General features: G+C 74.6%; 112 protein-coding genes, 2 pseudogenes and 1 riboswitch (2 of these 115 running past the window's edge). Of the genes and pseudogenes, 59 read left to right on the top strand and 55 right to left on the bottom strand.

The genetic code is table 11. The features are described 5' to 3' along the window. A protein-coding gene (locus CRP29_RS12025) for an acyl-CoA dehydrogenase family protein (protein WP_097195266.1) crosses the window boundary here: on the bottom strand, positions 1-331 show its 5' end (the start). It extends 845 nt beyond the left edge of the window; only the first 331 of its 1176 coding nucleotides appear in the window; its start codon is at positions 329-331; its stop codon lies off the left edge, out of view. A 126-nt stretch (positions 332-457) separates the two neighbouring features. Between CRP29_RS12025 and CRP29_RS12020 the strand changes: the two genes are divergently transcribed. Together CRP29_RS12020 and CRP29_RS12015 are read left to right on the top strand one after the other, a co-directional pair. After that, entirely contained in the window at positions 458-1936 is a 1479-nt protein-coding gene (locus CRP29_RS12020) for a mannitol dehydrogenase family protein (RefSeq protein WP_097195265.1), read from the top strand. 100 nt (positions 1937-2036) lie between these two features. After that, positions 2037-3461, top strand: a complete 1425-nt coding sequence (locus CRP29_RS12015) for an NADP-dependent succinic semialdehyde dehydrogenase (protein ID WP_097195264.1) — start codon at positions 2037-2039, stop codon at positions 3459-3461. A gap of 86 nt (positions 3462-3547) precedes the next feature. Here CRP29_RS12015 and CRP29_RS12010 read toward each other — a convergent pair whose 3' ends face one another. Beyond that, a complete protein-coding gene (locus CRP29_RS12010) occupies positions 3548-3892 on the bottom strand; it encodes a UBP-type zinc finger domain-containing protein (RefSeq protein WP_097195548.1) in 345 nt (114 codons plus the stop codon). A 27-nt stretch (positions 3893-3919) separates the two neighbouring features. Here CRP29_RS12010 and CRP29_RS12005 point away from each other — a divergent pair, with 27 nt between their 5' ends. The 3 genes from CRP29_RS12005 (at position 3920) to CRP29_RS11995 (ending at position 6233) form a co-directional block, all read left to right on the top strand. After that, positions 3920-4372: a DUF5709 domain-containing protein gene (locus CRP29_RS12005; protein ID WP_097195263.1), complete on the top strand. Its 453-nt coding sequence runs from the start codon at positions 3920-3922 to the stop codon at positions 4370-4372. Between the two features lie 65 nt (positions 4373-4437). Then, complete coding sequence (locus tag CRP29_RS12000; RefSeq protein ID WP_097195262.1) at positions 4438-5268, top strand: hypothetical protein; 831 nt, start codon at positions 4438-4440, stop codon at positions 5266-5268. A gap of 113 nt (positions 5269-5381) precedes the next feature. Next, positions 5382-6233: a class I SAM-dependent methyltransferase gene (locus CRP29_RS11995; protein WP_097195261.1), complete on the top strand. Its 852-nt coding sequence runs from the start codon at positions 5382-5384 to the stop codon at positions 6231-6233. Positions 6234-6245: 12 nt separating this feature from the next. On the opposite strand, the gene CRP29_RS11990 is transcribed toward CRP29_RS11995, so the two are convergent. After that, positions 6246-7865 carry a peptide chain release factor 3 gene (locus CRP29_RS11990; RefSeq protein ID WP_097195260.1) on the bottom strand — a complete coding sequence of 540 codons (1620 nt, stop codon included), beginning with the start codon at positions 7863-7865 and terminating at the stop codon, positions 6246-6248. Positions 7866-8020: 155 nt separating this feature from the next. Here CRP29_RS11990 and CRP29_RS11985 point away from each other — a divergent pair, with 155 nt between their 5' ends. Beyond that, on the top strand, positions 8021-8878 hold the full coding sequence (locus CRP29_RS11985) for a hypothetical protein (RefSeq protein ID WP_141437116.1): 858 nt from the start codon (positions 8021-8023) through the stop codon (positions 8876-8878). 131 nt (positions 8879-9009) lie between these two features. Then, positions 9010-9663 (top strand): class I SAM-dependent methyltransferase, encoded by a 654-nt coding sequence (locus tag CRP29_RS11980; RefSeq protein WP_097195258.1) that lies wholly within the window; start codon positions 9010-9012, stop codon positions 9661-9663. 10 nt (positions 9664-9673) lie between these two features. On the opposite strand, the gene pdxY is transcribed toward CRP29_RS11980, so the two are convergent. The 3 genes from pdxY to CRP29_RS11965 all read right to left on the bottom strand — a co-directional run bounded on the left by pdxY (position 9674) and on the right by CRP29_RS11965 (position 12949). Continuing rightward, positions 9674-10525: a pyridoxal kinase PdxY gene (gene pdxY / locus CRP29_RS11975; protein WP_217991565.1), complete on the bottom strand. Its 852-nt coding sequence runs from the start codon at positions 10523-10525 to the stop codon at positions 9674-9676. Positions 10526-10547: 22 nt separating this feature from the next. After that, positions 10548-11393, bottom strand: coding sequence for an IclR family transcriptional regulator domain-containing protein (locus CRP29_RS11970; protein ID WP_097195257.1), 846 nt, complete (start codon positions 11391-11393; stop codon positions 10548-10550). 65 nt (positions 11394-11458) lie between these two features. Further along, positions 11459-12949, bottom strand: a complete 1491-nt coding sequence (locus CRP29_RS11965; protein ID WP_097195256.1) for an amidohydrolase family protein — start codon at positions 12947-12949, stop codon at positions 11459-11461. Between the two features lie 231 nt (positions 12950-13180). On the opposite strand from CRP29_RS11965, the gene CRP29_RS11960 reads away from it, so the two are divergent. The 8 genes from CRP29_RS11960 (at position 13181) to CRP29_RS11925 (ending at position 20224) form a co-directional block, all read left to right on the top strand. Continuing rightward, positions 13181-14377, top strand: coding sequence for a CaiB/BaiF CoA transferase family protein (locus CRP29_RS11960; RefSeq protein ID WP_097195255.1), 1197 nt, complete (start codon positions 13181-13183; stop codon positions 14375-14377). Then, the gene (locus CRP29_RS11955; RefSeq protein WP_097195254.1) at positions 14374-15222 is read left to right on the top strand and encodes a citryl-CoA lyase; all 849 of its coding nucleotides are present in this window, start codon (positions 14374-14376) and stop codon (positions 15220-15222) included. The genes CRP29_RS11960 and CRP29_RS11955 overlap by 4 nt, the downstream gene beginning before the upstream one ends. 10 nt (positions 15223-15232) lie before the next feature. Beyond that, entirely contained in the window at positions 15233-16204 is a 972-nt protein-coding gene (locus CRP29_RS23565; protein WP_097195253.1) for a quinone oxidoreductase family protein, read from the top strand. Positions 16205-16282: 78 nt separating this feature from the next. Continuing rightward, a complete protein-coding gene (locus CRP29_RS11945; protein ID WP_097195252.1) occupies positions 16283-17146 on the top strand; it encodes a dioxygenase family protein in 864 nt (287 codons plus the stop codon). A gap of 140 nt (positions 17147-17286) precedes the next feature. Next, the gene (locus tag CRP29_RS11940) at positions 17287-18135 is read left to right on the top strand and encodes a formate/nitrite transporter family protein (protein WP_097195251.1); all 849 of its coding nucleotides are present in this window, start codon (positions 17287-17289) and stop codon (positions 18133-18135) included. 174 nt (positions 18136-18309) lie between these two features. Continuing rightward, positions 18310-18945: a sigma-70 family RNA polymerase sigma factor gene (locus CRP29_RS11935; protein WP_245852750.1), complete on the top strand. Its 636-nt coding sequence runs from the start codon at positions 18310-18312 to the stop codon at positions 18943-18945. Further along, positions 18942-19757, top strand: a complete 816-nt coding sequence (locus CRP29_RS11930; protein WP_097195249.1) for an anti-sigma factor — start codon at positions 18942-18944, stop codon at positions 19755-19757. Before CRP29_RS11935 ends, CRP29_RS11930 begins: the two co-directional genes overlap by 4 nt. A gap of 26 nt (positions 19758-19783) precedes the next feature. Then, entirely contained in the window at positions 19784-20224 is a 441-nt protein-coding gene (locus tag CRP29_RS11925; RefSeq protein ID WP_097195248.1) for a flavodoxin family protein, read from the top strand. A 95-nt stretch (positions 20225-20319) separates the two neighbouring features. Here the strand turns inward: CRP29_RS11925 and CRP29_RS11920 are convergent, their stop codons facing one another. Beyond that, positions 20320-20523, bottom strand: a complete 204-nt coding sequence (locus tag CRP29_RS11920; RefSeq protein WP_040339557.1) for a cold-shock protein — start codon at positions 20521-20523, stop codon at positions 20320-20322. A gap of 200 nt (positions 20524-20723) precedes the next feature. Further along, a complete protein-coding gene (gene mqo / locus CRP29_RS11915) occupies positions 20724-22223 on the bottom strand; it encodes a malate dehydrogenase (quinone) (protein WP_245852749.1) in 1500 nt (499 codons plus the stop codon). A gap of 238 nt (positions 22224-22461) precedes the next feature. Between mqo and CRP29_RS11910 the strand changes: the two genes are divergently transcribed. Continuing rightward, a complete protein-coding gene (locus tag CRP29_RS11910; protein ID WP_097195247.1) occupies positions 22462-23331 on the top strand; it encodes a tryptophan 2,3-dioxygenase in 870 nt (289 codons plus the stop codon). A gap of 12 nt (positions 23332-23343) precedes the next feature. Here the strand turns inward: CRP29_RS11910 and CRP29_RS11905 are convergent, their stop codons facing one another. Continuing rightward, positions 23344-24486, bottom strand: coding sequence for an aromatic acid exporter family protein (locus CRP29_RS11905; protein ID WP_097195246.1), 1143 nt, complete (start codon positions 24484-24486; stop codon positions 23344-23346). Positions 24487-24847: 361 nt separating this feature from the next. Between CRP29_RS11905 and CRP29_RS11900 the strand changes: the two genes are divergently transcribed. Further along, positions 24848-26176, top strand: a complete 1329-nt coding sequence (locus CRP29_RS11900) for an RNA polymerase sigma factor (protein WP_097195245.1) — start codon at positions 24848-24850, stop codon at positions 26174-26176. A 55-nt stretch (positions 26177-26231) separates the two neighbouring features. Here the strand turns inward: CRP29_RS11900 and CRP29_RS22750 are convergent, their stop codons facing one another. The 3 genes from CRP29_RS22750 to CRP29_RS11885 form a co-directional block, all read right to left on the bottom strand. Next, positions 26232-26795: a DUF6281 family protein gene (locus CRP29_RS22750; RefSeq protein ID WP_097195244.1), complete on the bottom strand. Its 564-nt coding sequence runs from the start codon at positions 26793-26795 to the stop codon at positions 26232-26234. Further along, complete coding sequence (locus tag CRP29_RS11890; protein ID WP_097195243.1) at positions 26792-27286, bottom strand: SigE family RNA polymerase sigma factor; 495 nt, start codon at positions 27284-27286, stop codon at positions 26792-26794. The genes CRP29_RS22750 and CRP29_RS11890 overlap by 4 nt, the downstream gene beginning before the upstream one ends. A gap of 226 nt (positions 27287-27512) precedes the next feature. After that, positions 27513-29357 (bottom strand): phosphoenolpyruvate carboxykinase (GTP), encoded by a 1845-nt coding sequence (locus CRP29_RS11885; protein WP_245852748.1) that lies wholly within the window; start codon positions 29355-29357, stop codon positions 27513-27515. Between the two features lie 273 nt (positions 29358-29630). On the opposite strand from CRP29_RS11885, the gene CRP29_RS11880 reads away from it, so the two are divergent. Next, positions 29631-30479: an SGNH/GDSL hydrolase family protein gene (locus tag CRP29_RS11880; RefSeq protein ID WP_217991564.1), complete on the top strand. Its 849-nt coding sequence runs from the start codon at positions 29631-29633 to the stop codon at positions 30477-30479. Between the two features lie 12 nt (positions 30480-30491). Here CRP29_RS11880 and CRP29_RS11875 read toward each other — a convergent pair whose 3' ends face one another. Further along, complete coding sequence (locus tag CRP29_RS11875) at positions 30492-32678, bottom strand: MMPL family transporter (RefSeq protein WP_097195240.1); 2187 nt, start codon at positions 32676-32678, stop codon at positions 30492-30494. A gap of 172 nt (positions 32679-32850) precedes the next feature. Between CRP29_RS11875 and CRP29_RS11870 the strand changes: the two genes are divergently transcribed. The 4 genes from CRP29_RS11870 to CRP29_RS11855 all read left to right on the top strand — a co-directional run bounded on the left by CRP29_RS11870 (position 32851) and on the right by CRP29_RS11855 (position 35769). Beyond that, positions 32851-33447, top strand: coding sequence for a TetR/AcrR family transcriptional regulator (locus tag CRP29_RS11870; RefSeq protein ID WP_097195239.1), 597 nt, complete (start codon positions 32851-32853; stop codon positions 33445-33447). Positions 33448-33485: 38 nt separating this feature from the next. Then, positions 33486-33830: a hypothetical protein gene (locus tag CRP29_RS11865; RefSeq protein WP_141437115.1), complete on the top strand. Its 345-nt coding sequence runs from the start codon at positions 33486-33488 to the stop codon at positions 33828-33830. A 140-nt stretch (positions 33831-33970) separates the two neighbouring features. After that, positions 33971-34132: riboswitch (cyclic di-AMP (ydaO/yuaA leader) on the top strand. Positions 34133-34417: 285 nt separating this feature from the next. Further along, a complete protein-coding gene (locus tag CRP29_RS11860) occupies positions 34418-35320 on the top strand; it encodes a VldE C-terminal domain-containing protein (protein ID WP_245852747.1) in 903 nt (300 codons plus the stop codon). Positions 35321-35433: 113 nt separating this feature from the next. Beyond that, positions 35434-35769, top strand: coding sequence for a hypothetical protein (locus tag CRP29_RS11855; protein ID WP_141437114.1), 336 nt, complete (start codon positions 35434-35436; stop codon positions 35767-35769). Between the two features lie 17 nt (positions 35770-35786). Here the strand turns inward: CRP29_RS11855 and CRP29_RS11850 are convergent, their stop codons facing one another. From CRP29_RS11850 to CRP29_RS11830, 5 genes are all read right to left on the bottom strand, one after another. Continuing rightward, complete coding sequence (locus tag CRP29_RS11850) at positions 35787-36755, bottom strand: NADPH:quinone oxidoreductase family protein (protein ID WP_097195236.1); 969 nt, start codon at positions 36753-36755, stop codon at positions 35787-35789. A 76-nt stretch (positions 36756-36831) separates the two neighbouring features. Next, a complete protein-coding gene (locus CRP29_RS11845; protein WP_097195235.1) occupies positions 36832-37698 on the bottom strand; it encodes a siderophore-interacting protein in 867 nt (288 codons plus the stop codon). 51 nt (positions 37699-37749) lie between these two features. Next, positions 37750-39294 carry a succinyl-CoA:acetate CoA-transferase ScpC gene (scpC, locus tag CRP29_RS11840; RefSeq protein ID WP_217991563.1) on the bottom strand — a complete coding sequence of 515 codons (1545 nt, stop codon included), beginning with the start codon at positions 39292-39294 and terminating at the stop codon, positions 37750-37752. Continuing rightward, positions 39291-39653 carry a DUF1330 domain-containing protein gene (locus CRP29_RS11835; protein WP_097195234.1) on the bottom strand — a complete coding sequence of 121 codons (363 nt, stop codon included), beginning with the start codon at positions 39651-39653 and terminating at the stop codon, positions 39291-39293. Before CRP29_RS11835 ends, scpC begins: the two co-directional genes overlap by 4 nt. A gap of 25 nt (positions 39654-39678) precedes the next feature. Beyond that, positions 39679-39870, bottom strand: a complete 192-nt coding sequence (locus tag CRP29_RS11830; RefSeq protein ID WP_097195233.1) for a hypothetical protein — start codon at positions 39868-39870, stop codon at positions 39679-39681. A gap of 77 nt (positions 39871-39947) precedes the next feature. Here CRP29_RS11830 and CRP29_RS11825 point away from each other — a divergent pair, with 77 nt between their 5' ends. Then, positions 39948-41588, top strand: coding sequence for a bifunctional 3'-5' exonuclease/DNA polymerase (locus CRP29_RS11825; protein WP_097195232.1), 1641 nt, complete (start codon positions 39948-39950; stop codon positions 41586-41588). A 6-nt stretch (positions 41589-41594) separates the two neighbouring features. Here the strand turns inward: CRP29_RS11825 and CRP29_RS11820 are convergent, their stop codons facing one another. Continuing rightward, positions 41595-41945 (bottom strand): ArsC/Spx/MgsR family protein, encoded by a 351-nt coding sequence (locus CRP29_RS11820; RefSeq protein WP_097195231.1) that lies wholly within the window; start codon positions 41943-41945, stop codon positions 41595-41597. Positions 41946-42034: 89 nt separating this feature from the next. Here CRP29_RS11820 and CRP29_RS11815 point away from each other — a divergent pair, with 89 nt between their 5' ends. The 3 genes from CRP29_RS11815 to CRP29_RS11805 are packed head-to-tail and all read left to right on the top strand — an operon-like array spanning position 42035 to position 44332. Continuing rightward, on the top strand, positions 42035-42859 hold the full coding sequence (locus CRP29_RS11815; RefSeq protein WP_097195230.1) for a sulfite exporter TauE/SafE family protein: 825 nt from the start codon (positions 42035-42037) through the stop codon (positions 42857-42859). Between the two features lie 58 nt (positions 42860-42917). Further along, positions 42918-43580, top strand: coding sequence for a SatD family protein (locus CRP29_RS11810; protein ID WP_176522936.1), 663 nt, complete (start codon positions 42918-42920; stop codon positions 43578-43580). Next, complete coding sequence (locus CRP29_RS11805; protein ID WP_097195228.1) at positions 43577-44332, top strand: hypothetical protein; 756 nt, start codon at positions 43577-43579, stop codon at positions 44330-44332. Before CRP29_RS11810 ends, CRP29_RS11805 begins: the two co-directional genes overlap by 4 nt. Before the next feature lie 49 nt (positions 44333-44381). Here CRP29_RS11805 and CRP29_RS11800 read toward each other — a convergent pair whose 3' ends face one another. After that, positions 44382-46196, bottom strand: coding sequence for a helicase-related protein (locus CRP29_RS11800; RefSeq protein WP_245852746.1), 1815 nt, complete (start codon positions 46194-46196; stop codon positions 44382-44384). Between the two features lie 188 nt (positions 46197-46384). Beyond that, positions 46385-47416, bottom strand: a complete 1032-nt coding sequence (locus CRP29_RS11795) for a zinc-binding dehydrogenase (RefSeq protein ID WP_217991562.1) — start codon at positions 47414-47416, stop codon at positions 46385-46387. Between the two features lie 156 nt (positions 47417-47572). On the opposite strand from CRP29_RS11795, the gene CRP29_RS11790 reads away from it, so the two are divergent. Then, a complete protein-coding gene (locus tag CRP29_RS11790; protein ID WP_245852745.1) occupies positions 47573-48400 on the top strand; it encodes an acyl-CoA thioesterase in 828 nt (275 codons plus the stop codon). Positions 48401-48433: 33 nt separating this feature from the next. Continuing rightward, entirely contained in the window at positions 48434-49159 is a 726-nt protein-coding gene (locus CRP29_RS11785; RefSeq protein WP_097195225.1) for a dienelactone hydrolase family protein, read from the top strand. A 13-nt stretch (positions 49160-49172) separates the two neighbouring features. Here CRP29_RS11785 and CRP29_RS11780 read toward each other — a convergent pair whose 3' ends face one another. Beyond that, the gene (locus CRP29_RS11780; RefSeq protein WP_245852744.1) at positions 49173-50207 is read right to left on the bottom strand and encodes a YihY/virulence factor BrkB family protein; all 1035 of its coding nucleotides are present in this window, start codon (positions 50205-50207) and stop codon (positions 49173-49175) included. 108 nt (positions 50208-50315) lie between these two features. Between CRP29_RS11780 and CRP29_RS11775 the strand changes: the two genes are divergently transcribed. Together CRP29_RS11775 and CRP29_RS11770 are read left to right on the top strand one after the other, a co-directional pair. Beyond that, positions 50316-51347, top strand: a complete 1032-nt coding sequence (locus tag CRP29_RS11775) for an LLM class flavin-dependent oxidoreductase (RefSeq protein WP_097195224.1) — start codon at positions 50316-50318, stop codon at positions 51345-51347. After that, a complete protein-coding gene (locus CRP29_RS11770) occupies positions 51344-52150 on the top strand; it encodes an alpha/beta hydrolase (protein WP_097195223.1) in 807 nt (268 codons plus the stop codon). Before CRP29_RS11775 ends, CRP29_RS11770 begins: the two co-directional genes overlap by 4 nt. Positions 52151-52180: 30 nt before the next feature. Here CRP29_RS11770 and CRP29_RS11765 read toward each other — a convergent pair whose 3' ends face one another. Genes CRP29_RS11765 through CRP29_RS11755 form a run of 3 tightly spaced genes read right to left on the bottom strand, consistent with a single transcriptional unit; the run spans position 52181 to position 53980 of the window. Beyond that, positions 52181-52624, bottom strand: coding sequence for a PaaI family thioesterase (locus CRP29_RS11765; RefSeq protein WP_245852743.1), 444 nt, complete (start codon positions 52622-52624; stop codon positions 52181-52183). Positions 52625-52662: 38 nt separating this feature from the next. Next, entirely contained in the window at positions 52663-53334 is a 672-nt protein-coding gene (locus tag CRP29_RS11760) for an enoyl-CoA hydratase-related protein (RefSeq protein ID WP_097195222.1), read from the bottom strand. Positions 53335-53371: 37 nt separating this feature from the next. Then, a complete protein-coding gene (locus tag CRP29_RS11755; protein ID WP_097195221.1) occupies positions 53372-53980 on the bottom strand; it encodes a TetR/AcrR family transcriptional regulator in 609 nt (202 codons plus the stop codon). A gap of 160 nt (positions 53981-54140) precedes the next feature. On the opposite strand from CRP29_RS11755, the gene CRP29_RS11750 reads away from it, so the two are divergent. Further along, positions 54141-54899, top strand: coding sequence for a PIG-L deacetylase family protein (locus CRP29_RS11750; protein ID WP_097195220.1), 759 nt, complete (start codon positions 54141-54143; stop codon positions 54897-54899). 6 nt (positions 54900-54905) lie between these two features. Here CRP29_RS11750 and CRP29_RS11745 read toward each other — a convergent pair whose 3' ends face one another. Together CRP29_RS11745 and CRP29_RS11740 are read right to left on the bottom strand one after the other, a co-directional pair. Next, positions 54906-55343, bottom strand: coding sequence for a hypothetical protein (locus CRP29_RS11745; RefSeq protein WP_097195219.1), 438 nt, complete (start codon positions 55341-55343; stop codon positions 54906-54908). Between the two features lie 249 nt (positions 55344-55592). Beyond that, complete coding sequence (locus tag CRP29_RS11740; RefSeq protein ID WP_097195540.1) at positions 55593-57122, bottom strand: ATP-dependent DNA ligase; 1530 nt, start codon at positions 57120-57122, stop codon at positions 55593-55595. 83 nt (positions 57123-57205) lie between these two features. Between CRP29_RS11740 and CRP29_RS11735 the strand changes: the two genes are divergently transcribed. Further along, positions 57206-58435, top strand: a complete 1230-nt coding sequence (locus CRP29_RS11735; protein ID WP_097195218.1) for a saccharopine dehydrogenase family protein — start codon at positions 57206-57208, stop codon at positions 58433-58435. A gap of 119 nt (positions 58436-58554) precedes the next feature. Next, entirely contained in the window at positions 58555-59178 is a 624-nt protein-coding gene (locus CRP29_RS22745) for a hypothetical protein (protein ID WP_176522935.1), read from the top strand. Positions 59179-59244: 66 nt separating this feature from the next. Here CRP29_RS22745 and CRP29_RS11725 read toward each other — a convergent pair whose 3' ends face one another. The 3 genes from CRP29_RS11725 to CRP29_RS11715 form a co-directional block, all read right to left on the bottom strand. Beyond that, positions 59245-59676 carry a nitroreductase/quinone reductase family protein gene (locus CRP29_RS11725; protein ID WP_097195217.1) on the bottom strand — a complete coding sequence of 144 codons (432 nt, stop codon included), beginning with the start codon at positions 59674-59676 and terminating at the stop codon, positions 59245-59247. A gap of 86 nt (positions 59677-59762) precedes the next feature. Further along, positions 59763-61001, bottom strand: coding sequence for an HNH endonuclease signature motif containing protein (locus tag CRP29_RS11720; protein WP_097195216.1), 1239 nt, complete (start codon positions 60999-61001; stop codon positions 59763-59765). A 146-nt stretch (positions 61002-61147) separates the two neighbouring features. Then, the gene (locus tag CRP29_RS11715; RefSeq protein WP_097195215.1) at positions 61148-61402 is read right to left on the bottom strand and encodes a hypothetical protein; all 255 of its coding nucleotides are present in this window, start codon (positions 61400-61402) and stop codon (positions 61148-61150) included. A gap of 105 nt (positions 61403-61507) precedes the next feature. Here CRP29_RS11715 and CRP29_RS11710 point away from each other — a divergent pair, with 105 nt between their 5' ends. Both CRP29_RS11710 and CRP29_RS23560 read left to right on the top strand, forming a co-directional pair. After that, positions 61508-62905 carry a thioredoxin family protein gene (locus CRP29_RS11710; protein ID WP_097195539.1) on the top strand — a complete coding sequence of 466 codons (1398 nt, stop codon included), beginning with the start codon at positions 61508-61510 and terminating at the stop codon, positions 62903-62905. After that, positions 62902-63426, top strand: a pseudogene (locus CRP29_RS23560) (UGSC family (seleno)protein). The gene CRP29_RS11710 and the pseudogene CRP29_RS23560 overlap by 4 nt, the downstream one beginning before the upstream one ends. Here CRP29_RS23560 and CRP29_RS11695 read toward each other — a convergent pair. Beyond that, entirely contained in the window at positions 63404-64219 is an 816-nt protein-coding gene (locus CRP29_RS11695; RefSeq protein ID WP_097195212.1) for an SPFH domain-containing protein, read from the bottom strand. The pseudogene CRP29_RS23560 and the gene CRP29_RS11695 sit on opposite strands and share 23 nt — an antisense overlap. A 210-nt stretch (positions 64220-64429) precedes the next feature. Here CRP29_RS11695 and CRP29_RS11690 point away from each other — a divergent pair, with 210 nt between their 5' ends. The 4 genes from CRP29_RS11690 (at position 64430) to CRP29_RS11675 (ending at position 68709) form a co-directional block, all read left to right on the top strand. Beyond that, on the top strand, positions 64430-64714 hold the full coding sequence (locus tag CRP29_RS11690) for a hypothetical protein (RefSeq protein ID WP_097195211.1): 285 nt from the start codon (positions 64430-64432) through the stop codon (positions 64712-64714). A gap of 134 nt (positions 64715-64848) precedes the next feature. Next, positions 64849-66351 carry an AMP-binding protein gene (locus CRP29_RS11685; protein WP_097195210.1) on the top strand — a complete coding sequence of 501 codons (1503 nt, stop codon included), beginning with the start codon at positions 64849-64851 and terminating at the stop codon, positions 66349-66351. Positions 66352-66397: 46 nt separating this feature from the next. Further along, positions 66398-67597 carry an acyl-CoA dehydrogenase family protein gene (locus CRP29_RS11680; protein ID WP_097195209.1) on the top strand — a complete coding sequence of 400 codons (1200 nt, stop codon included), beginning with the start codon at positions 66398-66400 and terminating at the stop codon, positions 67595-67597. Beyond that, positions 67594-68709 (top strand): acyl-CoA dehydrogenase family protein, encoded by a 1116-nt coding sequence (locus tag CRP29_RS11675; RefSeq protein ID WP_097195208.1) that lies wholly within the window; start codon positions 67594-67596, stop codon positions 68707-68709. The genes CRP29_RS11680 and CRP29_RS11675 overlap by 4 nt, the downstream gene beginning before the upstream one ends. 88 nt (positions 68710-68797) lie before the next feature. On the opposite strand, the gene CRP29_RS11670 is transcribed toward CRP29_RS11675, so the two are convergent. The 4 genes and pseudogenes from CRP29_RS11670 to CRP29_RS11660 all read right to left on the bottom strand — a co-directional run bounded on the left by CRP29_RS11670 (position 68798) and on the right by CRP29_RS11660 (position 71452). After that, on the bottom strand, positions 68798-69844 hold the full coding sequence (locus tag CRP29_RS11670; protein WP_176522934.1) for a porin PorA family protein: 1047 nt from the start codon (positions 69842-69844) through the stop codon (positions 68798-68800). Positions 69845-69991: 147 nt separating this feature from the next. After that, positions 69992-70285: a trimeric intracellular cation channel family protein gene (locus CRP29_RS23270; RefSeq protein ID WP_245852779.1), complete on the bottom strand. Its 294-nt coding sequence runs from the start codon at positions 70283-70285 to the stop codon at positions 69992-69994. A 175-nt stretch (positions 70286-70460) separates the two neighbouring features. Further along, positions 70461-70628, bottom strand: a pseudogene (locus CRP29_RS23265) (TRIC cation channel family protein); the annotation flags it as partial. Positions 70629-70654: 26 nt separating this feature from the next. After that, positions 70655-71452: a MerR family transcriptional regulator gene (locus CRP29_RS11660; protein WP_097195206.1), complete on the bottom strand. Its 798-nt coding sequence runs from the start codon at positions 71450-71452 to the stop codon at positions 70655-70657. Between the two features lie 79 nt (positions 71453-71531). Here CRP29_RS11660 and CRP29_RS11655 point away from each other — a divergent pair, with 79 nt between their 5' ends. After that, positions 71532-71885, top strand: coding sequence for a nuclear transport factor 2 family protein (locus CRP29_RS11655; protein WP_097195205.1), 354 nt, complete (start codon positions 71532-71534; stop codon positions 71883-71885). 83 nt (positions 71886-71968) lie between these two features. Continuing rightward, on the top strand, positions 71969-73228 hold the full coding sequence (locus CRP29_RS11650) for an MFS transporter (RefSeq protein WP_097195204.1): 1260 nt from the start codon (positions 71969-71971) through the stop codon (positions 73226-73228). Here CRP29_RS11650 and CRP29_RS11645 read toward each other — a convergent pair. The 6 genes from CRP29_RS11645 to CRP29_RS22735 form a co-directional block, all read right to left on the bottom strand. Further along, complete coding sequence (locus tag CRP29_RS11645; RefSeq protein ID WP_097195203.1) at positions 73215-74210, bottom strand: MsnO8 family LLM class oxidoreductase; 996 nt, start codon at positions 74208-74210, stop codon at positions 73215-73217. The two genes, CRP29_RS11650 and CRP29_RS11645, sit on opposite strands and share 14 nt — an antisense overlap. Before the next feature lie 41 nt (positions 74211-74251). Next, the gene (locus CRP29_RS11640) at positions 74252-74440 is read right to left on the bottom strand and encodes an RGCVC family protein (RefSeq protein ID WP_141437113.1); all 189 of its coding nucleotides are present in this window, start codon (positions 74438-74440) and stop codon (positions 74252-74254) included. Between the two features lie 29 nt (positions 74441-74469). Further along, positions 74470-74640, bottom strand: a complete 171-nt coding sequence (locus CRP29_RS22740) for a hypothetical protein (RefSeq protein WP_176522933.1) — start codon at positions 74638-74640, stop codon at positions 74470-74472. 136 nt (positions 74641-74776) lie between these two features. Beyond that, positions 74777-75982 (bottom strand): PucR family transcriptional regulator, encoded by a 1206-nt coding sequence (locus CRP29_RS11635; RefSeq protein ID WP_097195201.1) that lies wholly within the window; start codon positions 75980-75982, stop codon positions 74777-74779. Positions 75983-76056: 74 nt separating this feature from the next. Beyond that, complete coding sequence (locus CRP29_RS11630; RefSeq protein ID WP_097195200.1) at positions 76057-77262, bottom strand: MFS transporter; 1206 nt, start codon at positions 77260-77262, stop codon at positions 76057-76059. A 73-nt stretch (positions 77263-77335) separates the two neighbouring features. Next, positions 77336-77506, bottom strand: coding sequence for a hypothetical protein (locus CRP29_RS22735; RefSeq protein ID WP_176522932.1), 171 nt, complete (start codon positions 77504-77506; stop codon positions 77336-77338). A 163-nt stretch (positions 77507-77669) separates the two neighbouring features. Here CRP29_RS22735 and CRP29_RS11625 point away from each other — a divergent pair, with 163 nt between their 5' ends. Continuing rightward, a complete protein-coding gene (locus CRP29_RS11625) occupies positions 77670-79973 on the top strand; it encodes a lysylphosphatidylglycerol synthase transmembrane domain-containing protein (RefSeq protein ID WP_141437112.1) in 2304 nt (767 codons plus the stop codon). Positions 79974-79982: 9 nt separating this feature from the next. Here CRP29_RS11625 and CRP29_RS11620 read toward each other — a convergent pair whose 3' ends face one another. Next, a complete protein-coding gene (locus CRP29_RS11620) occupies positions 79983-80675 on the bottom strand; it encodes an NRDE family protein (protein WP_097195198.1) in 693 nt (230 codons plus the stop codon). A gap of 94 nt (positions 80676-80769) precedes the next feature. On the opposite strand from CRP29_RS11620, the gene CRP29_RS11615 reads away from it, so the two are divergent. The 3 genes from CRP29_RS11615 (at position 80770) to CRP29_RS11605 (ending at position 85568) form a co-directional block, all read left to right on the top strand. Next, the gene (locus CRP29_RS11615; protein WP_097195197.1) at positions 80770-81348 is read left to right on the top strand and encodes a hypothetical protein; all 579 of its coding nucleotides are present in this window, start codon (positions 80770-80772) and stop codon (positions 81346-81348) included. A 112-nt stretch (positions 81349-81460) separates the two neighbouring features. Next, on the top strand, positions 81461-82603 hold the full coding sequence (locus CRP29_RS11610) for a hypothetical protein (RefSeq protein WP_097195196.1): 1143 nt from the start codon (positions 81461-81463) through the stop codon (positions 82601-82603). Between the two features lie 22 nt (positions 82604-82625). Next, entirely contained in the window at positions 82626-85568 is a 2943-nt protein-coding gene (locus CRP29_RS11605) for an FtsW/RodA/SpoVE family cell cycle protein (protein WP_097195195.1), read from the top strand. A gap of 17 nt (positions 85569-85585) precedes the next feature. Here CRP29_RS11605 and CRP29_RS11600 read toward each other — a convergent pair whose 3' ends face one another. The 5 genes from CRP29_RS11600 to CRP29_RS11580 all read right to left on the bottom strand — a co-directional run bounded on the left by CRP29_RS11600 (position 85586) and on the right by CRP29_RS11580 (position 93349). Then, complete coding sequence (locus CRP29_RS11600; RefSeq protein ID WP_097195194.1) at positions 85586-86569, bottom strand: rod shape-determining protein; 984 nt, start codon at positions 86567-86569, stop codon at positions 85586-85588. A gap of 102 nt (positions 86570-86671) precedes the next feature. Beyond that, positions 86672-88759 carry a dehydrogenase gene (locus CRP29_RS11595; protein ID WP_097195193.1) on the bottom strand — a complete coding sequence of 696 codons (2088 nt, stop codon included), beginning with the start codon at positions 88757-88759 and terminating at the stop codon, positions 86672-86674. A 32-nt stretch (positions 88760-88791) separates the two neighbouring features. Continuing rightward, entirely contained in the window at positions 88792-89883 is a 1092-nt protein-coding gene (locus tag CRP29_RS11590; protein ID WP_217991560.1) for an SDR family oxidoreductase, read from the bottom strand. 117 nt (positions 89884-90000) lie between these two features. Beyond that, complete coding sequence (locus CRP29_RS11585) at positions 90001-92544, bottom strand: ABC transporter permease (protein ID WP_097195191.1); 2544 nt, start codon at positions 92542-92544, stop codon at positions 90001-90003. 1 nt (position 92545) lies between these two features. Next, a complete protein-coding gene (locus CRP29_RS11580) occupies positions 92546-93349 on the bottom strand; it encodes an ABC transporter ATP-binding protein (RefSeq protein ID WP_217991559.1) in 804 nt (267 codons plus the stop codon). A 227-nt stretch (positions 93350-93576) separates the two neighbouring features. Between CRP29_RS11580 and CRP29_RS11575 the strand changes: the two genes are divergently transcribed. From CRP29_RS11575 to CRP29_RS11555, 5 genes are all read left to right on the top strand, one after another. Next, positions 93577-95046: a S8 family peptidase gene (locus tag CRP29_RS11575; protein ID WP_097195189.1), complete on the top strand. Its 1470-nt coding sequence runs from the start codon at positions 93577-93579 to the stop codon at positions 95044-95046. 129 nt (positions 95047-95175) lie between these two features. Beyond that, a complete protein-coding gene (locus tag CRP29_RS11570; protein WP_097195188.1) occupies positions 95176-96360 on the top strand; it encodes a S8 family peptidase in 1185 nt (394 codons plus the stop codon). Positions 96361-96501: 141 nt separating this feature from the next. Further along, positions 96502-96735, top strand: a complete 234-nt coding sequence (locus CRP29_RS11565) for a hypothetical protein (protein ID WP_097195187.1) — start codon at positions 96502-96504, stop codon at positions 96733-96735. Between the two features lie 74 nt (positions 96736-96809). Continuing rightward, a complete protein-coding gene (locus CRP29_RS11560) occupies positions 96810-97547 on the top strand; it encodes an AfsR/SARP family transcriptional regulator (protein ID WP_141437111.1) in 738 nt (245 codons plus the stop codon). Then, on the top strand, positions 97544-98338 hold the full coding sequence (locus tag CRP29_RS11555; RefSeq protein WP_097195186.1) for an AfsR/SARP family transcriptional regulator: 795 nt from the start codon (positions 97544-97546) through the stop codon (positions 98336-98338). The genes CRP29_RS11560 and CRP29_RS11555 overlap by 4 nt, the downstream gene beginning before the upstream one ends. A 172-nt stretch (positions 98339-98510) precedes the next feature. On the opposite strand, the gene CRP29_RS23020 is transcribed toward CRP29_RS11555, so the two are convergent. Further along, complete coding sequence (locus CRP29_RS23020; RefSeq protein WP_217991558.1) at positions 98511-98840, bottom strand: hypothetical protein; 330 nt, start codon at positions 98838-98840, stop codon at positions 98511-98513. A gap of 126 nt (positions 98841-98966) precedes the next feature. Between CRP29_RS23020 and CRP29_RS23015 the strand changes: the two genes are divergently transcribed. The 5 genes from CRP29_RS23015 (at position 98967) to CRP29_RS11530 (ending at position 102562) form a co-directional block, all read left to right on the top strand. After that, positions 98967-99746: a S8 family serine peptidase gene (locus CRP29_RS23015; RefSeq protein ID WP_342745225.1), complete on the top strand. Its 780-nt coding sequence runs from the start codon at positions 98967-98969 to the stop codon at positions 99744-99746. 20 nt (positions 99747-99766) lie between these two features. Further along, positions 99767-100009, top strand: coding sequence for a hypothetical protein (locus CRP29_RS11545; protein WP_097195185.1), 243 nt, complete (start codon positions 99767-99769; stop codon positions 100007-100009). Positions 100010-100084: 75 nt separating this feature from the next. Then, positions 100085-101746, top strand: coding sequence for a DUF6345 domain-containing protein (locus CRP29_RS22730; protein ID WP_176522931.1), 1662 nt, complete (start codon positions 100085-100087; stop codon positions 101744-101746). Positions 101747-101778: 32 nt separating this feature from the next. After that, positions 101779-102168 (top strand): pentapeptide repeat-containing protein, encoded by a 390-nt coding sequence (locus CRP29_RS11535; protein ID WP_097195183.1) that lies wholly within the window; start codon positions 101779-101781, stop codon positions 102166-102168. 100 nt (positions 102169-102268) lie between these two features. Next, positions 102269-102562 (top strand): hypothetical protein, encoded by a 294-nt coding sequence (locus CRP29_RS11530; RefSeq protein ID WP_097195182.1) that lies wholly within the window; start codon positions 102269-102271, stop codon positions 102560-102562. 12 nt (positions 102563-102574) lie between these two features. Here CRP29_RS11530 and CRP29_RS11525 read toward each other — a convergent pair whose 3' ends face one another. The 6 genes from CRP29_RS11525 to CRP29_RS22725 form a co-directional block, all read right to left on the bottom strand. Then, the gene (locus CRP29_RS11525; protein ID WP_097195181.1) at positions 102575-103039 is read right to left on the bottom strand and encodes a nuclear transport factor 2 family protein; all 465 of its coding nucleotides are present in this window, start codon (positions 103037-103039) and stop codon (positions 102575-102577) included. Beyond that, the gene (locus CRP29_RS11520) at positions 103036-103929 is read right to left on the bottom strand and encodes a polysaccharide deacetylase family protein (protein ID WP_097195180.1); all 894 of its coding nucleotides are present in this window, start codon (positions 103927-103929) and stop codon (positions 103036-103038) included. Before CRP29_RS11520 ends, CRP29_RS11525 begins: the two co-directional genes overlap by 4 nt. A 43-nt stretch (positions 103930-103972) precedes the next feature. Then, on the bottom strand, positions 103973-104941 hold the full coding sequence (locus CRP29_RS11515; RefSeq protein WP_097195179.1) for an asparaginase: 969 nt from the start codon (positions 104939-104941) through the stop codon (positions 103973-103975). An 82-nt stretch (positions 104942-105023) separates the two neighbouring features. Further along, positions 105024-105416, bottom strand: coding sequence for a VOC family protein (locus tag CRP29_RS11510; protein WP_097195178.1), 393 nt, complete (start codon positions 105414-105416; stop codon positions 105024-105026). 45 nt (positions 105417-105461) lie between these two features. Further along, complete coding sequence (locus CRP29_RS11505) at positions 105462-107087, bottom strand: tetratricopeptide repeat-containing diguanylate cyclase (protein WP_097195177.1); 1626 nt, start codon at positions 107085-107087, stop codon at positions 105462-105464. Positions 107088-107164: 77 nt separating this feature from the next. Continuing rightward, positions 107165-107647 carry a pyridoxamine 5'-phosphate oxidase family protein gene (locus CRP29_RS22725; RefSeq protein WP_176522930.1) on the bottom strand — a complete coding sequence of 161 codons (483 nt, stop codon included), beginning with the start codon at positions 107645-107647 and terminating at the stop codon, positions 107165-107167. Positions 107648-107992: 345 nt separating this feature from the next. Between CRP29_RS22725 and CRP29_RS23260 the strand changes: the two genes are divergently transcribed. The 4 genes from CRP29_RS23260 (at position 107993) to CRP29_RS11485 (ending at position 111624) form a co-directional block, all read left to right on the top strand. Then, complete coding sequence (locus tag CRP29_RS23260; RefSeq protein WP_101541087.1) at positions 107993-109564, top strand: DUF4389 domain-containing protein; 1572 nt, start codon at positions 107993-107995, stop codon at positions 109562-109564. A 6-nt stretch (positions 109565-109570) separates the two neighbouring features. Continuing rightward, the gene (locus CRP29_RS11490) at positions 109571-110458 is read left to right on the top strand and encodes a universal stress protein (protein WP_097195175.1); all 888 of its coding nucleotides are present in this window, start codon (positions 109571-109573) and stop codon (positions 110456-110458) included. Positions 110459-110527: 69 nt separating this feature from the next. Then, the gene (locus tag CRP29_RS22720) at positions 110528-110671 is read left to right on the top strand and encodes a hypothetical protein (protein WP_176522907.1); all 144 of its coding nucleotides are present in this window, start codon (positions 110528-110530) and stop codon (positions 110669-110671) included. 11 nt (positions 110672-110682) lie between these two features. Beyond that, complete coding sequence (locus tag CRP29_RS11485; protein WP_217991556.1) at positions 110683-111624, top strand: carbamate kinase; 942 nt, start codon at positions 110683-110685, stop codon at positions 111622-111624. A gap of 28 nt (positions 111625-111652) precedes the next feature. On the opposite strand, the gene CRP29_RS11480 is transcribed toward CRP29_RS11485, so the two are convergent. Further along, on the bottom strand, positions 111653-112364 hold the 3' portion of the coding sequence (locus CRP29_RS11480) for a 2-oxo acid dehydrogenase subunit E2 (RefSeq protein ID WP_281256802.1). 98 nt of this gene lie beyond the right edge of the window; only the last 712 of its 810 coding nucleotides appear in the window; its start codon lies beyond the right edge, outside the window — the gene reads right to left on this strand; its stop codon occupies positions 111653-111655.

Raw genomic sequence — 112364 nt, 5'->3', positions numbered from 1 at the left:
CCTTCTGCTCCTGGTTGCCGAACTGGGCCAGCACCGGGCCGATCATGCTGGTGTTGAACGCCAGCGGCTCGGGCACGTGGGCCAGCTGCATCTCCTCGCGCCAGATGTGGCGCTGCAGCGGGGTCCAGTCACGGCCGCCGTACTCGACCGGCCAGTGCGGCACCGCCAGCCCGGCAGCGTTGAGGATCTGCTGGGTCGTGACGAAGTCGTCCTTGGACGCGTGGCGGCGGGCGGCCACCTTGTCGCGGATCTCCTGCGGCACCTGGGTGGTGAAGAAGGTCCGCATCTCCTCCCGGAAGGCCTGCATCTCCGGGGACAGCTGCAACTGCATCGGTCCTCATTCCTGACCGCAGTCGCTCTGCGGTCTCGACGTGTAGGTGCGACGATCCCACATCCTCGAACGCCATTCGGTCCGCCCCTCCCGTCAGGGCGGGGGGCCGCGGGGGAAGGTGGTCGGGTGCCCGCACTGTCCTCCCGCACCCTGCCCCTGCTGAGCGCGTCGGTGACCACGCCCGGCTACGACCGCGCGCAGGTCCGCGCCGGCATCGTCCACCTGGGCGTGGGCGGCTTCCACCGCTCGCACCAGGCGATGTACCTGGACCGGCTCATGAGCCGGGGGCAGGCGCTGGACTGGGGGATCGTCGGCGTCGGCGTGCTGCCCGGCGACCGGCGCATGGCCGAGGTGATGGCCGCCCAGGACTGCCTCTACACGCTGATCGTCACCCATCCCGACGGCTACCGGAGCGCGCAGGTCATCGGCTCGGTCATCGAGTACCTGCTGGCCCCGGACGATCCGGAGGCCGTCGTCGAGCGGATGGCCGACCCCGCGATCCGCATCGTGTCGCTCACCATCACCGAGGGCGGGTACAACGTGGACGCCGTGACGGGCGCGTTCGACGCCGACGACGCGGGGGTGCGGGCCGACCTGGTCCCCGGAGCCGCCCCGCGGACCAGCTTCGGCCTGGTCACCGAGGCCCTGGTCCGCCGGCGCGAGAGAGGCATCCCGCCGTTCACCGTTCTGTCCTGCGACAACATCCCGGGCAACGGCGACGTCGCGCGGGGGAGCTTCGGCGCCTTCGCCGCGCTGCGGGACCCGGCCCTGGGGGAGTGGGTCGACCGCGAGGTGCCCTTCCCGAACTCGATGGTCGACCGGATCACCCCGTCGACGACCGACGAGCACCGCGCGGACCTGGCCCGCCGGTTCGGCGTCGAGGACGCCTGGCCGGTGGTCTGCGAGCCGTGGACGCAGTGGGTGCTGGAGGACCGGTTCGGCAGCGGCCGGCCGCCGCTGGAGGACGTCGGCGTCCAGATGGTGGACGACGTGGAGCCCTACGAGCTGATGAAGCTGCGGCTGCTCAACGGCAGCCACCAGGCCATGGCCTACCTGGGCACGCTGGCCGGCCACACCTACATGCACGACGTCTGCCAGGACCCGCTGTTCCGCCGGTTCCTGCACGCCTACATGGACGAGGAGGCGACGCCGACGCTGGCGCCGGTGCCGGGCATCGACCTGGACTCCTACAAGGCCGACCTCATCGGCCGGTTCGCCACGCCGACCATGCGGGATCCGCTCGCCCGGCTCGGCGCGGAGAGCTCGGACCGGATCCCCAAGTTCCTGCTCCCGGTGCTGCGGGCGAACCTGGCCTCCGGGGGCGAGATCCGCTGCTCGGTGGCGGTCCTGGCCGGCTGGGCCCGGTACGCCGAGGGCGTGGGGGAGGACGGCGCCCCGATCGAGGTGGTCGACCCGCTGCGCGAGCGGCTCATGGCCGCTGCCGGACGGCAGGCCGACGACCCGCTGGCGTTCGTCTCCGACCGCGAGCTGTTCGGCGACCTGGTCGACGACGAGCGCTTCGCCGCGACCTACCGGGCGACGCTGGACCTGGTGCGCACCCGCGGCGTGCGGGCGGCGCTCGAGGAGGTGCTCCGCACGCGCTGACGGCGGGCTGGACCGCGCGCCCCGGTCCGCTGGGCGGAGCGGCCGTTTCACCGGCGCTGCGCCGGGCAGGTGAGCGATGCGACCGACGGAGGGATCCACCATGGCCATCGCCACCACCAATCCGACCACCGGGGAGACGCTCCGGACCTTCGAGCCCCTCACCGACGACGCGCTCGAGGAGAAGCTGGCGCGGGCGGCGGCTGCGGCGGCGGCCTACCGCCGGACGACGCCGGCCCAGCGGGCCGAGTGGCTGCGCGACGCCGCCGAGGTGCTCGACGCGGACACCGACGCGGTGGCCGAGCTGATGACCACCGAGATGGGCAAGACGCTCGCCTCCGCCAAGGCCGAGGTGGGCAAGTGCGCCGCGGCGCTGCGCTGGTACGCCGACAACGGCCCGGCGCTGCTCGAGCCGCAGCCCTACGACGCCGCCGCGGTCGGGGCGGCGCAGGCCTACGTCGTCCACCAGCCGATCGGCGTGGTGCTGGCCGTCATGCCGTGGAACTTCCCGCTCTGGCAGGCGATGCGCTTCGCCGCCCCCGCGCTGATGGCCGGCAACGTCGGGCTGCTCAAGCACGCGAGCAACGTTCCGCAGACCGCGCTGTACCTGGAGGAGCTCTTCCGCAAGGCGGGCTTCCCCGACGACGTCTTCCAGACCCTGCTGATCGGCTCGTCGACCATCGAGCGGGTGCTGCGCGACGACCGGGTGGCCGCGGCGACACTCACCGGCAGCGCCCCGGCCGGGCAGTCGGTCGCCTCGATCGCCGGCGACGCGCTGAAGCCCACCGTCCTGGAGCTCGGCGGCAGCGACCCGTTCATCGTCATGCCCTCGGCCCACCTGGAGCGGGCGGCCGAGGTGGCGGTGACCTCCCGCAACCAGAACAACGGCCAGAGCTGCATCGCGGCGAAGCGGTTCTTCGTGCACCGCGAGGTCGCCGAGGAGTTCACCCGCCTGTTCACCGAGAAGATCGCCGCCCTGACCGTCGGCGACCCGATGGACGAGGACACCCAGATCGGCCCGCTGGCCACCGAGTCCGGCCTGGAGGACGTCGAGAAGTACGTGCAGGACGCCGTCGCGAAGGGGGCGACCGTGCTGACCGGCGGGAAGCGGGTGGACCGGCCCGGCTGGTTCTTCGAGCCGACGCTGCTCAGCGACATCACCCCCGAGATGGACCTCTACGCCGAGGAGGTGTTCGGCCCGGTCGCCGCGCTGTTCACCGTGGACTCGCTCGACGAGGCCATCGAGATCGCCAACAGCCACCCCTACGGCCTGGGCAGCAACCTGTGGAGCGAGGACGAGGGCGAGCGGGCGCAGTTCGTCCGCGACATCGCCTCCGGCATGGCGTTCGTCAACGGGATGACCACCAGCTACCCGGAGCTGCCCTTCGGCGGGGTGAAGCAGAGCGGCTACGGCCGGGAGCTCACCGAGCTCGGCATGCGAGAGTTCATGAACGCGAAGACGGTGTGGATCGGGCCGCCCGGCAGCGAGCAGGTCGAGGGGCACACGGCGGGGGCCGCCGCGGAGTGACCGACCGCCGGGCGGTGGCCGGTCGACGGCGCGCGCGGCACTGGCCCTCGGGCGCCGGCCGGACGACACTCGGCCCGGTGCCGGGGTCAGTGCAGCCGCGACCGCCAGTCGGCGGGGACGCGGTCGCGCGGGCCGGGCGCCGGCTGGTCGAGCGGGCGGTGCTGGGGCGGCGCGAGCTCCGCGCCGGCCACTGGGCCGTCGGAGGCGAAGCTCCAGAACCAGTCCTCGCCCGGCTCGAAGCTGCGCACCACCGGGTGGCCCGTCGCGCCGGCGTGGGCCCGGGCGTGCTGCCCGGGCGAGGAGTCGCAGCAGCCGACGTGCCCGCAGGCGGCGCAGCGGCGCAGGTGGAACCACCAGCCGCCGCTGGCATCGCACTCCACGCACCCCTCGCCGGACGGCGGCACCGCGGGGTCGATCGCCGGATCGCTCATCGCCCACTCCCAGCTGGAGGTACGCACATGGTGGAGCCAGGGATCCACGGTACGGACGGCACCGACCCCGAGGAAGCCACCGGGCTGCTCGAGGCGGAGGACACCCTCGAGGACCCGCGCGGGGTCCGCGACGTCCTGGACACCGGGTACTCGCCGCCCGAGCGCCCCTGGGCCGTGGAGGACTGGGGGACGACGGAGGCGGAGGAGTCCGCCGGCGAGAGCCTCGACGGGCGGCTGGCCCGGGAGCTGCCCGACGGCGTCCCGGACGAGGGGGACGGCCTCGGCGACAGCTCCGACACCGACGGCGAACTGCTCGACGACGAGGTGGGCGACGTCCGGGCGGGCCGGCTGGTCGCCTCGGACGACGGCGGGGACGCCGACACCGACGAGCAGCTGTGGGCCCGCGACGAGGGCATCGACGGCGCCGCGGCCTCGGCGGAGGAGGCCGCGGTGCACGTCGTCCGCGACCGCGAGCTGTAGCGCCGCTGGGCACGCCTCCGACCGAGCCCACCCCCTGACCGTGGCCCGCTGGGACACTGGAGCCCGTGTTCGACGTCGACTGGATGGGGCTGCTCGCCCGCGAGGTGCTGCGGGAGCGGACCCCCGCGCTGATCGCGGAGAGCTGCGCGTGGGCGGTGGGGCTCTCCGACCGGCCGCACCTGCGCCGCCGGGCCGGCCTGCCGCAGCCCACCGGGCCGACGCTCGGGGAGCGGGCGGTCGGCGGGCTGCCGCTGGCCAGTGACGACGACGGCCGGTTCGAGCTGGCCGACGCGGTGCCCGGCAGCTTCCAGGACGCGCTGAACGCCCTGACGCCGGACGGCGGCGTGCACGCCGAGCGGTTCGACGACGAGGTGCTCGTGCCGTTCGTGCACGCCACCTGCGTCGCCGCCGCCGAGCGCGCCCGCGAGCGCCGGCCGGCGGCGTGGGCGGAGCTGGCCGAGGACGTCGGGGAGGACGGCGACGACCTGCCCGCCGTCGTCCGGGCGGGGGAGTGGGAGGCGCCGCTGCGGATCGACGCCGAGCAGCTGGTGCTCGCCGCCCTGGGCGCGGTGCCCCTGCTCGAGGTGGAGACCGAGGGGCTGCCGCTGTCCCTGGTGCGCGCGGCCGAGGCCGCCACCCGGGCCGCCGTCGCGGCGCCGGAGGTGCCGGTGCCCGACGACAGCCTGGCGGGGGCGTTGTTCCTCGCCCGTGCCGCGCTGGAGGAGTCCGGGTGCACCGTCCCGGTCCCGCCGGACGAGGCGGCGGTGTTGCTGGCGGCCCTGGTCGACAGCGGGCTGGAGCCCGAGGAGCTGCCCGGCGTCCTGCCCCACCTCCCGGTCCAGCCGGCGACGGTCGACGAGGCCCTGGTGATCCTGCGGGCGGCCGAGATCGGCTGACCGGGCCCTCGGACCCTGTCGGCCCGAGGTCCCGGGCGCCAGCCTGACGGGCGCTGACCCAGCACGCCGGCTCGCGGGGGCGCCGGTCCCTCGGACCCGAAGGCCCCGCACCGATGACCTCCACGACCTCCACTCCCGCCGACGCCGACCGCGCGCTCAAGGCCCGCCACCGCGCCATGTGGGCCTCGGGCGACTACCCGTCGCTCGCGACCGACCTCCTCCTCGACCTCGGCCCGATCGTGGTCACGGCCGCCGGGGTGCGCCCCGGGGACCGCGTCCTCGACGTCGCGGCGGGCACCGGCAACGTGGCGATCGCCGCCGCCGAGGCCGGAGCCGCTGTGGTCGCCTCCGATCTCACCCCCGAGCTGTTCGAGGCCGGCCGGGCCCGCGCCGCCGAGCGCGGGGTGGAGCTGGAGTGGCGGGAGGCCGACGCCGAGGCGCTGCCGTTCTCCGACGGGGAGTTCGACGTCGTGGTGTCGTGCATCGGCGTGATGTTCGCGCCGCACCACCAGCGGGCAGCCGACGAGCTGGTGCGGGTCTGCCGTGCCGGTGGCCGGATCGCGCTGCTCAGCTGGACGCCCGAGGGCTTCATCGGGCAGATGTTCGCCACCATGAAGCCCTACGCGCCGCCGCCCCCACCCGGGGCGCAGCCGCCTCCGCTGTGGGGCAGCGAGCAGCACGTCCGCGAGCTGCTGGGCGACCGGGTGACCGACGTGGTGGTCGAGCGCCGGACGCTCCCCGTCGACCTCTTCGCCACGCCCGAGGCGTTCCGCGACTACTTCAAGGCGCGGTACGGCCCGACCATCGCCGTCTACAAGGCGCTGGCCGACGAGCCGGACCGGGCGGCCGCGCTCGACGCCGACCTGGCCGACCTCGTGCGCCGGTCCGCCCGCGACGGCGCGCTGGAGTGGGAGTACCTGCTGCTCACCGCGGTCCGCCGGCCGGAGGTGCCCAGCCCCCGCTGAGCGGCGCGCGGGTCAGAGCTGGGCGGCGACCAGCGGCTCGAGCAGCAGCTCGGGCTTGTTCTGCTGCAGCACGCGCAGGCCCCACTTGTCCGGGAAGACGGCGAGCAGCTCGCCGTCGGCCCGGCGCAGGATCTCCGCGTTGCGCGCGGCGGCGAGGATCCCGGGCGCGGACGCCTCGTCGGTGCGCAGCGCGAGGCTGTAGGGCAGCCGGTCGAGGTCGACGGGGGCGCCGAACTCGTGCTCCATCCGGTGCTGCGCGACCTCGAACTGCATGGGGCCGACGACGGCGAGCACCGGCGCGCCGTCGCCCCGGCGGTCGGACTTGAGCACCTGCACGACGCCCTCGCTGTCGAGCTGCTCGATGCCCTTGCGGAACTGCTTGTGCTTGGCGGCGTCCCGGCCGCGGCAGACGGCGAAGTGCTCGGGGGCGAAGGTGGTCAGCGGCGGGAACTGCACCGGCCGGTCGGCGTACAGGGTGTCGCCGACGCCGAGCGCGTTGGCGTTCACCAGCCCGACGACGTCGCCGGGGTAGGCCACGTCGATGCTCTCCCGGTCCCGGCCGAACACGTGCTGGGCGTACTTGGTCGCGAACGGCCGGCCCGTGCGGGCGTGGGTGACGACCATGCCGCGCTCGAAGACGCCCGAGCAGATCCGGATGAACGCCAGCCGGTCGCGGTGCGCGGTGTCCATGCCGGCCTGCACCTTGAACACGAAGGCGCTGAAGGGGTCGGTGAGCTCCCGCACCGCGCCGTCGGCCGCGGGCATGCCGGTGGGCGCGGGGGCCAGGTCGACGAGGGTGTCCAGCAGCGCGCCGACGCCGAAATTGGAGACGGCGGAGGCGAACAGCACCGGCGTCGTCACGCCCTCGAGGAACAGCGACTGCTCGTGGTCCTGGCCGCTGGCCTCCAGCAGCTCGACCTCCTCGACGGCCTGCTGCCAGGCGTCGCCCTCGCGGGCCAGCGCGGCGGCGGCCGGCAGGGTCTCCTCGGGGGCGATGGTGGCGCCGCCGGCGGTGCGGGTGAACCGGCGGTAGGTGCCGTCGGCGCGGTCCAGCACGCCGCGGAAGTCGCCGGCGATGCCCACCGGCCAGGTGAGCGGCGTCGGGGTCAGGCCGGTGCGCTCGCTGATCTCGTCCATCAGCTCCAGGGCGTCCTTGCCCGGGCGGTCCCACTTGTTGATGACGGTGAGCACCGGGATGCCGCGGTGCCGGCAGACGGCGAACAGCTTCATCGTCTGCGCCTCGAGGCCCTTGGCGGCGTCGACGAGCATCACGGCGGCGTCGACGGCGGTGAGGACGCGGTAGGTGTCCTCGGAGAAGTCGGCGTGACCCGGGGTGTCGAGCAGGTTGATGACGGCGTCGCGGTACTCGAACTGCAGCGCGGCGGAGGTGATCGAGATGCCGCGGGCCTTCTCGATGTCCATCCAGTCCGACACCGTGCCGCGCCGGCCCGCCTTGCCGTGCACCGCGCCGGCCGAGCCGATGACGCGGGCGTGCAGGGCGAGGGCCTCGGTGAGCGTGGACTTGCCGGCGTCCGGGTGGCTGATGACGGCGAACGTGCGCCGCCGGCCCGCCTCGCCCACGGCTGCCTTCGCTTCCCGCCCGCCGTCCGGCCGCTCCTCGACGACGCTCATCGCAGCGTCGTCCGGGCAGCGCGGGGCAGGAGGGAACTCACGGGGGGCACGACTGCACAGTATCCGCGCTCGCGGGCGTCCCCGGCTGCGTCGTCGGTCACGCGCGGCGTCCGCACACGGCATCCGGGGGCGGTGTCTCCCCTACCGTTCCCGCCATGACCCGGAGCAGGCGGCCTGCGGCGCTGCTCCTCGGTGGCCTTCTGCTCGCCGGATGCGCCGAAGCGGCCGGCAGCGCGCCAGTCCCGGAGCCGGTGGAAGCCCAGCGGTACGCCGTCAGCACGACGGTTCTGGAGTCGCCGGACCACGGGCCGCAGCTGTGCCTGGGCGGGGTCGAGCAGTCACTGCCGCCGCAGTGCGGCGGCCCGGACGTCGTCGGGTTCGAGTGGGCCGATGTGGACGACGAGGAGTCGGCGAACGGCACCATCTGGGGCAACTACGGGCTCGTCGGCACGTGGGACGGGGACCGTTTCACGCTGACCGAGCCACCCGGCGATCGGGACTCGGTGCCCCGGCCGGAGGGAGTGCAGGACTCCGTCCCTCCCACGCCTTGTGACCCGCCCGCCGGTGGCTGGGCGGTGGTCGACGAGCGTCTGCTGACGACGGAGGCCCAGAGCGCAGCTACGACCTACGCCGATGAGCAGCCGGACCTGGGCGCCGTCTGGCTCGACCAGGATGCCGCGTGGACCGGCGCCCGACCGGACGATGTCGACGCGGGGGTGCTGACGTTCAGCTTCACCGGCGATCTGGACCGGCACGAAGCAGAACTTCGGCAGCGCTACGGCGGGCCGATCTGCGTGGTGGCGGCAGCGCACACGGCCGCGAAGCTCCAGGAGCTGCAGGCGGCCGTGCACGACGCACTGTCGGGTGCGGCATTCACCATCAGCGCCGATGCCATCCGGGGAGCGGTCGACGTGGTGGTGCCGGTCGTCGACGACGAGATCGTCCAGCGGATTGCAGCCATCGACCCCGAGGGCCTGGTGCGGGCTCACGCGATGCTCGTCCCGGTCGACTGACGCACATCCATGATCAACACGCGCTGAGGGTCGTATCGAGGCGCGCCGAGGCGACCACGAGTGCGTGTTGATCACGCACGCGGGGCGGGCGGCTCTTGCCGCGCCGGACAGGTGCGGGCCATGGTGAGGGCATGATCCGGAGCGCGGTCGGCACGACGGTGCACCACCCGTGGTTCGCCCGGCTGTGGGTGCGGATCGCCGCGGCCGCTGAGGAGCACGGGGCCGCCGAGCACCGCGAACGGCTGCTCGCCGGCGTCGCGGGTCGGGTGCTCGAGCTCGGCGCGGGCACCGGCGCGAACTTCGCGCACTATCCGCCCGGCGTCGACGGGGTGCTCGCCGTCGAGCCGGAGCCGCACCTGCGCGCCCTCGCCGCGGAGGCGGCCGGGCGGGCCGCCGTCCCCGTGACCGTCGTCGACGGGACGGCCGACGCGATCCCGGCCGACGACGCCGCGTTCGACGCCGCCGTCGTCTCGCTCGTGCTGTGCAGCGTCCCGGACCAGGCCACCGCACTGGCGGAGCTGGCGCGGGTGCTCCGCCCGGGCGGGCGGCTGCACTTCTGGGAGCACGTGCGCGCCGACAGCGCCGGCTTCGCGCGGGTGCAGGGGGTGCTCGACCGGACGGTGTGGCCGGCGGTCGGCGGCGGGTGCCACTGCGCCCGCGACACCGAGGCCGCGATCGCCGCCGCCGGGTTCACCGTCGAGCGGGTCGAGCGCTTCCGCTTCCCCGTGACCCGGGTCCCCTCATCCACCGCCCCGCAGATCCTCGGGACGGCGGTACGCCGCTGACCGCAGGCGGTCAGACCTCCTCGACCGGGAAGGCGTGCGTGGGCGACACGATCTCCTCCTGGCCGGCCACCACCAGGATCTCCCGCGAGCCGGCCGCCTCGGTGCGGGCCAGCAGCCCGTACACCGACGCGGCGGCCGCGCCGAGCGCCTCGGCGGGGGAGGAGGTGCGGAGCAGGTGGGCCAGGAAGAGCGCGGCGATCGCGTCGCCGGCCCCGTTCACCGTCACGCCGAGCTTCGGGGTGCGCACCCGGTAGTGCCGCCCGCCCTCCGAGGCCAGCAGGTCGACGGCGTCCGGCGGGGTGTCGTCGGCGTCGAGCGACGTGGTCAGGACCACCCGCGGGCCGAGGGCCTGCACCGCGGCGACGGCGTCCTTGACCGAGTCCAGCGACCGGGTGGTCGTGCCGGAGAGCAGGTCGAGCTCGAAGTGGTTGGGCGTCACGACGTCGGCGGCCGGGACGGCGACCTCGCGCATGAACTCCTCGATGCCCGGCCGGACGAACACGCCCCGGCCGACGTCGCCGATCACCGGGTCGCAGGCGTAGACGACGGCGGGGTTGGCCGCCCGCACGCGGGCGACGGTGTGCACGACGGCGTGCCCGATGTCGGCCGAGCCGAGGTAGCCGGAGAGGACGGCGTCGCACCCGCCCAGGACGCCGCGGTCGGCGATGCCGTCCACGATCTCCTCGACCGCCTGGCCGTCGAACACCCGCCCGGTCCACTTCCCGTAGCCGGTGTGGTTCGAGAACTGGACGGTGTGCACCGGCCACACCTCCACCCCGAGGCGCTGGAGCGGGAACACGGCCGCGGCGTTGCCGACGTGCCCGTAGGCGACGTGGGACTGGATCGAGAGCACGTTCAGCACGGGGGAGACCCTGGCACACGGGTCAGGCGGTGGCCGCTCCGCCGTCGGGAGCGCGGCGCAGCTCGACGTGCGGACGCGTCTGCCACAGCGCCCACTCCGCGCTGACGTCACCGGCGGTGCGCTGCAGCAGCGGGAGGTGCTCGGCCAGCAACCGGTCGGTGCTGGTCTCGGCGGCGTGCACGGTCACGTTCATGGCGGCCCGCACCGCCCCGGTCCCGTCCCGCACGGGGACGGCGACCGAGCGGACGCCGGGCGCCAGCTCCTCGTCGGCCAGCGCCCAGCCGCGGGCCCGCACCTCGGTCAGCTCGTCGCGCAGCCGTTCGGGGCTGTGCGCGATGAAGGGTGGCCCGATGAACGGCGGCAGACCGGCGCGGCTTGCCTCCGCGAGCGTGGCGGCGAGGTCCTCGGGGGAGAGGGCGGCCAGCAGCACCTTGCCCTGCGAGGTCTGCACGGCCGGGAAGCGCGTGCCGACCTCGACCCGCAGCGTGATGATCTTCGGCACCGACACCCGGGCGACGTAGACGATGTCGGAGCCGTCGAGCTGCGCCATGGAGGAGGACTCGCCGGTCCGGGCCACCAGCGCCTCCAGGTGCGGGCGGGCGATGTCCCAGAGCCCGAGCGCGCCCACGTAGGCCATCCCGAGGGTGAGCACCTTGGGCGTGAGCGCGAACGCCCCGCCCGTGGCGCGCACGTAGCCGAGCTCCTCCAGGGTGAGCAGCAGCCGGCGGGCCGTCGGCCGGGCGAGCCCGGCCGCCGCGGCCACCTCCGACAGCGTCATCGTGGGGGAGTCGCGGTCGAAGCAGGTGAGGACGTCGAGCCCCCGGGCGAGCGCCTCGACGAAGTCGGGGCCGGTGCCGCGACCTGCCATGTCCTGTCCTCCCGTCGTCCGTCCTGATGCGTCGTCCGTCCTGATCCCAGGGTGCCGCGCCCGCCTCACCGCTCCGTGGCGAGGTGCTCCTCGTAGACCTCCTCGCGCGCGGCCCGCGTGCTGTCGGACTTGTAGTCGGTGTACTGGTACGGGTTGTCCAGCACCTCCGCACCCGGCAGGTCCGGGTTCATGCCCTGGGCCCAGGCCTCCTCGCCCAGCGTGGAGCGCAGGTGCTCGACGCTGGCCTCGACCTCGCGGCGCACGCCGGCCAGGTCGACGCCGACCAGCTTGTGCGCGTGCTTCACGACCCGGCCGTCGACCAGCACGGTGTGCACGTCGCCGCGCTGCGCCTGGAACGCCACGTGGCCGAACGGGTTCAGCACGGGGAACGACACGGGGGAGTCGTCGTTGCGCAGCAGGACGACGTCGGCCTTGCTCCCCGGCTGCAGCGAGCCGAGGTCGTCGCGGCCGAGCGCCGCCGCCCCGCCGCGGGTCGCCCACCGGACGACGTCGCGCGCCCGGAGTGCCACGTGCGTGACGGTGTCGCCCTTCAGGTGGGCCTCGAAGTGCTCGCGGGACCGGTCGGCGCCCAGGGTGGTACGCATCGCGGAGAACAGGTCGGCGCTCCACCACACACTGGTGTCCATCGACAGCGAGACCGGGATGCCGTGCTTGCGGACCTGCCAGGTGGGCGGGTAGCCCTGCCCGGCGCTCTGCTCGGACTCGGTGGAGACCGAGATCGAGCCGCCGGTGGCCGCGATGCGGTGGTAGGAGTCCGGCGTCAGCGTGGCGGCGTGCACGTAGACCGTCTCCGGGGTCATGAAGCCGTGCTCGTGCATCAGCCGGATGCCGTCGTCGTTGGTGGCGCCCCAGACGCCGGCGTGGGTGGTGACCGGCAGGCCGAGGTCGCGGGCCACCTCGAACGCCGCCTTCTCGGGGAAGGCCGGGTCGCCGGTGACGTCGAAGGCGAGCTGCAGGCCGAGCATGTCGTCGGCGGCGTCGCGCCGGCGCTCGAGGAAGGCGCGGACGGCCGGGTCGGCGGTCCACTCCCAGGGAGCGGCCTGGATGTTGCCGTAGGCGAGGACGAAGCGGCCGGGCACCGAGCGCAGCGCCTCGACGGCGGCCTCGGCGTGGTCGACGCTCTGCAGCCCGTGCGACCAGTCGACCGTGGTGGTCACGCCGGCCTCGAGGGCCTCCAGGGCGGCGAGCCGGTTGCCGGCGGCGACGTCCTCGGGGCGGAAGGTGCGGCCGTGCTCGAGGTAGTACCAGACGAAGTACTGGGTGAGGGTCCAGTCGGCGCCGTAGCCGCGCATCGCGGTCTGCCACATGTGCCGGTGGGTGTCGATCATCCCGGGCATCACGATGCCGCCGCGGGCGTCGATCTCCTGGGTGCCGTCGGGCACCTCCAGGGCCTGGCCTACGGCGGCGATCCGGTCGCCGACGACGAGCACGTCGGCGTCCGCGAGCACGGTGCCGGCGTCGTCCATGGTCAGGACGGTGCCGCCCCGGAGGACCACCGGGCGACCGGCTTCCGGCGTGGGCTCGGGGTTGCTCATCGTCTCCTCCTGACGTCGGACGCACTCGACGGACGAACGTCCGTTGTGCGGACATGGCATGCGATGCGGGTCACCCTCGCCCGCTGGGGGCGACCTGTCAACCGGTGATCGCGTGCCGCCTCAGGGGGCCTCAGGTCCGGTTGACAGCCTGCCGGATCCCGGTCGAGACTCCTGGCGTCGCGGGCGGACAACCGTCCGAGATTTCCCGATCCGAGGAGGCACCGACCGCTGATGAGCGCCGAGACGACGGGAGCGGGAGCACCCGCCCCAGCCGCACGAGGGCCGCTCTCCGGGCTCCTGGTGGCCGACTTCTCCCGGATCCTGGCCGGGCCGTACAGCACGATGCTGCTGGCCGACCTCGGCGCCGAGGTGGTCAAGGTGGAGGGCAAGGGCGGTGACGACACCCGCACGTGGCAGCCGCCGGTCCGCGAGGGCGTCTCGACGTACTACCTGGGCGTCAACCGCAACAAGCGCTCGATCGCGCTGGACCTCAAGGACCCGGGCGACGTCGAGCTGGCCCGGGAGCTGGCCCGCCGCGCCGACGTGTTCGTCGAGAACTTCAAGCCCGGCGGGCTGACCCGCTTCGGCCTGGACTACGACGCCGTCGCCGCGGTCAACCCGGCGGTCGTCTACGCCTCGATCAGCGGGTTCGGCAGCGGTCCCGGCGGCGCCGCGCTGCCCGGCTACGACCTCATCGTGCAGGCGATCTCCGGCTTCATGAGCCTGACCGGCAGCCCCGACGGGGAACCCTTCCGCGGCGGCGTCGCGCTGTTCGACGTGATGGCGGGCCTGCACGCGACCATCGGCATCCTCTCCGCCGTCCACCACCGGCACGAGACCGGCGCCGGGCAGCACGTCGAGGTCAACCTGCTGTCCTCGGCACTGTCGGGCCTGGTGAACCAGACCAGCGCCTACGTCGCCGGGGGCGTGGTGCCCTTCCGGATGGGCAACAGCCACCCGAGCCTGTTCCCCTACGAGCCGCTGCCCTGCGCCGACGGGGACCTGATCGTGACCGCCGGGAACGACGGCCAGTTCCGCAAGCTGTGCCAGGTGCTGGGTGTGCCCGCGCTCGCCGACGATCCGCGGTTCGGCCGCAACGAGGACCGCACCGCCAACCGGGACGCCCTGCGGCCGCTGCTGGTCGAGCGGCTGCGCACCCGCACGAAGATGGAGTGGTTCCGCGACATCATCGGCGCGGGCGTGCCGTGCGGGCCGATCAACACCATCGACCAGGGCGTGGCGTTCGCCGAGGAGATCGGCCTGGACCCCGTGGTCGACGTCGGCGAGGGGGCGGCCGCGATCCCGTCGGTCCGCAACCCGATCACCTTCTCCGCCACCGAGGCCACCTATCGCCTGCCACCCCCCGGGCTGGACGAGCACGGGGCCGAGATCCAGAGCTGGCTGAGCACGACGGAGGAGAACGCATGAGCGAGCGGCCCCAGGACGCCAAGCCGCAGTACCCCACGGCCCTGGGCGCCTCGAGCCTGGAGTCGATCACCCTGCTCGGCACCGATCTCGCCCGCGACGTGATGGGCACGGTCGGCTTCGGCGAGCTGTCCTTCTGGCTGGCCACCCAGCGCCGTCCCACCCCGGGGGAGACCCGGGTCTTCGAGGCGGTGCTGGCCGCGCTGGCCGACCACGGCTTCACCCCGACGGCGATCGTCACCCGGCTGACCTACCTCGGGGCGCCGGACTCGATCCAGGGCGCGCTGGCGGCCGGGCTGCTCGGCGGGGGCTCGCGCTTCCTCGGCGTCACCGAGGACTGCGGCCGCTTCCTGCACGACGTCCTCAGCGGGGTGGACGGCGCCCTGCCCGTCGACGACGCCGGCTGGGACGCCCTCGCGCTGGAGACGGTCACCGCGCAGCGCGCGCTGGGCCGCTTCGTGCCCGGGCTCGGCCACCACGTGCACAAGCAGGGCGACCCGCGCACGCCGCGGCTGATGGAGATCGCCACCCAGGAGGGCGTCTTCGGGCCGCACCTCTCGCTGTTCGCCGCCATCGGGCGGGTGCACGAGCAGGTGCTCGGCAAGCGGCTGCCGCTCAACGGCGCCGGCGTCTGCGGAGCGGCGCTGGCCGACCTCGGCCTGCCGCTGGAGCTGCTGCGCGGCTTCGCGCTGCTGGCCCGCACCGCCGGGCTGATCGGCCAGCTGGCCGAGGAGCTGCGGCACCCGGTCGCCAACGACATCTTCCTCTCGGTGGACCTCAACAACGCACCCGTCGACCCCGACCCCTACGCCGCGCCGCCGCTGCCCGCGGCCGGCGGGCAGGCCTGAGGGACGCGCGATGCGTGCCGCCGTCGTCCGTACCCCGGGGGAGCACCCGGAGCTCGGGGAGCACCCGGACCCCGTCCCGGGCGCCGCGGACACCGTCGTCCGGGTGACGGCGGCGCCGCTGGTCCCGCTGGACCTGCTGTGCGCCTCGGGTACCTCCTACTTCGGCCGGCCGGCCGTCCCCTACGTGCCGGGGGTGCAGGGCGTGGGCGTCGTGGAGAGCTCGCCCGAGCTGGCTGCCGGCACCCGGGTCTGGTTCGCCACCAGCGCCGGGATGGCCCCGGGCGACGGCAGCCTGGCCGAGCGCTGCGCCGTCCGCCCGGACGACGTGGTGCCGCTGGACGCCGACGTGCCGGACGCCGCGCTCGCGGCCCTCGGGCTGTCCGCGGTGGCGGCGTGGATGTCGCTCACCTGGCGGGCCGGCCTGCGCGCGGGTGAGCACGTGCTGGTGCTCGGGGCCGGCGGCGCCGTCGGCCAGGTCGCCGTCGGGGCGGCCCGCGTGCTCGGTGCGGGGCGGGTGGTCGCGGTCGCCCGCTCGGAGCGGGCGCGGGACCGGGCGCTCGCGGCGGGCGCCGACGAGGTGCTCGCACTCGAGGGGGACGCCGAGGCGCTGGCCGGCCGGTTCCGCGAGGCGCTGGGCGGGCGGCTGGACGTCGTCGTCGACCCGGTCTTCGGCGTCGCGGCGACGGCGGCCTCCCGGGTGCTCTCCGACGGAGGCCGGCTGGTGAACCTGGGCGGCGCGTCCGGCGACACCGCCGAGTTCTCCTCGGCGGTCCTCCGGTCGCGGTCGGCCTCGGTGCTGGGCTACACGAACAACGCGCTGACCCCCGTGCAGCGCCGCGACGCGCTGGAAGCGGTCGCCGGGCACGCGGCCGCCGGGCGGCTGGCCGTGGCGCACGAGCCGGTGCCGCTGGCCGACGTCGCCGCCGCCTGGCGACGTCAGGCCACGGGCGACCCGGGCGTCCGGCTGGTGCTCACCCCGTAGGACGGCAGGACCCCCGCGGCAGTCGCGGGGTGCGACGGAGCGACCGGGACGCGGCCGCGAGGACAGCAGGAGGACACCGTGCAGCTCGTCACCGAGGACAACATCACCGACCTGGCGGTCGAGCGCTGGGCGACGGCCGGCGACCCGCGCCTGGCCGAGGTCATGACGGCGCTCGTGCGGCACCTGCACGACTTCGCCCGCGAGGTGCGGCTCACCGAGGCCGAGTGGATGGCCGCAATGCAGTGGCTGACGCGCACCGGGCAGATCAGCACCGCGAAGCGGGAGGAGTTCATCCTCGCCTCCGACGTCCTCGGGCTGTCGATGCTGGTCGTGCAGATGAACCACCGGCTCGACCCCCGCGCGACCCCCGCCACCGTGCTGGGCCCGTTCTTCATCGAGGGCTCTCCGCAGCTGCCCTACGGCGGCGACATGTCCGACGGGCTGGACGGCGTTCCGCTCTACGTGCACGGGACCGTCCGTGACCTGGAGGGCGCGCCCGTGGCGGGTGCGACCTTCGACGTGTGGCAGGCCGACGACGAGGGCGTCTACGAGGCGCAGCTCGGCGAGGTCGACGAGGCGCGGTTGCGCGGCAAGTACACGACCCGCGAGGACGGCGCCTACTGCGTGCGCTCCATCGCGCCCAAGGGCTACACGATCCCGATGGACGGGCCGGTCGGCGAGCTGATCTCGCGGACCGCGATCAGCCACTTCCGCCCGGCGCACATCCACTTCCTGCTGGCCGTGCCGGGCTTCGCGCCGCTGATCACCCACCTGTTCCAGGAGGGCGCGGAGTACCTGGACACCGACGTGGTGTTCGGGACGAAGCAGGAGCTCGTCGTCCGGTTCGAGGAGCGCGAGCCCGGCCCCACCCCCGACGGCGGCCGCAGCGAGGTGCCGTGGATCGAGGCGCGGTACGACTTCGTCCTCCAGCGCCAGCCGTGACCCAGGCATGGGAAGCGATACCTGCGTCCTGACCGTCCCGACGCGGGTATCGCTTCCCATGCCCGGGCGCCTTCTCGGCATCGCCGGGCGCGGGACGGGGTAGCGCCGGAGCCGGTGCACCCAGGTTCCCGGAGGCAGGCATGACGACACGCGAACCGCAGGAGATCGCCCGGGTCGCAGCCGCGACCGGTGCGAAGAAGACGCACCGGACGTGGGACAAGGTGCTGGTCAGCGCCTTCCTCGCCGGGGCCTACATCGCCTTCGGCGGGCTGGTGGCCATCGCCGTCTCCTCCGGGCTGGATCCCGACACCTGGGGCACCCTGCCGACGCTGTTCACCGGCGCGGTCTTCACCCTCGGTCTCGTCCTGGTGCTCATCGCCGGGTCCGACCTGGCCACCGGCAACATGGCCCTGGTCCCGCTCGGTGCGATGCGCGGCAAGCTCGGCGTGGGCGACGTCGCGAAGAACCTCTCGCTGGTCCTGCTGGGCAACCTGCTGGGCGCGCTGCTCGTCGCCTACTTCCTGGCCGTGCAGACCGGCGTCATCGGCTCGTCGGGAGCCGGGGGCAACGCGGGGCTGACCTACGAGCGGCTGTCCGGGATCGCCGAGGGCAAGGCACTGGGGGAGTCCGCCTGGCAGACGTTCCTGCGGGCGGTCGGCTGCAACTGGCTGGTCTGTCTGGCGGTGTGGATGTCCCTGGCCGCCAAGGACGTCGCGGGCAAGATCCTGGCCATCTTCTTCCCGATCATGGCCTTCGTGGCGATGGGCTTCGACCACGTGGTCGCCAACATGTTCTTCCTGCCGGCGGCGATCTTCGCGGGCGTGCCCGACGTCGGCTGGGGTGAGACAGGGCTCAACTGGCTGCTGGCCGGGGCCGGCAACCTCGTCGGCGCGGTGGTCTTCGTGTCCACGTCCTACTGGTACCTGTTCCTCAGGGACCAGCCGGAGGAGCCCGCCCCCGCGGAGGTGCCGAGCGCCGAGCGGGCCTGACCCTCCTCGGTCCGGGAGCCGGCTGAACCGAACGCGTGCCGGGTACGAATGCTCCCCGTAGGCGTGCCACCGACCCCGGGGAGGAATCGCGTGAGACCTCTCGCCGGAACCCGACCGACCGCCGTCCGCGGTGCTGCCGCTCCCTCTCGGGTGCGGGCGGATACCGTGGCGTCCGTGGACGAACCGGCACGTCGGCCGGAGAACCCGGCCGCTGCGGCCCTGCTGGTCCGCATCGGCGCGGGAGATCGCCGCGCCGTCGACGAGCTGTACGAGATGTTCGGTCGCCAGGCGTTCGCGCTGGCCCGGCGCATCCTGCTGGACGACGGGCTCGCCGAGGACGTCGTCCAGGAGGTGTTCCTGTCGGTGTGGCGCACCCCCGGTGCCTTCGACGAGCGGCGGGCCGCCGTCTCCTCCTGGCTGCTGGCGATGGTGCACCACAAGGCGGTCGACGCGGTGCGCCGCGAGGAGGGACACCGGCGGCGCGGCCGCCGGGCGGAGGACGACATGGCGCTGAGCGCACCGACGGCAACCGTGGACGCCGAGGAGCAGGCCGTCGACCGGGTGGTCTCCCAGCAGGTCCGCACCGCCCTGGGCGAGCTGCCGCCCGCGCAACGGGAGGCGCTGGGCCTGGCCTACTACGGCGGCTACACGCAGCGGGAGGTGGCGGCCCTGACCGGGGTCCCGCTGGGCACGGTGAAGACCCGCATGCTGGCGGGGATGCGCAAGCTGCGCGTCGACCTCGGCAGCAGCGGCGGGCCGGCCGGCGACGGCCGCAGCACCGCCGCGCCGACCGACGGGAGCATCCGATGAGCGCCGCTCTGCCCGGCCGCGGGCACGGCGAGGCGTCCGAGGAGCTGGCGGTCGGCTGGGCGCTGCACGCCCTGGAGCCGGAGGATGCCGAGGTGTTCGCCCGGCACCTGGCGGGCTGCGCGCGCTGCCGGCAGGTGGTCGAGCAGACGACCGAGGTCATGGCGGCCCTGGCCGGCGCGGCGCCGTCCGCCGAGCCGCCGCGGGCGCTGGGGGAGCGGCTGCGCGCCGAGGTGGCCCGCACGCCGCAGGACGCCCCGGCAGCTCCGGCCGCGCGAACTGCACCCGCACCCGCACCCGCACCTGCGTCTTCACCCGCGCCCGCGGCCGTGCCGATGCCCCGTCGTCGCTGGACGGCGGTGCTGGTGGCGGCCGCCGTCGCCGCGGTCGTCGGCCTCGGGGGCTGGACTGCCGTGCTCATGGGCGACCGGAACGAGGCCCGGCAGGCCGCTGCTTCGGAGGCGGCCATGGTAGAGGAGCTGCTGCGCCCGGGCCCGGCAATGGTCGTCCCGGTCGCCGCGCCCGACGGCCGGACGATGGCCACTCTGCTCGCCCGCGACGACGGCGTGCAGCTGATCAGCCACGCGCTGCCGGCCAACGACCGCGCCGACGAGACCTACGTCCTCTGGGGCCTGGACCAGGGCACCCCGAAGGCGCTGGGCGCGTTCGACGTCACCCAGGACGGGTTGCAGCTGCGCACCCTGGAGGTGGAGGGGGCCGACGACTTCCCCGGCTACGGGATCAGCCTGGAGCCCGGACGGCGGGCACCCGAGGCGCCCACCGACGTCGTCGCCCGCGGCTCGCTGCCCAGCTGACGGCAGCGGCGCGGGATGATCTCCGCATGCCGCGTCTGCTCGTCGTCCACCACACGCCCTCGCCCGCGCTCCAGGCGGTGCTCGAAGCGGTGAAGGAGGGGGTGGCGCTGGCCGAGGGCACCGAGCTGGTGCTGCGGCCGGCGCTGTCGGCGGGCGCGGCCGACGTGCTGGCCGCCGACGGCGTGCTGCTCGGGACGCCGGCCAACATCGGCTACATGTCCGGCGCGCTCAAGCACTTCTTCGACACCGTCTACTACCCGTGCCTGGACGCCACGGGAGGGCTGCCGTACGGGGTCTACGTGCACGGCAACGACGACACCGCCGGTGCGCTGGCCAGCATCGCCCGGATCACGGGGGCGCTGCGCTGGAAGCAGGTGGCCGCGCCGCTGAGCCTCACGGGGGCCGGGTCACCGGCCGACCTGGACGCCGTCCGGGAGCTGGCCGCGACCGTGGCGGTGAGCCTGTAGCCGGCGTTCCCGACCCCGGGCTTGCTGACCCCGGAAACGCCGACGGGGGCCACGGCGCACGAGGCGCCGTGACCCCCGTCGGGGATCAGTTCAGATCAGATGGGGCGAACGTTCTCCGCCTGCGGGCCCTTCTGGCCCTGCGTGACGTCGAACTCGACCTGCTGGCCCTCGTCGAGCGAGCGGTAGCCGTCGCTGACGATGGCGGAGTAGTGGCAGAAGACGTCGGCGCCGCCGCCGTCCTGGGCGATGAACCCGAAGCCCTTCTCCGCGTTGAACCACTTCACAGTGCCCTGAGCCATGTCGTTACTTCTTCCGTGCTGGGGGTGACCGGATCGGCACTCGCTGATCCGGGGCCGCCGCACCGACCGGCAGGACCGAGAGGAACGTCAGGGCAGAGACGACTGCGGACGTTCGAGAACGAGCAGAGGTACAACAGCGACCGAGCAGAACCCTACCCTGCATTCCCCCCGGGGCGGTAGCCCCATCCCCGGACGGCCGGTCAGCCGTCGAGTTCGAGGGTCTCCATCGTGTCCTTGCGGACCTGGGCGAGGAGCTCCGGCTCGTCCGACAGCGTGTGGCCGTAGGAGGGGATCGCCTCCTGGATCAGCGGGCGCCAGGCGTCGGTCCGGTCGGGGAAGCAGCGCTCGAGCAGCGTCAGCATCGCCGCGACGGCCGTGGAGGCGCCGGGGGAGGCCCCCAGCAGGCCGGCGATGGTGCCGTCGGCGCCCACGATCAGCTCGGTGCCGAACTGGAGCATGCCCTTCCCCGTGGACGGGTCCCGCTTGATCACCTGGACCCGCTGGCCGGCGGTGATCATGTCCCAGTCGTGCTCCTCGGCCTCGGGCACGAAGCCCTGCAGCGTGCGGTGGCGGGCCGCGCGGGACTGGAGGAGCTCCTTGATCAGGTACTTGGTGAGCGCCAGCTCGGTGCGGGCGACGCCGAGCATCGAGCCGAGGTTGTTCGGGCGCACGCTCAGCGGCAGGTCGAAGATCGAGCCGGCCTTGAGGAACTTGGGCGAGAAGCCCGCGTAGGGGCCGAACAGCAGCGAGTACTCGCCGTCGATCAGGCGCAGGTCCAGGTGCGGCACCGACATCGGGGGAGCGCCCACGGCCGCCTGGCCGTAGACCTTCGCCTGGTGCTTGGCGACCAGCTCCTGGGAGGTGGTGCGCAGGAACATGCCGCTGACCGGGAACCCGCCGAAGCCCGCGATCTCGGGGATGCCGGTGCTCTGCAGCAGCGGCAGCGCACCGCCGCCGGCACCGACGAACACGAACCGGGCGCGCACCGTGCGGGGCTCACCGGAGCGGGTGTCCTCGACGGTCACCTTCCAGCGGCCGTCGGACTCCCGCTCGATCTCCTCCACGCGCTGGTGGGTGTGCGTGGCCACGCCGCGGGTCTCGGCGTCGGCGAGCAGCATCCGGGTCAGCGCCCCGAAGTTGACGTCGGTGCCGGCGACGGAGCGGGTGGCCGCGACGGGCTGCTCCGGGTCGCGGCCGGCCATGACGAGCGGGATCCACTGCGCGAGGACAGCGGGATCCTCGGTGTGCTCCAGCTCGGCGAACAGCGGCTGGGCCTTGAGCGCGTCGTAGCGGGCGCGCATGTAGCGGCGGCCCTCGTCGCCGGTGACGAAGCTGACGTGGGGGACGGGGGAGATGAAGTCCCGGGGGGTGCCCATGCCGCGGCGCACCAGGTGCGACCAGAACTGGCGCGAGACCTGGAACTGCTCGTTGATCCCCACGGCCTTGGACGCGTCCACCCGGCCGTCGGGCCCCGCCGGGGTGTAGTTCAGCTCGCAGAGCGCGGAGTGACCGGTGCCGGCGTTGTTCCAGGCGTCGGAGCTCTCGCCGGCCAGCGCGGGCCCGGCCTCGAAGACCGTGACCGACCAGTCGGGCGCGACGATGCCGAACAGCGCCGCGAGGGTGGCGCTCATGATGCCGCCACCGACGAGCACCACGTCGGGGTTCGCGCTGTCAGCTACAACGCCGGGACTCGAAGTCACGTCTGCCTCTCTGGCCTACCGCGGGAGGGCGCCAAGGAGCGCCGCACCCTAGATGGTCGGACGAAACGACCGCCGAGTCGCGGCTCCGGCGGTGTGAGCTATCTCGCCCCCGCGGAGGCCCGACGTCCGTGGTTCGCCGGACATGGGGTTTCCCCGTGCAGGCCGCGGCCATTCCGGGACGCCGGATCACTCTTCCAGAGGAGGCGGGCGCGCCGTCCGCGAGGGCTAGCGTTCGGGCATGGCCAACGCTCCCGACGAGCCCGAGCGTGCCGAGCGCGCTCTCGAGCAGTCCATCCGGACCGACCTGACCGCCGATCGCAGCTACGGCGGCTACCTCGGCCTGGACCAGCTCCTGGCCGCCCAGCACCCGCGGAGCCGGCCCGAGCACCACGACGAGCTGCTGTTCATCGTCCAGCACCAGACCAGCGAGCTCTGGCTCAAGCTCGTGCTGCACGAGCTCCTGGCCGCACGGGGCTACCTCGCCGCCGACGACCTCGATCCCGCGCTCAAGTGCCTCGCCCGGGTCAAGAACATCCAGCGGACGCTCACCGAGCAGTGGTCGGTGCTGGCCACCCTCACACCCCGCGAGTACGCGCAGTTCCGTGGCGCCCTCGGGAACGCCTCGGGCTTCCAGTCCCACCAGTACCGGGCGGTGGAGTTCGTGCTCGGCAACAAGAACGCCGCGATGCTCCAGGTCTTCGACGCCGAGCCCGCGGCCCGGCAGCTCCTGGCCGAGCTGCTGGAGGCCCCGACGCTCTACGACGAGTTCCTCCGGCTGCTCGCCCGCGCGGGCTTCGCCGTCCCCGAGGAGGTGCTGGGCCGGGACGTCCGGGAGCCGTGGCGGTTCGAGGCCGGACTGGTCCCGGTGTTCCGGCGCATCTACGAGGCGACCGAGACCCCGTGGGGGGTCTACGAGGCGTGCGAGAGCCTCGTGGACATCGAGGACAACTTCCAGATGTGGCGGTTCCGCCACCTGCTCACCGTGCAACGGACGATCGGGGCCAAGACGGGGACCGGCGGCTCGTCAGGGGTGGGGTTCCTGAGGCGTGCACTGGATCTCACGTTCTTCCCCGAGCTGTACGCGGTCCGCACCGAGATCGGCACCTGAGGGGCCGGGCGGTCAGCGCGCGCCCTCCGGCGGGTCCGGGGCCTCGAGCGAGCGGGCGACCACGTCGTCGGGTGGGCTGAGCGCGACCAGCCCGCGGCGGACCGCGTCGACGACGCTGCCGGCCACGAACAGGTCGTCCTGGGTCGCCGTGCGTGCGCGCCGCACCTCGTCGGTGAGCCGGCGCAGCGCCTCGTCGGCCGCCCGCGACGCCTCCGGCTCCGCCGTCCGGTATCGCACTGACCGGAGCGCGTCGGCGAGGGCGGCCAGGGCGCGGGCCGCGGCCGGACGCAGGGCCGGCCCCAGCGCCACCCGCTCGAACTCGGCGCGCTCGGTGGCCGAGAGGGCGTCGGTGAGCTCCTCGACCAGCAGGGTCAGCCGTTCCAGGGCGCGCGCCTGCTGCACCTGCTGGCGGGCGTCCTCCGCGTAGCGGCGGGCCTTCCGGTTGCCCCTCTGCGCCTCCAGGGACTGCTCGACGGCGGCGCGCATCCCGGCCAGGACCGGGTCGATCGTGCGGGTGCGCTCCTCCCAGCCCTCCGCCGTCGGCGGGCTCTCCTGGCGCAGCGCAGCGGCGAGGTCGTCGAGCTGGTCGGCCAGCGTGTCGCGCAGCAGCTGGAGCTGGGCCTGCGCCGGTGCCAGGGGGAGGGGCGGGAAGACGGCGGTGACGGCGAGCCCGACCAGGGCGCCCAGGAGGGTCAGCCCGGCGTAGCCCAGCACGTAGCCGGTCGGGTTGGTGTTGCCGATGATGAGGACGAACAGCCCTGACGTCGGCACCCAGCTCCGCGCGCTGCCCAGGCGAGGCCAGCCGGCCACGAGCACCCCGATGGCGACCACCAGGGCGATCGTCACGAGGTTCGGCCCGGCCAGCGCGTCCACGGACAGGGCGACCCCGGCGCCGAGGGAGATCGCGGTCACCGTCTGCGCCGACTCGCGGACGGAGCCGGTGAGCGTCGTCGACGTGGCGACCACCGCACCCAGCGGTGCGTAGTACGGGTAGTCGGCGGCGGGCCCGGGGACGACGCGCACCAGGGCCCAGGCCAGCGAGGCGGCCAGCGCGGCCTTGAGCGCCATCCCCAGCCGCGGGTGGCGTGCCCAGGTCCGGCGCGCCCGACCGGGCGCCGCCGTGATCGCGCGTCGCCCGCCGTCCTCGTCCCGCACGAGCCACCTCCGTCCGCAGCCGGTCCCGCACTCCTGCGTGCCCGGGAGGACGGGGTCCGGAACACTGGGCCCATCGCCCCCGCCCGTCCGGGTCCGATGCGGACTACGTCACGTCGGCCGGGCGAGGATCCGGCCTGATTTCACCCCGGAAGGGGCGGCTCGGCGGACGGGTGGCGGCACCGACGGGCGGCGAGGGCTAAAATGGGTCGTCGTCCCCGGGAACGCGCCGATCAGGCCGGTACCGCAGGACATCCGCTCCCCATCCTCAGCACGTGCCGGCTCCTCGTCGCGCACGCGCCGGCCTCTCCGCTAGGACTGCAGGTTCTCGCGACGCCGTCCGACACCGTCACGAGAGGCGACGATGACTGCGACCGACATCGCCCAGCCGGCCCCGAACGCTACGGACGAAACCATCACCTCTCCCACCAAGGCAGCCGCCAAGCCCAAGGCCGCTGCGAAGCCCAAGGCCGCTCCCAAGGCGAAGGCCGCCGCGAAGCCCAAGGCGCCCGCCCGGGCGAAGGCCGCTCCGAAGTCCAAGGCCGTGCCGGCCGAGGGCGACGACGCGACCGCCGTCGACGAGGTCCTCGAGACCGCTGCCGCCGGTGAGACCGTCACCGTCACCGCCACCGCGGTGGAGGAGGACGACGACACGGACGCGCCGGAGGCCGACGGCGAGGCCGCGGCCGGCGCTCCCACCGGCGAGTTCGAGTGGGGGGACGAGGAGGAGTCCGCGGCCCTCCGCAAGGCCCGCAAGGACGCCGAGATGACGGCCTCCACCGACGCCGTCCGCGCCTACCTCAAGCTCATCGGCCGGGTGAAGCTGCTCACCGCCGAGGAGGAGGTCGACCTCGCCAAGCGGATCGAGGCCGGGCTCTACGCCAGCCACAAGCTCGCCGACGCCGCCGCCGCGGGGGAGACGCTGCCGATCACCCGGCGCCGCGAGCTCACCTGGGTCACCCGGGACGGCGAGCGCGCCAAGGACCACCTGCTCGAGGCCAACCTGCGCCTCGTCGTCTCCCTCGCCAAGCGCTACACCGGCCGTGGGATGGCCTTCCTGGACCTCATCCAGGAAGGGAACATGGGCCTGATCCGCGCGGTCGAGAAGTTCGACTACACCAAGGGCTTCAAGTTCTCGACCTACGCCACGTGGTGGATCCGCCAGGCGATCACCCGCGCGATGGCCGACCAGGCCCGCACCATCCGCATCCCGGTGCACATGGTCGAGGTGATCAACAAGCTCGGCCGCATACAGCGTGAGATGTCGCAGTCCCTCGGTCGCGAGCCCACGCCGGAGGAGCTGGCCAAAGAGCTCGACCTGACCCCGGAGAAGGTGCTGGAGATCCAGCAGTACGCCCGGGAGCCGATCAGCCTCGACCAGACCATCGGCGACGAGGGCGACAGCCAGCTCGGCGACTTCATCGAGGACTCCGAGGCCGTCGTCGCCGTCGACGCCGTCAGCTTCGGCCTCATGCAGGACCAGCTTCTGAGCGTGCTCCAGACGCTCTCCGAGCGGGAGGCCGGCGTCGTCCGGCTGCGCTTCGGCCTCACCGACGGCCAGCCGCGCACCCTCGACGAGATCGGCCGCGTCTACGGGGTCACCCGCGAGCGGATCCGGCAGATCGAGTCGAAGACGATGAGCAAGCTGCGCCACCCGAGCCGCTCCCAGGTGCTGCGCGACTACCTGGACTGAGCAATGCCGAGCGAAGGGCCCCGACCAGCAGGTCGGGGCCCTTCGTCGTTCCCGGTCAGTCCGTGGCTGCGGCCCACTCGGCGCCGGCCTGCTGGAGCGCGGCGAGGATCGGCAGGCGCTGCTCGCGGGGCAGGTCGGCGGACAGCAGCGCGAGGACGCCGTCCGGGTCGGCGACCGTGAGGACCTGCTCCGGCCCGTACCCGGGGTACGCCGAGGCGGTGACCCGCCTCGGCGTCTCGGGGCGGGCGACGCCGCCCGGCAGGGGGCCGGTGTCGTTGCAGGACGCGACCTCCGCCTCGCCGAGCTCGGCGACCGGTGCCGCGGGGGGCCGGACGAGAGCCTCTGCGACGTACATGGTGCCCTCGAACCACACGGCGAAGCTGCAGTCGGCGACAACGGACGGCCCGGGCCCCCCGCCCGGGCCCGCGTCGCCCCGCACGGCTGCCACGCCGCCGACGACCACCACGGCCGCGATCAGCCCGGTCGCCGCGGTCGTCCGGACGCGGCGGCGGCGCCGCACCCGGTGCAGCGTGAGGGCGGCGAGGCCACCCGGGTCGGGTGCCCCCGCGGCGTCGGCGGCGAAGAGCTCGCGCAGCTGCTGTTCGGTCGGGGTGCTCACGGCGCCTCCTGGGCGGTCTCGGCGAGGGCGGTGGTCCGGAGGCTCGCCAGCGCCCGGGAGGCGGTGGCCCGCACGGCGCTCGCGCTGACACCCATGGCCTCGGCGATGGCGGCGTCGTCCAGGTCGGCGTAGTACCGCAGCACCAGCACGGTGCGCGCCCGCGGCGCCAGGCCGGCCAGCAGCATGCGCAGCTGGTCCCGCTCCGCGAGGGCGTCCCCGGGTCCGGCCGCCCGGTCGGCCGCGGTGTCCGGCAGGTCGGTCGGCCGCTCGGTGCTCGACCGGCGACGTCGCCAGCTCAGGTGTGCGTTCACCAGCATCCGGCGGACGTAGGCGGGCGGGTCCTGCGCCGCCGTCACCTTCCGCCAGTGCCGGTAGGCATCCGCCAGCGCCGTCTGGGCCAGGTCCTCGGCGAGGTGCCGGTCGCCGGTCAGGACGAACGCCAGCCGCAGCAGGGGAGCCCCCTGTGCCGCCACGAACTGCTCGAACGTCACGCCGCGCTCCCGTCAGCTGTCTCCACCCGATAAGACGCATCGAGCACCCGCCGGCGCTGCATGATCGCCGCCGAGTGTGACGAACTCGTGGTCATCGGGCGCTGATCACCACGAGTTCGTCGCACTCGGCGCGGGGGGAGGGGGCATGCGACAGGGCCCGGTGGATCGGCGAGCTGCCGATCCACCGGGCCCCGGTGCGTTCAGGAGGGTGTGAGCCCTCCGCGGATCACTTCGCCTCGGCGTCCAGGGCGTCGGAGACGCGGCGGTGCGCCGCCCAGATCTCCTCGGGCATGTCGCGGAACAGCGAGAGGTGCTGCTCGCGGTGCCCCATCTCCTGCTGCCAGCGATGGGTGTCGATCGACAGGAGCGTCTCCAGGTCGTCCGCGCGGAGGTTCTCCATGCCCTCGAGCTGGAGCTCCTCCTTCGTCGGGACGATGCCGACCGGCGTCTGCCGTCCGGTGACCTCGCCGTTGCGCAGCTGCATGAGCCACAGCAGCGGGCGGAGGTTGTCCCGGTAGCCCGGCCACAGGAAGCGGCCGTCGTCGCCCCGCTGGAACCAGTTCACGTGGGCGAAGATCGGCTGGTCCTTCGCGGCACCGATGATCTTCATCCAGTGCTCGGCGTACCGGCCCTCGGAGTAGGCCATGAACGGCCGCATCGACATCGGGTCGTAGCGCAGGACGCCCTCGGTGCCCTCGGCGGCGAAGGTCGCCTCCGCGCCCAGGGTGAGGCCGTCGTAGACGCCCTCGGCGAGGTCGGTGATCGCGCGGATGAGCGGCTCGCGGTCCCGGGTGCGCCCGCCGAAGATGATCGCGTCGACCGGCACGCCCTTCGGGTTCGTGTAGTCCGGCGCGATGTTCGGGATGTTGGCCAGCGTCGTGGTGAACCGGCTGTTCGGGTGGGCCCAGGGCTCGTCCTTCGCCGCCTCGGAGCGCTCCGAGATCAGCTCGCCCTTCCAGTCGCGCCAGCCGGTCACGTCGGCGGGCGGGGTCTTGCTCTTGCCCTCCCACCAGACGTCCTGCGTCTGCTCGTTGTAGGCGACGTTCGTGAAGATCGTCCCGGTGCCCTCGGAGATCGCCTCGACGGCGGTCGGGTTGGTGGCCTCGTTGGTGTCCTTCGCGACGCCGAAGGCGCCGAACTCGGGGTTGATCGCGTAGACGCGGCCGTCCTCGGGGTCCACCCACAGCCAGGCGATGTCGTCGCCGTAGAAGTGCACCTGGTAGCGGTCACCCAGCGCGTCGGGCGCCAGGATCATGGCCAGGTTCGTCTTGCCCGACGCGCTCGGCATGCCACCGCAGATGTGGTACGTGCGGCCGGTCTCCTTGTCGGTGATCCCCAGCAGCAGGAACTGCTCGGCGAGGAACTTGCCCGAGGCCCAGCCGTCGTAGGTCGCCTGGCGCAGGCCGTGGGCGATCTTGCCCAGCAGCGCGTTGCCGCCGTAGGACGAGCCGTAGTGCAGGATCGTGCGCTCGTCGGCGATCGTCACGAAGTAGCGCTGGTCCTCGGCGGTGCCCTGGCCCAGGTTGTCCAGGTCGCCGGTGACGTGCACGCCGCGGACGAAGTACTCCGGGTCGGCGAGCTCGTTGACGTACTCCACGCCGACGCGGGCCATGCGGATCATGTGCAGCACGACGGTGCGGGTGTCGGTGAGCTCGACGCCGGTGGCGTAGGGCTGCAGCGGGGAGCCGGGCGGGGCCATCACGTAGGGGACGACGTACATCGTCTTGCCCGCGGACTTGCCGGCCATCCGCTCCTCGAGCATCGGCCGCATCTCCGACGCCGGGCGCCAGTTGTTGTACTCGCCCCTGTCAGCGGCGTCGTGCGTGGCGACGACCGTGCGCTCCTCGGAGCGGGCGGTGTCCTTGGGGTGGCTCCGCGAGTAGTAGCGGCCCTTGCCCGCCGGCAGCAGCTCGCCGGCCTCGAGCGCCTCGGCGATCAGGCGCGCGTCGTCGGAGGCGTTGACGACCTCGACCCGCTCGGCGCCGGTGTGCTGCGCCCAGTGCTTCACATAGGACCGAACGGCTTCGTTCGTCAGCCCGGCTTCGTCCAGAACCGCGTCTATGGCAGTCACGAGGATCCTCTCCATCCGCTACGACCCACCTTCTCTTCCCAGGCGGGATCCAGCCACCGCGGCACTCGCGCGCCTGCGGGGCGGCCCCGTGATCGGGAAACTCCGGGAATGGTGTCAGGCCTGTTACGGCAGGAGTACGTCGGGAGGCCTGCGGGCCGTCGCCGGGCATCCGGAAGGAGTACTTTCCCCGCTCGCGCGTGTGACCTCCGTAACGCCGGGGACCGCCCGTCGTTGTCCCGGGCGGTCTGTCCCCGCCCCGCTGGAGTGCCCCCCGTGCGCCGTCTCGCTGCCTGCCTGTCCGTGCTCTTCGCGGCTCTGGTCCTGATCGCGCCCCCGGCTGCGGCCGGCGGTCCGGTCCGCTACGTGGCGCTGGGGGACTCCTACAGCGCGGCCTCCGGCGTCCTGCCGCCCGACCTGACCGCGCCGCCGCAGTGCCTCCGCTCGACGGCGAACTACCCGCACGTCATCGCCGCGGCCACCGGCGCGCAGCTGACCGACGTCACCTGCGGGGGCGCCGACACCGGTGACTACCTGACCGGGCAGTACCCGGGGGTGGCCCCGCAACTGGACGCGGTCACGGCGGACACCCAGGTGGTCACGATGACCATCGGCGGCAACGACAGCGGCGTGTTCATCGACTCGATCATCCGGTGCGGCATCGCGGGGGCCTCGACGCTGGGCACCGGCAGCCCCTGCAAGGACCAGTACGGCTCGTCGTTCCAGGACACCATCACGACGACGACCTACCCCGCGCTGGTCCAGGTGCTGAAGGCGGTGCGCGCCAAGGCCCCGCGGGCCGAGATCGCGATCCTCGGCTACCCGTCGATCCTGCCGGCCAGCGGGGGCTGCTTCGCGCAGATGCCCGTCGCCACCGGTGACGTCCCCTACCTGCGCGGTGTCCAGGCGACCCTCAACGACGCGATCGAGCGGGCCGCCAAGGTTGCGGGCGTCACCTACGTCGACATGACCCGGGTCTCGGAGGGGCACGACGCGTGCCAGCCGATCGGCGTGCGCTGGATCGAGCCGGTGCTGCTGGGCACCAACCCGGTCGTCGTGCACCCCAACGCCCTGGGTGAGGCGCAGATGGCGGCGCAGGCCATGCAGGCCCTGCGCCGCCTCTGATCCGCGCTCCGGTCAGACGGGGACGGGCTCCCGGGCGGGCTCGTCCTCGAGCTCGCGGGTCAGCTTCTCGCCCTCGACGTCGACGTTCGGCAACAGCCGGTCCAGCCAGCGCGGCAGCCACCAGGCCGAGCGGCCCAGGAGCGACAGCACGGCCGGGACGATCGTCATGCGGATGAGGAAGGCGTCCACCGCGACACCGAACGCCAGGGCGAAGCCCATGGTCTTGATGATCGGCTCGCCGGACAGGATGAAGCCGGCGAAGACGCTGATCATGATCAGGGCCGCCGCGGTGACCACGCGGGTGCCGTGGCGCATGCCCCCGACGATCGCCTCGTCGGGCGAGGCGCCGTGGACGTACTCCTCGCGCATGCGGGTCACGAGGAACACCTCGTAGTCCATGGCCAGGCCGAAGAGCACACCGATCAGGAAGATCGGCAGCAGGCTGATGATCGGGCCGGTGGACTCGACGCCGAAGAGCCCGCCGAGCCAGCCCCACTGGAAGATCGCGACGACGGCACCGAAGGTCGCGACGACGCTGAGCAGGAAGCCCAGCACCGCCTTCAGCGGCACCAGGATGCTGCGGAACACCAGCAGCAGGAGCAGGAACGCCAGCCCGACGACGACGAGCAGGTAGGGCAGCATCGCGGCGTTCAGCTTGTCGGCGACGTCGATCGTGACCGCCGTGACGCCGGTGACGGCGAGCGAGACGCCCGCGTCGGCGCGCAGGTCGGGCTTCAGGTCGCGGATGGTGTTGACCAGGTGCTGCGTGGCGTCGGTCGACGGGCCGCTGCCCGGGATGACGGTCATGACCGCGGTGTCGCGCGCCTCGTTGAACTGCGGAGGGGCGACGACCTCGACGTCGTCCAGGGCGGCGATGGCCGCCTGGGCCTGCTCGGTGCCGGCGACCGCGCCGTCGGCCCCGGAGCCCTCGACGAGGACCAGGAGCGGGCCGTTGAACCCCGGACCGAAGCCCTCGCTGAGCTGGTCGTAGGCCTGGCGCTGGGTGGTGTCCGGCGCCGAGGTGCTCTCGTCGGGCAGCCCCAGCTCCAGGTCCAGCGCCGGGACGGCGACGACGAGCAGCGCGCCGGCGGTGACCAGGAGGGCGACCAGCCGGTGGCGGATCAGGGCGCGCCCCCAGCGCTCGCCGAAGGGCGACGTCGCCGTCTCCTCGGCCTCGAGGCGGGCGCGCCCGCGCTTGCCCAGGATCCGCAGCCCGGCGAAGCCCAGCATCGCGGGCAGCAGGGTGAGCGCGATGACGACGGCGACGGCGACGGTGCCCGCGGCGGCCAGGCCCATGGCGGTGAGGAACGGGACGCCGACGACGGAGAGCGCGGAGAGCGCGATGACGACCGTGAGGCCGGCGAAGACGACCGCCGAGCCGGCGGTGCCCACGGCGCGGCCTGCGGCCTCCTCCGGTTCCCGGCCGAGGAACAGCTCGTGGCGGTACCGGGACACGATGAACAGCGCGTAGTCGATGGCGACCGCGAGGCCGAGCATCAGGGCCAGCGTCGGGGTGCTCGAGCTCAGCTCGACGAAGCCGGTGGCGATCGTGACGCCGGAGACCCCGAGGGCGACGCCGATGATCGCGGTCAGCAGCGGCAGCCCCGCGGCGACCAGGGAGCCGAAGGTCAGCGCCAGGACGAGCGCGGCGACGAGCAGCCCGATGACCTCGGCGGCGCTCTGCTCGGGCACGCCCTGGGTGGCGTCGCCGCCGAACTCGACCTGCAGGCCGGCGCTCTCCGCGCTGCGCCCGGCGTCGAACAGCGCCTCGCGGTCGCTCTCGGTGACGTCGATCGTCTGGATGTCGTAGGCCACCTGGGCGTAGGCGGTCTGCCCGTCCGCGGCGACACCGTTCTCGACGAACGGGTCGGTCACCGACGCCACGTGCGGCGCCTGCGCGACCGCCGCGAGCGCCTCCTCGATCGCCACGCGCTGCGCGCCGTCGACCAGGGTGGCGTCGTCGTCGACGGTGAAGACGACGCGGGCGGTGGCGTTGTCCGCCGCCATGCCCATCTTCTGCTCGAGGGTGTCGAACGCCGTGATGGACTCGACGCCCGGGATGGTGAAGGAGTCCGAGGTCGGCCCGGACAGCGTGGCCGCGCCGGCGCCGAAGAGGGTGAGCAGCAGCACCCAGGCGAGGGTCACCAGGCCGCGGCGCCGGAAGGAGAACCGGCCGAGCCGGTAGAGCAGGGTTGCCACGAGATCTCCTGGGTCGGGGTGGCCCCGCGCTGCGCCGGAGCGGCGGCGCGCGGGGCTCGGGTGCGTCGACGAGTCCGACGTACCGGCGTCCCGAACAGTAGCCGGGCGGCTAGGCTGTACCTAGCCGCTCGGCTAGGTGAGATGGACCACGTCAGCGGACGGAAGAGGAGCGATGAGCGGAACAGCGGGCACGAAGCACGCGGAGGGCACGGCTGATCGCGGTGTCGGCGCGGGCCGTACGCGGGTCGAGCAGGCGGCGCTCCGGCTCTTCGCCGAGGAGGGCGTGAGCGAGACCTCCCTGCAGAAGATCGCCGACGCGCTCGGCGTCACCAAGGCCGCGGTCTACTGGCACTACCGGTCCAAGGACGAGATCGTCCTCGCCGCCCTGCGGCCCGCCCTCGACGAGCTGGAGCGGCTGGCCGACGCCGCATCGGCCGAGCGCAGCCGGCGCGGCCGGGTCGAGCTGCTCGTCACCGGTGTCGTGGACCTGCTGATCAGCAACCGCGGAGGCCTGTCGGTGCTCATGGGTGACGTCGCCGTCCGGCACCTGCTCGAGCAGAACCCCGCGCTCATGGGCGTGCTCCACCGGATCCTCGAGCTGCTCGCCGGCCCGGATTCCGACCGCCGCGTCGCCGCGGCGCTGTTCCTCGCCGGGCTCCCCGGCCCGGCCGCCGACCCGGGCGGCGCCGCGCTGGACGACGCCGTCCTGCGCGAGCACCTGATCGACTGCGGGCGGCGGCTGCTGCTCCCGCGGCGTCCCGCGCGCTAGCCTGCCGCCGTTCCGCGCTCCCCATCGAGGAGGCCGACGTGTCCGGATCCGCGCCGAGAGGCCTCCAGGACGTGTTCGACGCCGCGGTCGCCCGGTTGCTCGCCGCGCATCCGGACGACGAGCGGCGGTCCATGCTGCGCTCCCCGGGGGTCGCGGCGGGTGGCCGGTTCTACGGGTTCGCCACGGCGACCGAGCTGACCGTGAAGCTGCCGGCCGACCGCGTGCGCGAGGTGATCGCGGACGGGCGGGGGCAGCCCTGCTCGCCCCGGCCGGGCCGGCCGATGCGGGAGTGGGTGCAGATCCCGGCACCCGACGAGGAGGCCTGTCTCGGGTGGCTGCGCGAGGCGCGCGCCTTCGTGGCCGGGAGGACCGCCGCGCGCTGACGCGGATCGAGTGGCGAGATGTGCCAACGGCGAGAGGCGTGTCACGCTCGCGACACGCCGCCGCCGATTGTCACGGAACCGTAACGGTGGTTACCGTGGCTGCAGTCCGCACGGCCGACACGTCCCCATCCGGGGAGACCGGACGGACACCGCTGAGTCGCGTCCCGTCGTCCGAGACGGGTGCGAGCCGGGGACCCATCGCAGTCCTGGGGTGAATCCGGACCGGTCTCCCGACCGGTCGGGTAGGGCACTTCTGAGCCCGAATCCGTCAGCTAACTCGGCAAGCGGTATCGGAAGAACGGAGAGCCGCCGGATGGCGCGCCCCTGCACCGCCGCACGACCCCGGACCACCCGCCACCACCAGCCCTGGGTTCGCCCGCACAGCTGAGCGCCGCCTGCCGCTCCCCGCACGCGCCGTCCTCCCCGACGCCCGCGCCCCGGCACGTCTCGCGCACGCCACCACCGGTGGCCTGCCCGCGCGTCCCGGCCTGCCCCGGAGCCGCAGTTCCGCAGACCGCACACCCGTCGCAGCCCTCGTCGTCCCTGGTCGGACGCCGCTGCACGCACCCTCCGGAGCACCCGCACCCATGCACCCCCGCACCATCCTGAACGCCCTGCACCTCCGCCCCGCCGCCGATCGACGTCCCCCCACGGCCGGCCGTCGGCCGGCCGTCTACCTGGGCGTGGCCGTCGCCGGCGCCGCCGTCGTGAACCTGGTCGTGGGCAGCGGCCCGGCCGCGCACGCCGAGGCGGTGCAGTCCGAGTCGGTGAGCGTGGCCGAGCAGCTCGGCGTGGACGGGACCGCCGGCCCCGCCGACGTCGTCCGCGGGCTCGGGCCGCTCGCCGGGCTGGCGGCCAGCCGCAGCAGCCGCGAGGACGCCGAGTTCGCGGCCCAGCTCACCCAGGCCGCCGCCGACCAGGCGGTGCTCGACCAGCAGCGGGCCGAGGCCGAGGCCGCCGCCCGGCGGGCCGCCGAGGAGGCCGCCGCGAAGCGCGCCGCCGAGCTCGCCGAGCTCGCCCAGCTGGCCGAGCTGGCCGCCGCGCAGGCCAAGGCCGCCGCGCTCGCCCCTGCGGCGAAGACGCCGGCCGCCGCCGTCGCGGGCGCCGCAGGCTCGGTGGCCGCCACCACCCGCGCGAAGATCAGCAACAGCGCCGGGGCGATCAACCCCCGGGCGCAGGCGGCGGCGGACGCCGTCGTCAGCAACGTGCCGGGAGCGGCCTCGATCACCCTCGGCGGCACCCGCGCCAGCGCCGCCGACCCGGGCGGGCACCCCTCCGGCCTGGCGGTGGACTACATGGTGCTGTCGAACAGCGCGCTCGGCGACGCCATCGTGGCGTACCACGTGGCCAACTGGAACGCGCTCGGCGTCGACTACATCATCTGGAAGCAGCGGATGCTCAGCTCTCCCGGCGGGGCCTGGAAGCAGATGGAGAACCGCGGCAGCCCGACGGCCAACCACATGGACCACCCGCACGTGAACTACCGCTGATCGTGCCCCCGGGCGCGGTCGGGGCCACCGCCGGGAGCGGCACTAGTGTCGACGCTCCCGGGCGGCGGTTCTCGCCGACGCCCGACCCGGAGACCGACCTGGAGGATTTCGCCGTGTCGACCACCGGCCGTGGACGGGGCATCGACGACGAGGAGTCGCCCGCGGCTCCGCCGATCCCGTCCTTCGCCTCGCTGCGCGCTCCGCGCCGCACGCACGCGGCGCTGGACGTGCTCCTGCCCCCGGCCGCGCGGGAGCCGGCCGCCGCCGTCGAGGTCCCGGCCGTGCGGACCCCGGTCGTCGAGCCGGTGCCGGTGGTCGACCGGCGGGTCCGCCCGGCGGTCGCACCACCGGCGACGCCCCGGCCGGCCGAGTGGCCCGACCTGCTGCACTTCGGGGTGCGGGTCGCCACCACGGCACTCCGCCGGCTGCGGCGCCTCCTGGGGGAGTAGCGCCGCAGCCCGGGAGCTCAGCGGACGCGCAGGAGCACCTTGCCGGCGGCACGCCGCTCGTCGAGCTCGGTGACGGCCGCGACGACGTCCTCGAGCGGGTGCACCGAGCCCAGGACCGGGTCCAGCTTGCCGCTCTCCAGCAGCGGGTAGAGCTCGTCCCACTGCTCCTTCGGGAAGCCGGGCGCGCCGGTGGACCAGAAGGCCCCCCAGCCGACGCCGACGACGGAGACGTTGTTGAGCAGCAGCCGGTTCACCTTGACGGTGGGGATCTCCCCGCCGGTGAAGCCGAGCACCAGGATCCGGCCCTCCCGGCCCAGGCTGCGCAGCGAGTCGGTGAACCGGTCGCCACCCACGGGGTCCACGACGACGTCGACGCCGCGGCCGCCGGTGAGCTCCTTGACCGCGTCGCGGAAGCCGTCGGCGGGCACGATCTCGTCGGCGCCGGCGGCGCGGGCGACCTCGCCCTTGGCGTCGCTGGAGACCACGGCGAACACGCGGGCGCCGTAGGCCTTGGCCAGCTGGACGGCCGCCGTCCCCAGGCCGCCGGCGGCGCCGTGCACCAGCACGGTCTCGCCCTCGCGCAGCTGCCCGCGGCGGCGGAGCGCGAAGTGCATGGTCAGGTAGTTCATCGGCAGCGCGGCGCCCTGCTCGAAGCTGACGCCGTCCGGCAGGGCGAAGGTCAGCGACGGGGCGGCGGCGACGACCTCGGCGAAGCCGCCGAGCGACGGGAAGGCCGCGACCCGCTGGCCGGCGGAGAACCCGCTGCCCTCGGGGGCGGAGCGCACCACGCCGGCCACCTCGCTGCCGGGGGTGAACGGCAGCGGCGGCTTCATCTGGTACTCACCGCGGCTCTGCAGCACCTCGGGGTAGGTGACCCCGGCGACGTGCACGTCGATGAGGACCTTGTCGCCGGCCTCGGGTTCGGGGACGTCGACGACCCGGATCGCCCGGGGGCCGTCGAGGGTGGAGATCTGGGCGGCGCGCACGGGTCCTCCTGCAGTGGGGGTCGGTGGTCCTCCCGAGCTTGTCAGACGCCGGGACGACGCCGTTGCCCCCCGGGGCTCACGCCGTCGCGGGGGCCTCCTCGGCCTCGATCCGGGCGTTCCACTCCTGCTTCGTGGACTGCCAGCCGTCCTCGGTGTCGCCGCGACGCCAGTAGCCGGAGATCGACGTCCACTCCGGCGCCAGGCCGTACAGCCCGCGCAGGTGGCGGCGCAGCTCGCGGACGGCGTAGGCCTCGCCGTGCACGAACAGGTGCCCGCGGCCGGCCGGCAGCTCCGTGGCGAGGACGGCGGCGACGAGCGCCTCGCCCGGGGCGGCGTCCCCGCGGTGCAGCCAGCGCAGCTCGGTGCCGGGAGAGAGCGCGAGGTCCTGCTCCTCCTCGGGGCCGGCCACCTCCACGAACGCCAGCGCACGCGTGCCGGTGGGGAGCCCGTCCAGGGCGGCGGCGATGGCGGGCAGCGCCGCCTCGTCCCCGGCGAGCAGGTGCCAGTCGGCGTCCGGGTGCGGGCGGTAGGCGCCGCCGGGGCCCATGAACTGGATCCGGTCACCGGGCTGCGCGGCGGCGGCCCACGGCCCGGCCACGCCCACGTCGCCGTGGTGCACGAAGTCGATGGTGAGCTCGCCGGTCGCGGCGTCCCAGGCGCGGACGGTGTAGGTGCGGGTCACCGGCCACTGCTCCGGCGGCAGCTGCGCGCGGAGCTCGTCGACGTCGTAGGGGGCCCGGTAGGAGGCGCCGGCCGGAGGCAGCTGCAGCTTGACGTAGTGGTCGGTGAACTCGCCGGCCGGGAAGCCGGCCAGCCCCTCGCCGCCGAGGACGACGCGGATCATGTGCGGGGTGATCCGCGAGGTGCGCAGCACCTCGGCCACGCGCGCCGTGCGCTTGCGGGGCGGGCGGCCGCCGGGGTTGCCTGGTCGTGCCTCGGTCATGCGGGAACCCTAGCCCGAGTGTGGTTAGGGTGCCCTCACCCGGGGTGGTCCTCAGGGCGGCAGCATCGTGCCGGTCTCGAGGAAGCGGGTGTGCCAGCTCAGCGCCTCGCCCAGCAGGTGGGGGGTGTGCCGCCCGTAGGCCCTGTGCTCCGCCCGGTCGGCGTAGTCCTGGAGCAGCGGCCGGAAATCGGGGTGCGCGCAGTGCTCGATGACCGCCCGGGCCCGCTTCCGGGGTGGCAGCCCGCGGAGGTCGGCGAGGCCCTGCTCGGTGACCAGCACGGAGACGTCGTGCTCGGTGTGGTCGACGTGGGACACCATCGGCACGATGCTCGAGATGACGCCGCCCTTGGCCGTCGACGGGCTGAGGAAGAACGACAGGTACGCGTTGCGCGCGAAGTCGCCCGAGCCGCCGATGCCGTTCTGGATCCGGCTGCCCATGAGGTGGGTGGAGTTGACGTTGCCGTAGATGTCGGCCTCGATCATCCCGTTCATCGCCAGCACGCCCAGCCGCCGGACGAGCTCCGGGTGGTTGCTGATCTCCTGCGGCCGCAGCACGATCCGGTCGCGGTACCGGGCTGCGTTGTCGTGGAACTCGACGACGGCCTCGGGCCCGAGCGAGAAGGCGGTCGCCGAGGCGACGGAGACGGTGCCGGACGTCAGGAGGTCGAACATCCCGTCCTGGATCACCTCGGTGAAGGCGGTCAGCCCCTGGAACCCCGAGACGTCGAGGCCGGCCAGCACCGCGTTGGCCACGTTGCCGACGCCGGACTGCAGGGGGAGCAGGCGCTCCGGCAGCCGGCCGCGGGCGACCTCGTGCTCGAGGAACTCGACCAGATGCCCGGCGATGCGCCGGGACGTCTCGTCCGGCGGTGCCAGCCGGCTGTTGCGGTCGGGTGAGGAGGTCTCGACGACGGCGACGACCTTGTCCTCCGGGCAGCGGAGGTAGGGGATGCCGATGCGGTCACCCGGGGCGGTGAGCTGGATCGGCCGGCGGTCCGGCGGGAGGGCGGTGCCGTAGTAGATGTCGTGCAGGCCCTCGAGATCGGCCGTCTGCCACGAGTTGACCTCGAGGATCACCCGGTCGGCCCGGTCCAGCCAGGTCTTGTTGTTGCCGACGGACGAGGACGGGATCAGGTCGCCGTCCGCGGTGATGCCGCTGACCTCGACGACGGCCACGTCGAGCGGGCCGAGGAACCCCTCCCAGGCCAGCTGCGCGACGTGCGAGAGGTGGACGTCGAGGTAGTCCATCTCACCGGCGTTGATCTTCCGGCGGGTCACCGGGTCGGACTGGTAGGGCAGTCGCAGGTCGATGCCGTCGGCCGCAGCGAGCACGCCGTCGAGCTCGGGAGCCGTGGAGGCGCCGGTCCAGACGTTGACCCGGAACGGCGTCCCAGCCGCGTGCGCCGCGCTGATCCGCGAGGCGAGGGCCTCCGGGACCGCCTTGGGGTAGCCCGAGCCGGTGAAGCCGCTCATGCCCACCGTGTCGCCCGGGGCGATGAGCGCGGCGGCCGCGTCGGCGGGCACCACCTTGCGCGCCAGCCCGGCGTGCCGGATCCGGCCGGCCGCTACGGCACCGGCCCCTCCCGTGGCCGTCACCAGGGCGTCGTGGCCTGCAGGACCGCCTCGGTCAGCGCGCGGGTCCTCAGCGCGGTGACCTCCTGGTACTCCGGGTCGGCCACCATGCGGCTGAAGGCCTGGCGGGACGGATAGCGGATGAGCAGCACCGCGTCCCAGTCCTGCCCGGCCTCGGCCACCAGCGCGGTGGAGCCCTCCCCGGCGTAGAGGATCTCGCCGCCGTAGCGGGGGAGGAACGTGGTCCGGAGCGCCTCGGCGTACTGCGCGTAGGACTCCCGGCCGCCGTCGGCGTAGCGGAGCAGGTTGAGCATGACGACCGGCCCGCCCGGATCCTCCTGCAGATAGCGCTTCAGGTCCGTGCCCCGGGGATCGATCGCCATGCCGCACGCTAACCCGTGGCGCGATCTAGCTGCGCTGCAGTTGCCGGAGCGTCTGGACGACGTAGACGACCGACAGCACGAAGAACGCGGCCCCCACGACCGCCCGCACCTGGTCGTCGGTGGCGCCCGACCGCCGCGCCACCGGCGTCGCGACGGCATCGGCGACCTTGGCTCGCCAGCCCTGCAGGCCGGCCTTCCCGAACGAGACGGCATCCATGCGAGCGGTCCTACCCCGTCGCGGCGCGGATCAGCCGCGGAGCCGGCGTCGTCGTACCCGTCGAGGACACTGCGGGGGTGAACCGGATCGTCCTCGTGCGCCGCCACGGCGAGGTGGAGGTCCGGGAGGGGGACGGCGTCGTCCGGCTGGCCGGCGACGCGCTGCCGGGGTTCGTCGCCGAGCGCGAGGTCGGGGCCGAGCCGGTGCGCTGGGTCTGGGACGACACGACCCGCTGGTACCCGGCGCTACTGGCGCGGGGCGTGCGGGTGGCGCGGTGCACCGACCTGCGGCTGTGCCACGCGCTGCTCCGGCGGTCCCCGTTCGTCGACCAGGCCCTGCTCGTCGGCGACCAGGCGCCGGGCTGGGACTCGCTGCAGCCGGTGACCGCCGTCGACCCCGGGCTGTTCCCACCCGAGGACCCGGCCGACCGGCTGGACCCGGTCGACGAGCACGAACGGCAGCAGGCGGCGCTGGCCGGATCGGCCGAGCGCGGCCGGTTGGGGCTGCTGCTCGCCGCCGAGTCCTCCGGCGCGCTGGCCGCGGCCGAGATGACCTTCGCCGGGCTGCCCTGGCGGGCCGACGTCCACGACCGGCTGCTCACCGAGCTGCTGGGCCCGCGGCCGGCGGCGGGGCAGCGGCCGGTGGCGCTGGAGCGGCTGGCCGCGGAGGCCCGGCGCGCGCTGGGGGCACCCGGGCTGAACCCCGATTCGCCGGCGGACCTGCTGCGGGCGCTGCACGCCGCCGGGCTGCCGGTGGCCGACACCCGCTCCTGGACCCTCGAGCAGGTCGAGCACCCGGCGACGCCCGCGCTGCTGGAGTACCGCAAGCTCTCCCGCCTGCTGACGGCCAACGGCTGGGCCTGGCTCGACGCGTGGGTGCGCGGCGGCCGGTTCCGCTCGTGGTTCGTGCCCGGCGGCGTCGTCACCGGGCGCTGGGCCTCCAACGGCGGGGGGGCGCTGTCGATGCCGACCCAGGTGCGCCCGGCCGCGATCGCCGACGAGGGCTGGCGGTTCGTGGTCGCCGACGTCGCCCAGCTCGAGCCGCGGGTGCTCGCCGGGATGAGCGCGGACACCGCGATGGCCGACGCCGCCCGGGGTGCCGACCTCTACCAGGGCATCGTCGCCGCGGGCGTGGTGGCCACCCGTGCCGAGGCCAAGGTGGGGATGCTCGGCGCTCTCTACGGCGCCACCCGGGGCGAGAGCGGGCGGATGATGCCGCGGCTGACCCGCCGCTATCCGCGGGCAATCGGCCTGGTGGAGGAGGCGGCCCGCGCGGGCGAGCGCGGCGAGGTGGTGCGCACGCTGCTCGGCCGGGGCTCGCCGCTGCCGGCGTCCGGGGACGCCGACGGCGCCGATCTCGGCGAGGCGCCCGACGACGCCGGCCCGCGCGGGGACCGCGACCGGCAGCGCCGCGCCTGGGGCCGGTTCACCCGCAACTTCGTCGTCCAGGGGACGGCGGCGGAGTGGGCGCTGTGCTGGCTGGCCGACCTGCGCAACCGGCTGTGGGAGCTGGGGGAGGGGGAGCTGGCGGCGCGGCCGCACCTGGTGTTCTTCCTCCACGACGAGGTGGTCGTGCACACCCCGGAGCACCTGGTGCCCGAGGTGACCGAGGCCGTGCGGCAGGCGGCGGCGGGAGCGGGTCGGCTGCTCTTCGGGTCGTTCCCGGTCGACTTCCCGCTGGACGTCTCCGTCGTCCGGTCCTGGGCGGACGCCTCCTGATGCGGGTCAGGCGCCGGTGATCTCGCGCAGCGTCTCGTCGTCCCGGGCCACCCAGGCGCGGCCGTCACCGGCCAGCACGATCGGCCGCTGGATCAGCTGCGGGTGCTCGACGAGCAGCCGGATCCAGACGTCGGGGTCGTGCGGCAGGTCGGCCACGCCGAGCTCGCGCGCCAGCGGATCGGCCGTCCGGGCGACGTCCCACGGCTCGTGGCGCAGCGCGGCGAGCGCCGCGCGCAGTTCCACCGCGGTGGGCGGGTCGTCCAGGTAGCGACGCAGCGTGTGCTCGATGCCGGCGTCGTCCAGCCGGTCGCGGGCGGCGCGGCTCTTGGAGCACGACGGGTTGAACCAGACCTCCACGCGGCCAGCCTAGGGCGGTGCGCCGGTGGGGCGGCCGACGTGATGAGGTGGTCCGGCCCACCGGGACGGCGGGCCGGGGGAGGAGAGGGATGAGCGACCTGCTCGCGGTGGACGTCCTGCCGGAGGGCCTCGGGGTCGCGACCCTCGTGCTCGTGCTCCTCGCCGGGCTCACGGCCGGGTTCATCGACGCCGTCGTCGGCGGTGGCGGCCTGGTGCAGCTCCCGGCGCTGCTGCTGGTCCCGGGCATCAGCCCGGTGGAGGCGCTGGCGACCAACAAGCTCGGCTCGGTGTTCGGCACGTCCACCAGCGCGGTCACCTACTACCGCCGCGTGCGCCCCGACCTGCGGACCGCGCTGCCCATGGCCGCCGTCGCGCTCGTCGGCAGCTTCGGCGGCGCCTCGGTCGCCTCGCTGCTGCCGGCGAGCGTGTTCAAGCCGGTCATCGTGGTCGCCCTCGTCGGCATCGGTGCGTTCACCCTGCTGCGGCCGGCGCTCGGCGATGTCACCGCTCTGCGGCACGCCGGCCGCCGGCACCACGGGACGGCGGCCCTCATCGGCGTGGCCATCGGCTTCTACGACGGGATCCTCGGGCCGGGCACCGGGTCGTTCCTCGTGTTCGCGATGGTGTCGCTGCTGGGCTACGCGTTCCTCGACGCCAGCGCCAAGGCGAAGATCGTCAACTGCGCCACCAACCTCGGGGCACTGCTGTTCTTCGTGCCGAACGGCTACGTCTACTGGGGCCTCGGCCTGCTGCTGGGCGCGGCGAACATGCTCGGCGGCTACCTGGGTGCGCGCACGGCGACCGCCCGCGGCAGCGGCTTCATCCGCGTCGCGTTCCTGGTCGTCGTGAGCGCGCTGGTGCTGCGGGTCGGCTGGGACGTCTGGCAGGAGAACCTCGCCCCGATGTGGGAGTGATGGGCCGAACATTCTCCTTATAGTTGCCCCATTATCAGTCTGGGGCTAATGTATTGCCGTGACCACCCACGTCTTCACGGTGCTCGGCGATCTCGTGGCCTCGAAGAGCCACGAACGACGCGGTGAGGTGCAGGACCGCGTGGTGGCCGCGTTGTCGGAGGTGGACGGCATGCTGCCCGGCGTGCAGCCCCTGGAGGTCACCATCGGCGACGAGTTCCAGGGCGCCTACGGCACGCTCGCCGACGCCGTGCGGGCGTCGCTGCTGATCCGGCTCACCCTGCTGCCCGAGGTGGACTCCCGGTTCGGCATCGGCAGCGGGCCGGTCACGGTGTTCGACGCGGACCGGCGGCCGATCTCCCAGGACGGGCCCGCGTGGTGGGCGGCGCGAGAGGCGATCGACCACGTCCACCGCTACCAGCAGCGCAGCGCGCACGCCCGGGGCGTCCGCACCTGGTTCGTCCCGGGCCCTCCCGGCGGGGGCGAGGACGCCTCCGTCGCGCAGCGCTTCGTCAACGCCCACCTGCTGTGCCGTGACGCCCTGGTGCCGCGGGACGACGCCCGGGCGGTCGCCCTGCTGCGCGGCTGGGTGCTGGGCCGGACCCAGGTGGAGCTGGCGGAGGAAGCGGGCATCTCGCAGTCCGCGGTGTCGCAACGGCTGGCCCGGATGGGCGCGTTCGCCGTCCGCGACGCCGCCGAGCTGCTGGCGGGGGAGCCGGCATGACGTGGCTGGGGCTGGCGCTGGGCACGCTCGGGGTCGTCGACCTCGTCCGGTGGAACCGCGAGCGGCTGGACCGTCGCACGGTCGTCGGGTTCGCCGTCGCGGGCGGCCTGGTCGTGTTCCTGCTGCTCCTGGGCGGCGTCGGGCTCTGGACGGTCGCCGGGACCACCGCGGCGGTGCTGGTCGCGGCGGTGGCCTGGGTGACGGCGTCCGATGCGGCGCTCCGCCCCGGAGGGTTGCTCTGGCCGGCCCTGGTCGTCCCGCTCGTCGTCGTGGCGGGCGCCCTCGTGCTCAGCCCGTGGTCCCCGGACCTCGGCGGGCCGCTGGCCGACTGGTACGCCGACCTGCCGTGGGCGGCAGTGGCGGACCAGCCGGTCGAGCGGGCGGTAGCCGTCCTCGGCTACGGCGTGGCCCTGACCGCCACGGGCAACGTCCTCGTGCGGCTGGTCCTCACGGCCTCGGGCAGCAAGGTCCGGCGCAGCGAGCAGCAGATCAAGGGCGGCCGGGTGCTCGGTCCGATGGAGCGCCTGCTCATCCTCGGCCTGGGGCTGGCGGGCGAGCTCGGGGCGGCGTCGATCATCGTGGCCGCCAAGGGCCTGCTGCGCTTCCCCGAGCTGCAGTCCTACCGGGCGCAGCAGGGTGACGACGGCGCCGACGAGGCGTCAGGGCAGCGCATCGACGTCCTCACGGAGTACTTCCTGATCGGCTCCATGACCAGCTGGCTGCTGGCGCTGCTGAGCCTCGCGGCGGTATGAGCCCACAGCTTCTGACCCGCCGTCCATAAGCGGGGCAGGGCCGACCGGCTCAGCCCCGGCGGGAGCGTCCCCGCGGGCCACCCTGGCGCCCGCCGAGGGCGCGGCCGGCGGCGCGGCCCGCGGCCCGCTGGCCACCGGGCCGGCGGTCGCGGTCGCCGCCCGAGCGGCCGGCAGGACCGCCGCTGCACGGGCGGCAGGTGGTGAACCAGGGCGCGATGGCCGAGCCGCAGGTCGTGCACTTGCCCGAGAGGCCCAGGGCGATCGCGCCGGGGAGCAGCTCGGTGATCATCTCCGCGCACTCCTCCTCGACCCAGGCGGCGTCGTCGCTGTCCAGGCCGCCGACGCCGGGGAACTGGCGGAGCAGCGTCTGGGCGTCGCGAGCGGCGGCGGCGGCCTGCTCGTACTCCTCGACGGTCCCGCCCCGCGGGACGTCGGGGAGCACCGTCTCCGGCTGCACCGGCAGGCCGACGGCGTGCTCGAGCGCGGCGCGGGCCAGCACCAGCCAGCGGGTGCGGCGCGGCGGGTTGTAGTCGATGGCCAGATTGACCAGGCGCCACACCGTCTGGAGGTCGCCGGCCGCGCCGAGCGGGCCGCGCAGCAGCGGGAGCAGCGCGTGCACCCGCAGCACCAGGCTGGTGACGTCGTCGGCGGTCATGGCCTCGTCGCGGGTGGCGGCGCGCGCCCAGGCCATCCAGCGGGTCAGCGCCTCGGGGAGGTCGACGGCCTCGAACGCGCCGAGGTCCTCCAGCTCGGGCCGCAGCCGCGGCGCGCGCTTGGGCAGGTCGCTCATCTCGTCGCCGCGGGCCACGGCGGCGCCGTTCGCGACCAGGCCGCCCACGGGCTTGAGCCCGCTGACGCCGATCAGGATGCCGACGGTGCCGTGCCCGGTGAGGCCGTAGCGGCCGGCCCGGCCGGCGATCTGGGCGGCCTCCCAGGTGCGCAGCGGGCGCACCTCCTGGCCGTCGAACTTCGACGTCTCGGCGAACAGCACGCTGGTGGCCGGCACGTTGATGCCGTGCCCGATCACGTCGGTGGTCACCAGGACGTCGAGCGCGCCCTCGGTGAACCGGTCGATGACCTCGCGGCGGGTGGCCGGCGGCAGGGCGCCGTAGAGGACGCCGACCTTGCCCGGCCGGTGCTGGTCGAGCTCGGCGGCCGCGGCGTAGACCGTCTTGCGCGAGAAGGCGACGACGAGGGTCTGCGGGCGCACGGCCTCGGGGCGCACCGGGGCGCGCAGCACGTCGAGCCGGGACAGCCGCTTGTGGTTGACGACCTCCACGTGCTCGGCGTCGGAGACCAGCGGCTTGAGCACCAGGTAGGCCTCGGCGGCGGAGATCAGGTGCATCGTGCGGTACTCGCCGGTGAGCAGCAGCCGCGCCCAGTGGTGGCCGCGGTCGGGGTCGGTGACCCAGTGCGCCTCGTCCAGCACCAGCATCTCGCCGCGCGGCGGGGCCTTCTCGACGGTGCAGCAGACGATCGGTGCGAACGGGTCGATCTCCTCCTCGCCGGTCGACAGCCCGACCGAGCCCTCGGGCAGCAGGGCGGAGAGCTTGGCGTAGGCCTCGTGGGCCAGCTGGCGCAGCGGGGCGGCGTAGACGCCGGAGCCGGCCTTGGCCAGCGCCTGCAGCGACTCGTAGGTCTTGCCGGAGTTGGTGGGGCCGAGGTGGAAGACCACGTCCTCGGGCCGGGTCGTGCGGGTGGGCAGTGCGGGCTCGGCGCCCTCCACCCAGCTCTGCTGCGCCAGCTTCTCCTCGCGGGCGGCCGCACGGTCGGCGTCGCGGGTGGCGTTCTGGCGACCGGCGGAGCGTTCGCGGCGGCGGACCGTCGGCAATGGTGTGGCGGTCCGGGGCTGGTTGTCGGGCAAGCAGTGTCCTTCGAAAGGGCTCGTCTGGGGGTGGGGTCGACGCCATCGCAGGCGGACCGTCACACGGAGCAACAGCGGGGGCGGCGGGTTCATGCCCGGGGCTGTCTGCTCTCCGGGCCCGCGCGGGCACCCCCATTGTCCACGGACCGGCGGTGCGACCTGCGTCGCACCGCCGATCAGCGGCCCGTTCAGGGCTTGACGAGGATCCGGATCGGGTTGCCGTCGCGCTCCTGGAGGCGGCGGATGCCCTCGCCGACGTCCTCCAGCGAGACCACGCCGCTGATGGAGCGGGACAGGTCCAACCGGCCGGAGGCGACCAGCTCGGCCAGGATGCCGATGTCGGTGCCCTGGTAGCCGAGGTGGCCCAGCGCCTGCTTGCGGGAGAGGCCGAAACCGAGCGTCGTCCCGACGGAGGCCTCCTCGCCGCTCAGCCCGACGACGACGACCCGGCCGCCGTTGGCCAGCATCGCCATGCCCTGCTCGAAGGTGGCCTTCAGGCCGACGGCGTCGAAGGCGACGTCGAGCATGCGGCCCTTCGTCGCCTCGGCGATCTTCGCCTGGAGGTCCGGGTCGCGGGAGTCGAAGGCGAAGTCCGCTCCGATCTCCAGCGCCCGCTCGCGGACGGCCTCCTCCAGGTCGAGGGCGATGATCGGGTTGGCGCCGACCAGCCGGGCGAGCTGCACGATGTGCGTGCCGACGCCGCCCACGCCCCAGACCCCGACGGCCTCGCCGATGCGGACCTGCCCGGTGTGCACCACGGCGCCGAACGGCGTGGAGACCGCGTCGGCCAGGATCGCGGCCTGGTCCATCGGCACCCCGTCGGGCACCTGGGTGAGGCCGAATGCGCCGGCCAGCGTGTACTCGGCCCACGCGCCGTCGTAGGCGAAGGCCATCAGCTGGATGCTCAGGCACTGCCCGCCGCGCACGCAGGCGGCGCACGTGCCGCACGGGCGCCCCGCGGCGGGGATCACCCGGTCGCCGACCGACCAGCCGGTCACTCCCTCGCCGAGCTCGGCGATCGTGCCGGAGGCCTCATGCCCCTGGGTGATGACGTCAGGGGTGCCCAAGCCGCCGAAGACGCCGTCGATCAGGCTCAGGTCGGAGTGGCAGATGCCGCAGTACTCCACCTTGATCAGCACCTGGCCCGGGCCGGGCTCCGGGATGGGGACGTCCTCCACCGCCCACTCGCCGGTGGCCTTGTAGAACCGCTGTGCGCGCATCGTTCCTGTCACGGAGCACTGCCTCTCGTCGGCGGGGGAGCGCCGGCTGGTCGTGGACGGGTCGGCGGACAGTGTGCTGGTGAACCGGTGACGTGCGTCGCACCCCCACGTCCGTATCGTCGCGGCGGCGATCCGATCCCGACCGAGGAGAACCCAGTGCAGCGCGAGCCCGGGGCCGCCCCAGCAGAGTCCGAGCCCACGGTGCTCGACGTCCTCGACCTCGAGGAGATCGACCGCGACCTCTACCGCAGCACGCTGGTCTTCGCCGACCCCTTCCCGCTGTACGGCGGCCAGGTGGCCGCGCAGGCGCTGCTCGCCGCCGGCCTGACCGTCGGCGAGGGCCGGCTCCCGCACTCGCTGCACGGCTACTTCCTGCGCAGCGGGGACGCCGCCCGGCCGACGATCTTCCGCGTGGAGCGCGACCGCGACGGCGGCTCGTTCTCCGCCCGCCGGGTGGTCGCGGTGCAGGGCGGCGAGGTCATCTTCAGCATGGCGGCGTCCTTCCACGCCGGTGGCGTCGGACCGGACATCCCGGTGCAGGAGATGCCGGACGTCGAGGCGCCCGAGACGCTGCGCAGCCACGGCATGCCGCGGCTGTTCTCGATGGAGAGCCGCCGGCCCGGGCAGGCCGACGAGACCTGGCGGCTGCCGACCCGCTTCTGGTCCCGGACGACGGTGCCGCTGCCCGACGACCAGCTCGTGCACGCGTGCGTGCTGACCTACCTCTCCGACATCGGCACGGGGCTGGCGAACATGCCGCAGGACGAGGCCAGCCCGGGGCCGACCCTCGACCACGCCGTCTGGTTCCACCGGCACGCGCCGCTGGACGAGTGGGTGCTCATGGACATGGAGCCGGGCACGGTCGCGGGTGGACGCGGCTGGTACACCGGTGCGATCTTCACCGCCGGCGGCACCCTCGCCGCCAGCTTCACGCAGGAGACCCTGTTCCGGGCGGGCAAGAACCCGTTCCGCCCGGGCAGCTAGTCCCGGTCCCACCACCCGCCTCCAGGAGGCCCCGTGCCCGACATCTCGATCCCCGGCGCCGCGAGCGCACCCGAGCTGAGCGGGTACCTGGCGGTGCCGCCGACGGGGGAGGGGCCGTGGCCGGCCGTCGTCGTCGTGCACGAGGCGCTCGGCCTGAACGACGACACCCGGCAGCAGGCCGACCGGCTGGCCGCCGCCGGCTACCTGGCGGTCGCGCCCGACCTCTTCACCGCCGGCGGGACGCTGCGCTGCCTGCGCTCCACCTTCCGGGCGATGCTGCAGGGGCAGGGCGCGGCCTTCGGCGACCTGGAGGCGACCCGCCGCTGGCTGGTCGAGCGGGGGGACACGACCGGGCGGGTCGGCGTCGTGGGGTTCTGCATGGGCGGCGGCTTCGCGCTGCTGGCGGCCACCCGCGGCTTCGACGCGTCCGCAGCGAACTACGGCGCCGTCCCGAAGAACGCCGAGGAGGTGCTCGCGGGTGCCTGCCCGATCGTGGCCAGCTACGGCAAGCGGGACCGGATGTTCCGGGGCGCCGCCGCGGAGCTCGAGGGAGTCCTCACCCGGCTCGGGGTGCCGCACGACGTCAAGGAGTACCCCGACGCCGGGCACTCCTTCCTGAACCGGCACAACGTCGGCCCGTTCAGCGTGCTGGAGAAGGTGGCCGGCCTGAACTACCACCAGCCCTCCGCCGAGGACGCCTGGGCGCGCATCCTGCGGTTCCTCGACGAGCACCTGCGCACGGAGCAGCCGGCGGGCTGACGGCCGGGTACGCCTAGCCGGACCTCTCGCCGGGGTGCGGCGGCACGCTGTCGGCGACGACGGCGCCCCGCTCGCCCGGCGGGCGCTCGGGCCCGACGGTGGAGTCCCGTGCGGTCTGCCGCTCGCTCTCGGCGTTCACCGTGGCGCCCACGATGACCAGGAAGACGCTGAGCCACAGCCAGAACATGCTGATCGCCACGCCGCCGAGGGAGCCGTAGGTCGTCTCGTAGGAGCCGAGGCTCTGCACGTAGGCGAACAGCGCCACCGACGTGGCCAGCCACAGCGCCGTGGCGAACGCGGCCCCACCGCTGATCCACCGCCAGCGGGCCCGCTCCCGGTCCGGCGCGAAGCGGTAGAGGACGGCGAGCACGAGGGCGAGCGCGACGGCCAGCGCCAGCCACAGCAGCGCCGGCGCGAGGGGCCGCAGCGGATCGGGCAGGCGGTCGAGCTGCCGGGACAGGGCTCCGGTGCCGGCGATCACCCCGCCGAGGACCAGCGCGCCGCCGAGGACGAACGTCACGGCGAGGCCGGTCCTGCGGAGGAAGCTCCGGGACTCGGTCTCGGAGTAGGCCAGCGTCAGCGCGTCGATGAGGTAGGTGGCGGCGGTCGTCGCGGTGACGAGGGCGGCGGCCAGGCCGCTGAGCCCGCGCCAGGTGAGCACCTGCGTCGACGCCGTCGTGATGGTCGTGAGCTGCTCGGCGACCAGGGGCTCGAGCTCCGGCGGCAGCACCTCCGCGACGGAGGAGAGCTGGTCGAGCGCCTGGTCCGGGGTGTTGACCGCGCCGTAGACCGACAGCGCCGTCACCAGCAGCGGCGCGATGGAGAGGATCGCGAAGAACGAGACGGCGGCGGCGAGCGCCATCAGCCGGTCGTCGAGGACGTGCCGCGCGGCCCGGGAGAGCACCTGCAGCCACCCCCGCACGGGGATCCGGTGCGGGGCGTGCGCGTCGTGCCCGTGCCCGGAGGCCCGACCCGCAGTCCGCGGCCCGGCCTTCCCCGGCAGCGCTCTCGCCATGTCCGGGTACTGCCCCCGCGGGCGCCCGGCCACGCGGCCCACCCGTCCCGGACTCGCGATCGGCCGACGTCGGGCGTCCCTGCTTGACTGGGCCGGTCCGCGCCGCGCCCGGCGCGGGCGAGCCTTCGAAAGGGTCGGTCCATGCACCTCGGCGTCGACAGCTTCGTCTCGGCGGTGACCGACCCCGCCACCGGCCACCTGGTCGGACCGGAGGAGCGGATGGAGCACCTCCTCGAGGAGATCGAGCTCGCCGACCGCGTCGGGCTGTACTCCTTCGGCATCGGCGAGCACCACCGCCCCGAGTACTACGACTCCGCGCCCCCGGTGATCCTCGCCGCCGCGGCCGCGCGAACGTCCCGCATCCGCCTGGGCAGCGCCGTGGCCGTGCTCAGCGCCGCCGACCCGGTCCGGGTCTTCCAGCAGTTCGCCACTCTCGACCTGATCTCCAAGGGCCGGATCGACCTCGTCGTCGGCCGCGGCTCGTTCACCGAGGCGTTCCCGCTGTTCGGCCTGAGCCTGGCCGACTACGACGAGCTGTTCGCCGAGAAGCTCGAGCTGCTGCTGCAGATCCGCGACTCCGAGCGCGTCACCTGGTCGGGCCGGCACCGCCCGCCGCTCACCGGCCAGGGCGTCTACCCGCGACCGCTGCAGGACCCGCTGCCGATCTGGGTCGGCGTCGGCGGGACGCCGGAATCCTTTGTGCGCGCTGGGCTGCTCGGGCTGCCGCTGATGGTCGCGATCATCGGCGGCGAGCCGCGTCAGTTCGGGCCGCTGATCGACCTCTACCGCCGGGCCGGTGCGCAGGCCGGGCACGCGCCGGAGAAGCTGCAGGTGGGGCTGCACGTGTTCGGCTTCGTCGCCGAGAGCACCCGGGCGGCGGCCGACACCATCTACCCCGGCTGGCACGAGATGTTCGAGAAGGTGTCCCGCGAGCGCGGCTTCTCCCCGCCCAGCCGGGCCCAGTTCGACGCCACCAGCGGCCCGAACGGCGCGTTCTTCATGGGCGACCCCGACACGGTGGCCGAGAAGCTGGTCCGCATCGCCGGGCAGCTCGGCGGCGTCGACCGGATCTCGCTGCAGATGACCAACCCCCGGCTGGCGCACGCCGACCTGCTGCGCGGCATCGAACTGCTCGGCACCGAGGTCGCGCCCCGCGTGGCGGCGTCGGCATGACCGCGGCCGGGGAGTGGACGCTGGACGGGCACGCCGGACGGCTGGCCGGCCGGACCTGGACGGGCGACTCGTCCACGCACGTGGTGCTGCTGGCCCACGGCTACGGCGAGCACGCGGGGCGGTACGACCACGTCGCGGCTGCGCTGGTGGACGCCGGAGCGGTCGTGCACGCGGTCGACCACGTCGGGCACGGGAAGAGCGACGGCGACCGGGTGGTGATCGCCGACTTCGAGCGGGTCGTCGACGACCTTCACCTGGCAGACCTGCAGGCGCGCGCCCAGCACCCGGGCCTGCCCGTGGTGCTGATCGGCCACTCCATGGGCGGGCTGATCGCGGCCCGCTACGCGCAGCGGTACGGCGACTCGCTGGCCGCCGTCGTGCTGTCCGGTCCGCTCGTCGGGGCCTGGGGCGGCGCCCGGCTCCTGGAGCTCGACGAGATGCCCGACGCCCCGCTGGACAGCACGACGCTGTCCCGCGACCCGTCCGTCGGAGCGGCCTACGAGGCCGACCCGCTGGTCTGGCACGGCCCGTTCCGGCGGACCACCGTCGAGGCGATCGCACGCTCGCTGGCGGCGGTGCAGGCCGGTCCGTCGCTGGGCGCGCTACCGCTGATGTGGGCGCACGGCGAGGCCGACCGGTTGGTGCCGGTCGAGGGCAGCCGCGTCGGCATCGAGCACCTGCGCGGGGAGACCTACGCCGAGCGGCTGTACCCCGGGGCGCAGCACGAGATCTTCAACGAGACCAACCGCGACGACGTCCTCGCCGACGTCGTGGCGTTCATCCGGGAGGCGCTCCGGAACTAGGGCGGCCGGTCGGGCCGGGAGCCGGGGGCGTCAGAGGATCAGGCAGGTGGTGCTGCCGTGGGCCACCAGCTTGCCGCGCTCGTCGAGCACCTTGCCCTCGGCGGTGGCGACGCGGCGGCCGACGTGGACGACGAGGCCCTCGGCGGTCAGCCTCCGCCCGTCGACGGGCACCGTGCGGATGTAGTTCACCTTCAGCTCGAGCGTCGTGTAGCCGACCCCGGCGCCCAGGGTGGTGTGCACAGCGCAGCCCATCACCGAGTCGAGCAGCGTCGCGGCAATTCCGCCGTGGGTGTTGCCCAGGGGGTTGGCGAAGTCGGGCCGGGTGTCGAGGGAGATGACGACGCGCCCGTGCTCCACCTCGTCGAACTGCAGGCCCAGGAGCCGGCCGATCGAGGGGACGTCGACCGGACGTTCCCTCTGCACCCAGAGCATCAGCTCCAGGCCGGTCATGGTGGTGGGGTCGGCGGGGGGCATGGCGGAACTCCTCGGGTGGGCGGTCGTCGGTGGGTTGCTCAGCCGCGTGGCGCGGTGCGGTCCCGCAGGACCCGGAGGGCCGGCTCGTACATGCGGGCTTTCACGGTGGCGAGGGTGCCGCCGGCCTTGCCGGCGTGTGCCGCGGCGATGCGCACCGCCGTCGACCGGACCGCGTCCTCGTCCACCGCCTCGTCGACGATGCCGGCAGCGAGGGCCTCGGCGCCCCCGTAGCGGCGCCCGGTGGTCATCGCGACGTGCGCCGTCTGCGGCGCGAGGCGGGCCTGGATCAGCGCCGACATGCCCGGGGTGAAGGGGATCTGGATGTCCACCTCGGGCAGGCACCAGAACCCGCGGTCGGCGCGCATGACGCGGAGGTCGTGCGCCAGGGAGAGCATGGCGCCCGCGGCGAAGGTGTGCCCCTGCAGGGCGGCCACGGTGACGACCCGCAGGCCGAGCACGCGCGCGAACAGCGCGTGCACCCGGGCGACGTAGTCCTCGTGCCGGTCGGGGTGGGCGAGCAGCCAGTCCAGGTCCAGGCCGTTCGAGAAGAACTTGCCGGTGGCGGTGGTGACCAGCGCGCGGGCGCCCTCGGTCTCATCCACGGTGTCGAGTGCGGCGTCCACCGACGCCAGCCAGTCGGGGTGGAAGCGGTTCTCGGTGTCCCCGAGGTCGAGCACGAAGACGTCGTCGATGCGGTCGAGCGTGGGCATGGGGGTTCCTCCGGGTCGGAGACGGATGGGGACGAGGTCAGGCCGGCAGGCCGCAGGCGAGCACGGCGGCGACGGCGGCCGCGAGCTGGTCGCGGGTTGCCTGCCGCACGTGCCCGGCGCGGACATCGGGGAAGAGGAGCGCCGCCGGCAGGCGGACGACGCAGGCGGTGATGACGTCGACAGGGGCGGCGCCGGCCCGGCCGAAGACGGCACGGGCGAGCGTGCGGAGCGTGTCGAGGAGCGCGGCGTCCAGGGCGCGCAGCCGGTCAGCGACCTCGATGGGCAGGGCGTCGGTGAGGACCTCGTCGCGCTGCAGGACGACGAGCAGGTGCGCTGCGCGCAGGTCCCTCTCGGCCAGCTGGGCCGTCGTGTCGGCCGCCGCCTGCACCGCTCCCCGGGGATCGTCCCGGAGCAGGGCGGCCTCCACGGCTGCGCGCTGGAGGGCGAGGAACTGCTCGGCCCGGCGCAGCCATGCCCGACCGACGACCGCCTCGAGCGAGCCGAAGGAGTGGTAGATGCTGCCGTTCGACGCGCCTGCCCGCGCGGCCAGGGCACGGATGGTCAGCGCGGCCCGCCCCCCTTCGGCCAACAGCTCCTCGACCGCGTCGAGGACCGCCTCGGGCGCATGCAACTGGGGACGGGGCACGACGGCAATAATAGAGCACGCGCTCCACAAAGCACTAGGTGAGTGTCCCCGCGCGAGCGGCGCCGTGCCAGACTCGCGCCGCCCACGTCGTCGTCGCGTCCGGGATGCGGTGCATCGGCGGCCCTCGTTCCTGCGTCCCCGCCCCTGGAGGTGGCCCCCCGTGGCCGAACCGAGCGTGCTCGCCGTCTTCGCCCACCCCGACGACGAGTCGATCTCCGCCGGCGGGCTGCTGGCGCGGTCCGCCGCCGCCGGCGCGCGGACGGCGGTGGTCTCGGCCACGTGGTCGCAGGGTTCGGTGCGGGCGCGCGAGCTGGCCGAGGCGGTGCGGCAGCTCGGCGTCGAGGAAGCTCCCGGCATGCTCGGCTACGCCGACGCCGAGGTCCCGGAGTCCGCGCCGGGGAGCCCCCGGCTGGTCGACGCGCACCTCGACGAGGTGGTCCGGGCGCTCGTGACGCACATCCGGGAGTTCCGGCCGGACGTGGTGGTCACCCACGACGCCTACGGCGGTATGACCGGCCACCCCGACCACGTGCAGACCTACCGGGTCACCCTGCTCGCCGCCCAGGCGGCCGGCCTCGAGCAGCTCTACCCGGACGCGGGCGCGCCCTGGCGGCCGGAGGCCCTGTACCTGGCCACCCATCCGGAGTCCGTCGTGGCCGGGCTGCGGGACGTCGTCGGCGCCCGGCGGGCCGTCCACGGCGTGCCGGACGAGCAGATCACCGAGCGACTGGACGTGACCCCCTGGCTGGACCGGAAGGTCGCCGCGATCCTGGCGCACCGGACCGAGGTGGAGCGCGGAGCGGTGCCCGGCCTGGTCGCCGCGGCCGCTCCCGAGGCCCGCGCGGCCCTGCTGTCGACCGAGTGGTTCATCCGCTGCACCCCCGGTCCGGCGACCACGGTCGAGGTCCGGCCGCGGTAGCTCCGGTCAGAGGGTGGGCTTGGGGTCGGGCGCAGCCCGGCGGCGCGGCGTCGGGATGGCGGGTGCCCCGGTCAGCGGTCGGCGCATCCGGGAGGTGTGCACCGCCCGCGTCCACGCGATGCCGTCGGCCCTGTAGGACACCAGCGGGGCCCACGAGCCGTGCCACTGCTTGAGCCAGCCCGACTGCTGGGCGGCGCGCCACGACCCGTCGTCGTGCAGGACCTCGACGTCCGCGGTCGTGGTCGGCACCAGGGTCTGGCCCAGCAGGGCGTGCTGCGTCGACACCTGCACCTCGGCGGCCGGCACGCCGAGGGTCCGTGCGACCAGGTCCGTGGCGAACGCCTGCGGATCCTCGCGATCGGGGAGGGCGGCCCCCGCGTCGAGCACCGGGATGCAGACGAAGCGGTGGAGGGGGCGTCGCTCGACGATGGCCATGAACTCCATGGGGGGTGCTCCTCGCGGGAAGAAGCGGCGGCCCCTCGTGGGGGGCGGCAGCGTGGCTGCACCGCGCGTCGCCGTCGTCCGGTGGCGGACCCGCTGTGCAGGGAGCCGGCCAGGTGTGCTGACCGGTGGAACGCGACCGGCGCTGGAGCCTCGCGGCGGATGACCAGCGGAGAGGGCCTGAGGCGGACTGTCCTCGGAACCCCGTGGATGTGCAAGGCGCCCGCCGGCCTGGCGAGCCGCCCGTCCGGCTCAGGGCGCGAGCAGCGCGCGCACCGCGTCGAGGGTGTCGGCCTCGGCCGGCGTCTTGTCCGGGCGGTAGCGGAGCACCCGGGCGAACCGCAGCGCGACGCCGCCGGGGTACCGGGTGCTCCGCTGGGCGCCGTCGACGGCGATCTCGACGACGAGCTCCGGGCGCAGCAGCACGCCCCACGCGGGGTCCTCACGCGCCAGGTCGGGGAAGGTGCGGGTCTGCCAGGCCAGCAGCTCGTCGGTCATCCCCTTGAACGTCTTGCCGACCATGACCGGCTCGCCGCCGTCGGGATCGCGGGCCCCGAGGTGGATGTTCGACAGCGAGCCGGTGCGCCGGCCGTAGCCCCACTCCGCGCCGAGCACCACGAGGTCCAGCGTGTGCACCGGCTTGACCTTCTGCCACGCCTTGCCCCGCCGGCCCGCGGCGTAGGGCGCGTCCAGCGCCTTGACGACGACCCCCTCGTGCCCGCCGGAGAGCGCGTCGTCCAGCACCTGCGCCGCCTGCTCCGGATCCGGCCGCCGCATCCCGGGCATCCGCAGCGCGGCGTGCGCCTCGCCGGCGAGCAGTCCGGCCAGCGCGTCGAGACGCACGTCGAGCGGTTCGTCGAGCAGGTCGCGGCCGTCGAGGTGCAGCAGGTCGAAGAAGAAGGGGCTGAGCAGGACGCCCTCGTCCCCGCTCTCGCTGCCGAAGCGGCTCATCGTGTCCTGGAACGCGCGTGGCCGGCCGTCGTCGTCCAGCGCGAGCGTCTCGCCGTCCAGCACGGCGCTGCGGCAGGGGAGGGAGCGGGCCAGCGCCACGAGCTCCGGGACGCCCTCGGTGATCTCACGCAGCGTGCGGGTCCAGACGCGGACGACGTCGCCGTCCCGGTGCACCTGGATGCGGGCGCCGTCGAGCTTGAACTCCACCGTGACGTCGTCGCCGAGGTCGGTCAACGCCGCGTCCAGCGACGAGCCGGGGGCGGCCAGCATCGGGCGCACCGGGCGGCCGACCTCCAGCCGCACCGTCTCGAGGGCGGCCGCGCCGCCGGTCAGCGCGGCCGCGGCAGTCCCCGGCAGCCGGCCCGACAGCATGAAGGCGCGGCGCACGGTCGCGGCCGGGACGTCGGCGGCCAGCGCCACGGCGTCGAGCACGACCCCCTCCAGTGCGCCCTGGCGCAGCTCGCCGGTGAGCAGGCTGCCGAGGAACCTCGTCTCCTCGGCGGTGGCGGCCGCGAGCAGCGCGGTGAGGACGGCGTCGCGGCGGGCGGCCGAGCCCGCGCCGGACGTCGTCGCCAGCTCGGTGAGCGCGGCGACCACCGCCTCGACGGTCAGCGAGGGCTGCTCGGCGACCGGGCCCGTCCGCGCGGCGAGGGTGCGCCAGCCGACCCCGAGCCGGCCCTGCCCGGTGTCGCCGGAGAGCCAGGCGGTGACCGGTTCGACCTCGGTGGCGTCGGCCCGGCGGAGGAGGTCCGCGATCGCGGCGGCCTTGGCCGTCCGTGAGCGCGTGGCCGCGACCCGGGCGGAGACCTCGACGACCTCGGCGAGCAGCACCGGGCCATGGTGGCAGCCGGTACCGACGATCGCGGAGCGGCCGGCGTGCGCGCCCGGCACCCGGCCCGGTATGCATTGCGTCCATGACCGCCAGCGCACGCGACTCCGACCTCGTCGTCTTCGGGGCGACCGGCTTCGTGGGGAGGCTGCTCGCGGCCTACCTCGCCGAGCACGCCCCCGCGGGCACCCGCATCGCCCTGGCCGGCCGGTCACGGGCCCGGCTGGAGGAGGCGCGGGCCGCGCTGCCTGCCGCGGCCGCGGGGTGGCCGCTGATCGAGGCCGACGCCGCCGATCCCGCGTCCATGGCCGCGCTCGCCGCCGGCACCCGCGTCGTCGTCACCACGGTGGGGCCCTACGCGCGCTACGGGATGCCCCTGGTCGAGGCCTGCGCCGCCGCCGGCACGCACTACGCCGACCTCACCGGTGAGGTGCTGTTCGTCCGCGACGCGATCGACAAGGTCGACGAGGTCGCCCGGCGCACCGGCGCCCGCATCGTGCACGCCTGTGGCTACGACTCGATCCCGTCGGACCTCAGCGTGCTGCTGCTCGCCGCCCGCGCGGCCGCCGACGGTGCCGGTGGGCTGCGCGACGTGCGGCTGGTCGCCACCCTCAAGGGCGGCTTCAGCGGCGGGACGATCGACTCGATGCGCGCCCAGGTGGAGGCGATGGAGAAGGATCCGGCGTTGCGGAAGGTCGCCGGCCACCCGTACGCGCTGAGCCCCGACCGCGCCGCGGAGCCGAGCACCCGCCAGCCCAAGGACGCGGGCCTGCCGGCCCGGCTGCCGGACGGACGCTGGACCGCTCCGTTCGTCATGGCGTCGTTCAACACCCGCATCGTCCGGCGGAGCAACGCCCTGCAGGACTGGGCCTACGGCCGGGAATTCAGCTACGGCGAGGTCATGGGTGTGGGGCGCGGACCGGCCGCCGCGGTGGGCGCCGTCGGGGTGACCGCCGGCCTCGCCGCCACGCTCGCCGCCATGTCGTTCTCGCCCACCCGCGGCCTGCTCGACCGGGTCCTGCCCGCACCGGGCACCGGGCCCAGCGAAGAGGTGCGGGAGAAGGGCTGGTTCCGGATGGACGTTGAGGCCACCACCGAGAGCGGCCGCCGCTACACCGCCGTCGCCTCCGGGAAGGGCGACCCCGGGTACGCCGCGACCGCGGTGATGCTGGGGGAGGCTGCCCTGGCGCTCGCCCTCGACGGCGACCGGCTGCCCGACCGCGCCGGGTCGCTCACCCCGGCGTCCGCGCTGGGCGACGTCCTGGTCGAGCGGCTCCGCGCCGCCGGGCACACCTACGAGGTGACGCCCGTCTGAGCCTCGCCGCCCGCATGCCCGTTCCCAGGTGATGCACGGGTTCGCGGCAGGTCCGGCGCAGCAACTCCTCGGAGGCTGGCGTCCGTAGCCGGACTGGCCGGCTGGGACGAGGAGCCGACATGCGCACGAAGCTGGTCATCGCCGCAACCGCAGGAGCACTGACGCTGTCCGGACTGGCGGTCGCGGTCCCGGCGCTCGCCGACGAGGGGAGCCCTGCCGGCTCCGCGGTCGAGCGGATCACCGGCGCCCTGTCGGGTCTGGTCTCCGACGGGTCGATCACCCAGGAGCAGGCCGACGAGGTCGCGGGCACCCTGAGCGAGGCGGGCATCGGCGTGCGAGGTGGCGGCCCGGGAGGTCACGGCCCGGGAGGTGACGGCCCGGGGGGCGGTGGTGGCCGCGGCGGCGTCGGCCTGGAGGCCGCGGCGACCGCGCTGGGCATGAGCGAGGACGAGCTGCGCACGGCCCTCGAGGCCGACGGCACCACCCTGGCCGACGTCGCCGAGGACCAGGGCGTTCCGGTCGGGACGCTGGTGGACGCTCTCGTGGCCGGCGGGCAGGAGCGCATCGCCGACGCGGTCGAGGACGGCCGGATCACCCAGGAGCAGGCCGACGAGCGGCTCGCCGACCTGGAGGAGCGGATCACCGAGCGGGTGGAGCAGGAGATGCCCGGCTTCGGGGGCCACGGGCCGGGCGGGCACCGGGGGAGCGCGGCGGACGAGCCGGCGGAGACCCCGGCCGACTGACGGGGGAGGAGGGGAGCGAGGGCCGGGCCCGGCACCGCGGGTCCGGCCCTCGGCACGTCCCAGGTGTCAGGCGGGGGCGGGCGGTTCCAGCAGGAGCAGCGGGATCCGGCGGTTCGTCCGGCGCTGGTACTCCACGTAGGACGGGAACGTGGTGCAGGCGCGGGACCACCACTGCGCGCGCTCGGTGCCGGTCGCCTCGCGGGCGACGAGGGAGAGCACGAGGTCGCCGTCGCGCAGTTCGACCTCGGGGTGGGCGAGGGCGTTGGTGTACCAGTGCGGGTGCTGGGCGCCGCCTCGGGTCGAGGCCACCGCGGCGTAGACGCCGGCGTGCGTGACCCGCATCAGCGGCGTCTTGCGCAGCAGGCCGCTGCGGGCGCCCACCGTGGTGAGCAGGACGACGTCGCGCCCGCGGAGGCCCCGGCCGGTGCGCTCGAGGTGCTCGACCTCCTCGCGCACCCACGGCACGGTGCTGGGCGCGTACGTCCCGACCAGTGCCATGGCGCCAGCCTCCCAGATCGGTGTCCGCGTAAGGGCACGCCGCTGACCGGCCCACCGGACGGCGGGTCGGTCAGCGGGAACTCGGATCAGGCTGAGACGAGGAAGGGTTCGCCGATCAGGATCTCGGTGCCGTCGGGGCGCCACGTGCGCCATCGCCCGTCGGGTTGTCGCTCTATGCGGAAGCCGTGGTGGACCTTGGTGTGGTGCAGCTCGCAGAGCAGGCCGGCGTTGTCCAGGCAGGTGTCCCCGCCGTCGATCCAGTGGATGACGTGGTGGACGTCGCACCAGTAGGACGGGGCATCGCAGCCGGCGAACACGCAGTGCCGGTCGCGCACCTCGACCGCTCGGCGCAGGTGCGGCGGGAACAGCCGCTTGGTCTGCCCCAGGTCGAGGGGCTGGCCTTCGGGGCCGATGACGATGCGGGTGACGTTCCCGTCGCACGCGAGCCAGCGGGCCTTGGCCGCGGAGATGATGCCCCCGAACCCGGTCCGGCCAGCACCAGCACCGGTGGTCGTGTCCATCAGGTCGTCGAGGTCGATGGTGACCACGACGTGCGGCTTGTGCCCGCGCAGGATCGGCAGGGAGCCCGAGGCGAGGGCGTTGTCGCAGAGCTGCACGAGCGCGTCACCGGCCTGCCGGGCCCGGCTGCGGGTGTCGCCGGCCGGGCGGGAGGCCTGCTGGATCGACTCGACCGCGGCCTGGAACTTCTCCCCACCCACGGCATCCAGCGTCCCGTGGAAGGACACCGTCCCGTCGGTGTGCGTGGTGAACGACAGGGACCGCTGCTCGGTGGGGTCGGGTTCGGTGCCGTCGGGATCCAGCCGGGCCAGGTAGTGCCCGACGGCCTGGCGCAGGTCGGCGTGCGAGGAGGACGTGGCGACCTCGGTCAGCAGCGCGTCGATCGCTGCCATGTCCACGCCCTGCGCTTCGGCGCGGGCCAGGTTGACCTCCGACACCACCGGCGCGAGCACCGACACCGCCTCCGCGCTCACCGCCCCGGCGGCGGCCGCGGCGGCCAGCACCGGCAGCCGCTCCAGGGTGCGGCCGTTGCGCACCAGCCGGCCCGCCTCAGCCTTCGACAACCGGTGGTGCCCGCGCAGCCAGGAGGCCATCGTCGCCTTGCCGTCGTGCTCCGCGGCCTGGGTCACCTCACCCTCGCGGACGGTGCGGGCGACCTCGGCATCCAGCCGATTGCGGGCCACCACCAGCGCCCCGGTGCGGGCGATCACCGCCGGCCCGAACGAGGACTTCAGGTCCTCACCCGCGAGCGCACGCAGAGCGCCGGTCAGGCACTCCCTCGGCGTCTCACAACCACTCGAACACATGTACGAAGAATACTGCAGTCGGCGGCCCCGGACCACCTGTTTCCCCAGGTCAGGAGGCTGTCCACAACATGCGTCCGCCCCCGCTCCGAGTGCGAATCCTGTCGTACCCATGTGCGTGCACGGCCGGGCGTCGCGGGAGGGGCGCGCTAACGACGTGCGGCGTCGGAGGTGGTGCCGGCCAGCCGGAGCAGCGCGAGACCGTCGCTGTGCGATGCCTCGACGTACAGCTCGAACACGCGACCGCGCCCGTCGGGACCGTTCGCCCAGGCGAGTACCTCGTGGACGTCGGCCACGTCCGTCAGGCGCCACTCCGAGCAGTGCCACCCCATGCGCTCCTGGTCGGACCCGGGCTCAGCCGCCGGGCGGTGCCAGAAGTAGACGCGGTAGATCGGGGTGTCCACTTCCCATCGCGTGTCTCGGGGGTCGACCGGTGCGGGCATCACCCCGACAGGATGCCGCCCTTGGCGGTGAGCCGGCACCGCCCGACCGTGCGCTACGGTCCGGCCATGCAGCTCCCCGACGGTCTCGTCGCCGTGGTGAAGCGCGAGTGCCCCACGTGCGTCCTCGTCGAGCCGGTGCTCCGGGAACTGGGCGTCGCCGTCTGGTGTCAGGACGACGCGGACTGGTTCGAGCACGACGACCTGGAGCTCGAGCTCTCCTACCGGCTCGGCATCGAGACCGTCCCGACGCTGCTACGCGTCGAGGGCGGCGAGGAGACCGCCCGCGTCGTCGGCTGGAGCCGCGAGCAGTGGGAGGAGCTGACCGGCCGGACCGGCCTCGGGGCGGACCTGCCCGAGCACCGCCCCGGCTGCGGCTCGCTGTCGGTCGACCCGTTCCGGATCGACGCCCTGGAGGCGCGCTACGGCGGCAGCGGGCTGAGCAGCCGGCGGCTGGAGCTCGCGGAGCTCGAGGACGAGCACGAGGCGATGTTCGACCGCGGCTGGACCGACGGCCTGCCCGTCGTCCCCCCGACCCCGGAACGGGTGCTGCGCATGCTCCGCGGCACGACCCGCGACCCGCAGGAGATCATCGCGATCGTGCCACCCGACCTGGTCGAGTGCACCGTCGAGAAGGTCGCCGTCAACGCGGTGATGGCCGGCTGCCTGCCGGAGCACCTGCCGGTCGTCCTGGCCGCCCTGGAGGCGGCCTGCACCGAGGAGTTCGCCCTGCACGGCCTCCTGGCGACGACGTACTTCTCCGGCCCGATGATCGTGGTGAACGGCCCGATCGCGCGCCGGATCGGCATGAACAGCGGCGTCAACGCGCTCGGCCAGGGCAACCGGGCCAACGCCACGATCGGCCGGGCGCTGCAACTCGTCGTCCGCAACGTCGGTGGTGGCCGCCCCGGCGAGATCGACCGCGCGACGCTGGGCAACCCCGGCAAGCTCACCTTCTGCTTCGCCGAACGGGAGGAAGGCAGCCCGTTCGCCCCACTGGCGGCCGACCGCGGCGTGCCCGGTGACGCCGTCACCCTCTTCGCCGGCTCGGGTGTGCAGCCCGTCGTCGACCAGCTCAGCCGCACGCCCGAGTCGCTGGCCCGGACCTTCGCCGCCTGCCTCCGCGTCAACGGGCACCCGAAGCTGCCCATGGCCTTCGACGCGGTGCTGGTCGTCTCCCCGGAGCACGGCCGGGTGTTCCGCGAGGCGGGCTGGGACCGTGCCCGGCTGGTCGCGGAGCTCGGCACGCTGCTGACCCTGCCGTCCGACGAGCTGCTGCGCGGCGCCGACGGCATGGCCGAGGGGATCCCCGAGCGGCTGGCGGGGATCGAACTGCCCAAGTTCCGCCCCGGCGGCCTGCTGGTGGTGCACGCCGGCGGCGACGCCGGCCTGTTCAGCGCCATCGTGGGCGGCTGGGTGTCCGGGGACACCGGGAGCGCCCCGGTGACCAGAGAGGTGCGCACATGAGAACCGTCCTGGACCCGACCGGCGAGCAGCGGACGACGGAGCGGGAACTGCTCCCGCGCCCGGCCTCGCTGCGCGGCCGCACCGTCGGCCTGCTCGACATCAGCAAGCCCCGCGGCGACGTCTTCCTCGACCGGCTGGAGGAGCTGCTCACCGCCGACGGCGCGGTGGTGCGGCGCTACCGCAAGCCGACGTTCACGCGGACCGCTCCGGTCGACCTGCGGCACGAGATCGGCGAGCAGTGCGAGGTGGTCATCGAGGCGCTCGCCGATTAGGGCTCGTGCACGTCGTGCAGTGTGCATGACATCGCCGACCTGGAGCGCCGTGGTGTGGTGGGGGTCTTCCTCGCCAGCGAGGTGTTCGCCGACGCCGCCCGGATGCAGAGCGCGGCCCTCGGGTTCCCCGCCCCGTTCGTCCTGGTACCGCACCCGGTCCAGGACCGGACCGACGACGAGATGAGGACCGCGGCCGAGGGTGCCTACGCCGCGGTGGTCGCGGCGGTCACCGCGCAGCCGGGGAGCTGAGCCGAGCCGCCGCGGCCTCCGTGTCCGCCCGCCGGCGCTGCTCCCTGCCTGCAGCCAGCATGCGGAGGATCTCGCCGCGCGCCTGCAGCCGGGCGCCGGCCGCCTCCTCGGTGGCCTGCGCCCGGATCCGGTCGGCCTCGGCGGCGGCCCGGAGCTCCTGCTCGTGCGCGGCCGCGAGGCGCTCCTCGCCCGCGGCCCGGAGGCGCGCGGCGTCCTGCTGGGCCGTGGCGACGATGGCCTGCGCCTGCTCGATCATGGCGGCCGCCTCGGTGCGTGCCGCGGCGAGCGACCGGTCCGCGAGGGTCTCGGTCGCGGCGGCCCGTCGCCGGGCCTCGGCCAGCAGGCGCGAGGCCTCGGCGGTGGCGGCCCGGCGCTCCTCCTCGGCCGCGGCGCGCTCGGCCGCGGCCTCGCCGCGCAGGGCCTCGGCCTCGTCGGCGGCGGCGGCCAGCAGGGCGCCGATCCGCCGCGAGACGCGGAGGAACTCTCCGCCTCCGACGGAGTGCGACAGCAGCTCGCGCGCCTCCTCCAGGGCGGAGACGGTCTCGAGCTGGCGGGTGAGCAGGCGCTCGCGCTCGCGGTCGGCGGTGGCGAGCTCGTCCTCGGCCCACTGGACGTAGGACTCCACCTGGAACCGGTCGTAGCCGGCGACGGCGCGCCGGAACATCGGCGCGGCGGCCAGCACGGTCGGCAGGTCCCCGGAGACGTTCGGGTGGGTGCGCCCGGCCGGCTTCCCGGACCGCTGCTCGACGACGTCGACAGCTGTCGGCGGCTCGACGTCCAGTTCGATGCTCATCCCTGCCCCGCTTCCCCCGGTGTGCCCGTTCCGACATCGACGCTAGGAGCACCTCCTGGTAGCTGCCCGGTGACCGTGGGTAAACCACCCGGACGGGGCAAATTCTCACCCACGGGGCGCGCGGGCGGCTCGGGAGCCGCCTAGCCCGCGGGGGTGAGGCTGCCGCCGCCCGGCCCCCCGCCCGTCCGCCCAGGGCCGCACCCTCGTCCCATGCACACCCTCGCCACTGCCGCTCCCGGGAGCCCGACCGTTCCACCGCTGGCCGGCTGGCAGGGCATCGTCGTCGCGCTGCTCGCCGTCCTCGTCGTCGGCGTCGCCTTCCTCGTGATCGGCGCCCTGGCGACCGCCACCCGGCGCCGGTCACCCGAGTGGGAGGCCTGGCTCCACGGTCGGTCGCGCAACCGGTTCGACCTCGCGCCGGCCGCACCTGCCCGGCCCGCCGACGACGGACCGGACGCGGGCGTCGGGCTGTTCGGCGCCCGCCCTCCGCGGTAGCCCGGGCACCGGACCGCTCGGTCCGCGGGACGGGGTGAGGCCTGCGTTACAGTCCGAAACCAAGCGGGCGATGTGGGCCCGCTCACGGTCGGCGGTGATGCCGCATCCGGCCGCACGTCCCGGGGAGGCAGTCGATGACCGAGACCGCGCAGGCCGCGGGCGGTGTCGAGACGCCACCGGAACCGGTGCCGATCGGCCTCCGGGTGGCCCAGTTGGCCGAGCAGTACGGCGACGCCCCGGCGGTCGCCTGCGAGGGCACCACGCGCAGCTGGACCGAGCTGGACCGCCGCACGAACCGGCTGGCCCGGGCGCTGCTCGCCCGCGGCGTCGTCCTCGGGGACCTGGTCACCATCGGCCTCCCGAACAGCGTCGAGTTCGTCGAGGCCTGCGTCGCCTGCTGGAAGGTCGGCGCCGTGCCGCAGCCGGTGTCGGCGGCGATGCCGCCGCTGGAGCTGCAGGGCATCGTCGAGCTGGCGAACCCACCCCTGGTCATCGCCCGCGGCGAGCTGGCGCTGGACCGCCCGATCGTCGACGTCGACCAGTTGCTCGCCGAGAGCGAGGACGACGGCCCGCTGCCGGTCGTCATCTCGCCGGCCTACAAGGCGCCCGCCTCGGGTGGCAGCACCGGCCGGCCCAAGCTGATCGTCTCCGGGCAGGCCGGCGTCGTCGACCCGTTGGGCGGCGCGGTGTGGAAGCACCGGCCCGGCGGCACGCTGCTGATGCCCGGCCCGCTGTACCACAACGGCCCGTTCACCAGCGCCATGGGCGGATTGCTCGGCGGCTCCACGCTGGTGCTCATGCCGCGGTTCGACGCCGAGGGCGTCCTGCGGCAGGTCGAGCAGCACCGGGCCACCTGGCTGTACCTCGTCCCGGCCATGATGAGCCGGATCTGGCGGCTGCCCGACGAGGTCCGCGCCCGCTACGACCTCTCCTCCCTCGAGACCGTCTGGCATCTGGCCGCACCGTGCCCGCCGTGGCTCAAGGAGGTCTGGATCGACTGGGTCGGCGGCGAGGTGCTCATGGAGCTCTACGCCGGCACCGAGGCGCAGGCCGGCACGATCATCAGCGGCACCGAGTGGCTCGAGCACCGCGGCTCGGTCGGCAAGGTGCTCTACGGCGAGATCACCATCCTCGGACCGGACGGCGAGCAGTTGCCCGCGGGCACGGTCGGCGAGGTGTTCATGCGGCGCGGGGAGGGCCAGGCGGCCTCGTACCGCTACGTCGGTGCCGAGGCGCGCACCCGCGGCGACTGGGAGTCCCTCGGCGACATCGGCTGGCTGGACGAGGAGGGCTACCTGTACCTCGCCGACCGGCGCACCGACATGATCCTGGTCGGGGGCTCGAACGTGTACCCGGCCGAGGTCGAGGCCGCGCTCGACGAGCACCCGCAGGTCGCCTCCAGCGCCGTCATCGGGTTGCCGGACGACGACCTGGGCCAGGTCGTGCACGCGATCGTGCAGCCGGCGCCCGGCCTCGACGCGATCGACCTCGACGACCTCCGCCGGCACCTCGCCGACCGGCTGGTCCGCTACAAGCAGCCGCGCACGTTCGAGCTCGTGACCGAACCGCTGCGCGACGAGGCCGGCAAGGTCCGGCGTTCCCAGCTCCTGGCCGACCGGGTGCCCGCCCAGCAGTAGCGGCGCCCGCCCCGACCCGCACCTCCGAGACGACTGGAGTCCCGCCATGACCACGACCGACCCACGAGCCGTGGAGGAGGACCTGCGCCAGCGGGTCACCGACTTCCTCGCGGCCCACGACCACACCACCACGGACCGGCTGGAGTTCCTCCGCGCCCGGTACGACGCCGGCCTGGCCTGGGTGAACTTCCCCGTCGGCCACGGCGGGCTCGGCCTGCCCCGCTCGTTCCAGACGCAGGTGGAGGTCCAGCTCGCCAAGGCGGGCGCACCGGACAACAACCCGCGCGGCAACGGCATCGGCCTGGGCATGGCCGCTCCGACGATCCTCGCGTTCGGCACCGAGGAGCAGAAGAAGAAGTTCCTGCGCCCGCTGTGGACCGGTGAGCAGATCTGGTGCCAGCTGTTCAGCGAGCCCGGTGCCGGCTCCGACCTGGCCGCAGTCAGCACCCGCGCCGTCCGTGAGGGCGGCGACTGGGTGGTCAACGGCCAGAAGGTGTGGACGTCGAGCGCGCACAAGGCGCAGATGGCGATCCTGGTCGCCCGCACCAACCCCGAGGTCTCCAAGCACGCCGGCCTCAGCTACTTCCTCTGCAACATGGACGCGCCGGGCGTCGACGTCCGCCCGCTGCGGCAGATCACCGGCGAGGCCGAGTTCAACGAGGTCTTCCTGACCGACGTGCACATCCCGGACAGCCAGCGGCTCGGCGACGAGGGCCAGGGCTGGAAGGTCGCCACGGCCACGCTCAACAACGAGCGCGTCGCCATCGGCGGCGGCGGTGGCGGTCGCGAGAGCGGCATGGTCGGCGTGCTGTCGAAGACCTGGCGCGAGCACCCCGAGCGCCGCGGCGCCGGCCAGCACGACAAGCTCATGCGGCTCTGGGTCGACGCCGAGGTCGCCCGGGTCACCGGCCAGCGGCTGCGGCAGAAGCTCGCCGCGGGCGAGCCCGGCCCCGAGGGTTCGGCGATGAAGCTGACCTTCGCCCGCATCGCCCAGGAGGCGAGCGGGATGGAGCTGGAGCTGCTCGGCGACGAGGGCCTGCGCGCCTCGGACTGGACCATGAAGCGCCCGCAGCACGTCGACTTCACCGGCCGCGACGCCACGTACCGCTACCTGCGCGCCAAGGGCAACTCCATCGAGGGCGGCACCTCGGAGATCCTGCGCAACGTCATCTCCGAGCGCGTGCTCGGCCTGCCCTCCGAACCGCGCGTGGACACCGGCATCGCCTGGAAGGACCTGCCCCGATGAGCGACCTCAACCTGCTCTACACCGACGTCGAGGACGACCTGCGCAGCAGCGTCCGCGACCTGGTCGCCGCCCGCAGCGAGCCGGCGACCGTGGCGGCGGTCTACGACGGCGACCGGTCGGTGGTCGACCCGCTCTGGCGCGCGATCGCCGGCGACCTCGGCCTGGCCGGGCTGCTGATCCCCGAGGAGCGCGGCGGCGCCGGCGCCTCGGCGCGCGAGGCGGCCGTGGTGCTCGAGGAGCTGGGCCGGTCGGTCGCCCCGGTGCCGTTCCTGACCAGCAGCGTCGTCGCCACGACGGTGCTGCTGGCGGCCGAGCCGGGCGGACCGGCCGACGAGCTGCTGGCCGGCCTGGCCGCCGGCGAGCGGACCGCGGCGCTGGTGCTGCCGCTGTCGGCGGGGCCGGGGGAGGAGGCGCCCGGGTTCACCGTCGACGGCGAGGGCCGCATCAGCGGCAGCGCGCGCAGCGTCGCGGGCGCCCTCGAGGCCGACGTCCTGCTCGTGCCGGTCCGGACCGCGCAGGGGACGGCGGTGCACGCCGTGCGGGCCGACGACGCCCGCGTCGAGCCGGTCGTCTCCCTGGACATGACCCGCCAGCTCGCCGACGTCACCCTCGAGGCGGCCGCAGGGCAGGAACTGCTCGGCGCCTCCGCCGGCGGGGACGCCGTGCGTTCCGGCCTCGAGGTCGGCGCGGCGCTGCTCGCCTCCGAGCAGTACGGCGTCGCGCAGTGGTGCCTCACCACCACGATCGCCTACCTCAAGGACCGCCGGCAGTTCGGTCGCGTGGTCGGCGGTTACCAGGCGATCAAGCACCGGCTCGCCGACCTCTACGCGGCCGTGGAGTCCGCCGGCGCGGCGGCCCGCCACGCCGCCGCGACGACCGCGGCAGGGGACGCGGACAGCGTCGTCTCCACGGCCGTGGCGCAGTCGTTCGTCTCCGACGTCGCGGTGAAGGCGGCCGAGGAGGCCGTCCAGCTGCACGGCGGGATCGGCATGACGTGGGAGCACCCGGCCCACCTCTACCTCAAGCGGGCCAAGGCCGACCAGATCGCGTTCGGCACGCCGGCCGCGCACCGCGCGCGCCTGGCCGAGCTGGTGGACCTGCCAGTCGCCTGACCGGAACTTCCCGCGCCATCAGGCATGGGAAGCGATACATGCGGATTCACGGTGAAAACGCAGGTATCGCTTCCCATGCCCGGGTGCGTCAGGCGGAGTGCGCGCCCGACTCCACCGGCGTCGCGGTCCGTGCGGCCGCGCGGCGGGCGAGGAGCAGTGCCGCCGCCAGCAGCAGGATGCCGAGCACCAGGAGCACGATCGGCAGGATCGTGCCGACCAGGTTGAGCAGCTGCGCCTGGTCGGCGACCTCGTCGCCGCGGTCGTCGATCGAGTCGTCCGTGGAGTAGATCGCGATGGTCGCGAACGGCACGTCGACCGTCGTCACGCCGAGGTCCAGCGAGCCGGTGACCTCCTGCGTGCTGCCGCCGGCGATGGTGGCGCCCAGCTGCTGGTCGGCGTCGACGAAGGTGGTCGTGCGCGACGTCCAGGCGATCGGGATCTCGGCCGGGAGCGAGGGCAGCACCGCGGGCAGCGCGGCGAGGAGCTCCGGCGAGACCAGGCCGTCGAGGCCGGGGGCGAGTGCGGCGAGGGTCTCCTTGGGCAGCGACATCGGCAGGTTCAGCGCGGCCGGGTCGGCCAGCTCGCCCTCGGAGACCGACTCGTACCGGTAGACGGCACGGCCGCCGAACGTCTCCTCGCCCTCGAAGGTCACCGGGGCGGACTGCAACGTGTACTGGTCCCAGTACTCGTAAGTGCCGTCGGCGGTGGAGGGGCCGAAGGGCAGGGTGAACACCAGGCCCTCGGCGTCGGTCACGTCCTCGGCGCCGGCCGGGGCCGGTCCGGCCTCGGCGGTCTCCCGGTTCACGTTGAAGCGGACCTCGGTGATCGCCGGCTCGCCGGCGCCGACGGTGCGCTCGTCGGTGCGCTCGACGATCTCGCTGTCGCCGTCGACGTCCCCGGCGGAGACGTTGCGGGTGGCCACGATCGGGACGTCCTCGGCCATCACCTCGGTCGCTCCGCCCGAGAGGACGGCGGGGTTGATCCCGTTGTAGGTGCCCTCGAACTCGAGGGTGACGTCGAGGTCCTTCGGCAGGTGGGTGGCCGAGGGGACGACGACGAAGCGGACGATCGCGGCGGCGACGATCAGCAGCACGCCGACGGCGGCCAGGATGACGGACGAGCGGGTCGATCTCACGTGTGATGGCTCCGGGGGGAAAGGGTGCAAACCCGACGAGTCTGTGTCGCACTCGACTGTGACCTGCGTCCGGGTGATGCGCCGCCGGGCCGGGGACAGGGACGCCGTGACGTCGACCACCATGCATCCGGGCAACCATCCGCCGGGTCACTCCGGCCGGCGGCGCCGCTCACCCGGAGGGAAGGGCGCGTCGACGTCGAAGTGCACGCCCAGCATCCGGATGGCGAAGCAGACCGCGGCCGCCCCGATCGCGGCGACCGGTCCGCGGGCGTCGAGCACGTCGGCCAGCACCACCACCGTCGCCCCGACGAGCGCCGGCACCGCGTACAGGCCGCTGCTGAGCACCGAGGGCACCTGACGGATCAGCACGTCGCGCAGCGTGCCGCCGCCGACCCCGGTGATCGCGCCGACGATGACCGCCTGCGCGGGGCCGAAGCCCAGGTCGACCGCCTTGAGCGCGCCGGTGACGGCGAACAGGCTCAGCCCGGCGGCGTCCAGCAGGTTGATCGTCCCGTTGATCCGCTCCAGGTAGTGCCCGGTGAGGAAGGCGATCAGCCCCCCCGGCGGCGGCCACGGCGAGGTACCGCCAGTCGAGGAAGGTGGCCGGCGGGAGCGCGTCGAGGAAGACGTCGCGGATCGTCCCGCCGCCCAGCGCGGTGATCATGCCGAGGGTGATCACGCCGACGATGTCCAGCCGGGTGGCCCGCAACGCCGTGAGCGCGCCGTTGAGCGCGAAGGCGAAGGTGCCGACGAGGTCGAGCACCAGCAACGCCGTCGTAGCCATGGCCGGGAACGTATCCCGCCCGGTACTCAGGTCGCGGTGACGGCGAAGACCGGCCAGCCGATCTCGGTGCGCCAGGCCGTCGGGTCGCCGGTGTCGCGGGGGCCCACGAGGTAGGTCTCGCGGACCGGTCCGGCCACCGCGAGCAGGCGCCGGGCCACCCACGCGCCGAGCTCGCCGTAGGTGACGTCGATGTCGTCGTGCGCACCGGCGTGGACGGTGACGGCCAGCTCGGCGGCCGGCAACGTCACCGGGCGCACCCGCCCGCTGCGCGGCGGCTCGGCCGTCGGGAGGTGCACGAGCACGGAGCCCCGGCCGGTCTCGAACAGCGCGTCGTCGTACAGCCCGCCGGGGACGCCGGAGGGCGCGGGTACGACGGCGTCGAGTTCGGCCATGGCGCCGGAGTACCAGTCGAGGACGTCGTCGAGCGCGACGTCGTCCTCGATCGCGGCCACGGTGCGCGCCGGCTCGGTGCGCAGCTCGACGGCCGGACCGGCCGGGTCGGGCCGGAGCAGGCGGCGCAGCGAGACCACCGCGGCACGGGTCCGCTCCAGCTGCGACTCCAGCCGTTCGAGGTGCTCGGCGACCAGCGCTGCGCGGGTGCTCGGGTCCGGTGTGCCCAGGATGCGCGCGACGTCGGCCAGCGGGACGTCGAGCTCGCGCAGCCGGTGGATCACCTGCGCCGTCGGGATCTGGCCGGCGTCGTAGGAGCGGTAGCCGCTGGAGGGGTCCACCGCGGCCGGCTCGAGCAGCCCGGTGTCGTGGTAGCGGCGCAGCGTGCGCACGCTGAGGTGCGTCAGGCGGGAGAACTCGCCGATCGAGAGCACCCGCGCACTCTGCACCCTCTCCCTGCGGGAGGGTCCACCGCTTGACCCTCCCGCGGGGGGAGGGGGCACGGTCGACGCCATGACGCAGCCCTCGACCATCTCGCCCACCGACCTCCCCGCCGCCGTCCGCGAGTACCTCGCGGCGCACCTCGCCGGTGACGTCGACACCGCGCTGCGCAGCTTCCGCGCGGACGCCGTCGTCGTCGACGAGGGGCACACCTACCGCGGCACGGAGGAGATCCGCGGCTTCCTCCGGGACGCCGGATCGGAGTTCACGTACACGACCGAGCTGACCGGCGCGGAGCGGATCGACGGCGAGCGCTGGATCGCGGTGAACCACCTCGAGGGCGACTTCCCGGGCGGCATCGCGGACCTGCGGTACCGCTTCACGACCGCCGGCGGCCTGATCGCGGAGCTGGTCATCGCGCCCTGACCCGTGCCCTGCCGGGGAACCCGGCCCGCCGGTGTCCGATGCTTGGTGCGGACGGCACCGAGCGGGACGAGGGACCACGGCAGATGAGTTCGACCCTGAGCACCGTCGTCAAGCAGATCGGGCCGTCGGTGATGCTGCCGATGCTGGTCTACGAGATCGGCCACGGCGCGGTCATGCCGGTGATCGCCCTCGTCGCCCTGGACGCCGGCGCCTCGACGACGGTGGCCGGCCTGATGCTCGCCGCGATCGGCATCGGCACCATCCTGGGCGACATCCCCGCCGCCTGGCTGGCCAACCGGGTGGGCGAGAAGGGCGCGATGCTCGTGGCGATGCTCGCCTCGGCGGTGGCGATGCTCTCGGTCCTGGTGACCGACTCCGTCGCCGCCCTGGCCGTCGCGCTGCTCGTCCTGGGCGCCTGCGGCGCGACCATGCACCTGGCCCGGCAGTCCTACGTCGCCGACGTCGTCGCCGTCCACCACCGGGCCCGGGCGATGTCGACGCTCGGCGGCGTCTTCCGCATCGGGCTGTTCATCGGCCCGTTCGTCGGGGCAGGGGTCATCTCGATCTGGGGGACGCGCTCGGCCTTCGCCGTCGCGGTGGTGGCGTCCCTGGTGGCGGCGGTGATCCTGCTCCTCGCACCGGTGGAGGCCACCGGCTCGGCCGCCCGGACCGGCGCCGCCGGCCACGGTCCCGTCGGCGTCCGGGAGATGTTCCGCCGGAACCGGCGGCTGTTCCTGACCCTCGGCATCGCGGTCGCGTCCATCGGGGCGATCCGGGCGGCCCGGGTCGCGGTGATCCCGCTGTGGGCCGAGCACATCGGGCTGGACGCGACCACCACCAGCCTGATCTTCGGCATCGCCAACTTCGTGGACATGGCGCTCTTCTATCCCTCCGGCCACGTGATGGACAAGCTCGGCCGGCTGTGGATCGCCGTCCCCTGCATGGTGATCCTGGGGCTCGGCACCCTGGCCCTGCCGCTGTCGGACAGCGCGGTGAGCCTGACCGCGATCGCCATGGTGATGGCCTTCGGCAACGGGATCGGCTCCGGCATCGTCATGACCCTCGGCGCGGACACCTCGCCGGAGACCGACCGACGCTCCTTCCTGGCGGTGTTCCGGCTGATCAACGACGTGGGCACCTCGCTGGGCCCGGTCGTGCCGGCGGCGATCGCGACGGTCGCCACCCTCGGGGTGGGCATCGCGGTGATGGGCGGGGTGGGGCTCCTGGGCGCGGCCGGCCTGGCCCGCTGGGTGCCGAAGTACTCGACCTACGCCACCCGCGCCATGGTCCGCGACCACCACCGGCGGCTCGCCGAGGAGCGGAACGCGGTCACCGGGGGCTGAACACCGCGGCCAGCGCGGCGTCGGAGGCGGCGAGCGCGTCCCGGTCGAAGGTGCTGCTGCTGGCGACCAGCTCGGCCGCGCCGGCGCGGTCGAGCAGCTCGGCCAGCCGGCTCTCCACCTGCGCGGCGGTGCCGGCGACCGCGGCCGCGGCGGTCTGCTCGAGGTACTGCTGCTGCCGCGGGGTGCGGGAGGCGGCGCGGACCGCGGCGACGGGTTCCAGTGGTGGGAAGGCGCCCTGCGTGCGCGACCGGGCCATCGCCCAGGCCTCGGGCAGCATCAGGTCCGCGGCCTCCTCGGCGGTGTCGGCGACCAGCACGTCGAGGCTGACCGAGATCCGCGGCTCCGGCTGCTGCTCGGACGGCCGGAACTCGCGCCGGTAGCCGGCCAGCGCCGCCAGCCCGGGCCCCGGATCGCCGGCGACGCCCAGGATCGGGCCGCCGACGATGACCGGCAGGCCGAGCGCGGCCGCCACCTGCAGCCCCGATCCGGTGGCCAGCACGTGCATCGGGACGTCGCCGACGGGCCGCGGGTGCGCGGTGATCTCCGCGGAGCCGGTGAGGAAGGCGCGCAGCTCGGCGAGGTCGGCGGCGAAGTCCCGCTCGGTCTCCCGCAGCGCGCGGCGGACCGGCGGGGTGAAGCCGGGGGAGCGGCCCAGCCCCAGGTCGATCCGGCCGGGGGCGAACGCGGTCAGGGTGGCGAACTGCTCGGCGACGACGAGCGGCTGGTGGTGCGGCAGCATGACGCCGGCCGACCCGAGCCGGAGAGCCGACGTCGCGCCGGCGAGCGCGGCCAGCAGCACGGCGGGTGCCGCGCCGGCGACGCCGGGGACGCCGTGGTGCTCGGCGACCCAGAACCGGTCGTAGCCCAGCCGCTCGGCGTCCCGCGCCCGGGCGAGGGTTCCGCGCAGCGCGTCCGCGTCGGCCTCGCCGTCCCGGGTGCGGGACCGGTCCAGCAGGGACAAGCGGGGTTCGGAGGGCAGCACGCCCGGTCCAGCACCCGGCGGGCGGGCGCTGTTCCGAGCGGTCAGCCGACCTGGCAGACGCAGGCGCGGTCGAGCGCGGAGTCGACGGTCGCCCGGCACCAGCGCAGACCGACCGCGTCGTGGCCGGCCTCGGGGTGGCCGCAGGCGCCGCAGCCGGATGCGGGAGCGGGGGCCGGGACGGGATCGACCCGGAGTTCGGGCCGGTCGGCGGTGGCTACGGAGGTGGGCATGGCGAGCTCCTTCGGGCGGGGGACGGCGGTCACCAGTTGGACGGGGGATCGCTGGCCGGGAAGGAGGCCAGTCCCCAGTCCTCGACGACGTCGGTCACCGGGAGCTGCGACCGCGTCGGAACCGGCTGGGAGCGCCGGGTCTGCGCGACGGCGCTGCGCGGGGCCGGCCGGACTGCGGGAGGCGAGAGAGCGAGGGACACGGCGGTTCTCCTTCGGCTGGTGGAGCGTGTCCCCAGCGTGGCTCCCCGAGCCCCCCGTTCCCAGGGGCGCTACCGGCCATCTCGCCCCGGGCGATGTTGCCGGGGCCCGGCAAGCAGGTGCGGAGCGGTACCGGGATCAGGTCTCCGACGGCAGCGGCTGCGCCGGCCAGTCCAGCAGGCGGGCGCCCAGCACCGCGGCATGCAGGGCGAAGCGCTCCGATGGCTGCCCCACCCCGTAGCCGGTCAGCTGCCGGATGCGGGCGAGCCGGTAGGTGACGGTCCGGACCGACACGTGCAGCCGGCGGGCCGCCTCGGTCGCGACGTCGCCCGCGCCGACGTACTCGTACAGCGTCCGGAGCAGCGGCTCGGGCCCACCGCGGACGGCGTCGAGCGGGCCGAGCACGTCGCGCACGAGGTCGGTGATGGCCGCCTGGTCCCGCCCGAGCACGCGGTAGACGAGCAGGTCCCGGGAGTCGACGACGTCGGCGTCCGGATCCAGCCGCTCGGCGAACTGCAACGCCTCGCGGGCCTCCTCGTACGAGCGGGCCACGCCGTAGGCGCCGGGGAACGTGCGTCCCGCCGCGACCCGCCAACCCCGCGCCGGCTCCAGCCGGAGCAGCTCCTCCCGCAGCAGCGCCCCCAGCTCCGGCTCGCCGGACGGAGTCGCCGGCGGACGGTGCGGGACGACGACGACCACGCGGCCGTCCTTGGTCGCGACGAGGACGTCCCGGTCGCCGAACCGGTCGACGACGGCGCGCTCGAGCAGGATCGCCGACCGGCCGAGGCCGTCGTCGGCGTCCCGGAGCGCGGCCAGAGCCACCCGGTGGGACCTGCCCAGGTCCAGGCCGAACGGCTCGGCGCGCTGCACCATCTGGGCGACGTCGGCGTCGCCCCGCAGGAGGTCGTCGACGAACTCACGCCGCTGCGCCTCCTCGTGCCGCACCTGGTCCCGCCGTTCCGCCTGGTGCCCGGCGACGAGCGCACCGACGGCGTCGTCGAGGCTGCGCAGCACGGCCTCGGCGGAGCGGCGCACCTTCTCCGGGTCGCTGGACCGCTCGTCCAGGGGCAGGGCCCGCCACAGCCGCCACGCCGCGGACAGGTAGAGGTCCACGGCCCGGCGCGCGCCGACGCCCTGCGCCGCCGCCCGCCGGCCGAGCTCGCGCACCGCCTCGAGCTCCCACGCCTCCGGCCGGCGCCCGTCCACCGCCGCGTCGGCGAGGATCGGCAGGTAGTCGCCGATCAGGTCCAGCGGAGCGCGCGTGGCCGACGCGGCCGCGGCCCCGACGGCCTCGAGCCAGCCGTCGTCGCCGGGGGAGCGCCCGGGCGGGCGAGCTGGGGGCACGGTTCCTCCTCGCGGCGTCCGGCCCGTCGGAGCCGGCCGTCCGCACCGACCATCCTTGCCGGACGTCGGCAGCGTCAAGCGGGGCGGCCGCTCCGCTCCGTCCGGGGCAGGGCGAGCGTCGCGACCAGCCCGGCGGCCAGGACCAGGGCGCTCACCGCGAACGCCCACTGGAACGAGGCGACGTCGGTCAGCCAGCCGGCGACCAGCGGCCCGGTGATCGCGCCCAGGTCGGCCGACATCTGGAACACCGCCACCACGCGCCCGCCGCGCGCCGGGCTGACGTCGGCCACCAGCGCGGCCGGGGCGCTGGCGAGCAGGGCGGCGGCCAGCCCGAACACCGCCATGGACAGCAGGAACAGCCCCAGCTGCGGCGGCGCGACCAGCACCAGCATCGACGTGGTGGCCAGGGTGGAGCCGAGCAGCAGCGACGGGCGCCGGCCCCACTCGTCGACCAGCCGCCCCGACCGCAGCAGCGCGATCGCCTGCGCCAGCGACCCCGCCAGCAGGCCGGCGCCTGCCCAGGCGACGGTGCGGTCGAGCTCCTCGGTGACGTACAGCGGGACGAGGGAGTTGCGGACGCCGAACAGCACCCAGCCGACGCCGAGGTTGGCGACCAGCGCCGCGATGTAGGCGCGCGACCGCAATGCGGAGCGCAGGCCGACCGGGCCCGCGTCGAGGTCCACACCGGCCGGGGGCGCTGCCGTCGACGCCTCGGGGACGTTGCGCAGCAGCACCATGCCGACCGCGCCGGCCACCAGCAGGAACCCGGCGTAGAGGAAGAACGGCAGCCGCGGCGAGAGCTCGGCGAGCAGGCCGCCCGCGGCCGGGCCGGCGATGCCGCCGAGGATGAAGCCGCCCTGCCAGGTGGCCGCGGCCCGGCCGCGGTGCGTCGGCGGCGCCACCCGGAAGAGCAGCGAGAGCGCGGCGACGGTGAACATCGCGCTGCCCACGCCACCGGCCGCCCGCAGCGCCAGGAAGACGGGGAAGGAGCCGGCGAGCCCGGCCGCGCCGGTGGTGACGGCGACGATCAGCAGGCCCGCGGTGAGCACCAGCCGCTCGCCGAACCGCTCGACCAGCGAGCCGCCGCCGAACGCCGAGACGAACCGGAAGAAGGCGAACGCGCTGACGGCCAGGCCGACCGCCGTCCGGCCGACGCCGAAGTCGCGGGCGAACAGCGGGATGGCCGGGGCGACGATGCCGAAGCCGAGCGCCACGACGAAGGCGATGATCGCGAGGACGCCGACCTCCCGGGGGAGATCCCCCCGTCCTCCGAACCGCACGACCGTCGATCCTGGCACGCCGTGCCCGCGGACCCCGCCCCCGGTCAGGGGCGGGTGGCCGGCAGCTCCCGGCTCAGGCGGGCTCGGGCACCCCGCCCGGGTCGCCGCCGGGGTCGTCCGGCGTCGCCTCGATCGGGGGCGGCGGGAGCTCCTCGGGCGCGTCGGGCAGCAGCTCGGAGGGGTCGTCGGGGATCGGCTGGTCGGGGTCGATCTCCCGACCCGGTTCCGGCAGCGGTGAGACCATGCGGCCAGTCAACCAGCGGCGCATCCCCGGCGCAGCGCTGCCAGCGGAGGCGGGCGGCACCGCCCGAACGGGGGGACTCCACATCCCGGTGGCAGACGCTGGCGCCCGGCTCGGGGATGATCACGCGGTGGGCGGGGGGAGCGAGAACGCGGCGGTGCGTTCCGTGGCCCGGGTACGGCGGCCGAACGACGTCGTCCAGCTGCTCACGGCCGCGGCCGGGCTGGGCCTGATCGTCCTGCTCACCCTCACCACGCCCGACGCCGTCGACACGGTGGACCGCACCGTGCCCACGGTGGTGCGCGACCCGCTCCTCACGCTGTTCTCCCTCGCCTCGGTGGTGGCCTCGCTGGCGATGCTGGGTGTGCTGGGCACCGTGGCGGTCGACGCCGCCCGGCACCGCCGCGCGGCGCTGCTGCAGGCGCTCGCGGCCGGTCTGCTCGGCCTGCTCCTCGGTGCGATCGGGGAGCGGGTGGGCGACGGCGCCGGCGGCGTGGTGGCCGACGTGCTGACCGGCCCGCGCGACGACGCCGCGCTGGTCCCGGTGGTGGCCACGATCGCCTTCCTGGTCGGCGCGGACCTCCAGCGGCGCCGGCGGTGGCGGGCGCCGAGCCGGTGGGTGGTGCTGGCCGCGCTGGTCTGCGGGGTGGCGCTGGGCAACCTCACCCTCCAGGGGACGGTCGCGGCGGTCCTGCTGGGGGCCGTCGCCGGGCTGGCCGTGCGCCTGGCGGCGGGCGTCACCCCGGCCCGCCCGGTCGACGACGTCCTCCGCGCGGAGCTCGCCCGGGCCGGGGTGGTGGTCGGTGACCTGGAGGTCGTGGACCAGCACGCGGGCCTGGTCCGCCTGACCGGGACCGATGCCTGCGGCCCGGTGGGCGTCACCGTCGTCGACCCCGACGGCCGGGGGCTGCCGCTGGTGCGCCGGGCCGGGCGCATGCTCCGCTTCCGCGCCGCGGTGGTCGGCCGGCCCTCGCTGAGCCAGCGCGGCGACCTGGAGCGCGAGGCGTCCAGCGCGGCCCTGGCCGGCGCGGCCGGCGTGCCGGTTCCCGCGGTGCTCGCGCTGCTGGCCGTCGGCCCCGCCCTGGTGCTGGTCGAGCGGCCACTGCCCGGCACCCCGCTGACCGAGGCGGGCGACGCCGCCGAGGCCGGTCTGGCCGCGGCGTTCACGGCGCTGCGCCGGCTGCACGCCGTCGGGCTGGCCCACGGTGCGCTGACACCGGACAGCGTGCTGCTCGGCCCGGACGGTGCGGCCGGGTTCCGCGACCTGCGGGCAGCGCAGCCGGCCGCCGGGGAGCTCCAGCGCGACCTCGACACCGTCGCCCTGCTCGTCGGCGGCGCGACCGTCGTCGGGTCCGAGGCGGCCGTCGCGGCGCTCCGGGCGGCCCGCGCCCCGGGCCCGATGCCCCCCCGCGTGCCCGCGCTCCTGCAGCCGGTCGCCCTGCCGGCGTCCGTCCGGCGGGCCGTGCGCGGCACCGAGCTCCTCGCCGAGCTGCGGCGGGCCCTGGCCGGCCCGGACGGGACGGTGGCCGCTGCCCCCCGCCTCGAGCGCTTCTCGCTGCGGGTGATCGTCACCGTCGGCGCCTCGACGGTCGCGGCCTTCCTGCTGGCCTCGCAGCTGTCCCAGGTGAGCATCGTCGACGAGCTGGGGCGGGCGCACGCGCCGTGGCTGCTGGTCGCCCTGGGCGGCTCCGCGCTCACCTACCTGGGCGCGGCCCTCGCGCTCATCCCGTTCGTGCCGGTCGCCCTCTCGCTGGCCCGCACGACGCTGGTGCAGGTCTCCTCGGCGTGGCTGACCCTCGTGACGCCACCGACGGTCGGCCACGTGGGGCTCAACATCCGCTTCCTGCAGCGCGCCGGCCTCACGGTGAGCGCTGCCGCGGCCAGCGTCGCGGTGAGCCAGGTGGCCACCGTCGCCTCCACGGTCCTGCTGCTGCTCGTCGTCGGGTGGGCGAGCGGGGTGTCGACCTCGCGGCTGTCCCTGGTGCCCAGCGGGGACGTGCTGCTGGTGCTGCTCGCGGCGGTCGCCGTCGTCGGGCTGCTCGCCGCGATCGCGCCGGTGCGGCGGCTGCTGCACAGCCGCCTCGAGCCGCTGCTCCGCCAGTCGCTGCCGCAGCTGCTCGCGGTGGCGACCGAGCCGCGGCGGCTGGCGACCGCGCTCGGCGGCATCCTGCTGCAGAACGCGGGCTACGTGCTGGCCCTGGACGCCTCCCTCCGGGCCTTCGACGTCTCCCTCGCGCTGCCCACCGTGATCGGGGTCTACCTGGTGTCCTCGGCGGTGGGTTCGGTCGCGCCCACCCCCGGTGGCCTCGGGGCGGTGGAGGCGGCGCTGATCGGTGGCCTGACCGCGACCGGCGTCCCGGTGGCCGGGGCCCTGGCCGCGGTGCTGGCCTTCCGGGCCGTCACCTTCTGGCTGCCGGCACCCGTCGGCTGGGTCGCCTTCGTGCAGCTGCAGCGCCGCCGGTACATCTGACCGGACGAGTCACCCGGCGGCGTCGAAGACAGCGGTCTCCCAGTCCCGGGTCCAGGGCTGCCGGCTGTACGCCAGGTCCAGCCGGCCGGGCCGGGCGTCGAGCGTCTCGGCGAACACCGTGCCGTAGACCCGGCCCTCCCGCTCCCGCCGGACGACGAGGGCCGCCGGGTCCTCGGCGGGCTGCTGCTCCTGCACCAGCTCGCGCCAGCGACCGGGGAAGGGGGCCTGCGCGAACGGCTCGCGCCAGAGCTCGCCCTTGCGGTCCTCCGGCCCGCCGGAGGTGAAGACGTGCGTGCCCTCGCCGTGCTCGGCCCGCAGCAACTCCTCGCCGTCGTGCTCCCAGCTGGTCAGCCGGCCGGGCGCGGCCAGCACGAGCAGGAAGCCGGCCATCCCCGCGAGCCGCACGTGCGAGGTCCAGTCGTCCCCGTGGACGGCGGCGAGCAGCGGCAGGACGCCCCTGCTCGGGGCGCCCTGGGCGGCCGGCCGCTCGTGGTACCGGTTGAGGACGAGGGCGGTGACGCCGGTGCCCACGTCGGTGGCGCACCACGTCCCGCCCGCGAGACGGTCGCGGCCGCCGACCACGTCGGGGAGCTCGGGCCACCACCGGCCGGGGGAGTCGAACTCCCGGCCGACCACCTCGTCGCGGACGGCGAGGATCTCCGTCGGTCCGGCGTCCGACCGTCGCACCACCACCGTGCACATGCCCCCATCCTTCGTGCCGCCCGCCGGGCGGATGCCCCGGGGGTCGGGACCTTGCGCCCTGGCAGCCGGCTCGCGGCCGAGGACCCTGGCGGGCATGCGGCGGACGGTGGCCGGGGGAGCGGTCCTCCTCCTGCTCGCCGGGTGCGGCGCGGAGCAGGACGCCGGCCGTGCCCCGGCGCCCGCGGCGGTCGACTGGCGCGCGACCACCTACGAGCTGACCTGCGACGGCGTCGTCCCCGACGGGTTCCGGGCGCGGGTGGTCGACGGAACCGCCCGTGTGCCCGCGGACGGAAGCCGCCCGCCCTACTACGACTCCTACGAGGTGCGGGTCGTGGCCACCGCCGCCGGGAACGTCGACGACGAGGGCGGCGCCGACACCGTCGTCCTGCTGGAGTGCTCGCCGCAGCCGTCGAACGGAATCGTCCAGGAGGTGCTGGTCTTCTCCTCGTCCGGTCGCCGGCTGGGGACGCTCCCCAGCCCGCGCACCCTGCAGGGGGAGGCGCCGCTGCCCCCGGTGCACCAGCCGGGCGGGCTGTCGGTCGAGGACGGCGTGATCGTGTCCCGGATGTCCGCGTACGCGCCCGGCGATTCCCACGCCGACGGCCCCTCGGTACCGGTCACCGTGCGCTGGCGGCTCGACCGGCAGGGCGTCGTGCGGATCTCGTCGTCGTGACGGCACGTCGGCGCACCGGAATCCGGTGACATCCCGGAGCGAGGGGCGCACAGTCGGCGGTGACGTGTCACGGGGGGTGCGCAGGAACAGCCGTGGGCGGGGGTGACGGTCGATGACGGACCTGACGACGCCGCGAGCGCCCGAGCGACCGCACCCCGTTCCGGTGCCGCGCGACGAACTCCCGGCGGAGCCGCCCCGTCCCGGGGGAGATCCCGTCGAGCTGGCCCGGCTGCTCGCCCTGGTACGGCTCACCGCGCCCCAGGCGGTCGTCATCGCCGGCCAGCTGCTGGCCGCCCGTGCCGAGCGGGAGCAGGGGAGCGCGACGGAGCCGGTCCGCGCGCGGCTCACCCCCGACGGCCGGATCGTGCTCGACCCCACCCCGGCCCCTGCCACGGGGGAACCCCTGGACCGGGTGCTCGCCGACATCGCGGCGGCCGCCCGGCGCCCCGCCGGGGCGGCGTCCCCGCTCGCCGCAGAACTCCTGGCCGAGCTCGACCGGGCGGTGGCGGCCGTGCGCTCCGAGGACGCCGACGTCGCGGGCCGCCGGCTGGCCGAGGCCGCCGCGAGGGTCGACGGGCCGGCGGTCCGCGCGGAACTGGCCGCCCTCGCCGGAGCCGTGCGGGGACTCCCCAGCGGCGCCGGTGGAGGCGCCCCCGCGCCTCCGCGGCCGGCCCCGGTGCGCACGGCGGCCGCGCCGCGGCCTCCGCGACGGCCACGGCCCGCGGGACGGCGGATCGGCGCGTGGCTGCTCTCGCTCGTCGTGCTCGGCGCCGTCGTCACCGCCGAGGTCGTGCTCCTCGGCGACGACATCACCAGCGACATCGACCTGCTCCTGGACGCCGGCCGCGGCGGCGAGCGGCCGCCCGACGAGCCCGAGCCGGACGGGCTGCCCGTCGTCGCCCCGGCGCCCGCGTCCGCCGGAAGCGTGGTCGCGGTCGACCTGCGTCGGCTCGCGAGCTGCGCGACCGGTGCGCCGTGCACCGTGCGGCTGTTCGTGCGTCTGCTCCCGTCGCCCGAGCCGCAGGTGCTGACCTGGTCCTACCGGGTGGTCGACCGGTGCACCGGTGCGTCGACGTCGGTGCCCGGCGGGAGCCTGCCGGTGGCGCCGCAGGCCGATCGGGTGGCCGTGGTGGCCGAGGTGCCGCTCCCGCCGCTGGCCGGCGTCGCGCTGATCGCGGTCACCGAGGCCCCGGCGGCCGCGGCGTCGGCCCCGGTGAGCACGGGCTCGTGCCTGCCCGCCGGGCCGGGCGCGTGAGACGGGCGGGGGGAGACGCGCCGTGCCGAGGACCGGGCCCCCACCGCGGACGACGACGCGCCGTCGCCGGACCACCCGCGAGCGCCGGCAGAACCGCCGGGGTGCGGCCTTCGACCTGCTGGCGGTGCTCGCCGCCGGCGGCCTCGTGTTCCTGGGGATCGCCAACCTGTACCTGATCGGCGACCGCGACCTCGCGGTGCGGCAGAGCCTGATCGCCGTCGGCGGCGTGCTCGCGCTGGCCGTGTTCTGGCGCGTGCGGGTCCGCTACCTGGGCGTCCTGGCGTGGGCCGCGTACGGAGCGGCGGTGCTGCTGCTCGTCGGCGTCCTGGCGGTCGGGCTGTCGGCCAACGGGGCGACCCGCTGGTTCGCGATCGGCCCGGTGACCTTCCAGCCCTCCGAGCTGGCGAAGCTCGGCCTGCTGCTGGTGCTCGCCGGGGTGCTGGGCTCGGGCCGGCCGGCCTGGCAGCGGTTCGCGCTCGCCGTGCTGCTGGCCGCGCTGCCCATCGGGCTGACCCTCCTGCAGCCGGACCTCAGCACCGCGATGCTGCTGACCGTCCTCACCGCCGGCCTGCTGCTCCTGGGGCGCGTCCCGGCCCGGTTCCTGCTGCCGCTGGGCGCCGCCGCGGCGGTCTCGGCGCCGCTGCTGATCAGCTTCCTGCGGCCCTACCAGGTGTCCCGGCTGGGCAGCTTCCTCGTCGGGGCGCACGAGTCGCCGACCGGCTCGGGCTGGGCGATCCGCCAGGCGCACATCTCGGTGGGGTCCGGCGGGTGGTTCGGGCGCAGCGACGACCCGCTGCGCCTGCTCCGCTCCCAGTACCTGCCCGAACGGGACACCGACCTGGCGCTGGCCAGCCTGGTCGGACAGTGGGGCCTGGTCGCGGGCGCCGGGGTGGTGCTCGCCGCGCTGCTGCTCGTGTGGCGGCTCGCGCTGGCCAGCCGCGCGTCGCGGACGCCGCACGGCGCGCTCGTCGCCGGCGGGCTGGCGATCCTGCTGGGCATAGAGACCGTGGTCTCGGTCGGGGCGAACCTCGGCCTGCTGCCGCTGGCCGGCGTGCCCTTCCCGCTGGTCAGCTACGGCGGCACCGCGCTGGTCGTGCACCTGGCCGCGATCGGCGTCGTCCTCGCCGTGCGGCGCGACGGCGCGCGCCGCCGGCTGTGGGCCGCACCGGGCCGGCTCAACCCGCGGCCGCGACTGGTGCGGCTGGCCGCCGTCGCGCTCACGGCGATGCTCGTCTCCTTCGGCGTCTACGGCTGGCGGCTCCAGGAGACCCGCGGCGAGGCCCTCCAGGTCGCGGGCGACGAGCAGATGACCCGCTGCTTCCGGCTGCCCGCCCCCCGGGGCACCATCACCGACCGGCACGACGTGCCGCTGGCCCTCGACGCCGGGGACGCCGGAGTCGGCATGGACCGGGTGCTCGGCGTGCCCGCGCTCCTGCGCAGCCGGCCGGCCGACGTCGACCGGCTGGCCCTGCTGACCGGTGCCCACGCCCCGGACCTGCACGCGCTGCTGGCCTTCACGGAGGACACCACGCTGTCGCTGCCGATGGCCGACGTGCCACGCCCGGTGGCCGACGCCGTCGCCGCGGCCGGCATCCCCGGGGTGTTCGTCGTCCCCCAGCCCCGGCGGGCGTACCCGCACGGCACGCTGCTCGGACCGGTGCTCGGCTTCGTGGGGGTCGCCACGCCCGAGGACGTGGCGCGCTGGCCGGGGCTGGCGGCGGGGGAGGCGGTCGGGCGGGCCGGGCTGGAGCGGCAGTACGACGCGGTGCTGCGCGGGATCGGCGGGCGGCAGTGCCTCTACGTCGATCCCCGGGGCGTGCCGGTGACCCTGGGGGAGCTGCGGCCGCCGGTGCGCGGTGCCGACCTGCGGCTGTCGATCGACCTGGGTCTCCAGCGACGGCTGGACGCCGGTCTCGCCGCAGCCCTGGCCGCGCAGCCCCGGCCGGTGGGCAAGATCGGCGCGGCCGTCGCGATGGATCCGCGCACGGGTGCGGTGCTGGCGATGGCCAGCGCTCCGTCGTTCGACAACAGCGTCTACGGCCCGCCCGTCGACGGCGCCGCGTTGCAGGCGCTCGCGGACGCGCCCGGTTCCCCGATGCTCGAGCACGTGACGCAGGCGGTGGCGCCGCCCGGCTCGACGTTCAAGCTGGTCACGGCCGCGGCCAACCAGGTGCACCGGATCTACGCGCCGCGACAGGTGATCCCGACCGGTGCCAGCTTCACCTACGGCGGGCACACCTTCGGCAACTGGCGGCCGATGGGGCCGATGGACCTGGTCCAGTCGATCGCGGTCTCCAACGACGTCTACTTCTACAAGCTCGCCGTCGCCCTCGGCGCCGACCGGCTGATCGGCACCGCGCGCGACCTGGGCGTCGGCGCGCGGACCGGGATCGACCTGCCCGGCGAGTCCGCGGGCCACCTGGGTTCGCCGCAGACCGCCGAGGCCGAGGGCCGGACCTGGTACGGCGGCTCCACCGTCATCCTCGGCATCGGGCAGGGCGATCTGACGGTCACGCCGCTGCAGAACGCCGGCTGGACCGCCGCCGTCTCGACCGGCCAGCTGGTCACGCCGCGGCTGGGGATGGCCCTCGGCACGGGGCCGGGGACGCACCTGTCGCTGCCCGCCCCGCCGCCGCGCCCGCTGCCCTTCGACGCCGACCTGGGCCCGGTGCGCGACGGGATGCGGGCGGTCGTGGCGGGCGGCACGGGCAGCCGGCTGAACGACCTGCCGGTGCCGGCCGGTGCGAAGACCGGAACGGCCCAGGACGGCGGTCTCCGCGACGACGAGTACGACAACTGGATGTCGGCGGTCGCCCCCATCGGGGCACCGGAGATCGTGATGACGGCGCTGGTGCAGGGACCGGGCACGGGGGCGAACAGCGCCTCCGCCGTCGTGGACGACGGCCTGCACTGGTTCTACGCGCACCGCGCCGAAGTCCTGGCCGTCGGCCCGCCGGCGCCCTGACGCCTCCGCGGCCGCGCTCAGTTCCGGCCGTAGGCGGCCAGCAGCGGGCGGTTGCGCAGCGCCCGGGCGGCGCCTTCGGCCACGCAGGTCAGGGGCTGCTCGGCGAGCTTGACCGGCAGGCCGAGCGCGCTCTCCAGCTGTTGCGGCAACCCCTGGATCAGCGCGCCCCCACCGAAGACCAGCACCCCCTCGGCGAGCACGTCGGCCAGCGCCTGCGGCGGAAGGTCGTCGAGGCAGCCGCCCAGCGCCCGCACGATCTCGTCCACGACCGGCCGCACCGCGGTGGCCACCTCCGCCGGCTGCACGGTGACCAGCCGGGGATGGCCGGTCGCGCCGTCCCTGCCGTGCACGACCAGCGGGCCGCCCTCGGCCGTGGGGGAGGTCTTGACCCGCTCGGCCTCCAGCTCGCCCACCTGGAGCTGGTGCTCCTCCCGGAGGTACCGGGCCACGGCGCCGGTCATGTCGACCCCGCCCACCTTGCTGGTCCGCTGGGCCAGGACACCGCCGTAGCAGAAGGCCACCGCCGCGGCCGATCCGCCGCCGACGTCGATGACCAGGTGCACCCGCCGCTCGAGCGGGTCGAGCCCGCAGCCCACCGCGCCCGCGACGGCGTCGTCCAGCGCCGTCACCGGCCGGATGCCCGCCTCCTCGGCCGCCTCGAGGAGGACGCGGACCTCGAGCGAGGTGGCGTCCGCCGGCACCCCGATCACGGCGCGGGTCGGGGTCCAGGCCCGCCGCCCCGCCCGGGCCAGGACGGCGCGCAGGTAGAGCCGGGCGGTCTCCAGGTCGGTGACCACCCCGTCGTGCAGCGGCCGCACCGCGGCGAAGCGGGCAGGGCCCCGGCCCACCAGCTCGGCGGCCTCCCGACCGACCGCCAGGATGCGCTGTCTGCGGCCCCCGCCCGGCCGCAGGATGAGCACGCTCGGTTCGTCGTACACGATGCCGCGGCGGACGTCGCTCACCACCGTCGTGGCGGTACCCAGATCGATGCCGAGATCCATGCGCGAACTCCTGACCTGCGGGCGACCAGTCTGGGACTCCCGGCACCGCCGGTCCAGGCTCCTGGCCACGAGCGGGCGGGAAGCTGCGTCCGGCGCCCCGGATCAGCCGGGTGCGTCCGGTGAACCGGACGCACCCACGGCTGCCGGCCGGCTCGCCCGCGCGAGAGCGCGGACCCGGGCGAAGTCCTCCTCGGTGAGGACGCCGTGGACGCCGGAGATCGCGGCCAGCTTCATGCCGTGCTTGAGGCCGAGCCGGTAGATCTCCTTGACCTTCACCCAGTCGATGGCCCGCCCGACCGTGAACGTCTCGTACCGCCCCTCGAGGGCCAGCGCGATCGTCTCGGCCATGCACGCGTAGGCCACGCCGTGCGGCAGACCGATGTCCCGCATGTGCACGTCCCCGGGCAGTTCGATCTCGCCCGACTGGATGACCAGCACGTCCGGGCGCCGGGCGACGTCGTCCGCCGAGAGGTCCGAGGGCAGCGCGATGTCGGTGATCACGCAGCCGGGCTTCACCCGCATGATGTCGAGCACCCGCTTGCCGGCCCCGGAGGTCGCGGTGACGATCACGTCCATGTCGCCGAGGTGGTCGTTCGGCGTGGCGGCGATGTGCAGCCGGGCCCGTGGGTGGTCCCGCTCGATCTCGTGCTTGAGGGCCAGCAGCTTTGCCGTCTCGGGCGAGATCAGCCAGAGCTCGTCGCTGGACAGCGCCAGCAGGCGCGCACAGGCCGATCCGATGGATCCGGTGGCACCGACGACCATCGTCTTGCCGTGGATCCGTCCCCGCTCGTCGACCTCGGCGAGGCCGAGCCGGTTCACCGCCTCGTGCGCCGCCCAGAGGGCTCCCGAGGCGCTGTAGCTGTTGCCGGTCGTGACGGGCAGGGGAGCTCGTTTGGCCACCGTCACGCCCGCGTCGCCGACGACCTTGGTGAACGCGCCGAGCCCCATCACCTGGGCGCCGAGCTTCTTCGCCATCTCGGCCGCCTGGAGCAGCAGCGCGTAGGTGAACTCCGGCCGGTGGGCCATGAGCTCCTTCGGCGTGCCGCCCACGGTGATCAGCCAGCCCTCGGCCTGGGCCCCGGTGGGCGAGGTGATGCCCGTGACGTGGCTGTAGGTCATCGGCGGCAGGTAGGCCAGCCCCTTCTCCACCGCGTCCATGAACAGGGGAGGCGAGAACCGGGCGATCGTCCCGAGCGGCTCCACGTTGCGGAAGAACTGCTGGGACAGCGGATGGATGACGAAGGCGAACCTGCTCTTCCGTCGCGGTCCGTTCGGGTAGAGCATCCGCGGCTGCAGCCCGGCGGAGTCGATCATGTCGAGCAGGTCGTCATCCGTCAGGCGGTCGTGGCCGGAGACCAGGGCCAGCATCATCGCCTCGAGCAGGGCGGCCGAGACCGTGACGCCCGGGAACGGCTGCGGGGTGGTGTCCAGGACCATGTCGACCCCGCGGCCGCCCAGGTCGGCGAGCCGGGCCTCCGACACCGCCGAGGTGACGACGGTCTTCCCGGTGAGGTCGTCCAGCCCGAACGCGGTCAGCTCGTCGAACGTGGCGACGACGACGTCGCAGTCGCGTGCGGCCCTGCGGGTCATCGCGTGGCTGATCCGGGTGCCCGGCCCCGCGACCGGTCCGGCCAGCCGGGCGGGTACGTCGCGGACGCGGTTCGGCAGCATCCGGAACGGCCAGGAGCCCAGGTCGACGGCGAGTCCGAGCAGGCGGTTGGCGTGCAACCGGGCCGCCAGGTCGAGCCGCAGGAGGGGGTCGGCGAACTCGAAGTTCGCGGTGAACTCCCGGAGGACCCGCGTGGCCCGCTCGTGGTGGGTCCCGCCGAGGACCACGGTCCGCGCGTTGGTGAAGTAGCCCGGCAGCTCGGTCTGCACGTGCCGGATCGCCCACTCGGTGAGCACGTCGCCGAGCGCGTGGCCGTCGGTCACCGGCACGGCGGCGGTGGCGCGCTGGATCCGGCCGACAGCCTTCGCGTCGGCACCGCCCTCGCGGGTGCCGGTGACCGCGATCGCGGACGCCTCGGCGGCCCACGTGCGGACGAGCTCCTCCGCCGCGGCGACGTCGCCTCCCGTTCCCACGCGGACGATCCGCACGCTGCGGTCGAGGAAGGTGACGAGCTCGTCGTGGTCGCGGTCCGCGCCGGTCAGGCTCACGTCGACCACCAGTGTCGGGTCGGACTCGGGCATGGCACCTCCTGAGGTGTGAGGCTGAGGCGTCCTCAGACCATCGGTGTGGAATCGATCTCCGGATGGGCGTGCATGAAGTCCAGGAGGCGGTCCGCGTAGCTCGCGAAGGCCGGGCACTCCACGCCCGTCCCCGCCAGGTCGGCGACCGTGTTCGCCGTGGAGTACGTCGTCGGGGACGCGGCGTACTCCAGGGCCTCGGCGGGCAGGCCGGAGAGGCGCTCGATCCCGGGCACGGAGCCGACGACGAACCGGACGGGCCCCAGCGGGAGGGGCACCCACACCACCCGCCGGCCCAGGTGCTCCGCGAAGGTGTCGACGAGCTGCCGCACCGTCGGCGGATGGGGGTCGGTCAGCGCGTAGGTCCGCCCGAGCGAGCGGTCCAGCACGGAGAGCTCGTCCATCGCCGCGATGACGAAGTCCTTCGGGACCACGCAGAACCGCACCTCGTCCGGATCGGCCAGCCGGGGGACGATCGCCACGAACGGCAGCCGCTGGAGGTAGGACGCGAAGAAGTAGGGGCCGTCGTACTTCTGGGTCTCCCCGGTGCGGGAGTCCCCGACGACGATGCCGGGCCGGTACACGGTTGCCGGCAGGCCGTCGGCCATCGCCGCGCGCACCCGCAGTTCGGCCTCGAACTTGCTGGCCTCGTAGTGGTTGCGGAACGACTGGCCCTCGGCCAGGGACTCCTCGGTGAAGGTGCCCTCGTACCGTCCGCTGACGTAGCACGTGCTCACGTACTGCAGCCGGTGGAGGTCGGGCAGTGACCGGCAGAAGTCGAGAACCCGTTCCGTCCCGTCGACGTTGACCCGGTGTGCGGTCCGGGCATCGACGCCCAGGTCGTAGACGGCCGCCAGGTGCCAGACCTCCGTCACGTCCCGCAGCGTGTCGAGATCGCTCCGGCCGAGGCCCAGGTCCCGTGCGGTGATGTCACCGGTCCTGAGCTCGATCCGGCCTCGCAGGCCGGGGTGGTCGGACTCCATCGTGCTGACCCGGTGCTCCGCCGTCGCCCGGTGGCGCGCCTGGACCAGGCAGACGGCCCGGACGTCCGTGCGGCGGGTGAGCAGCCGCGGGAGCAGGGCAGAGCCCAGCAGTCCGGGAAAGCCGGTCATCAGAAGAGCGGTCACGAGCGGGCCTCCTCGGGACATGGCGCAGGTGCGCCGTGTCCTCGTGTGCACCGTCTCCCACCCGGCCGGGGCCGGGGCAGGGTCCAACGCACCCCAGGAGGGGAACGTTGGCCCCCGTCACGCCCGGGCGATCGCGTCCAGCACCTGGAGCTTGGCGGCGCGCCGGGCCGGGAAGACCGCGGCCAGCACCCCGATGAGCGCCGCGACGAGCAGGAAGACGGCCATCCGCGGATAGGGCACGGCCAGCTCGGTGATGCCCTGGTCGGCGAGCGACCGGCTGAGCGCCACGCCGAACAGCGTGCCCAGCACCAGCCCGAGCACCGCGCCGTAGACGGAGATGATCACCGCCTCCAGGCGGACCATCCGGCGCAGCTGGGCCTGGCCGAGCCCGACGGCGCGCAGCAGCCCGATCTCCCGCGTCCGCTCGATCACCGACATCGCCAGCGTGTTCACGATGCCGAGCGCGGCGATGAGCACCGACAGCACGAGCATCGCGTTGATGAGCAGCAGCAGCTGGTCGACCTGGCCCTTCTGCTCGTCCTGGAACTCGGTCTGGTCCTTGAGGTTCACGATCGGATAGGCGTCGAGCACCTCGTCCAGCTGCGGGCGGACGTCGGCCGGCGACGTCCCGTCGGCGAGGTCCACGAAGAGGAACCGGTCCTGCTCGACCCCGCCGGCGCCCGCGAGCGTGTCGATCGAGACCACCGTGGAGCCGAGGACCTGGTTGGTCTCGAAGATGCCGGAGACCGTCAGCTGCTCCTGCCGGTTGTCGAGGGTCAGCACCTCCACGGTGTCCCCGACGGCCCAGCCCCGGCCCTCGGCGGTGGGCTGGTCGACGAGAACTCCGTCACCGCCCAGGCCCTCGGCCGAGCCGTCGACCCAGCTCAGCTCGACGGTCCTGGGGAGCGCGTCCGGGTCGACGCCGGTGAGCAGGCTGGTCTGCCCGTCGAGCTGGGCCTGGCCCCAGCGCAGCGGCATGACGGCGGCGACGCCGTCGACGTCGCCGACCTCCTCGGCGACATCCGGGCTGAACGGCTGGCCGACGGCGCTGGAGACGATGTACTCGGCACGCACCGAGCCGGCGATCAGCGAGTCGATGCTGGCGTTGGTGGAGGCGCCGATGACGCTGAACGCGCTGACCAGAGCCAGCCCGATCATGAGGGCCGACGCGGTGGCGGCGGTGCGCCGCGGGTTGCGGACCGCATTCTCCTGCGCCAGCCGGCCGGTGGTGCCCCAGATCCGCGGCAGCACCGCACCCACGCTGCGCAGGAACGGCTGGGCGAGCACCGGGCTGAGCGCGGTCACGCCCAGGATGAGCGCCAGGGCACCCAGGCCCACCAGCGAGGCCCCCGTCCCGCCGTCGTCGGAGAGCGTGCCGCCCACCAGCGCCGCGAGCCCGGCGAGGGAGAGCACGACCCCGAGCGCGGTGCGCCGGCGCAGCCCGCGCTGCACGTGGACGACGTCGTCGCGCATGGCGGCGACGGGGGGCATCCGCGCCGCGCGCCGCGCCGGCACGTACGCGGACACCAGCGTCACCAGGACGCCCACGGCGTAGCCCCACAGCACGGTGTCGGTCGCCAGGACCAGGGTGCCGTCGAGCGTCAGGCCGAACGAGCCGAACAACGCGCGCAGCCCCGCGGCGATCCCGTAGCCGGCGGCCAGGCCGACGGTGGCGCCGACGACCCCCACCACGAGCGCCTCACCCAGCACCGAGCGGGTCACCTGGCCACGGCTGGCGCCCAGAGCGCGCAGCAGCGCCAGCTCGCGGGTGCGCTGCGCGACCAGCATCGAGAACGTGTTGAGGATGATGAAGGTGCCGACGAACAGCGCGATCCCGGCGAAGACCAGCAGGAAGATGTTGATGAACTGCAGCGCCTCGGAGAAGTCCGCCGAGAGGCTCTCGGCCTGCTCGGAGGCGGTCTTCACGTCGTAGTCGGAGCCGACGACGGCGGCCACCCGGTCGGCCAGCACGTCGGGGTCGACGCCGTCCTCGGCGCCGACCCCGATGCCGGTGAACTGCCCGGGCTCGCTGAGCAGTTCCTGCGCGGTCGCCGTGTCGAAGGCGGTCAGCGAGGCGCCGGCCAGCCCGCCGGAGTCGCCGAAGCGGAAGGTGCCGACGAGCTCGGCCTCGACGCGGGGCCCGGGGGTGAGCAGCGTGATGGTGTCGCCCACCCGGAAGCCGGTCTCCTCCGCCGAGTTCGTGTCGATCATGACCTCGCCGGGGCCGGCGGCCGCCCGGCCGTCGACGAGCGTCGTGGGGGAGAGGGACTCCTCGGTGTCCCAGCTGATGCCGATGCCCGGCGCTCCGCCGGTGTCGAGCACCTCGCCGTCGGCGTCGAGGATGTAGACGCCCTCGGCCTGGACGTTCCCCTCGACGGCCGCGACGCCGTCGACCTCCGCGATCTCGTCGACGAGCTCGGCCGGCACGTAGGTGGCCGTCCCACCGGTGCCGGTGCCCTCGAGGCCCTGGTCGAACGCGGCCGCGCGGGTGACGTTGACGTCGGCCGCGGTGCTCCTGAACAGGTCGTTGAACGTCTTGCTCAGGGTGTCGGTGAAGATCAGCGTCCCGACGACGAAGGCGACGCCGAGCACGATGGCCAGCCCGGACAGCGCCAGCCGGACCTTGTGCGCGAGCAGGTTGCGCCAGGTGGTGCGCCACACGTCAGCGGACCCCTGCCCGCGAGGCGGCGTCGGTGGCGGCCGGCCGTGCGCCGTCGTCGGAGTCCAGCGCCTTCAGCCGCTCCAGCACGCGCTCGGCCGTGGGCTCCAGCATCTCGTCGACGATCCGGCCGTCGGCGAGGAACAGCACCCGGTCCGCGTAGCCGGCGGCCTTCGGGTCGTGCGTGACCATGACGACGGTCTGCCCCATCTCGCGCACCGAGCGACGCAGGAAGTCCAGCACGTCGGCGCCGCTGCGCGAGTCCAGGTTCCCGGTCGGCTCGTCGGCGAAGACGATGTCCGGGCGGCCGGCCAGCGCCCGCGCGCAGGCGACCCGCTGCTGCTGACCGCCGGAGAGCTCGCTGGGGCGGTGCGCCAGCCGGTCCCGCAGGCCGATGGTGTCGATGACGGTGTCCAGCCAGGCGCGGTCGGGCTTGCGGCCGGCGATGTCCATCGGCAGCGTGATGTTCTCCTGCGCGGTGAGCGTCGGGAGCAGGTTGAAGGCCTGGAAGACGAAGCCGACCCGGTCGCGGCGGAGCACGGTCAGTGCCTTGTCGTCCAGCGTGCTCAGGTCGACGTCGCCGATGTACGCCTGGCCGGAGGTCACCGAGTCCAGCCCCGCCATGCAGTGCATGAGCGTCGACTTGCCCGATCCGGACGGGCCCATGATCGCGGTGAACCGGCCGCGCGGGAAGTCGACGTCGACCCCGTCCAGCGCGACCACGCGGGTGTCGCCCTCGCCGAAGATCTTCGTCAGGGAACGACCGCGGGCCGCCGGGGGAGTGGCGGGCGATCCGGGGAGGGACACGGGAGCTCCTGGAGAGAGGGGACGTCGGCGGCCTGCGGCCAGGACGGTAGAGGGGACCTCCGACAGACCGGTAGGGCTTTTCGGTTCCGGTCGGTGGGGGCCCTTCGTCCGCCGCGCTGCTCGACGGTCGGGTACGCAGCTGCGGCCCCCGTGACGGCACGGTGACGGGTCCGCGGGAGCCTTCGGCGACGGGCGGGCAGGAGCACGCGTCCCGGAGGAGGAGGCGGATGCCCGGGGAACCGCGGAACCGGCCGTTCATCCGGAACAGCATGGTCGCCGACGCGCTCATCGACCCCGACGAGCGTGCGCGGATCGGGCTGTCCCGGGACGATGCGGATCCGGTGCCGGTCGTCGTCGAGCTCAACCTCGAGCACGCCGGGGGGCTGACCGCCGCCGTCACCGCCTTCGAGGCCGAGTGGCGGGAGGTCACCGACGCGCGGGCGGTGCGCATCGCCGACACCTACTACCGCGGCCTGATGTCGGTCGAGCAGGTGCGCGAGCTGTGCCGGATCGACCTCGCCCACGAGGACCGCCGGGAGCGCGCGATCTACCGGATCTGGCCGGACTTCCCGGTGGAGCCGCTGGTCGACCGGTCGGTGACGACGGTCAAGGCGGATGCGGCCGGCCGCGCGTACGACGCGATGGGCCGCGGGATCACCTGGGCGGTCATCGACTCCGGCGTCGACGGGCGGCATCCGCACCTCGCGTCCGTCCTGGACGGCGACGTCCGCGGCCTGCACCGCGACTTCACCAAGGACGAGCCGGACATCGACGGCGCCCTGGTGGACGGGTTCGGGCACGGGACGCACGTGGCCGGGATCATCTCCGGCGGGCTGGCCGCGACCGCGCCCTACCTCGCCGGGGAGTACCAGTTCGATCCGGCCCACCCGCGCACCGGGCGGCTGCAGCGCCGGACGGTCGACTCGCCGGCGCAGTTGCACGGCGTCGCCCCGCTCACCGAGCTGGTGAGCCTGAAGGTGCTCGACGACGACGGCGCGGGCAGCTCGATGAACATCGTCCGGGCGCTCGAGTACGTCCGGAAGGAGCTCAACGGGCAGAGCAAGCTGATGCGCGTCCAGGGGGTGAACCTCAGCGTCGGGTACGAGTTCGACGCCGCGTGGTTCGCCTGCGGCCAGAGCCCGCTGTGCGTGGAGGTCGACCGGCTGGTCCGGTCCGGGGTGGTCGTGGTGGTGGCCGCGGGCAACACCGGCTACGCGGTGCTGAGCTCCAGCCAGCGCCAGACGAAGGTCGGCGTCCCGATGACGATCAACGACCCCGGGAACGCGCGGCTGGCGATCACCGTCGGGGCGACCCACCGGCACATGCCGCACACCTACGGCGTCTCCTACTTCTCCTCCAAGGGCCCCACGGGGGACGGCCGGTCCAAGCCCGACCTCGTCGCACCGGGCGAGCGCATCACGTCCTGCGCGGCGGGACGCAACCGCGCGCCGCTGCTCGAGCTGCTCGGCGACGACGCCGAGGAGTGCGCGCTCTACATCGAGGACAGCGGGACCAGCATGGCGGCCCCGCACGTGTCGGGGGCCATCGCCGCGTTCCTCTCCATCCGGCGGGAGTTCATCGGTCAGCCCGAGGAGGTGAAGCGGATCTTCTGCCGATCGGCGACGTCGCTGGACCGCGAGCCCTACTTCCAGGGCAACGGGCTGGTCGACCTCATGCGCGCGATCCAGTCCGTGTAGCCGGCCGGGTGCAGCCCGCCCGGCGTGACGCGCGGGTGACGCCGCGGTGATGCGCGGTCCCGACGCTGGGAACGCGGTCCTCCGCGCGGCGGCGGACCACCGGAACCGCGCCGATCCGAGGAGACCAGCATGCGCACGTACACCGTTCTGCGGGACATGGCGTCGGCCAGGACCGACGAGCCCTACGGAGGAGCGGCCGCGGCGGGTGCGCCGGATCTGGGCTCGGTGGGCCTCCGGGTGGACGTCGAGAGCCTGGACAAGGCAGACGTCCGTGCGATCGGCCGGGACCCCGAGGTCCGGGCCATCGCCCCGGTGATGCCGACGCGGCTCGTGCACCCGGTCGGAGAGGCGGAGGACGGCCCGGCGACCGCGGCGGGCCCGACGTGGGGCGTCACCGCCGTCCGGGCGGACCGCTCGTCGCGCACCGGGGCCGGGGTGGTCGTGGCCGTCCTCGACACCGGCATCGACGCGGCGCACCCCGCTTTCGCGGGCGTGCAGCTGACCCAGATGGACTTCTCCGGCTCGGGCGACGGCGACAAGCAGGGGCACGGGACGCACTGCGCCGGCACGGTCTTCGGCCGGGACGTGGGCGGCACCCGCATCGGTGTGGCCCCGGGCGTCGGCCAGGCCCTGATCGGCAAGGTGCTCGGCGACAACGGCAGCGGCGACTCCGACATGATCTTCCGCGGCATCCAGTGGGCGCTGGACAACCACGCGCAGGTCGTGTCGATGTCCCTCGGGTTCGACTTCCCCGGCATGGTCCAGGACCTCGTGGGCAGGGACTGGCCCGCCGACCTCGCCACCTCCGCGGCGCTGGAGGCCTACCGCGCCAACCTGCGGATGTTTGACGCGCTGATGGCGCTGGCCCGCGGTCGGGAGCCGTTCGGGGGCGGGTGCGTGTTCGTGGCGGCGGCGGGCAACGAGAGCCGGCGCTCGGTGAACCCGGACTACGAGATCGCCGTGTCCATCCCGGCGGCCGCCGACGGCGTGGTGTCGGTCGGCGCGCTGGGGGAGGGAGCCGGGGGGCTGCAGGTGGCCCCCTTCTCCAACACGTTCCCGCAGGTCAGCGGCCCGGGCGTGAAGGTGCTGTCGGCAAAGGTGGGCGGTGGCCTGCAGAGCCTCATCGGCACGAGCATGGCGACGCCGCACGTCGCCGGGGTGGCCGCGCTGTGGTGGGAGGAGCTCGTCGCGGCGAACCTCCCGCTTTCGGCGCGGGCTGCCCTCGCCAAGCTGCTGGCCACCGCCACGACCACCGGCCTGGCAGCGGGCGTCGACCCGGCCGACCGCGGGCTGGGGATCGTGCAGGCGCCCTGAGTCCGGGGCCGTCGCCCGGGCGGGTGTCGCACCGACGGGGGAGTGCCCGGCCGGCAGGCGGGGGTGACCATGGGCGTCCACGACCGTCCCGGGGCGTGGACGCCGGCCCGCCTCCCGCGCCGGCGACGAGCCCGACGGACGGTGACCGTGGACAGCGACCGCAGCGCCGCGCTGGTCGTCCGCGTCTGGGTCGAGCGCGGTTCGGGGGACTTCCGCGCCCGCCTCACGGGCACGCCGACGTCCCCCGGGAGTGCGGCGCCCGAGGAGCCCGCGGTCGTGCTGGCGTCGTCCCCGGACGGCGTGGTGGACGCCGTGCGGGCCTGGCTGGCCGAGTTCCTCGGGGACGCGCCCGGGACGATTGACAGCGGCGGCTGAGCGCTCGACGATTCGCAGTCGGCGGCACCTGAACACCTGGGTCCCGGACCGATGGTGCCCCCTGGGGTGGCCCCATGGCGCTCGCGACGACTCCCTCGGTGAGGCTGCTCGGCGGCTTCGCGCTGCGGACCGCCGATGGCAGCTCCCTGCCCGGTCCCGATCCGCCGCGGGCGGTCCAGCGCCTGCTGGCGCGGCTCGCCCTGTCCCGCTGCCCCGACCGCGACGTCCTCGCCGGCCGCCTCTGGCCCGAGGTGCCGGAGGATCGAGCGCACGCGAACCTGCGCTCGACCCTGTGGCGGCTCCGGCAGCTGGCCCCCGGCCTGGTGGAGGGGACCGGTACGGCGCTGGTGCTGGCCGGTGGCGTGCGCGTCGACGCGCACGACCTCGAGGCCTGGGCGGCGCGGGTGACCGACCCGCGCACGGGCGACGGCGGGCTGACGGTCCCCGGCCCCGAGCTGCTCGGTCGGTTGCTGCCCGGCTGGCCGGAGGAGTGGGTGGTGCTGGAGCGGGAGCGGCTGCGCCAGTTGCGGCTGCACGCGCTGGAGCTGCTGGCCGACCGGCTGACGGCCGCCGGGCGCCCCGGCGAGGCCGTGCGGGCGGCGGGAGCCGCCGTCCGGGAGGAGCCGCTCCGGGAGAGCGCGCACCGGTCGCTCGTCCGCGCCCGCCTGGCCGCCGGGGACGAGGAGGGCGCGCGCCGGGTCTACGAGCGGTTCCGGCAGCTGCTGGCCGTCTCGCTGGGTGCCGCCCCGAGCCCGTCCATGACCGGGCTGCTGGCCGGTGCGTCGTCGGGCAGCAGGGGCGGGCCGACGTGACCACCGGGCCGAGCGTCTGGCTGCTCGACGGCTTCCGCGTCTCGCCGGACGGCGGGCCGGCGGTGGGCGGCCTTCCGCACGGCGTCCAGCGGGTGATCGCGCACCTGGGCCTGTGCCGGCGACCGGGGCGCGAGGCGATCGCCGGGCAGCTGTGGCCCGACGTCCCCGAGGCGCGCGCTCACGGCAGCCTGCGGTCGGCGCTGTGGCGGGTGCAGAAGGCGGTGCCCGGCCTGGTGGAGGTGACCGGCGACGGGCTCGCGCTCGCGCGCGGGGTCCGGGTCGACGTCCGCGAGCTGGTCGGCTGGGTGCACGCCGTCCTGGACCCGGCGGTGCCGCTGGCGCGCATCGACCGGCCGGTGACCGCGGTCGCGGGCGATCTCCTGCCCGGCTGGTACGACGACTGGGTGCTGCTCGAGCGGGAGCGGCTGTGCCAGCTGCGGATGCACGCGCTCGAGGCGCTGGCCGATCGGCTGATCCGCGCGGGGCGGCACGGCGAGGCGGTGCAGGCGGCCTACGCGGCGGTCCGCGATGAGCCGCTCCGGGAGAGCGCGCACCGGGTGCTCGTCCGGGCCCACCTGGCGGAGGGGAACCTCGCCGAGGCGATCGGTGCCTACGTCGCCTTCCGGGATGCGCTCGGGCGCGAGCTCGCGGTCGCGCCCACCGCGCAGATGCAGGCGCTCGTCGCCCCGTGGTGCGGGCGACCGGCGCCTCCGGCCCGGGACCGGGCCGCAGTGCCGCGGGCGCGGACGGCGACCGGCGGGCGCCGGGCGGCGGGGGTGACGGCGCGTTGACGGTCCGGTGACGCAGGAGGCGGAGGCTCGGCGGGATCCCAGCCCGCGCCCAGAGACGGTGGTGTCCCGCCATGACCAGTTCCGGATCGTCCGGTCCGACCCTGTCGACGACGGTCGACGAACTCCTGGCGGCCGCACAGGAGAGCGGCGCCGACGGCCTCGAGACCGGCCGCTACATCGCGACCTTCCACGAGGACGCCCTGGAGGCCGGCATCCAGGGCCTGGGTGCCAGCGGCCTGCGGATGGCCGACGCCCGTGACTTCGACGCCCAGGCCGTCGCCCTGGGCGACGTCGGGGACGCCGAGGTGCTGGTCTTCCCGGAGATCGGGGCGGCCGTGCTCAGCGGCCCGGCGGCGACGGAGCGGGGCATGACCGCAGCGGCCGCGATCGCGTCCGACAGCCCCATCCAGACGATCGAGCCCGAGTACTTCGTCTTCGCCGAGCAGGACCTCGTCGAGACGCTGCGCACCCGTACCGCGGCCCAGGACAACGACCGGGTCATCGACTACCTGCGCGGCTTCGTCCAGGCGGCCGAGGTCATCGCCCGCGACCTCGGCACCGGCCTGGCGCACACCGACGGGGCCGACGCGGAGGAGGAGATCCTCGCCGTGGACGCCACCTGGGGCTGGTGGCGTGCCGGGTGCCCGCGAGCCGGCGCACCGGGGCCGGCATCCGGGTCGCCGTGCTCGACACCGGCCTGGACCTGGGGCACCCCGACTTCGCCGGGCGGCAGATCGCCGGGCAGAGCTTCACCGGCGAGCCCGTGCAGGACCGGCACAGTCACGGCACGCACTGCATCGGCACCGCCTGCGGCCCGAAGTCGCCGGCCGGCACGGCGCCGCGGTACGGCATCGGCTCCCGGTCCTCGATCTACGCGGGCAAGGTGCTGTCCAACAGCGGTTCGGGCGCCACCGCCGGCGTGCTGGCCGGGATGAACTGGGCGATCGCCAACCGCTGCGAGGTCATCTCGATGTCGCTGGGCTCGCAGGCACCGGTCCAGGCCGCGTACACCGCGGCGGGGCGGGCCGCCCTGGCCAACGGCTGCCTGATCGTGGCCGCCGCGGGCAACGCCGCCGCGGCGACCGGCGCCCCGGCGAACTCGCCGACGATCCTGTCGGTCGCCTCCCTGGACCAGACGCTCACGCCGTCGTCGTTCTCCAACTCCGGCAAGGTGGAGATCGCCGCCCCGGGGCGGGACGTCTTCTCCTCGGTGCCGCGGCCGACCCGGTACGGCACGAAGAGCGGGACGAGCATGGCCACCCCGCACGTCGCCGGCTGCGCCGCCCTCTGGGCGCAGTCCTCGGCGTCCCTGCGCGGTCCGCAGCTGTGGCGCAAGCTCCTCTCCTCGGCCCGGCAGCTCCCGCTGCCGGCCGGCCGGGTGGGGGCCGGGATGGTCCAGGCTCCCTGAGGCCCGTCGAGGAGGACGCCGTGGACGGCACCGTGCGCTGGGTGGTCACCACCGACGGGCAGCGGGATCTCGCGGAGGTCGCCGCCGAGCTGGCGGGGCAGGGGCTGGACACCGAGCAGGTGCTGGACGGGATCGGCGTCATCGTCGGGGCGGCGGCCGCCGACGCCGGGGACAGGCTGCGCGCCGTCCCCGGCGTGGCCGCCGTGGAGGAGGAGGCCCCGGCCGTCGACGTCGGGCCGCCGGACTCACCGACGACCTGGTAGCCGCCGGTGGTGACGGGTCGTTGACGCCGTCCGAGGAGCGTGGGGTACCCGCCAGCCCTCGAGGAGTGGATGACCGTGACCGTGACCCAGCCGCGCACCGGCGGACGCACCGCCGCCCCGCCACGCACCGGTGGACGCCAGACTTCCGCGCCCCTCGCACCGATGCAGGTCCAGGGCGAGAACCCGGCCGCCGACGCCGGGGCCGGCGCACGCGCTGTCGCCAACCTCTACGGCGCCTTCAGCATCGAGACCTTCTGCAGCGTCGGCCCGCTGAGCCTGACCCACGACGACACGGCGGGGTTCCTCCAGTACACCGAGCAGTTCACCCCCCGGAACTACTGGTACCAGGACGCCGGGGTGCAGGCCTGGGCCTACTACGAGGACTACGACAACTGGCAGGACACCTACGGCACGGACGCCGTGACCACCGTCTACCACTGCGGGCACGGCGGCATGGACGCCAACGGGGTGTTCTACGTGCCGATGGGCTCGGCCTGGGCCGGCAACGACTGCACGGCCACCTCGACCAACATGCGGCTGGGCAACGAGCGCGCCCGGTACGTGTTCTGGTCCACCTGCGAGTCCCTCCGGGTGCTCGGGGGCCACAGCCCCATCCGCACCTGGGCGGCGGCCAACCAGGGCCTCCGGATGATCTTCGGGTTCGAGACCGTCAGCTGGGACGACGCCCGGTACGGATCCGGCTTCTGGAACCACTGGCGGCGTGGGGAGAGCCTGACGTCGGCCTGGCTGAACTCCAGCTGGGACATCGCGCACGACCAGGCGCCCAGCGTCTCGGCCAACGGCGCCACCCAGCAGGAGGCGCAGAACCGGCTGGACAACGAGCGGTTCTTCGACCGTGCCCGCGCCAGCACCGCGTGGTGGCAGTGGCGCTGGTACAACACCCGGGCCAGTGCGGTCCGGGAGGGCGTGCACGCGCTTCCGGGCGATCCGCGTCGGGCGGTCCTGGCGCCGGTGGGCGCCCGCTCGCTGGGCGACCTGGCCGACCGGTTCCGCGTGGACCGCGCCCAGGTGCAGCAGGGCCCGGGCCTGCTGTCCATCGGTGCGGACGAACGCCGGCTGCACATCGGTGACGACGGCGTCCTCAGTGCCACCCTGGCCGAGGCCGACCGGGAGAACCGCACCCCGCTCGCCCGCGCCGAGGCCACGGCGATGGCCGAGGGCGCCGTGCGTTCCTACGGCCTCGACGCCGACGGCACGCTCGTCCTGGACCGGGTGGTCCCCGTGATGGAGGCGGGCGGGACCGACACCGGTGACGGGCACGTCGACGAGCCCGTCACGACCGCGACCATGATCCAGTTCCGCCAGCTCATCAACGGGCTGCCCGTCCTCACACCGGGCGCCGGCGCCGTCCGCGTCACCGTGGACAACAGCGGGACCGTCACCCACCTGCAGGCCGGCACGCGGGCGGTCGAGCAGCTCTCCGACCGGCCGCGCTCGATGGCCGCGGCCCCGGTCCCCCCTGGCACCCGCGCCACCGCGGACGACGGGCCGCTGGACCCCGAGATCGCGCTGGGTCGTGCGTTCAGCCGGCGGCTGCGCGACCTCGTGGCGCGCGGTGGCGCGCCGACGGGGTATGCCGTCGTCCCGGGGACGACGGAGGTCGGCTACGAGATCGACGGCTCCGAGGCCACCGTGGTGGCCCGCCGGGCGATGGAGCTGGAGTTCGAGGGCGGCTACCGCAAGCGCTACTGGGTGACGGCCACGCTCTTCGGCTGATCGGGCTCTTCGGCTGATCGGGCGGGACCGGGATGGCGCGGTGGGGCAGGTCGGACGTCGAGGCCGTGCTCGCCGGGCCGTCCCGGTCCCTCAACGGTGCGGATCTGCAGGGCGCCGACCTGTCGGGGCTGCCCCTGGCCGGGGTCGACCTGGCCTACGCCCAGCTGGCGGACACCGACCTCGAGGGGGCGGATCTGCGGGGCGCGATCCTGTTCGCCGCCCGGGCACCCGGGGTCCGGCTGAAGGACGCCGACCTGCGGGGCGCGAACCTGACCGCGGCCGATCTCACCGGAGCCGACCTGCGGGGTGCCCGGTTCGACGGCGCCACGCTGACCGGCACCGACGTCACCGGCGCGGTGCCGGACCGGCTCCTCGAACTGGCCGCCCGCGGTGCCATCGACCGCCGGGCCGCCCCCGGCTGAGGTCCACCGGTTCCGTGGCGACGCGACGGTGACGCCGGGGTGACGCGCTCAGGCGACCGTCGAGGCTGCGAGGACGCGGGAACCTCTGGGGGGAGACGCCATGACAACGCCGAACGAGGTGTCGCCGGGCACCGGGATGCACACGGAGGCCGGCACGGGTGCCGGGACCGACACCGCTCGGGTCGGGCATTCGTCGGCGGCGAAGGCGTGGGCGGCGGCCGTCTACAGCGCCACCCTCGCGTTCCTCTCCTCGCTGCTCACCGCCCTCGGGGGCGCGGACACCGGCTTCGATTCCGTCACCGCGGGCCAGTGGCTCACCGCCGTGATCTCGGCGATGGTGGCGTTCGGCGGGGCCGCCGGCCTCACCTACTACGTGCCCAACCGGCCGCGCTGAGGCCGCGGCCGGTCACAGCCCCAGCTCGGTGAGGCCCGGATGGTCGTCCGGGCGCCGGCCCTGGGGCCAGGAGAAGAGCCGGTCGCCCTCGGCGAGGGGGAGGTCGTTGATGCTGGCGTGCCGCTGCCGCATCAGCCCGTGCTCGTCGAACGCCCAGTTCTCGTTGCCGTAGGAGCGGAACCACTGCCCGGCCTCGTCGTGCCACTCGTAGGCGAACCGAACGGCGAGGGAGTCGCCGTCGACCGCCCACAGCTCCTTGATCAGCCGGTACTCCAGCTCGCGCGCCCACTTGCGGGTCAGGAACGCCACGATCTCGTCCCGGCCGCGCACGAACTCCGCACGGTTCCGCCACCTCGAGTCCGCCGTGTAGGCGCCGGCGACCTTCGCGGGGTCGCGGGTGTTCCACGCGTCCTCGGCCAGCCGCACCTTCTGCACCGCGGTCTCCCGCGTGAACGGGGGCAGCGGGGGGCGGGTCACGAGGTCTCCCCGCCGCCGCGCGGCGAGCGGGCGAGGAAGTCGGTGGCGATCTGGTCGAAGGTGGCCCAGCGGACGCCGTCGTGACCGTTGATGTGCTCGATGAGGCGCTCGAGCATGAGCAGCACCTGCGGCCGGCCGGAGACGTCCGGGTGGATCGTCATCGTGAAGACCGCGTAGTCCATCTCGCGGTACACCCAGTCGAACTGGTCGCGCCACAGCTGCTCGATGTCCCGCGGGTTCACGAAACCGTGGCTGTTCGGGCTGGACTTGATGAACATCATCGGCGGCAGGTCGTCGAGGTACCAGTTCGCCGGGATCTCGACCAGGTCGGTCTCCTCGCCGCGGACCAGCGGCTTCATCCAGCTCTCGGCCGACGCGTCGTAGTCGATCTTCGTCCAGGAATCCCCGACCCGGACGTAGTAGGGCTCGAAGTCCCGGTGCATGAGCGAGTGGTCGTAGGCGATGCCGCGCTCGAGCAGCAACTCGTTGGTGACCCCGCTGAACTCCCACCACGGCGCCACGTAGCCGGTGGGACGCCGGCCGGTCCGCGTCTCGATGAGCTCGATGCAGCGGTCCAGGACGTCCCGCTCCTGCTCGCGGCTCATCGCGATCGGGTTCTCGTGGCTGTAGCCGTGGACGCCGATCTCGTGCCCGGCCGCGACGCAGGCGTCGAACTCCTCCGGAAACGTCTCGATCGAGTGCCCCGGCCAGAAGAAGGTCTGCGTCAGACCGTTCCTCCGGAACAGCTCGAGCAGCCGCGGGACGCCGACCTCGCCGGCGAAGACGCCGCGGGAGATGTCGTCCGGGGAGTTCTCCCCGCCGTACGAGCCCAGCCAGCCTCCGACGGCGTCGATGTCGACGCCGAAGGCCACGAAGATCTCCTTGCTCATGGTGCGCTCCTTCCGGTGGCTCGCCCCGGCACGGGCGACGGGGTCAGCCGACGAGGTGGGCGGTCAGGACCCGATGCGGATCCCCGGGTGCGACGGCCAGGGCTGCGGCCACGAGCAGCCGGCCCTGCCACGGGCTCAGGTCACCGCCGAAGACGGCTCCGCCGCGGGCCAGCCGGGCGCCGCCGGCCGCGTAGAGGGGCACGACCGGGCCGGCCGGCACGCGCGAGCAGACCAGGACGGGGAGACCGCGCGCGGCGTACTCCTCGGCGGCCTCGGCGATCGGGGGAGGGACGTTGCCGGCGCCGAACGCCTCCAGCACGATGCCGGCCGCGCCGGCGGCCACGGCCGCGTGCAGCAGTGCGGCGTCCGCGCCGAGGTAGCAGGCGATGACGTCGGCCCGGGGCAGCGGCTCCTCCAAGTCGAGCGGCAGGGGTGCGCGGCGGGCCGGCCGGCCGAGGGGGAGGACCGACCCGCCGGCCAGCCGGAGCACCGGCCCCCGTCCCGGCGCGGCGAAGGCCCCGCTGCGCAGGGTGTCCACCTTGCGCACGCCGGCGGCGGCGAAGACCACGCCGTCGAAGCAGAGCAGCGCGCCGAGGTCCCGGGCGGCGGGGGAGGAGGCGACCCGCAGCGCGTCGGCGAGGTTGGCCGGGCCGTCGGGTGCGGAGCTGTCGAACGGGCGCTGGGAGCCGGTGAAGACGATCGGCCGCGGATCGTCGTGGACCAGGTCGGCGAGGTAGGCGGACTCCTCCATGGTGTCGGTCCCGTGGGTGACGACGACGCCGTCCACGTCGTCGCCGAGGCACCGGCGGGCCTCGGCGACCAGCCCGCGGAGGTCCGACGTCGTGAGCGCGAAGCTGCCGACGGCACCCAGATCGCTGGTCGTGACCGTCAGGCCGGCGGGAGCTCCGGCTGCGGCCAGCAGCTCGGCGGCGGGAGTGAGCGCGGCGAGGCCGTCCGGCCCGTGCCGGCTGGCGATGGTGCCGCCCGTGGCGAGCAGATGGACCCGGCCCACGCGACCTCCTCCGGCCCCCGGCGGGGTGACGACCTCGCCCCACCCTGCTCCGCCGGCAGGACTTCGGCGACCGGAGGCGTGCTCAGACCCAGAGCTCGAACTGGATGCCGTCGGGATCCTCGAACGAGACGAACCGACCCAGGTCCAGCACGCGCACGGGGGAGTGCGGCACGCCGAGCTCGTCGAGGTGGGCGATCCACCGGTCGAGCTCGTCGGGATCGGCCACCTTGAACGCGAGGTGGTCCAGCCCGGTGCGGCGGTGGTCGAACGGCTCGGACGAGCGGTCGTCCGGCTGGCACAGCCCGAGGACGAAGAAGGTCGACGGCTCGAGCAGCAGGATCCGCGGGGAGCCGGCGTCGTCCGCGCCGTACCGGCGGAGTTCCTGCAGGCCGAGTACGCGCTGGTACCAGGCGGCGCTGGCGTCCATGTCGCGGACGGTGAGGGCGAGATGCGAGGCGCCGGAGAGGGAGGGCATCGCGCGATCCTGGCAGCCGGGCGTTCCCGCGGCTACGCCCGCCGGCTACCCGTTGTCGGTGAGGACCCGATCGCGTCCCGACGCCTTGGCGCGGTACAGGAGCGCATCGGCGCGGCCGAGCAGGGCGGCCGGCGTCTGATCCGTCGAAGCGGTGACACCGGTGACACCGGTGACGCCGATGCTGGCGGTGACGGGCAGGTCGCCGGTGACGGCGGCCCAGGGGTGGCCGGAGATCGTGGAGCGGAGCTCCTCGGCCAGAGCCACGGCGCGCTCGGCAGGGGTGTCGACCAGGACGAGGAGGAACTCCTCGCCGCCCATGCGGGCGGCGAACGACCCGCCCAGGGCCCGGGCACCGTCCGCGGGCACCGCCGACTGGAGCAGCACGGCGACCCGGCGGAGCACGGTGTCGCCGACGTCGTGGCCGAAGGTGTCGTTGATCCGCTTGAAGTGGTCGAGGTCGACCAGCGCGACGCTCACCGAGGCCGCGGGCAGGCTCCCGGGACCCAGCAGCCGGGCCAGCTGCTCGTCGATGTGCCGGCGGTTGTACAGCCCGGTCAGGGGATCCCGCAGCGACAGCTCCCGGTAGCGCCGGGACTGGCGCCGCGCCTCCCCGGTCTCGTACATGGCCTGGATCGCCCGGGCGCGGGCGTCCCGCTGGGTCGACTGCAGCTGCATCAGCTGCTCGTGGAAGAGCTTGTGCTCGGTGAAGGCCGTCCGGTGGTCACCCAGGGCGGCGTGCAGTTCGGCCTGCTCCTGTCGCGCGCGCACCCGGATGGCGGTCAGGCCGTGCCGGTCGCAGCGCACCACGCAGTCGTCCAGTGCCTGGCGCGCCTCGGGGAGCCGCCCCAGCCGGCGGCGCACCTCGGCCAGGGTCAGCAGGAAGTCCGCGCCGGCGTCGCCATCCGTGGAGGACTCCAGCCGCTCGGGCGACAGCCCGGGCAGCAGCACCGCCTCGGCATCCGCCAGCCGGCCCAGGCCGATGAGCACTCGGCCGAGGGTGTCCAGCCGGCCGACTCCCAGCGCCTCGCCGAGCTCGGTCGACCGGACCTCGAGCTTCTGGGCGATGGGCAATGCCTCGTCGAAACGGCCCAGCAGGCTCTCGATGTAGGCCCAGTTGTTGAGCACGACGAGCTCGCGGTGGACGTCGCCGAGCTCGTGGGTCAGTGCCAGGACGTCGGCGTAGCGCAGGGACGCCGAGGTGTCCCCGTGCTGCCCGAGGCAGTCGGCCAGCCGGAGGGAGTGGTCGATGCGCAGCTCGGGGGGCGCGCCGTCGTCCATCAGGTCCACCGCCTCGACCGCGTGCTCCAGCGCCGTGGCGGAGTCGCCGAGCTCCTGGAAGATCGCGGCGAGGACGTAGGCGCTGCGTGCCCGGAGGAAGGGCCGTTGCTGCTCGGTCGCCCAGCGGCGGATCTCCTGGGCGATCCGGCCCGCCTCGGCGTGGTCGCCCTGGCACCGCACCATGTCCGCACCGACCAGTTGCGCGCGCAGGCGCACCTCGGTCAGGTCCGGGCCCTCGGCCTCCGCGGCCACCCGCTCCGCCCGCTCGGCGATGCCCTCGACGGTGAACCGGGAGAGCGCCTCCAGCTCCGCGACCTGGGCGGTCAGCCGCCGGACCAGGTCGTTCCGGCCCGGACCCGGCAGCTCCGCGTCGACAACGGAGAGCGAGGACATGGTTCCTCCTTCGGCCGGTCGGACGGAAAACCTGAGCGGGCCGGGCGGCCCTCCCCCCAAGGGGGGCTTCTCGCCGGTCAGTGCGGCATCCGCGGGTCCTGCGCCGGGTCGGTGTACGGCGGCGGGCGGCCGCTGTCGATCGCCTCGAGGGAGGAGATCCGCCGGCCGCGCACCACGGTCATGTGCAGGGCGATGTAGCAGCGGGTCGTGGCGGGCACCCACGGCGCTATCCCCAGGGCGTCCAGCGCCGTGACCCGGGAGGGGTCGCTGATCAGCCGGGACGGCCCGATGACGGTGACGCTCCATCCGGTCCGCGCGCCCACGTCGTAGTCGTCGACCTCGAAGGCCAGCACCGCACCGCGGCTCCCCGCGACCATGCCGCTGTCGAGTCCGGAGGAGATCACCAGGTCGTTCCCGCTCATCCCGAAGGAGGCCGGCTGGATCGCGGGCATCGCTCCCTCGGTGAAGGCCACCCGGGCCAGGGAGGAGGCCGCGAGCAGTGCTCGGCACTCGGCCTCGTCGAGCACGTCCACCCGGCGCTCACCCTCGGCCGGCGTCACGGTCCCCGCCTGCGGGCGTCGGAGCGGTCCATGCCGGCGGGTCGTCTCCCTCGGTCGATGGCTGGGTCGAGCGCAGGTCAGCCTAGGAACGGGGTCGGACCGGACCCAGGGTCGCCGGGCGCTGCCCGGCAGGACCTCGTTCCCTGGCCGGGCCCGGCCCGGGGATCCGGCCTGGCACGGGGCGGCGGCGGGTACCTGCCGCCGGACCCGGGCCGGCCAGGACGTCCGTCCGCCCGCGGGCGACCAAGGTCCGTGGTCGAACCTCGCCCGCGGTGCGAGGTTCGACAGGTCTCGTCGGAGGCCGCCGCCCCCTGCGTCGGCCGGCGAGCGGTGAAGAGGCGCCTGGTGACCGAGGAACGCACTCCCTACCCCGTGCGGGTCGATGCCAGCCTGGACCCCGGCCTGTCCCGCGGTCTCTGGCTCGTCAAGTGGCTGCTGCTGATCCCGCACTACGTCGTGCTGGTCTTCCTGTGGCTGGCCTTCTTCGTGGTGAGCGTCATCGCGTTCGTCGCGATCCTGGTCAGCGGGCGCTACCCGCGGGCCCTGTTCGACTTCAACGTCGGGGTGCTGCGCTGGAGCTGGCGGGTGCACTACTACGGCTACGGCGCCCTGGGGACCGACCGCTATCCGCCGTTCAGCCTCGCCGACGTCCCGGACTACCCGGCGCACCTGGACGTGCCGTACCCCGGCCGGCTCTCCCGGGGGCTCGTGCTCGTCAAGTGGTGGCTGCTCGCGCTGCCGCACTACCTGGTCGTCGGGATCTTCGCCGGCGGCGGGCTGTGGTTCACCGGCCGCTCCGGGGGGGACGGCAGCGGCAACGACGGGTGGGCCGCGGGCGGCCTCATCGGACTGCTCGTGCTCATCGCCGGGATAGTCCTGCTCGTCCGCGGACGCTATCCCCGGTCGTTGTACGACTTCGTCCTCGGCATGGACCGATGGGTTCTCCGGGTGGCGGCGTACGCCGGCCTGATGACCGACAGCTATCCGCCCTTCCGCCTGGACATGGGCGGCACCGACCCCGGCCCCGTGCGACCCGGGCCCCTGCCCGGAACACCCGGTGGCCCGGCAGCTGCGGTGCCGGCCGGAGCCGACACGTCCGCAGCGCCGCACACCGGAGCTCCCGCACACCGGTGGACCGGGGGCCGGGTCGTCGCCCTGGTGCTGGGTGCGCTCGTGGTGCTGCCGTCGACCGGCCTGCTGACCGCCGGTGTCGGACTGCACTGGGCCGACCAGACCCAGCGGGAGGGCGAGTGGCTCACCAGTGACGACGAGTCGGTGTCCACCGCCGGCTACGCCCTGGTCACCGACGACATCAGCCTGGACGCCGCGGGAGCGGAGTGGATCGTCGACAACCTGATCGGCGAGGTACGGCTCGAGATGACGGCCGCCGACCCCGACGTCGAGCTGTTCGCAGGTATCGCACCCACCCGTGCGGTGCGCGACTACCTGGCGGGCGTGGAGCGCAGCCGGCTCGGCACCGTCGGACCCGGGTACGGCGTCGTGGGCCCGGACGGACTCACCGACGTGGCCGGCGGGCCGCCCGCCCAGCCGCCGACCGAGCAGGACTTCTGGGTCGCGCAGGCCGCCGGGAGCGGAACGCAGACCCTGCAGTGGACGCCGACCGCCGGTGACTGGACCGTCGTGGTCATGCGGGCCGACGGCTCGGCCGGGGTGGACACCTCGCTGGCGGTCGCGGCCACCGTGCCGGGTCTGGCGGCGGTGGCCTGGGGCCTGCTCGGCGCCGGTGCGCTGCTGCTGGCCGTCGGTGGACTGATCATCGCGTTGGCCCTGCGCCAGGCACGCTCGCCCGGCCCGCCGCCGGCGACGACCTGGACGCCCCCGGCGCCGGTCGACGGCGGTCCGGGCTCGACGGCAGCCCCGGCGACACCCGATGAGCGCTCGATCAGCACCCGGTGAGCACCCGTGAGCGCCGTCCCGAGGCCGGTGGTGGTCGGGGTCGACGGCTCACCGGGCGGCCGCACGGCCCTGGAGTGGGCGTGGGCGGCGGCTGCCAGGCGCGGGGCACCGCTGCGGGTCGTCTCGGCGTTCCCCGTCGACGACTACTGGTCGGATGTCCTGCTGCTGGACGAGGGGCGGGTGGAGGCGCTCCGGTCGGCCACGGCCGCGCGGCTGACGGCCCTGGTCGCGGAGGTCCGCGCCGCGGCCGGTGATCCCGAGGTGCAGGTGGAGGAGCGGGTGGTGGCGGGTGCGCCGGCCGAGCACCTCGTCGGGCTGAGCGAGGATGCCGGACTGCTGGTGGTCGGCAGTCGTGGACGTGGCGGGGTCCGGAGCACGCTGCTCGGCTCGGTCGCCCTGCACTGCGCGACGTCCGCGCGCTGTCCGGTCGTGGTGGTCCACCCCGGTGCGGCCGTGCTCTCGCCGCCCTCCGGCGAGCGGAGCTCCCCGCCCCGGGTGGTGGTCGGCGTCGACGACTCGGATACCACCCGGGCCGCCCTCGCGCACGCGGTGGCATTCGGCGACGAACTCGGCGCGGAGGTCGAGGCGGTGCTCGCGGTCCAGCCGCCGGTCCGCTGGAGCGAGGTGGACGTCGTCGCCCCGCTCCCGGCGGCGCAGGAGCGGGCGCTGGCCCGAGCGCGGGACATGGTCGCGGGGCTGCCCGCCGGGAGCCGGGTGTCCGTGCTGGCCGCCGAGGGCCCGGCGGTGGCCGTCCTGACCGAGCGGAGCGAGGGCGCGGCCCTCCTCGTGGTCGGCAGCCGCAGTCGCAGCCGGCTGCCAGGCATGCTGCTGGGCTCGGTGGCGCTGCACTGCGTGGTGCACGGCCGGTGCCCGGTGATGGTCGTCCACTCCTAGGTGGTCGACGCCACGGGCTCCGCGTCGACGCGGGACGCCCTGCGGGGCGCTCGGTCGACGACGAGAACGGTGGGTGACATGGGGCCGGGGCGCAGGTTCGAGCACTGCCCGACGGGTGCCGAGGTGGTCGAGTCCGCTGCCTCGATCCGGTTCGACCAGGCGGAGAACCGGCTGCACACCGTCACGGCCGCTCTCGTGCGCGGGCTGGGCTGAGCGTGCGGATCATGGTCGCGCTGGGCGGCAACGCCCTGCTGCAGCGGCGGGAGCGGCCGGACGCGGTCATCCAGCAGCACCACATCCGGGCCGCAGCCGTTGCCCTCGCCCCGCTGGCGGCGGAGCACCAGCTCATCCTCTGCCACGGCAACGGGCCTCAGATCGGCCTGCTCGCGCTGGAGTCCGACGCCGACCAGTCGCTGTCGGTGCCCTATCCGCTCGATGCTCTCGGCGCGCAGACCCAGGGCATGATCGGGTACTGGCTGGCCCAGGAGTTGCGCAACGCCGGCGTCGTGCAGCCGGTGGTCACCGTCATCACCCAGACCGTCGTGGACGCCGACGATCCGGCCTTCGACGTCCCGGTCAAGTTCATCGGGGCGGTCTACGGCCGCGCGGACGCCGACCGTCTCGCCGCCGAGCGGGGATGGCAGATCGCTGCCGACGGCGCCGGGTGGCGGCGGGTCGTCGCCTCGCCGGAGCCGCGGCGGATCCTCGAGGAGGCCGCGATCCGGCGGCTGCTCGACGACGCCGGGGCGCTGGTCATCTGCGGTGGTGGTGGCGGGGTCCCGGTCGTGGAGGACAGCGCCGGCCGGCTGACCGGGGTGGAGGCGGTCGTGGACAAGGACCTCACCGCGGCGGCGATCGCCGTCTCGATGCACGCCGATCGGCTGCTGCTGCTGACCGACGTCCCGGCGGTGATGCGGGACTTCGGGACGGCGGACGCCACCGCCATCGAGTTCCTCGATCTCACCGAGGCCGCCGACCTGCACCTGCCGGCCGGCTCGATGGGGCCGAAGGTGGAGGCGTGTGCCCGCTACACCGGGGCGACCGGTCATCCGTCGTCCATCGGGGCCCTCCGGGACGCGGCAGCGGTCCTCAGCGGTGCGGCGGGCACCACCGTTCTCCCCGGTGCCGGCGGACGCGACCCGCTCACGCCGGGCGCGCGGTCCTGACGGAGGTACCGGCCATCGTGGTCCGGCCTCAGCCCGGCACCGCGCCCCGCGCCGCGGTGGTGTGATCGGGGCCGCCGTCGAGCTGGAACACGCGACGGAGGTCGGCCGCGAAGCGGGTGGCGGGCGCTCCGTCGACGACGTTGTGGTCGATGCTGACGGTGAGGTCGAGCAGCTCGGCCTCCTCGATGCGGCCGTCGACGTCGACGGGGCGGCTGCTGATCCCGCCCACGACGATCGTGAGGGAGGCCAGGGTGGGCGGGGCGATGGCGAAACCGCCTCCGCCGGCGTACATCCCGAGCGCGGTCACCTGCACGGTGCCGATCGCGGCGTGCACCCGGTGGGACCGGCTCATCACGGCGTACATGAGTCGGTACAGCCCCGGGATCCGTCCCAGAGCGGGCGCCAGCGTGTCGAGCAGTCGCCCGGTACCGGTGCCGGAGCCGCCGGCCTGGACCGCCCGGATCTCGGCGCTGATCTCCGCGACGCCCCGGACGTCGGCGTCCCGGATGACGTGGACGAGCCCGAACGGCCCCTGCTCGGTCTGGATCTCGACCAGCACCTGGACGTCCACGTGCCGGTGCTCGACGAGGCGCCCTCGCCAGTCCCGGTAGGCGTGCACCTCCGGATGGGCGGCGGCGGCGCGGCCGACGCAGGCGACCACGTAGGCGGTCAACGACAGGGGCGGCTCGGTCGAGGTGAGCGTCCGGCGGGCCGCGGTGAGGTCGACCTGGAACAGCCCG

Origin of the sequence: Blastococcus aggregatus (genome assembly GCF_900221005.1) — a bacterium.
GTDB classification, from domain to species: Bacteria; Actinomycetota; Actinomycetes; order Mycobacteriales; family Geodermatophilaceae; genus Blastococcus; species Blastococcus aggregatus.
This window is presented reverse-complemented; position numbering and strand designations above follow the sequence as displayed.

Coding starts and splice junctions, on each gene's coding strand:
- CRP29_RS11520 (WP_097195180.1), bottom strand. CDS start 103,929: ATGAGCAAGGAGATCTTCGTGGCCTTCGGCGTCGACATCGACGCCGTC.
- CRP29_RS11775 (WP_097195224.1), top strand. CDS start 50,316: ATGCACCTCGGCGTCGACAGCTTCGTCTCGGCGGTGACCGACCCCGCC.
- CRP29_RS11575 (WP_097195189.1), top strand. CDS start 93,577: ATGCCCGGGGAACCGCGGAACCGGCCGTTCATCCGGAACAGCATGGTC.
- CRP29_RS11925 (WP_097195248.1), top strand. CDS start 19,784: ATGCCGCGTCTGCTCGTCGTCCACCACACGCCCTCGCCCGCGCTCCAG.
- CRP29_RS11900 (WP_097195245.1), top strand. CDS start 24,848: ATGACTGCGACCGACATCGCCCAGCCGGCCCCGAACGCTACGGACGAA.
- CRP29_RS11815 (WP_097195230.1), top strand. CDS start 42,035: ATGAGCGACCTGCTCGCGGTGGACGTCCTGCCGGAGGGCCTCGGGGTC.
- CRP29_RS11695 (WP_097195212.1), bottom strand. CDS start 64,219: ATGAGCATCGAACTGGACGTCGAGCCGCCGACAGCTGTCGACGTCGTC.
- CRP29_RS11930 (WP_097195249.1), top strand. CDS start 18,942: ATGAGCGCCGCTCTGCCCGGCCGCGGGCACGGCGAGGCGTCCGAGGAG.
- CRP29_RS11745 (WP_097195219.1), bottom strand. CDS start 55,343: ATGGAGTTCATGGCCATCGTCGAGCGACGCCCCCTCCACCGCTTCGTC.
- CRP29_RS11560 (WP_141437111.1), top strand. CDS start 96,810: ATGGCGCTCGCGACGACTCCCTCGGTGAGGCTGCTCGGCGGCTTCGCG.
- CRP29_RS11720 (WP_097195216.1), bottom strand. CDS start 61,001: ATGTGTTCGAGTGGTTGTGAGACGCCGAGGGAGTGCCTGACCGGCGCT.
- CRP29_RS11485 (WP_217991556.1), top strand. CDS start 110,683: ATGGTCGCGCTGGGCGGCAACGCCCTGCTGCAGCGGCGGGAGCGGCCG.
- CRP29_RS11610 (WP_097195196.1), top strand. CDS start 81,461: ATGACGGACCTGACGACGCCGCGAGCGCCCGAGCGACCGCACCCCGTT.
- CRP29_RS11985 (WP_141437116.1), top strand. CDS start 8,021: ATGACCCGGAGCAGGCGGCCTGCGGCGCTGCTCCTCGGTGGCCTTCTG.
- CRP29_RS11650 (WP_097195204.1), top strand. CDS start 71,969: ATGAGTTCGACCCTGAGCACCGTCGTCAAGCAGATCGGGCCGTCGGTG.
- CRP29_RS11920 (WP_040339557.1), bottom strand. CDS start 20,523: ATGGCTCAGGGCACTGTGAAGTGGTTCAACGCGGAGAAGGGCTTCGGG.
- CRP29_RS11805 (WP_097195228.1), top strand. CDS start 43,577: ATGACGTGGCTGGGGCTGGCGCTGGGCACGCTCGGGGTCGTCGACCTC.
- CRP29_RS11990 (WP_097195260.1), bottom strand. CDS start 7,865: ATGAGCGTCGTCGAGGAGCGGCCGGACGGCGGGCGGGAAGCGAAGGCA.
- CRP29_RS11860 (WP_245852747.1), top strand. CDS start 34,418: ATGCACCCCCGCACCATCCTGAACGCCCTGCACCTCCGCCCCGCCGCC.
- CRP29_RS11535 (WP_097195183.1), top strand. CDS start 101,779: ATGGCGCGGTGGGGCAGGTCGGACGTCGAGGCCGTGCTCGCCGGGCCG.
- CRP29_RS11620 (WP_097195198.1), bottom strand. CDS start 80,675: ATGTGCACGGTGGTGGTGCGACGGTCGGACGCCGGACCGACGGAGATC.
- CRP29_RS11530 (WP_097195182.1), top strand. CDS start 102,269: ATGACAACGCCGAACGAGGTGTCGCCGGGCACCGGGATGCACACGGAG.
- CRP29_RS11505 (WP_097195177.1), bottom strand. CDS start 107,087: ATGTCCTCGCTCTCCGTTGTCGACGCGGAGCTGCCGGGTCCGGGCCGG.
- CRP29_RS12015 (WP_097195264.1), top strand. CDS start 2,037: ATGGCCATCGCCACCACCAATCCGACCACCGGGGAGACGCTCCGGACC.
- CRP29_RS11910 (WP_097195247.1), top strand. CDS start 22,462: ATGGCCAACGCTCCCGACGAGCCCGAGCGTGCCGAGCGCGCTCTCGAG.
- CRP29_RS11835 (WP_097195234.1), bottom strand. CDS start 39,653: ATGGCGATCGATCCCCGGGGCACGGACCTGAAGCGCTATCTGCAGGAG.
- CRP29_RS11965 (WP_097195256.1), bottom strand. CDS start 12,949: ATGAGCAACCCCGAGCCCACGCCGGAAGCCGGTCGCCCGGTGGTCCTC.
- CRP29_RS11640 (WP_141437113.1), bottom strand. CDS start 74,440: ATGCCCACCTCCGTAGCCACCGCCGACCGGCCCGAACTCCGGGTCGAT.
- CRP29_RS11960 (WP_097195255.1), top strand. CDS start 13,181: ATGAGCGCCGAGACGACGGGAGCGGGAGCACCCGCCCCAGCCGCACGA.
- CRP29_RS11955 (WP_097195254.1), top strand. CDS start 14,374: ATGAGCGAGCGGCCCCAGGACGCCAAGCCGCAGTACCCCACGGCCCTG.
- CRP29_RS22745 (WP_176522935.1), top strand. CDS start 58,555: ATGCGCACGAAGCTGGTCATCGCCGCAACCGCAGGAGCACTGACGCTG.
- CRP29_RS11765 (WP_245852743.1), bottom strand. CDS start 52,624: ATGCCCCCCGCCGACCCCACCACCATGACCGGCCTGGAGCTGATGCTC.
- CRP29_RS11510 (WP_097195178.1), bottom strand. CDS start 105,416: ATGCCCTCCCTCTCCGGCGCCTCGCATCTCGCCCTCACCGTCCGCGAC.
- CRP29_RS23020 (WP_217991558.1), bottom strand. CDS start 98,840: ATGACCCGGTCGTTGTCCTGGGCCGCGGTACGGGTGCGCAGCGTCTCG.
- CRP29_RS12010 (WP_097195548.1), bottom strand. CDS start 3,892: ATGAGCGATCCGGCGATCGACCCCGCGGTGCCGCCGTCCGGCGAGGGG.
- CRP29_RS11710 (WP_097195539.1), top strand. CDS start 61,508: ATGCAGCTCCCCGACGGTCTCGTCGCCGTGGTGAAGCGCGAGTGCCCC.
- CRP29_RS11595 (WP_097195193.1), bottom strand. CDS start 88,759: ATGCCCGAGTCCGACCCGACACTGGTGGTCGACGTGAGCCTGACCGGC.
- CRP29_RS11570 (WP_097195188.1), top strand. CDS start 95,176: ATGCGCACGTACACCGTTCTGCGGGACATGGCGTCGGCCAGGACCGAC.
- CRP29_RS11600 (WP_097195194.1), bottom strand. CDS start 86,569: ATGGATCTCGGCATCGATCTGGGTACCGCCACGACGGTGGTGAGCGAC.
- CRP29_RS11735 (WP_097195218.1), top strand. CDS start 57,206: ATGACCGCCAGCGCACGCGACTCCGACCTCGTCGTCTTCGGGGCGACC.
- CRP29_RS11725 (WP_097195217.1), bottom strand. CDS start 59,676: ATGGCACTGGTCGGGACGTACGCGCCCAGCACCGTGCCGTGGGTGCGC.
- CRP29_RS12005 (WP_097195263.1), top strand. CDS start 3,920: ATGGTGGAGCCAGGGATCCACGGTACGGACGGCACCGACCCCGAGGAA.
- CRP29_RS11795 (WP_217991562.1), bottom strand. CDS start 47,416: ATGCGCGCACAGCGGTTCTACAAGGCCACCGGCGAGTGGGCGGTGGAG.
- CRP29_RS22735 (WP_176522932.1), bottom strand. CDS start 77,506: ATGGTCTCACCGCTGCCGGAACCGGGTCGGGAGATCGACCCCGACCAG.
- CRP29_RS11870 (WP_097195239.1), top strand. CDS start 32,851: ATGAGCGGAACAGCGGGCACGAAGCACGCGGAGGGCACGGCTGATCGC.
- CRP29_RS11685 (WP_097195210.1), top strand. CDS start 64,849: ATGACCGAGACCGCGCAGGCCGCGGGCGGTGTCGAGACGCCACCGGAA.
- CRP29_RS11615 (WP_097195197.1), top strand. CDS start 80,770: ATGCGGCGGACGGTGGCCGGGGGAGCGGTCCTCCTCCTGCTCGCCGGG.
- CRP29_RS11655 (WP_097195205.1), top strand. CDS start 71,532: ATGACGCAGCCCTCGACCATCTCGCCCACCGACCTCCCCGCCGCCGTC.
- CRP29_RS11980 (WP_097195258.1), top strand. CDS start 9,010: ATGATCCGGAGCGCGGTCGGCACGACGGTGCACCACCCGTGGTTCGCC.
- CRP29_RS11995 (WP_097195261.1), top strand. CDS start 5,382: ATGACCTCCACGACCTCCACTCCCGCCGACGCCGACCGCGCGCTCAAG.
- CRP29_RS11830 (WP_097195233.1), bottom strand. CDS start 39,870: ATGGATGCCGTCTCGTTCGGGAAGGCCGGCCTGCAGGGCTGGCGAGCC.
- CRP29_RS11675 (WP_097195208.1), top strand. CDS start 67,594: ATGAGCGACCTCAACCTGCTCTACACCGACGTCGAGGACGACCTGCGC.
- CRP29_RS11970 (WP_097195257.1), bottom strand. CDS start 11,393: ATGGCAGGTCGCGGCACCGGCCCCGACTTCGTCGAGGCGCTCGCCCGG.
- CRP29_RS11680 (WP_097195209.1), top strand. CDS start 66,398: ATGACCACGACCGACCCACGAGCCGTGGAGGAGGACCTGCGCCAGCGG.
- CRP29_RS11845 (WP_097195235.1), bottom strand. CDS start 37,698: ATGACCGAGGCACGACCAGGCAACCCCGGCGGCCGCCCGCCCCGCAAG.
- CRP29_RS11770 (WP_097195223.1), top strand. CDS start 51,344: ATGACCGCGGCCGGGGAGTGGACGCTGGACGGGCACGCCGGACGGCTG.
- CRP29_RS23565 (WP_097195253.1), top strand. CDS start 15,233: ATGCGTGCCGCCGTCGTCCGTACCCCGGGGGAGCACCCGGAGCTCGGG.
- CRP29_RS11940 (WP_097195251.1), top strand. CDS start 17,287: ATGACGACACGCGAACCGCAGGAGATCGCCCGGGTCGCAGCCGCGACC.
- CRP29_RS11690 (WP_097195211.1), top strand. CDS start 64,430: ATGCACACCCTCGCCACTGCCGCTCCCGGGAGCCCGACCGTTCCACCG.
- CRP29_RS11760 (WP_097195222.1), bottom strand. CDS start 53,334: ATGCCCACGCTCGACCGCATCGACGACGTCTTCGTGCTCGACCTCGGG.